The sequence below is a fragment of the Pseudarthrobacter sp. NPDC058119 genome (assembly GCF_042884655.1).
In the GTDB taxonomy this organism is placed as follows: Bacteria; Actinomycetota; Actinomycetes; order Actinomycetales; family Micrococcaceae; genus Arthrobacter.
Genome location: NZ_JBHVTN010000003.1, coordinates 130,128 through 241,684 on the forward strand (window position 1 = coordinate 130,128; position 111,557 = coordinate 241,684).

Genomic DNA, 111,557 nt, shown 5'->3' on the forward strand with positions numbered 1-111,557 from the left:
TTGGCTATTTAACCTCGAAGGTGGCGGTGAGCCTGGCCCGGCCTATCGCGTGGCTGAAAAGCTGGAACCCGAGGTAGGCGGGGCTTGCGTCCGCAGGGATGTCGAGGTGCTCCACATCCACGGCGTGGACCACAAAGTGGTAGTGGTGGGGACCGTGCCCTTGCGGCGGAGCCGCACCCACGAAGCCCTTGAAACCGGCGTCGTTCGGCAGTTGCACCGCGCCGTCCGGCAGGCCGGCCTCGGCGGCGCCGGAGGGAAGCGAGGTGGTGGACGCAGGCAGGTTGAAGGCGGCCCAATGCCAGAACCCGCTGGCGGTGGGTGCGTCCGGGTCAAAGACCGTCACGGCGAAGCTCTTGGTCCCGGGCGGGAACCCTTCCCAGGACAGTTGCGGAGACCTGTCTTCTCCGCCGTCGATTCCCATCTTCCCGCTCGCCTGGACTGCGGGAAGCGGCTGCCCGTCCTGGATGTCGGTGCTGTGCAGGGAGAATTCGGGAAGCTGGGGAAGGGCGGCGTATGGATCGTGGGACATCTCTTGGGGACCTTTCCTGACGATGACACTGGACGTGCGGGCACAACGCGGTGGAAACGGGTTATGCCCGGTGCACACTCTAACGCCGGGTGCTGCGGATAAGTTCGATGGCGCCGTGCGAGCCGGGCCGGACCTCTGACCCAGGACGCGGACCGGCGGCACGGCCGGAAGGGCGGGGCCGCCCTGTGGATGGACCAGCAGATTCCGGTGCAGCGTCACCCAGCCTGCCGGGTGCGGCGTAGTAGGTCACCGATTCATGGAAGGCAAGGAACAGCGATTCGCCAATCCTCGCCTCGGTGGATGATGCAGTTGGTCCTGGTTCGGGCCGCTGCCTGCAGCCGGTCCAGGTAGTCAATGATGTACAGGCGCTGCCCCCTCAGGCTGGTGATCTCCCCGCACGCTACACCGTGCCGGCGGAGCCTGCCCGGTCCGACATCATCGGCTAGGGTTCAGAACACATGCACTACCGCGATTGGGGCCTTCATGCGCGAACTTGTCTACTACGTTGCCGTGTCACTGGACGGCTACATCGCCGCCCCGGACGGGTCCTTTGATGCCTTCCCGGTGGAGGGCGACCACATGCAGGTGCTCTTTACCGACTTCGCGGACGCACTGCCGGCCCATGTCCTGTCCGCGCTGGGGATCGAGCCGCCCCGAACCCGGTTCGACACAGTGATCCAGGGCTGGAACAGCTACGACGCCGCCCACGCCATCGGCATTGCCCGGCCCTACGCGCACCTGCGTGAATACGTGGCCACACGGACCCGGGAAGCCACCGATCCTGCCGTGACGTTCACCGCCGACCCCCTGGGCACCGTCCGGACGCTCAAGCAGGAGGACGGGCTGGACATCTATCTGTGCGGCGGCGGGATGCTGGCCGGCACGCTGCTCCCGGAAATCGACCGGCTCATCCTCAAGCGCAACCCCCTGGTCCTCGGTGCCGGGATTCCGCTGTTCGGGGACGCGGCATTCGAACCCACGGCGTTCCGGCCTGTGGGGTCGCGGACGTTTGGGTCCGGCGTGGTGATCGAGGAGTATCAGCGCACCCCCGGTCCCGCCTAGGGCTGCGGGGCCTCAGACACCGACGGCGGTATCCGCCACCCGCACGTCAACACCGGCCCCGGGACGCAGCTTCGAGGCAGCAGCCTGGTCGGCCACGACCGTGACATGCGGGTGGCGTTGCAGGACCGAGGCAGGGCAATCCGCCGTAAGGCGTCCCTGCAGCGCTGCCGCCAGGATGTCCGCCTTGTCCGCCCCGTTGGCGACGAGCAGCAGGTGCCCGGCTTCCATGATGGTCCCCAGCCCTTGGGTGATGCATTGCGTGGGGACGTCTCCGGGCGACGCGAAGTAGCGGGCGTTGGCCTTCCGGGTACGGGCGGCCAACGTCTCGACACGGGTGCGCGAGTCCAGTGCTGAACCGGGTTCGTTGAAGGCGATGTGGCCGTTGTGGCCGATGCCCAGGATCTGTACGTCGATGCCCCCGGCACGGCTGATGGCCGCGTCGTACTCCGCGGCCGCCTGCTGCGGGTCCGGAGCGCCGCCGTCGGGCACGGAAACCTTGGCCGGGTCCAGGCCCAGCCGTTCGGTCACCTCCCGCCGCACCACCTCGGCGTAGCTTTGCGGGTGGCCGGCGGGCAGCCCCACGTACTCGTCCAGGGCGAACGCCCGCACTCCGGACATATCCAGCCGGTGCCTGGCGAGGGCGGCGTATACGGGAAGCGGGGAGCCACCCGTCGCCACGCCCAGGACAGCGTCCGGTTTGGAGCGGACGACGGCGGCGAGGATCCCTGCCGCGACCGGACCGGTGGCTGCAGCGTCGGGGACAACGAAGATTTCCAAGGCTGGGACTTTCTGGTGGAAGTGGGCACGGAAGAAGGAATTGGGGGCGCGCGGCAGTATGGCCGGGCGGCGTGTGCCGGCCGTGGGGTGGAAAGCGTGGTGGACGCGGGGTACGCCTAGGCGGATGCCACGTCCTTCAGCTTTTGGCGGATACCGTCAAAGTGGCGCTGGAGCCGCTCGGCAGCAAGGGCTTTGTCCCGGCTGGCAACGGATTCGTAGATGTCCCAATGCATCCGGGCCTGTTCTTCCAGGTTGACCGGTCCATGGCCCAGGGCTTCATGGATCTGCCGGTACACCTGCCAGAACACGTCCATGAGGTTGATGAGGAGTTCGTTATTCAGCGGCGCGTAAAGCTTGCGGTGGAATTCCGCGTCATGCTCAGCGAGGGGCTCGCCCTTGACAGCCGCCTCCTGCATGGCTTCCATGGTCTCCCGGAGATCGGACAGGTGCTCTTCCGTCAGTAGATCGATGGCAGAGCCGATGAGGCCGGACTCAAGCGCCTGGCGCACATCGATCAACTCCATGGCTTCTTCGCCCTTGTGCCGAAGGGACAGCCGGCCGCGGAACGTCAGTCCAGACACGAGGGCGCTGAAGTTGTTCGGGGCAACGAACATGCCAAAGCCATGGCGGATTTCGATGACGCCCAGGGCCTGGAGGACCTTGAGGGACTCCCGGACGGTGTTCCGCCCCACGCCGAGTTCGCTGGACAGCTCGCTCTCTGTAGGGAGGGCGTCCCCGACGTCCAGCCCGCGTTCAAGAATCAGCTCCATGATTCTGTTCTGGAGGGCGTGGGAGCGGATTTGCGCGCTGAACCTTGCGGGGGGTACCGCTGCTGATGCTACTGTCACGTCATCTCCTTCGACCGCGCCTGGCGGCGGCCTCTCGTCAAGGTTCAGTGTACAGGACATGGGACGTCCTTCATCCGCTATTCCGTAACGAATCTTCCGGGACCGGGACACCGGCCTTCACCCGCCCGGGAGCAATCCCGGCCCACCCTTCAAACCGCGCAGAATTGATGGGATCTTGAGGCAAACCTTGCCGTTCCCAGACGTAGCAGGTCCACGCTGGAACCAGGAGACCAACCAGCTTGTGGGGAGCAGGAAGTCATGGGAAGCAGAGCAGCACTGGACACCGACGTCACAACCGTGGGGGGTGTGCTGACCGACCAGCAGCCCCTTGACTTCCACACGCTGGGGCTCGCCGGCTGCATTGACCGGCTGACGGCACCCCTGCGGCAGCGCGGCACCGTGGTCCACTGGGATACCCCGCACTGGGGCATCGAGATCCCGGCAGGCTCCGCGTCCCTCCTGTACCAGTCCGCCCGCGAAGCCCTCAGCAACGCCTTCAAGTACTCCGCCGCGCACACTTTGACCATCCAGCTGGCGGCCGTTGACCATGGCATCAGGCTGGTGGTGGCCGACGACGGCACGGGCTTTGACAGCACCCTCGCCACGTGTGGACGGCACCACGGCTATGGCCTGCGCCTCATGGCAGTGGCCGTGCAGGAGGCCGGTGGCGCCGTGGACATCAGCGCCGCACCCGGGATGGGCACCAGCGTCACGGTGACGTTGCCACTGGACTGACCCACAGCTTCCAAACTGCAGGCCCGGAGGACAGCCTGCCCATAGGCCCGGAGGCCCGCCGTTGCTGGGACGGCGGGCCTCCGTATGTGCAGGGACTGTGGCTAACGGGAGAGTTTCTCCGCATCCGGCTCCAGGTCGCCGATGTGGCCCGGCGCGTTGGCAGCGAGGACCCTTGCCACGAATGCCGCATATTCGTCCATGAAGTGGCTTAGGAACTTCGCGGTCGCTTCATCCCTGACCTCGCCGTCGGCACCGAAGACAGCAGGCTTGTAGCTGATGTAGGCCTCCGGGGAATTCAACTGCGGGGCGTCCAGGAAGCTCAGGACGCTGCGCATCGAGGACTGCATCACGGCCGTGCCGATGCTGCCCGGCGAAGCGCCGATGATGCCGGTGGGCTTGCGGGCAAAGGAGTTGGTGCCCCAGGGCCGGGACCCCCAGTCAATGGCGTTCTTCAGGGCGCCGGGAATGGACCGGTTGTATTCGGGCGAGACGAACAGGATCCCATCCGCAGCCTCGATGGCTTCCTTGAGGGCGCGGCCCTCGGGCGGAAAATCGGCGTCGTAGTCATAGCTGTACAGCGGGAGGTCCCTGATGGGGATCTCGGTGAATTCCAGTTCGCCGGGCGCGAGCTTGATCAAGGCATTGGCCAGGACGCGGTTGATGGAACCGCTCGCCAGGCTGCCGACGAAATATCCGATCTTATACGTTGCCATGAGTGATCCTTTCCAACAGCCGGTCTGTCCCGGCTGGCTGAGTTTGGCTGGAAATGGTGTCGGCCCCGCACTGGACGGGAACGGCGGTTGGTGCTCACTGCTTCATCAGTCCAGCACATACGGGGCGGCCCGGCCAGAGCGTGCAGGTTGTCCTTGACAGGCCCCGGGGCGGGGCGCTGAATGAGGGGTATCGCAGACCAGCCTCAAGGAGTAGTCATGACGGTTGACCATTCACGGGACGACGATGACCGTATGCATTCCGAAGCGCCCGCCGAAGGTGACCCGGACGCCGATACGGCCGATATCCGGGTGCACAGCCAGGACCCTGCGGAGGGACAGGACGACGACGGCCCAACGTTGAAAGGCTAAATCGGCTCTGGGCCGCAATGCCTCCAATCCCTGCTCCGCCCCTTGCGGGACTAGAACCTCCACGGCTATTTTGAAACGTATCAGAAAGCGTTTTCAGCAGTCGGAATAACGGAGTTGGATGAAAATGGCGGGCACTCTCATCAGGTGGATCGACGGACAAGCCCCTGCGGAAATCAGCGGCGGAACCACGTGGGGCATGCCATTCTCCCGCGGCTCGGTCCAGGGAACAGCGGCGCTGGCAGTAACCGATGCTGCGGGCGCCCGCCTGGCCAGCCAGGCATGGCCACTGGCCACCTGGCCTGACGGATCACTGAAGTGGGCCGGCATCGCACTCCCGGCGACGGGCTCGCCGTCGGATACCTACCATGTGACGGCCGACGCCGGCACAGCCACCGTGGCCGGCCGGCCGCCGTCGGACCGACCCTCAGTAACGGTCACCGAAAGTGCCGACGCCCTCACCGTGGACACGGGCGCACTGCAGATGGTGATTGACCGCACCGGCCGCTCCCTCTTCCGCAGCCTCTCCCGCAACGGTGAACCTATTGCCCGGGACGCCCGGCTGGTCAGCCTCCTGCAGGACACCGTGCCCGAAGACGCCGGAACCGCCCGCCGCGATGCCTTCACCGGCGAGGTCACCGCCGTCGTCCTGGAACAAAGCGGACCCGTGCGCGCCGTAGTGCGGCTGGAAGGGCGCCACCGCCAGGATGGCGCCGGAGGCAATCGGCGCAGCTGGCTGCCCTTCGTGGTGCGCTTCTACTTCCATGCCAACGCCCGCAGCGTGCGCATGGTGCATTCGTTCATTTGGGACGGCGATGCAGGGCGGGACTTCCTGGCCGGACTCGGCGTGCGGTTCACCCTGCCGCTGGAGGCCGAACTGCACAACCGGCACATCCGCATCGGGGGAGCGGACGGCGGGTTCCTCGCCGAGGCGGTCCGCGGCCTGACCGGGCTCCGCCGGGACCCGGGGGCGGACGTGCGCGGCGCCCAGATCGCCGGACGCGCCACTCCCCCGGCAGAGACATGGAATCCCGAGGTTTCCAGCCGCCTGCACCTGATCCCGGCCTGGGGAGACTACACACTCAGCCAGCTCAGCGCCGACGGCTTTGAGCTCCGCAAGCGCACTGCCGCCGGCCATGGCTGGGTGGGCATTTCGGGCGGTACCCGCGCCGCTGGATTCTGCTCGCTAAGCGATACCCGTGGCGGCCTGGGCGTGGGAATCAAGGGCTTCTGGCAGTCCCACCCGGGCCAACTGGACATCCGGGGAGCGGCCGGCAGCGAAGCCTCCCTGACGGCATGGCTGTTCTCCCCCGAGGCCCAGCCGATGGACCTTCGCTTCTACCACGACGGCATGGGCCAGGAGACGTTCGAGGAGCAACTCGAGGGCCTCGAAATCACCTATGAGGACTACGAGCCGGGCTTCGGAAACCCCGCCGGCATTGCCCGCACCCATGAGTTGACGCTGTTCGCCTACGAGGCCACGCCGTCCACCGAAAGCCTGGCCGCGGACGCCGTGTCCGCTTCCACTCCCGCCCTGCTGCAGGCCTCCCCGGAGTACCTGCACTCCGTGGGAGTGTTCGGGGACTGGGCGCCGGTGGACCGCAGCACCCCGGCGCGGGCCCGGCTCGAGGACAGCCTGGATTTCCTCTTCGACTTCTACGCCGGACAGGTGGAGCAGCGCCGCTGGTACGGATTCTGGAACTACGGCGATGTCATGCACACGTACGACTTTGACCGGCACACGTGGCGCTACGACGTGGGCGGCTACGCCTGGGACAATTCCGAGCTCTCCCCGGACCTCTGGCTCTGGTACTCCTACCTGCGCTCGGGCCGGGCGGACATCTTCCGCTTTGCCGAGGCCATGACGCGGCATACGGGTGAGGTGGACGTCTATCATCTGGGCCCCTGGAAGGGGCTGGGCTCCCGGCACAACGTCCAGCACTGGGGCTGCAGCGCCAAGCAGTTGCGGATCAGCACGCCCGCCTACCGCCGTTTCTACTACCTGACCGCCGACGAGCGCACCGGGGACCTGCTCACGGAACTGGTGGACAGCGACCAGAACTTCCTGGGCCTCGACCCGGTCCGCAAGGTCCGGCCGGACGCCGCCACTTACCGGCCCAACCGCGGCGCGCTTGGCGTCGGGCTGGGCACGGACTGGGGCTCGCTTGCGGCCACCTGGCTGACGGACTGGGAACGCACCGGCAATCCGCACTCCCGTGACCGGCTGCTGGGCACCATGGCGGACATCGGCGCGCTCAAGTACGGGTTCCTCACCGGCGAAGCACTGTATGACCTGGACAAAGGCCGGTTCGACACCGGCCGGGAGCAGATTTCGGTGTCGCACCTCAGCGCCGTGTTCGGGCTGGTGGAGATCTGCAGCGAACTGTTGGACCTGGTGGATGATCCAGAGTTCGAGCGGGCCTGGCTGCAGTACTGCCGCCTGTTCCTGGCCACCAAGGAAGAGCAGGTGGAGGCGGTGGGCCAGCCGCTTGAGGGCGTCTACCTCACCCAGGCGCACAGCCGGCTGACGGCCTACGCGGCGGCACGGTTGCAGGACCGTGACCTTGCGGCCCGGGCTTGGGAGAGCTTCACCGAGGGCGGCGAGCACCTGAACCACGAATCCGCGTTCACCCTGCGGAAGATCGAGCCTCCCTTCGTCCTGCTGCCGGTGGATGAAGCGCCCACCGTGTCCACCAATGACACCGCACAGTTCGGCCTCGCCGTCATCCAAAACCTCGCCCTGGTGGGCCAGTACCTTGGCTGACACTCGTGCGTTGCACAAAACCGCGACGGCGGCACCTGGCCGGGTGCCGCCGTCGCCCGTTTCCCTCATGCCCAAGTTGGACTCTGGAAACATCCCCGATCAAAAGGTATGTTAGTAAGCATACTGATGATTCTTCCCGAGTCGTCAGTCCCCGGTAACACAGCGAAGGAGACGTTATGGGCACGAAGGTGGAAAAACGCATTCTGGTGAACGTACCGGTGAGCACCGCATACAACCAGTGGACCCAGTTCGAGGAGTTCCCGCACTTCATGGGCGGCGTCAAGAGCGTTACGCAGCTCAGTGACGACCGGCTGGAGTGGGTGGCCGAGATCGGCGGCGTCCGCAGGCAGTGGGAAGCCAAAATCCTGGAGCAGGTCCCGGACCGGCGCGTGGCCTGGGCTGCCACCGAAGGCGCAACGAATGCGGGCGCCGTTGACTTCGAGGACGTTGGAGGAGGCCAGACCTCGCTCCGGCTGACGCTCGAATACGAACCCGAAGGCCTGGTCGAGAAGGTGGGCGACAAACTGAACGTCGTTGACCGGCAGGCGGAATCGGACCTGCAGAAGTTCAAGGAATTCATCGAGGATGAAGGCTACGCCAGCGGCGCGTGGCGTGGTTCGGTCAACGCCGGCACCACGGTGGGCACGCCCGGCGTTGAACACGCTGGCGCTTCCCGCGGCGATTCCGGCAAGGCCGGAATTTCGGGTAAGGTCGCCGCCGGAGTGGGAATCGCCGCGGCTGCGGGGGCAGCAGCCGCCATGGCCGCGAACAGCAACAAGGACGACGCGGAGGCGCGTGAGGTGACGGTCGCGGAGACCACCCCGGTGGTCCCGGCAGAACCGGTGGTCCCTGCAGAACCCCTTACGACGGGCGCCACCACCGGCAGCGCCTACCCGGGCACCGGAACAGCTGACACATTGTCGACCGCGACCGGCACGACGGCGGCCGCGGGTTCCTCCGGTTCCGTCGCCGACCTGGGTCATGACAGGATCGGGCACGCCTTCGACCAGACCAATGGCCTGGTGGACACCACCGGCGAGTCCGACGAGACGGCCGCCGGCGAGAACCTGAGCGCCGGCGAACGGCGCGAGGACGACCGCGGCGCCGAAGGCGGGCTGCCTCCGGTGGGTGGCAACCTCGGCGGCCACTGACCCGCACCCACCCACAAAGCAAGCGCCGCCCGCCTTCCTCCCAAGGCGAGCGGCGCTTCCGTGCCTGCGGCGGGCTTTATTACTTATGGGCCGCCGCCTGGAGCAGCGGTACGGTGCGGGTGGGCATCACTTCCACCAGGGACATGGCGGTGCTGGTGCGGACCACGCCGTCGATCGCGAGCATCGCGTTGGTGATGCGGTGCAGGTCGGCCGGGCCCCGTGCTGCCACCTTGGCCATCAGGTCGGCGTCACCGGTGGTGGCATGCATTTCGATGATCTCGGGAATGGTCTGCAGCGCCGCCACGGCGAGGTCGCTGGAGGACTGGCTGATGGAAATCGAGATGAAGGCGATGAGCGGCAGGCCAAGGGCCTCGGTCCGGACCCGCTGGCTGAATGGTGCCAAACTGCCGTCGTTGGCAAGTCGGCGAAGCCTTGCATGGACCGTGTTGCGGGCCACGCCCAACGTCCGGGAGAGGGACAGGACGGTAGCCTGCGGGTCCCGGTCGAGTGTGAGGAGGATCTCTGCGTCCAGGGCATCGATAAGGTGCATACTGAGCATTTTGCCACCTTCCTGATCGTCAATTCCCGGATCTGTCCTGCATGATCCGGCCCTGTTGCGCAGGCGTCCCGAAACCGCTGATCATGCTGTCCATGACCAGCACCCTCCCCGAAGCCACGGCACCGGCGGTCCGCGCCGCCGTCGCCCAGCTGCCCGCCTACGTGGCCGGCAAGAGCGCCCAGTCGGCACTGACCGCCGCCCTGGCTTCGAACGAAAGCCACTTCACTCCCTTGCCGTCAGTCATCGACGCGATTGCCGCGGAGGCCGCCAGGATCCACCGATACCCGAGCATGGGCGCGGTGGAGGCCCGGGAGGCCATCGCCGGGCACTTCGGCGTCAGCGCTGATGAAGTTGCCGCAGGGCCGGGAAGCTCCGGGGTGCTGCAGCAGATTATCTCGGCCGTCTGCGGGCACGGCGACGAGGTGGTGTTCGCCTGGCGGTCCTTCGAGGCCTACCCCATCCTGGTGGCGGTGGCCGGAGCCGTTTCATTTCCCGTGCCGCTGCTGGCGGACGAACACCACGACCTTCCGGCCATGGCGGCTGCCATCACTGGACGCACCCGGCTGGTGATCCTGTGTTCGCCGAACAACCCCACCGGCGTGTCCATCAGCGCGGAGGCGCTGGAAGAGTTCCTGCAGTCCGTTCCCCCGCAGGTGCTGGTGGTCCTGGACGAGGCGTACATCGAGTTCCAGCGCGGCCCCGGCATCGATTCGCTGGACTTCTACCGCCGTTACCCCAACCTCTGCATTCTGCGGACCTTCTCCAAGGCATACGGGCTGGCGGGGCTGCGGATCGGCTACGCCATTGCCCGGCCGGACATTGCCGAGGGCCTTCGGCGGACAGCCGTTCCGTTTGGCGTCAACAGGATGGCCCAGGCCGCCGCAGTCGCCTCTCTCGCTGCGGAGGACGAGGTCCGCGAGCGCACCGAGGCGGTGGCCCGGGAACGGACCCGTGTGATTGAAGCCCTTCGCGGCTACGGCTGGGACGTCCCGGACAGCCAGGCCAACTTCTACTGGCTGCGCGCTTCGGACGGGCTGCGCGGGCAACTCCTCGACGCCTTGGCCGAGGCAGACATCCTGGCCCGTGGCTACGCGCTGGACGGCGTCCGGGTCACCCTGGCAGACAAGCAAACCAATGACCGGGTGCTTGCCGTCCTGGCGGACCGCGGAAAGTTTGAGGCCAAGTGAGCACGCCTACGGAAACACGTGCTGGCGCAACCAGCGCTGCCCCGGGCACGCACCCGGAAGGGCCGACGGCGGGAGGTTCCGTTCCGCCGTCGACCGTCCGCCATTCGGTGGTTGAGGACGTCCTGGGCATCCTCACCGGCACTTTTGCGGCGTCGCTGGGGCTGTTCCTCCTCAAGTCGAGCGGGGCCGTCACCGGCGGAACCGCGGGCTTGGCGCTGCTGGCCAGCTACTCGGTTGCACTTCCGTTTGGTGTGATCTTCTTCGCCGTGAACCTGCCGTTCTTCGCGCTGGCCGTGTGGAAGAAAGGCTGGAACTTCGCACTGCGGACGGGCGCCGCGATCACCCTGGTGTCCCTGATGGCAAGCGTGCACCCAGCCGCCCTTGGATCCCTGCACCTCGACCCGGCATACGGGGTGCTGGGCGGAAACCTGCTGGCCGGCGTCGGTCTGCTGATCCTGTTCCGGCACCAGTCAAGCCTGGGCGGCTTCAACATCCTGGCACTGCTCCTGCAGGACAAGCTGAACTGGCGTGCAGGATACGTGCAGATGGTCCTGGACGTGGCCATCGTCCTGGCTTCACTGGTCCTCGTTCCACCGGTGATGGTGCTGCTCTCCGCTGCCGGCGCCACCCTGCTGAACCTGGTCCTCGCCCTCAACCACCGGCCCGGACGCTACACGGGCAATTAGTTGCCGTAGGGCAGGCGCCTACCAGCCGATTTATTCCCAGAAACCGGCTGAAATATCTGCCCGGGGAGCGGTGTTGGCGCCACTATGACAACAATCGGAATCATCGGTGCAGGACATATTGGCAGCCAGGTTGCTCGGAAGGCCGTGGAACTGGGCTACGACGTAGTCATCAGCAACTCCCGCGGGCCGGAGACCCTCCAGGACCTTGTGGCTGAGCTCGGCCCCAACGCCCGGGCGGCGACGTCCGCTGAAGCGGCAGCCGCGGGCGATTTCGCCGTGGTCACGGTGCCGCTGAAGAACTACAAGGACGTCCCGGTGGAGCCGCTGGCCGGCAAGATCGTGATCGATACGAACAACTACTACTGGGAGCGGGACGGCAGGATCCCCGCCTTGGACAACGGCGAAGCCACCACGTCCGGGATGCTGCAGGAGCACCTCCCGGAGTCGAAGGTGGCCAAGGGCTTCAACCACATCATGGCCAAGGACATCACCACCGACGGCTCCCCTGCCGGCAGCGGGGACCGGCGGGCCCTGGCCACCGCGAGCGATTATCCCGAAGCCGCCGAACTGGTGACCCGCCTCTACGACGAATTCGGATTCGACACCGTCAATGTGGGCCCGCTCTCCGAGAGCTGGCGCGTGGAACGTGACCGTCCCGCCTATGTGGCCCGGCAGACCGCCGCCGAGCTGAAGGACAACCTGGCCAAGGCACCGCGGACCATCTGACCCGTCCTTGCGAAGATGACTGGTAAGGAACTGGCTGGCAGTTGCAACTGCCAGCCAGTTCCTTGTCCCCGTACTGCTTCCGGCCTACTTCCACGCCGGAACCAGCACCACCTCAAACGGGCTGGGCGGCTGGTTGAACTGGGCGTTCACAGCGGCCAGGGTGCCATCGAACTTGGCTACGGTCGTCGGAATGTCGAACGCCCCGGCCTTGATCGTGTTCCTCTCGGCAGCGGAGGACAAATCGCTGGAAAGATCCAACCGCTTGATCTGGTTCAGCTGGTTCTGGACGGCCCAGACATTATCGCCCTCCACCAGGATGCCGTCCACGAACGGAACATCGGCACCCTTTATGACGGCGCTCCTGCCGTTCTTCGGATTGACCGTATACAAAGCGCCGTTGCTGGTGTGCGCCACAATGAGGGTCCTGCCATCCCCAGTGGACGCAATGCCGTTCAGGTTGAATCCGGGTTGAAGGTCCACTGCCGGCCCGCTCAGCTTCAGGGTCTTCACCGTGCCGAGCTCCCCGTGCTCCCCCACCGGCAGGAAGTAGAGTTCGGCCTCGGCAGAGTTGGTGAACCAGGCGCCTTCGCTGGTCAGGGTGACGTCGTTGATGAATCCCTTCGCCAGGTCGAAATCGGCGACCGGCTTGCCGGTCCGGGTGTTGTAGACGAAGGCCTTGCCGGTGCCCCCACCGGCCACAAACAGCAGGTCGTGGCAGGTATCAGCCTTCAAGCCCACGGCCGCCCGCCCCTCGGGCGCGTGGATGAAACGGGTGGCGGTGCCCTTGCTCAGGTCACCGCGGAAGATGTCGCCGGTGGTGAGCTCCCCCGCGTAGAAAGTCTTGCCCTCCCCTGCTGCGATGCCTTCGGCGGAGGTGGCGCCGTCGAGCACTATTTCCCCGGCCGGCGGCGCGGCTGACGCCGGCAGGGCTGTGGGGAGAAACAGCAAGAACAGGGCGACAAGGCCCGCGGCCGCATGGCGGCGCAGTGTTTGGCGCATGCTGGTTCCTTAGTCTGGGATGATGCGCGCGGGGCCCCATCTGCGGAAGCTCCGCACGATTGGTACTGCCATTTTAAGCTTGCGTATTGGGCATGCGAAGGCATCGGGCTACCCAATCTGCTTACAATCGAAACCTCTGACCACTACCGAGGGACCCATGAAGAAATTCGCCACAGCCCTGTTTGCCGCCGGCCTCATTGCTTCCGCTACGGCCTGCACCGCCACGCACCAACTGACCACCGCTGAGACCTGCGAGCGGATCCAGGCCGTTGTGTCGAACCCCGCCAACAATGCCGGCAAGACGGGCATGAACAACCTCGCCAACCAGATCCGCCCCATCCATGCGGTTGCCTCGGACGACCTCAAGCCCGCCCTGGCGCAGATCTTGGCGTACACGGATGAACAGGCCAAGGAGAACCCGGACAAGGACAAGCTGGCCGACCTCCAGTCGGGTTACCAGGAAGCCGGCAGCACCTACAGCAAGTTCTGCGGCCAGGCCGGCGCCCAGTAGTCTGCCGACCCAGCCCGGGCGCCCCATGAGGCGTCCGGGCTGGACTACAGCGTGGCCGGGTCCGTGTTTGCGCCGCACAGGATGACAGCCACCCGCTCATCGCGGGCTGGCACGTAGGCTCCCGTGGTCAATGCGGCATAGGCGGCTGCGGCCCCGTGTTCCACCACAATCCGGTAGTCGTTCCACAACGCGGAGCGGGCTGCGATGAGGTCCGCGTCCGTGACCAGGACACTTTCGACGCCGCAACGGACCGCGACCGAGAAGGCAATGCCGCCGGCACGCCGGGCGCCCAGGGAGTCAGCCGCGACACCAGATACAGGGACGTCCACAGGCTTCCCGGCAGCCAGCGCCGCGTGCAGCGTCGGCGCGGCCGCAGGTTCCACAGCAACCACTTTGGCGGAACCTTCGACGGCAGCGGCTACCCCGGCCATCAGTCCGCCGCCTCCCACTGCCACCAGGATGGTGTCCACATCCGGCACCTGGCTCAGCAGTTCAGAGCCGACGGTTCCGGCGCCGGCAACGATTTCGGGCTGGTCGTAGGCGTGGCAGTAAACCGCGCCGGTCTCCTCGGCATGGGCCACGGCGGCCTGGTAGGCAGCCGCGTATTCCGCACCGCCCTGGACCACGGTGGCGCCGATCGCCTTCAACTTGGCTACCTTGACGGCCGGCGCGGCTTCCGGAACGAAGACCGTGGCCGGTACGCCCAGTTGCTTCGCTGCGTACGCATTGGCCAGTCCAGCGTTCCCGCCGGAGGCAACCACGATGCCCACGTCTTCCCGCAGTTCCCCGCGTTCCTTGCTGGCCAGGATCCGGTTGAGGGCGCCGCGGGCCTTGAACGTGCCCGTGTGCTGCATGAACTCGCACTTGAGCCATACTTGGCCGTCGGCCAAGTATGGCTCCGCCGCCATGACGGGCGTCCTGCGGAGGAGGCCGGCCGTCCGCCGCTCCGCCTGGTCTATATCGGCGCGGGTGACCATGATCAGACTTCGTCGTCCCAGGTGCCCGGTTCCTCCAGCGCCTCCTCCGGCTTGTGCTCCCGGGCAGCTTCTTCGCCTCCAACGTACGACGCCGGCACGGTTCCGGGCGCGTGGGCCTGCTGCTCCTCACGGATGTTGGCCGCCCCCGGCTGTTCCGGGTGCTGGCCGGACTGGGGAGCATTGGTGGCTGCTCCCTTGGCTTCGTCCGGGTCGCCCGGGCCCCGGAGGTCTGCGGTGTTCTGGGGATCGTCGCTGGAAACGGTCATGGTCCTGCCTTTCACCTGGGAACTTCCTGTTCGGCCGGGGAAAGTCCCGCCCGGCATCCAGCCTACGGTCTGGCTGCCGCACGCGGGCCGTTCCCGGGCGAGGTTCAAGGGCGCGCCACCACGGGATTCGCCGAAGGTGTGCCCGCCGCGCCGCCTCCCGGCGTCGTATCCTGCTGTGGACGGCGGCCGGCGCGGCCATCCTGGGAGTGCGTGCCCCTTATCCGGGCCCGGCCACCCGGGCAGCCGCCACGACCCCGGAGCCTGACATGACCTATATCCAGATCATCCCCCTGGTGATCCTCGTGGTGATGTTCGTCGTCGCCACCAGGTGGCCACTGAACATTGGGGTGATGGGGCTGGTGGCCTCGTTCGGCGTCGGCTATTTCCTGCTGGGTTTGTCGGACAAGGAGATCCTGGCCGCATTTCCGGCCAGCATTGTCCTCACCATCATCGGGGTCACCTACTTCTTCAGCATGGCGCAGCGGAATGGCACCATCGGCATCATCGTCAAGGGCTGCGTCCGGATGGTTCGGGGAAAAACGATGCTGCTGCCGTGGGTTTTCTTCCTGATCGCCGCCGTCCTGACTTCCCTTGGCACCTTCTCCCCCGCCGCCATCGCGTTGCTGGCTCCCGCGGCCATCGGGTTTGCCTACGAGTCGCGCATCCACCCCGTCATGATGGGCGCGTTCATTATCAACGGCGCCCACGCCGGCGGATTCTCCCCACTGTCCGTGGCCGGAGTCCTGGTGTATGACATCTCGCTGAAGAACGGCTTTCCCATCTCCCAGGGTGGCCTCTTCACCGCCAGCTTCGCCCTGAACCTGATCCTCTCGGCGCTCACCATTGTCCTGTTCGCCCTGTTCGGCAAACTGCGTGACGGTGCCTCCGGGCGGCACGTGGACATCGACACCTCGTCCGTTGGCCGCCCCCACGGCCAGCAGGTCCTAACCCTGGTCCTGATTGCCGTGATGCTGGTGGCCACCCTTGGTTTCCACCTGCCCATCGGCTTCGTGGCTCTCTCCGCCGGACTGCTGCTGGCGTTCGTCAATATCCAGGAACACAAGACCTTCATCGGCGGTATCTCCTGGTCCACCGTCCTTTTGGTGGCAGGCATGATCACCTATGTCTCCCTGCTGGAGCATGTGGGGGTCATCGACACCCTGGCCGAGCAGGCCCTGGCCCTGGGCGCCCCGCTGCTGGTGGCACTGGTCCTTTGCTACGTCATTGGCGTGGGCTCGGCCTTCGCGTCCTCCACGGCGTTACTCACAGCGTTCATCCCGCTGGCCGGCCCCCTCCTGGCCACGAGCTCCCTTAGCGCCTCGGGAACGGTGGCCGCCCTGGCCATCGCGGCCACCGTCGTCGACGTCTCCCCTTTTTCCACCGATGGTGCGCTGGTGGTGGCCAACGCCCGGGACGACGACCGGCAGCGGGTCTACCGCCAGCTCATGTTCTACGCGGGCGGCGTGGTGCTGGTGGCCCCGGCCCTGGCCTGGGCGCTGCTGATCCCCACCGGGATCATGTAGGGGCTCGGTTCCACCCTCACCCCGCCTGCTTGATGCGGGGTGCCGAATGGCCCGCACGGCTTCAACCAGTCACAAAGTAAAAGTAGGCATTCCGCAATGTGGAATTCTAATTTCCTCTTGCGGAATTAGTGTGATGAGGATTACTTTGGGCTTAACCCCGCAAACGGGTTGTTCCCAATTGATAGGCAAAGGTCAATGAAGATCCCCAACCCTGAGGCACTGAAGGCGAGTTCGGTGCCCGCGAAGAAGAAGCCGCTGTATAAGTCGCTCTTCTTCCAGATTCTGATCGCCGTCGTGGCAGGTGTCCTCATCGGGCACTTCTGGCCGGACCTTGGATCGCAGCTGAGGCCGCTCGGAGATGGCTTCATCAAACTCATCAAGATGATCATCGCGCCGCTGATCTTCCTGGTGATCGTCACCGGAATTTCGGCCGTTGGCGACGTCAAGGCAGTCGGAAGGGTTGGGGTCAAGGCCCTGCTCTACTTCACGGCAGCAACACTGTTCGCCCTGGTTTTCGGACTGATCGTCGGAAACATCGTCCAGCCCGGAGCGGGCCTGCACATCGATCCGGCCACACTTTCCCAGGCAGACCTGGACGCAAAGACCGGAACCGGCGCACCCAAGGATGCCGCCTCCTTCATCCTCGACATTATTCCGGCCAGCGTCATTGGAGCGTTCGCCAGCAACAGCCTCCTGCAGGTGCTGTTCTTCTCGGTGTTCTTCGGAGCGGCGATAGTGGTGATCGGCCGCGACCGGTGCATGCCCGTCATCAGCCTGATGGAGACAGTCCTTGAACTGATCTTCAAGATCATGGCCTGGATCATGAAAGTCGCCCCGATAGGCGCGTTCGGTGCCATGGCCTTCATCATCGGGCAGTACGGGCTCGATACCCTGAGCACCTACGCGGTCCTCATCGCGGCGTGCTACGGGGCCGCCCTGGTCTTCATCGGGTTGCTGTTCGTCGTGGCGTGGGGCTTTGCCCGCGTTCCGCTCTGGCAGTTCCTCAAGTACACCCGCGAGGAATTCCTCCTTGCCCTGGGCACGGCATCCACCGAGGCAGTGATGCCCAGGATCATGACCAAGCTGACCAATGCCGGCTGCTCCCGTGCCACCACCGGACTGGTGGTCCCCACCGGCTATTCCTTTAACCTTGACGGCGCCGCGATCTACCTGTCCATTTCACTGCTTTTCCTGGCCCAGGCATTCGGCCACCACCTGGACCTTGGCCAGCAGCTTGCCGCGCTGGGCGTCCTGCTCCTCACGTCGAAAGGCATGGCAGGCGTTCCCGGCTCTTCCTTCCTCGCCCTCTCGGCAACGGCCGCAGCCCTCGGCATCTTCCCAGTTGCCGGCGTCGCCCTCCTCCTCGGCGCCGACCGGCTCATGGACTCCATGCGCGTGGTGGTAAACCTACTGGGCAACTGCGTTGCCACGTTCATCGTCTCCAAATGGGAAGGCCAGTTCGACCGCAGCGTCATGCTCCGCGCCTTCAAAGGCGAGATCACCAACCACGACTCCGCGATCCTCCTCGGCAAGGAGGAGGATTTCGCAGGCCAGGAACTGCAACGCCTCACCGAGGGCCAGGAACCGTCACCCAGGTTCCGGGGCGCCCCCACCCGGGAAGTTGTCACCGAGCTTCCCGCAGCTTCCGGCGCCGGGATGACGGCAGGCGGCAAGCCCAAGTAACAGACCGCACAGGGCAAACCAGGCATTCGAACAGGTGCAGGCCCGGACCTTTGGGTCCCGGCCTGCACCTGATTTTGCGCTGGGTCTTGCCCGCCGCTACCGCGAGGCGGTGGGAGAGGCCGACGACGAGGTGCCGCTGCCCGAGGACATCGTCGCCGAAGAGGTGGACGAAGCCGTGGACGAAGCCGAGCTGCTGGGTGAGGACGTGCCCATCGAACCGGACGAGCTGGTAGAGGACGGGCTTGATGTTGCGCCGCCGCCCTCGGCCTTCTTCAGCACGTCGTTGATGAGGCCCTCAAGTTCCTTCTGGTCCGTGTCTCCCAGGTCGGTTCCGCTCTTGGTGGCAACCACCAGCAGGCGCCCCTTTGCGGCGGACACCTGCATCAGCTTCTGCTGGTTGTCGCCGCTGCGGGTACTGACGGTCGCGAATGTCTTGTCCGCATCAGTGTCAGCCTTGAGTTCCTGGCTGGAAACGTCGTATTTCTGCCCGAGCGCTGAGACCGAGAATTTAGCGCACTGGTCCATCTTGGCGCTGATATCACTGAGCGTCTTTACTGCGTCCGGGCCGCCGCTTCCGGACTGGGCAGACAGGCTGCGGGGCTGGTTTCCTTCAGAAAGCGCGACGGCGACATCACCGTTCTCCACTTTGTCCAGCAGGCCGGCGGTAGCAATGTCCTTGCAGTCCTTGGGATCGACGGTTGCGGTGCTCATCAGCAGGTTGGCGATGTTGCTGCCTTGGGCAACCTGGTCCTTGGAGTACAGCTTGAGCTCATTGCCGTCGTCGTCCGTCATGCCCGAGATGAGGTTACGGAGCTCGTCCTCCGAATACACTTTGGCATTGGCAGTCTGGCTGGCGGAAGCTGACGCCGTCGATGAACTGGACGGACTGGCAGTTCCACTGCCCCCTCCTGAACAGCCGGCCAACGCAAGCATCGCCGCAGCCGCTACTCCAAGCGCAGATACTTTTCGCATCAGGTTTACCCTCCTAAATAGACAGCATGCTTAGTACTTTCACTGTAGAGGTTCCCCATGGAAGTGTGAAATAACGGCGCCGGAGGGAATTGCGGCTTCCCGCCTAAATGTCAGTGGGTCGTTGGATGATGTGGGTATGGGAATCGGCGGTGGTGTTGGGGTGGTTTTGGAGGGTGTTCGTGCCTCTGTTGCTGCCCTGGATGGGCTCACTTTTGAGGACCAGAACCTGGAAGATGCTGCAATGACCGCCGTTGGTTCCGGTGTTGATGTGTTGCAGCGGCGGTATGAGATCCGGCTGGAACGGTTGGAGGTTGCGGCCCGGCTGGAAGCGCAGCTCGCCGCGGTCAAAGCGCAGGATGTGGCCGACACTGTTGGGTTCCAGGAGGCGATGACGCCTCCGGACGCCTCCGACTCTGACCGTACCTACGTGCAGATGTCGGTGGTGGAGGAGATCGCCGGGGTCCTGGCCATCAGCTCCGCGGCTGCGGGGGCGTTGGTGGAGCAGTCACGCCGGGTCTGTTCCCTCCCGCTGGCCTTTAGGGCCCTGGCCGCCGGGGCGATGTCGTGGCAGCACGCCCGCATAATCGCGGACGAGACCGAAGGCATTACCCCTGAGTCCGCGGCTGCGTTGGTGGCGCATTTCTTCGACCCGGCCGCGCCCCACCCCGCCCGGGGTGCCGCCCCGGGGGACCTCGTTCCGTCCAGGTTCCGGGCCAAGGTCCGCAGCTGGCGGGAACGCCACCACCCCGAATCAATCCAGAAACGCCACGCCAAAGGGGCCGCTGACCGTCGGATGGAATACACCCCCGACACGGACGGCATGGCCTGGCTCTCCCTCTACCTCCCCGGGGACACCGCGTGCGCGATCTGGAACCGCACCACCGCCACCGCCCGCGGCCTCCAAGGCCCCAACGAACCCCGCACCCTCACCCAACTCCGCCCAGACATCGCCGCGTCCCTGCTGCTCGGCGCCGGGCACGCGACCGCACCGGGTGAAGCTGCCGGGGCTGCCGGTGCCATCGGGAAGGTCCCTGCCCCGCGGGCCGATGTCCTGGTCACCGTGCCGGTGTTCTCCCTCCTCGGCCTCACCGACGAACCAGCCATGCTGGATGGTTTCGGACCAATCCCGGCGTCCATGGCACGGAAACTCGTCGCCGGCGGCGCCGACTCGTTCTACCGGGTCCTGGTCGACCCAAGGGACGGGACACCCCTGGAAATCGGCCGGAAAAACTACCGGCTCACCGGCCCCATCAAACACTGGATCAGGCTGCGCGACACCAAATGCACCTTCCCCGGCTGCACCAACAAAACCCCCGACAACGACACCGACCACCTCCAAGCCTGGGAACACGGCGGCACCACCGATGTCAGCAACCTGGCCCAGCTCTGCCCCAAACACCATCGACTCAAACACCACAGCCAATGGACACCCGGCCCGGCCAACAAGAATGAACCACCCGGCTGGACCTCACCCACCGGACGCCACTACAACCCAGAACAACAAGACGCAGAACCAACCCACTGGCCACACTGGCTCCTGGCACTGTTCAGCGACGCCCCAGAACGAGACACCTCGACAGGCGCAACCAAGCAGGCGGACGAGCACGCAGCCGCCTACTGCCCGTGCCTGGAAGCCAGCCTCGAAAACCTCCCTCAGTGGGAACCCGACGACGAAGCATCCATAGACCCCAGCGACCTCTCCCCCGACGATCCACTCTGGGCAGAACTCCTGGCCACGCCATTCGCCCTGTCTTCGCAAGTGTGAACCCTTTCTGGGGTCACCCGCTAGGCCGCTTCGGGCGCTCCGGCGATCCGCCGACGACGTGACGTCCGCTGCGCCCGTTCCTTGGCCGCCACGGCCCGGAGCCGGGGTACAACTCCCATGGCGATGGGCTGCCCGTGTCCGGGGGCCAGTAGCCGGGGGCCCAATTGTGCCAGCCGTGCCACGGAGTCCATTGCCGTCTGGCGGCTCCATGTCGTGTACCAAGGCGGCCCGGAAACGTGGGATGCGCGCAGCACAAGACCGCGCAGCGAGTTCAAGTCCACCGTGGTGACCGCGTCGCCGGTCATCAGGACGCCGTCCTTGGAACGCCAATAGGCCACGTGTCCGGGGGTGTGCCCTGGTGTGGGAACGGCAGCCCAGTCGGGCAGGCCGGGCACCTCGCCGCTTCGTGGCAGGCCGCGCACGACGTCGGTAATGTCGCCTGCAGCCTCGATCCGCCGACGGACGCGGGCAGGCAGGGACCACACGAACGGGGCAACCAACCACCGGTCCAGCGGCATGGAGTATCCGGGAACGTAGCGGCCTGCTGCCATCGGCAGTTCCGCGTGGTGGACGTAGGCCGGAATTCTCCATGTCCGGGCAAGCGTCCCTGCAGCCCCGGAGTGGTCCGGATGCAGGTGCGTCAGGAAGATGGCTGCAGGAACTACGCCGGGGCCGAGCACTCTCTCCACTGCCGCGCGCAGCGGTTCCGCGCTGGCCGCCCATCCGCAGTCGATCATCGCCCATGAGGGGCCGGATCGGACCAGGTACACGTTTGATGCCAGCGGGCCCGCGCCAGTGGTCATCAGCACCACACCGGTCGCGATCTCCTGCGGCTCCGAAATACGCATCACCGTGGCATCACACCACTCCGAAGACTGCAACGAAGAAGGCATACAGGAGGCACGAAGGTTCGCGCAATTGCCACCTTGTGCTGCAGCGGGGCATGGCCGGACCATTCCACTCCGTTGGGCCTCGCCATACACCCAGTTTCGCGTCGGCACGCCCTCGACGGTAGGGCCAAACGACCTCTCTAGCCGTCCGCCCCTGGCAGGCATACCTCGACAAGATCCCCCGTTACCCGGGTCTCGAACAGCGGCTGCCGGGACGTTGCCGGGCCGGACCTGACCTCGCCGGTGCGCAGCGAGAATGCGCTCCGGTGCCACGGGCAGACGACGCACGGGTCCCCGCCGTCGTCCTTGATCTTGCCTTCGTGAAGCGGCCCGGAAAGGTGGCTGCAGACGTCGGACAATACGTTAACCGTCCCGCCCTCGCGGTGGACCAGCAGGGGGATGCCGGCGACGTCGCGCTTGTGCAGGCCGCCTTCGGGCAGCTCCGCCAGGGGTGCCAAGGGGTGCCAGCCTGACGGAAAGCGGTGCGGAATTTCCTCGCTGTGGTTCACGCCGGCCGCCTGGCGGTAGGAGAGGTGGCCACCCAGGAAGCCACCTGCGCTCACCGTTGCGAGCCCGAGGTAAGCGAGCACCCTGCCGCTGCCTTCTCCGCCGGTTGCCCGCCGCACGAGGGATGCCAGGTAGAGGCCGGTTGCAGTGACGTTTGCCGCGGCGTGCACCAAACCCACCCGCTGTTGCTGCGGGTGCAGCTGCGACCAGTCGGTGAACCCGGCCAGCGCAGACGGAATCACCGTGGCGGTGCCCACCCCGATGAGCAAGCTGGCGGCTTTACCACCCCCCGGTACCGCATCCAGCACGCCGGCGGAGACCCAGGCGCCGATGGGCACCTGGACGGCAAGCGGGTGTACCGGGTGGCCGATGGGGACGCCATGCAGGACATCACGGGCCCACCGGGGCTTGATGACCTTCAGGACGACTTTCCGGACGCTCTTGGCCAGTGGATCGAGCCACTCGGCATCCTCGAGGCGGGTGACAAGCTCAAGTGCGGGCAACGGTTTCATGTGTCCTCCCTTACCCCGTTTACTGCAATCCACTCACCGCAACGGCGACCCCACCACGGTGAACCGGTGGCCTGCTGTCTGCCCGGACAGCAGCGGCATCGCTTCGGCGATCGCGGCCCGCGTGCTGTCCAACTGCAGCGACGCCTGGTGCGCCTCAGCGGACTCCCACAGCTCGGAGACGAACACCGTGTCCGGCATATCGGCGTTGACGCCCACCTCATAGAGCAGGCACCCGGCTTCCCTCATCCCGGGTTTCGGCCGGAGCAGGATGGCCACCAGGGCATCCCGCTGGCCGGGCTTCGTTCCAAGCATTCCTACGTTTGCGAAGGTCATACGGACAGTCTGCAGCAGGGAACCGGGCGTTGGGGAGGGTACGGCGTGACGCAGCACCAACCGACATCCCTTTAATCCATACGCTGTACTATTGTGGTGGCCTGCCTTCAATTCGGCGGCCTACCTGCAACCAAAGGGCGTTCCTTGGAAACCACCGGACGAAGTGTGGCCGGCGCAGGTGACGGCCGGAGCGGCCGGACACCTGCTGCGGAGGCGGCCACTGCTGCCCTGCTGGGAATCCTGGGAGGGCTCCTGGGGCTGGCACCCTGGCTGCTCACAGGTGCACACCTTCCTGTGCAGAACCTCTGGGGGCGGGAAACACAGCCCGGCGACATGCCAGTTGCCCTCCTGCCGCTTAGCCAGTACCGCAGCACCACCCTCGTTGCCTTGCTCACCGTGGGTGCATCCGCCGCGGGGCTTGCCCTGCGCGCGTTGAGGCCTGCCCGCCGCGGGTTCGCTGCCGCCTGTGCAGTGGGCGGTGTGCTCCTGGTCCACGGAGGGGCTGCCATCCAGTCGTTCACAGTGCTCAGCAGCGGCCTTTACCCGGAGCCCAGGTCTTCCATCTACGTCGCCGGCCTGCTCGGGGGCACCATCGCAGCGATAGCAGCCGGAGTAGTTGCCCTCCTGATGCTTGCCGCTCCATCCCGCGCGGTCGCCGCCTTGGGAATGGGCCTCATGGCGGTGCCGTTTGCTTCCTGGCTGGCAGCTGCCGCTGCATTCCCGGCCGGCCCGGGCGGGGTGCCGATTTTCCTGACCATCGTGTGGCACTGGCTTCCCGCCGTCCTTGTGGGCGCCGCATTGTCCTGGTGCGGCTTCAAACCTCCCGCCCGCCTGTGGGTGTGGGCGGCAGATCTGGCACTGCTCTGGCTGATTCCTGCCCTGTTCACCAGCGTCAATTACGTTCTGGGTACCCGCGCCTACCTCGGCAACTTCTCCGAGATGGCCATATTGTCGCGCGAAATCCTCGCCGCCACCCTGGGTCCTGCGGGCGGAGCAGGACCCATCGTGCTGATGGCACTGGGGGTGGGGCTGGTCGGAGCGCTTTCCATGGCCGTTCTGGCGCGGAAAAACAGGCGCCCCGAACCAGCACCGCACGGCGGTGGCGGCCAGCCCTAGGCTGGCCTGCTCACTCCGCTGCGCCCAGGCTTCCACCATGAACGACGGCGCCACTCGCCGTCGTGTCTTCCTTCAGCATCCAGCCCACCCGCTTTACCGTCCTGAGCATCACGGCACTTTCGACAATTTCTATGCCGGGCACCTTCTGCTGCAGTGCCAGTTCGGCGGACATGACATCCGCCAGGGTGTGCAGCCACATGATGATCACGAAGTTGGTGGGGCCGGTTGTTGAGGCGCTCAGCCGCACGTTGCTGATGGTGCGAATCCCGGCGGCGGCTGCCTCATGCTGGCCGGCAGGGACGTTCACGAACCACTGGCAGGTCACCGGAAACGATGAGTAACGCTGGGCGATTTCGCAGCGGAATGACAGAATGCCGCTGGCCAGGACCCGGTTCAGCTGGCGCTGGACAGTGGCCGGGTGGCGGCCCAGGGCGCGGGCAATCTGGGCAGCTGTGGCACGGCCGTCCCGGGCAAGGAACGGCAAGAGGTCAAGGTGGCTCTGCGGAAGCTGCCCGGCCATCTGCGCCGGCTCCGGGCCTGCAGGTGCTCCGATCGTGCGCAGGGTGGCCAGCTGGGAACGGCTCAGGACATTCAGCCGCCAATCGTCCCCGCTGCTGTGCAGCCGGGTACACAGGGCCACCTGGTACTTGGTCAGCCCATCAATGGTTTTCAGCCGTGAAACCACGCGCTCGCTGAACTCCTCCAGCGAGCGCGTAATGACCGTCAACATCAGGTCCCGGTTGCTCGCAGCCTCCTCCACCGTCACGATCTCCGGAACCGCAGCAAGCTGGGCCGTAACGCTGTCCCGCCGGTTCATCTCGCAGTCAACGGCCACGTAGGCCAGGAGCATCTGCTTCGGGTCCCCGGCCAGGTGCGCCGTCACCCACGCCGCCCCCTGGGACGTCAGGCGGTCCCAGCGGGCCGCGAGGGTGGTGGCATGCACGTCCAGCACCTTGGCTGCGTCAGCCCAGCCGAGCCTCGGGGATGCCTGCAAAACCTGGATCAGGGCAAGGTCATCCTCGCTGAGCTCCATCAAAACTTTCACCCCACTGCATGAATCCTGTCGAAAAAGGACAGTCAAAGAATAATTCCAGCGCTTCACCCGAATGTGAACCACGCCACTCCAGAATAGTCCCCAAGCCCATATGCCGACTGCCAAGGAGTAACACGTGCCCATTACCGAGGACGCCAAGGAACTGCAGGATGACCTGGTCCGGCTGCGCCACGACCTTCACAGGCAGCCGGAAATCGGCCTGCACCTCCCGCGCACCCAGGAGAAAGTCCTCAAGGCCCTGGACGGCCTCCCCTTCGAGGTCACCCTGGGCAAAGAGACGACGTCGGTCACCGCTGTCCTGCGGGGCGGAAACCCAGGAGCCGGCGCCCAGCGTCCGGCCGTGCTGCTCCGCGCCGACATGGACGGACTGCCCGTCCAGGAGAAGACCGGCATCGACTTCACATCCCAGGCTGACGGCGCCATGCACGCCTGCGGCCACGACCTGCACACCTCCATGCTCGCCGGAGCCGCGACCCTCCTGGCGGAGAAACGGAACCAGCTCCAGGGCGACGTCGTCCTCATGTTCCAGCCGGGCGAGGAAGGGTGCGACGGCGCCAGCTACATGCTCCGGGAAGGCGTGCTGGACGCCGCCGGCCCCCGCGTCCAGGCCGCCTACGGCATGCACGTGTTCTCCTCCCTCGAGCCGCACGGTACTTTCTGCACCAAGCCCGGCGTCATGCTCAGCGCCTCGGATGGGCTGGAAGTCACGGTACTCGGCGCCGGCGGCCATGGTTCGGCCCCGCATTCGGCCAAGGATCCGGTCACCGTGGCTGCCGAGATGGTGACGGCCCTGCAGGTCATGGTCACCCGCCAGTTCAACATGTTCGATCCCGTGGTCCTGTCCGTGGGCGTGCTGCACGCCGGGACCAAACGGAACATCATCCCGGAATCAGCCCGCATCGAGGCAACCATCCGGACCTTCTCGGAAGCATCCCGCCTGAAGATGATGGACGCCGTGCCCCGCCTCCTCAAGGGGATCGCAGCCGCGCACGGGGTCGAGGTCGCCGTCGACTACCTGCAGGAGTACCCCCTCACCATTACCAGCGAAGACGAAACCCACACCGCCGAGAAAGTCATCACCGAACTGTTCGGCGAGCGCCGCCTCTCACGCTGGGCCACCCCGCTCAGTGGCTCGGAGGACTTCTCCCGGGTGCTGGCCGAGGTCCCCGGCACCTTCGTGGGGCTCAGCGCCGTTGCACCCGGCGCCGACCACTCCGCCTCACCCTTCAACCACTCACCGTACGCAACGTTCGACGACGCCGTGCTGGCGGACGGGGCCGCACTCTACGCGGAACTCGCCATCTCACGGCTGGCCACGCTCTCCCCCGCCGCATAAGCGGCCCCTTTCCATATCCCGCAGCAGCGCTGCTGCCCCCACCCAATAGACCAATGACCAGGAAGAAGACCATGTCCGTTGCAGTAAGCAAGCCCCGGGCGGGACGCATGTCCACCGCCAAGACCGTCGTCGGCACCGGCATCGGCAACGCCGTCGAATGGTACGACTGGGCCATCTACGCCACCTTCACCCCCTTCATCGCCAGCCAGCTGTTCAGCAAGGAGGACCCGGCGTCGGCCGTACTGTCCACCCTGGCGATCTTCGCCGTCGGCTTTGTCGCCCGGCCCTTCGGCGGCTTCCTCTTCGGCTGGATCGGCGACCGGGTGGGGCGGAAGACCTCGATGACGCTCGCTGTTGGCCTTGCCTCCCTCGGGAGTCTGATGATCGGCGTCGCCCCCACCTTCGCCAGCGTCGGCGCGTTCGCCTCGCTGATGCTGTTGGTGGCCCGGCTGGTGCAGGGCCTGGCGCACGGCGGCGAGCTGCCGTCGTCGCAGACATACCTGTCCGAAATGGCACCCAAGGAGCACCGCGGCTTCTGGGCCACCCTGATCTACACGTCCGGCACCGTGGGCATTTTGTTCGGCACGCTGCTGGGCGCCGTCCTGAACATGTCGCTGAGCACCGAGGCGATGAACGCCTGGGGCTGGCGGATCCCCTTCCTGATCGGCGCGGCCCTGGGCCTGTACGCGCTGATCATGCGGTCCCGCCTGCACGAAACCGAGGCGTTCCAGGACGAAGCCGTCACCACCAAGCGCGCCCCCATCTGGCCGCAGATTGTCCGCTACCGCAAGCAGGCCATGCAGGTCATCGGACTGACCGTGGGCCTGACTGTCATTTACTACATCTGGGGTGTCGTGGCGCCCAGCTACGCCACCACCGCGCTGAAGATCGACCGCGGCGAGGCGCTGTGGGCGGGCGTGGTCGCCAACATCGTCTTCATCGCGGCCCTGCCGGTGTGGGGAAAGCTCTCGGACCGGATCGGCCGCAAGAAGGTCCTCTGGGCCGGTGCCATCGGTTCAGCGGTGCTGCACTTCCCCATGACCTGGCTGCTGAAGGACTCCGCCTGGCAGCTGGCCGTGAGCATGTCCGTGATGCTGATCTTCGTGGCAGCGAGCGCCGCCATTGTTCCGGCCGTGTACGCCGAACTGTTCCCCACTTCGATCCGCACCGTGGGCGTCGGCGTCCCCTACTCCATCTGCGTGGCCGTGTTCGGGGGCACCGCACCCTACCTGCAGCAATGGCTGGGCTCCTCGCTCGGGGCACCGCAGGTGTTCAACATCTACGCAGTGCTGCTCCTGGTGGTCAGCGCAGCGTTCGTGTTCACGATTCCTGAAACCAAGGGCAAGGACCTGACCCACTAGCTCCCGGCTTCCCCAACAAACATCCCCGGCACGGTTTTCGTGCCGGGGATGTTTTGGCGTATCCAGGGCTTGGCGGCGCCCGGGCCGGATGGCAGGCGGGCTACGCGGCGGTGGGCAGCACCAGCAGATACCCGGCGGCCAGCCCACTGCTCCAGCGCCGCGGTTCGCGGACCACGAACTGCGTGGCCAGCTGCTCCGGCGTGAGCAGCGCATTGGGCGCCGGCGACGGTCCCCACTGGCCACTGCCGTACGGATAGAGCGGATCCAGGACGTGGACGCCGGTCACCGCGAAGTCAGGAAATTGCCGGGGATCGCCTACCGATTCGAATCCGTTCATCACCCAGGCGTGGCGGCCGCTCCACATCACCAGGCCTACCGGCCTGCCCGTCTCCGTGATGGCACGGGCCGCGGTCCGCAATGCCTCGTCATAGCCCGGGACGCTCACGACGGCGTACGGCCCCATTCCCGCTTCCGTCAGCACCTGCGCCCAGCCAAAGGGATTGGCACCGTTGAACGAGTCCGACGAGCGGGCGCGGGCCATCTCCCACAGCTCATTCTGCTGCGCGCGGTCGGCCCAGGTGCCGCCGCCCGTGTCGTCGATCAGGTTGTGCGCCATCTGGATGCTGGCGGCCACGCACCAGTCGAAGGTGTACTGCGGGACGAAGTCGCCTTCCCTGTACAGGTTGAGGGCGAACGGCTGGGGCGCGGGGGCCGGCGCTGGAACTGGAGGGGCTGCCGGACTCGGAGCCGATTCTGCGGGCGCCGCCGGGACGGGGGCCGGCGGAGGTGCCAGAGCGGTACTGGCTGCGGATGCATCAGGACCGGCAGAGGTTCCCGTAGAAGCATCCGCAGATGCGGCAGCCGGTGAAGCGGGAGCACTCGACGCCTCCCGGAGATCCGCCACCGGCGTGCAGCCGCCAAGCACAGCGGCCAGGGCTACGAGCCAGGCCAGCAGCCGGAGGCGGGCGGCGGTCATATTCGCTCCAGTCACATCACGGTGGGCGGGCTTGCCTGCTACCAGTCTCCTGCCCACGGCTCCCCTTGACTACCCCCGCCCACCTTCCCTACACTTTTCATAAAGCAGAATCTAAATTCCACAAAGCGGAAACGGTAGGGTGCCGGAAGCGCGGGAAGATAGATCAAAGCCCCTCCCTCGGAAGGACCTACGATGACGTACACAGTGAACTGCTCCATCCTCCTCACGGAGCTGCCCCTGCTAGAGCGCCCCGCCGCCGCCAAGGCAGCAGGCTTCGATGCCGTCGAGTTCTGGTGGCCCTTCGAGGCGTCCGTCCCGGCGGACAGCGAGATCACCAAGTTCGAGAACGCCATCACGGACGCCGGCGTACAGCTCACCGGCCTGAACTTCAACGCTGGCAACATGCCCGGCGGCGACCGCGGCCTGGTGTCCTGGAAGGGACGCTGCTCGGAGTTCAAGGACAACATCGACGTGGTGGCCGGCATCGGCGAGCGCCTGGGCTGCAAGGCCTTCAACGCCCTCTACGGCAACCGCCAGGACGAATTCACCCCCGAAGAACAGGACGAACTCGCCGTCAAGAACCTGGCTGCGGCAGCCGAAGGCGTTGCGCGCATCGGCGGCACCGTCCTCCTCGAACCGGTAAGCGGCGCACCCAAGTACCCGCTCCTCACCGCCAACGACGCCCTCAAGGTCATCACCCGCGTCAAGGACGAAACCGGAGCCGCCAACATCAAGCTCCTCGCCGACTTCTACCACCTCGCCGTCAACGGGGACGATGTCCAAGCAGTCATCGAAAACCACGCCAAGGACTTCGGTCACATCCAGATCGCCGACAACCCCGGCCGCGGCGCACCCGGCACCGGCACCCTGCCGCTCGGCGAATGGATCGCCCGCAGCCGCGAACTCGGCTACGAAGGCTACATCGGGCTCGAGTACAAGGAACCCCAGGAAACGGCCTTCAGCTGGGCCATCCGCGAACACGCCAGCAACTAGTACCCACGCAGACTTTCCAGAAAGAGAACCATCATGAGCAACGTTGCAGTCATCGGACTCGGAATCATGGGCCTGCCCATGGCCATCAACCTGGTCAAGGCCGGCCACACCGTCACCGGCTTCAACCGCAGCCAGGACAAGATCGACAAGCTGGTCTCCGAAGGCGGCAAGGGCGCCTCGAGCATCGCCGACGCTGTCAAAGAGGCCGACGTCGTCATCACCATGGTGCCGGACTCCCCCGATGTTGAGGGTGTTGTCAGCGGCAAGGACGGCGTGTTCGCCAACGCGAAGCAGGGCGCCCTGTGGATCGATGCCTCGAGCATCCGCCCCGACGTCGCGGTCCGCCTCTCGGAAGACGCCCGTGAAGCCGGCATCCGCCCCCTCGACGCCCCGGTCTCCGGCGGCGAACAGGGCGCCATCGACGCCGTCCTCTCCATCATGGTCGGCGGCGAGAAGGCTGACTTCGAGGACGCCCAGGAGGTCCTGAACGCCGTCGGCAAGACCATCGTCCACGTGGGACCCTCCGGTTCCGGCCAGACCGTCAAGGCTGCAAACCAGCTGATCGTCGCCGTAAACATCGAGGTCCTCGGCGAGGCCATCGCCTTCCTTGAGGCCTACGGCGTGGACACCGACGCCGCCCTCAAGGTCCTCGGCGGCGGCCTGGCCGGCTCCAAGGTCCTGGACCAGAAGGGCCAGAAGATGCTAGACCGCAACTTCGACCCCGGCTTCCGCCTCGCCCTCCACCACAAGGACCTGGGCATCGTCACCTCCGCCGCCCGCGAGGCCAACGTCGCCATCCCGCTCGGCGCGGTCGTCGCCCAGCTCGTCGCCGCCACCGTCAACCAAGGCGACGGCGCACTGGACCACTCCGGACTCTTCAAGCAGGTCCTGCAGCTCAGCGGCCGCAAGTAGGAGCAGCCCCGCCAAACCGGGGCACTTCGACACGGACACGCCGGCCGCCGTCGCCCATTACGACGGCGGCCCTCCCCAAAGTGCCCCGCAATCGCCGGGCCTCCCTTCAGCACACCCAAAAACACCCAGACTTCGCCCCAGAGGGGCACAACAAGGAGCACACCATGAGCAAGATGCGTACCGTTGACGCAGCCGTTGCCATCCTGGAAAAGGAAGGCGCCATCGAGGCGTTCGGCCTGCCAGGCGCGGCCATCAATCCCTTCTACTCCGCCATGCGCGCCCACGGCGGCATCCGCCACACCCTGGCCCGCCACGTTGAAGGCGCCAGCCACATGGCCGACGGCTACTCCCGCGCCAAGGACGGCAACATCGGCATCTGCATCGGCACCTCCGGCCCCGCCGGCACCGACATGATCACCGGCCTCTACGCAGCCTGGGCGGACTCCATCCCCATGCTCTGCATCACCGGCCAGGCCCCCGTGTCCAAGCTGCACAAGGAAGACTTCCAGGCCGTGGACATCGAATCCATCGCCAAGCCGGTCACCAAGTTCGCCATGACCATCCTGGAGCCGGGACAGGTTCCGGGCGCCTTCCAGAAGGCCTTCCAGGTGATGCGCTCCGGCCGCCCCGGCCCCGTGCTGCTTGACCTGCCCATCGACGTTCAGATGGCCGAGATCGAATTCGACATCGACGCCTACGAGCCGCTGCCGGTCGAGAAGCCCAAGGCTTCCCGCAAGCAGCTGGAGAAGGCCCTGGACATGCTCCTGGCCGCCAAGCATCCGCTGATCGTGGCCGGCGGCGGCATCATCAACGCCGGCGCCTCCGCGCAGCTGGTGGAACTGGCCGAGACCCTGAACGTGCCGGTCATCCCCACCCTGATGGGCTGGGGCACCATCCCGGACGACCATCGGCTGATGGCCGGCATGGTGGGCCTGCAGACCTCGCACCGCTACGGCAACGAGAACTACCTGCAGAGCGATTTCGTGATCGGCATCGGCAACCGCTGGGCCAACCGCCACACCGGCGGCCTGGAGACCTACACCGCGGGCCGGAAGTTCGTTCACATCGACATCGAGCCCACGCAGATCGGCCGCGTTTTCTCGCCAGACCTGGGCATCGCGTCCGACGCCGGCGCGGCGCTGGCCGGGCTGGTTGAGCTCGCCAAGGAGCGCAAGGCAGCCGGGTCCCTGCCGGACTACAGCGCCTGGGTTGCCGAATGCGCAGACCGGAAGGCGTCCCTGCACCGCAAGACGCACTTCGAGAACATCCCCATCAAGCCGCAGCGCGTGTACGAAGAGATGAATAAGTCCTTCGGCCGCGACACCACCTACGTGTCAACCATCGGCCTTTCGCAGATCGCCGGCGCGCAGATGCTGCATGTGTTCGGCCCGCGCAAGTGGATCAACGCCGGCCAGGCAGGCCCGCTGGGCTGGACCGCCCCGGCCGCGCTCGGCGTCGCCCGCTCCAACCCGGACCAGACCGTGGTGGCCCTCTCCGGCGACTACGACTTCCAGTTCATGATCGAGGAACTGGCCGTGGGCGCGCAGTTCAACCTGCCGTACATCCACGTGGTGGTGAACAACTCCTACCTGGGCCTGATCCGCCAGTCCCAGCGCGGCTTCAACATGGAGCAGAACGTGTCCCTGGCGTTCGAGAACATCAACAGCGCGCACCTGTCCGAGGACACCCGCGGCTACGGCGTTGACCACCTGAAGGTGGCCGAGGGCCTGGGCTGCAAGGCCGTCCGCGTGGAGGACCCCAGCGACCTGGCCGCCGCGTTCGACAAGGCCAAGGCGCTGATGGGCGAGTTCCAGGTTCCCGTGGTGGTGGAAGTGATCCTGGAAAAGGTCACCAACATCTCCATGGGTGTGGAAATCAACGCCGTCAACGAGTTCGAGGAATTGGCCGAGTCCGCCGCTGACGCCCCCACCGCCATCCTGGCACTGCAGGCTTAACCATGCGGATCGTGATTGCCCCGGACAAGTTCAAGGGATCCCTGTCCGCCCCGGAGGTGTGCAGGTTCCTCGAAAAGGGCCTGCAGCGGGGTGCCGGCGGGAACCTGGATGTTGTCCGGATTCCGGTGGCCGACGGCGGCGAGGGCACCCTCGACGCCGCCGTCGGCTCCGGTTTCACCCGCCGCACCGCCACGGTGAGTGGCCCGACGGGGCTGCCGGTGGAGGCGGACTTCGCGGTCCGCGGCCACGAGGCCGTGATCGAGATGGCGACGGCGTCCGGGCTCGCTCTGGTGCCCAGTGTCCAGAAGGGCGCACGGCCCACCCCGGCGGAGGCCGCCACGGCCACCAGCCTGGGCACCGGACAGCTGATCCGGGCGGCGCTCGATGCCGGCTGCCGCAGGATCGTGCTGGGCGTGGGGGGCAGCGCGAATACCGACGGCGGCGCGGGCCTCCTGCAGGGCCTCGGTGCCAGGTTCCTGGACAGCAGGAACAACGAACTTTCCCCGGGCGGGGCTGCGCTGGCCAACCTGCACAGCATCGATTTCACCGATTTCGAGCCCCGCCTGGTGGACACCCGCTTTGTGCTGGCGTCCGACGTGGACAACCCGCTGCTCGGTGCCCAGGGCGCCGCAGCGGTCTTCGGTCCGCAAAAGGGCGCCGCGCAACAAGACGTCGGCATGCTCGACGCCGCCCTGGCCAGGTTTGTCGAAGTCCTGGCCAGGGAAATCGGATTCCGCGCCGTCAAGGCTGCCGAGGCTCCCGGAGCCGGGGCAGCCGGCGGGGTGGGCTACGCCGCCATCGCCGTCCTGGCCGCAACGCGGCGGCCGGGCATCGACGTCGTCCTTGAATTCACGGGGCTTGCGGACCGCCTGGCGGGCGCCGACCTGGTGATCACGGGCGAAGGCAGCCTGGACGAACAAAGCCTGCTGGGCAAAACGCCGATGGGTGTTGCCCGGGCGGCGGCGGACCAGGGCGTTCCCGTCGTCGCCGTCTGCGGCCGGACCACCCTGGACCCGGACCAGGCCGCGGCGGCCGGGTTCGAGGACATCCATGCTTTGACGGCGCTCGAAACCGATGTAAACAGGTGCATAGCAGAGGCAGGGCCGCTGCTGGAGCAGCTGGGCACCCAGATCAGTGCGGGGCTGGCGGCCAACAGGCCCGCCGCCGCAAGTACCAAGGAGGACCTCCGTGTCTGAAGAACGTTTTGACCTCGTCATCCGGGGCCAGCGCATCCTGACCACCGCCGGCATTGCGCCGCGCGAGGTAGGTGTCCGCAACGGCAGGATCGTGGCCATCGAACCGCTGGGCAACGGCCTGGCCGGCGCCGAAGTCATCGAACTGGCCGACGACGAAACCCTGCTCCCCGGCTTGGTGGACACCCACGTCCACGTCAACGAACCCGGCCGCACCGAGTGGGAGGGCTTTGCCTCGGCCACCCGCGCCGCGGCAGCCGGCGGCGTCACCACCATCATCGACATGCCGCTGAACTCCGTCCCGCCCACCACCACCGTGGAGAACCTCAAGCTCAAGCGCGAGGTGGCCGAGGACCAGGCGTTTGTCGACGTCGGGTTCTGGGGTGGGGCCATCCCGGGCAACAAGGCCGACCTCCGCCCGCTGCACGACGAAGGCGTCTTCGGCTTCAAGTGCTTCCTGCTGCACTCGGGCGTGGACGAATTCCCGCACCTCGAGGCGGACGAGATGGAGGAGGACATGGCCGAGCTGAAGTCCTTCGACTCGCTCATGATCGTCCACGCCGAGGACTCGCACGCCATCGACCGCGCACCCCACCCAGGCGGAGACCACTACGAAACCTTCCTGGCCTCACGCCCCCGAGGCGCGGAGAACAAGGCGATTGCCGAGGTCATTGAACGGGCGCGCTGGACCGGTGCGCGGGCGCACATCCTGCACCTGTCGTCGTCGGACGCGCTGCCCATGATCGCCAGCGCAAAGCGCGACGGCGTGAAGCTCACCGTGGAGACGTGCCCGCACTACTTGACGCTCATGGCGGAGGAAATCCCGGACGGCGCCACCGCCTACAAGTGCTGCCCGCCCATCCGCGAAGCCTCCAACCGGGAACTGCTGTGGCAGGGCCTGCTGGACGGCACCATCGACTGCATCGTCTCGGACCACTCCCCCTCCACCCTGGACCTGAAGGACCTCGAGAACGGCGACTTCGCCGTGGCCTGGGGCGGCGTCTCGTCGCTGCAGCTGGGCCTGTCCCTGATCTGGACCGAAGCGCGCCACCGCGGCATCCCGCTGGAACAGGTGGTGTCCTGGATGGCGGAGCGGCCTGCCAACCTCGCGCGGCTCACCAACAAGGGCCAGCTCGCATTGGGCTACGACGCGGACTTTGCCGTGTTCGCCCCGGATGAGGCCTTCGTGGTGGACGTGTCCAAGCTCAAGCACAAGAACCCCATCACCCCCTACGACGGCAAAGCGCTGTCAGGCGTGGTGCGCAAGACCTACCTCCGCGGCGCCGCAGTGGACGGCCAGACCCCTACGGGCAAGCTGATCCGCCGCGGCGGCGTATAAGGGCGCGCCATGGCAGTGGAAGCACACTATCCCCGGACGGCGGTTCCACATCCGGTCCATCAGCCGGTTCCGGCCAGGCGGGCCACCGCCCACGGGCTGGCCGTGTGGGTGGTTCCGGCAGAAGGAACCACCCCGGAAATCCTGCACCACGCCGCCCAAATGGTCCTTGCCAGGGCCCTCGAAACTGCTCCGGAGGCGGAAGTCCATTGGCCTGCCGCCGGAGCCCCCACGTCCGGGGTCTCCGCCGGCACGGAAGGAGCCGCAGCCGACTCCTCTCGCGCTCCTTCCGCGGCGGAGGACCCCGGTGCAACCAGGCCCGACGGCGGCACGCGCCTGCCGCCGTCGGCCGGCCCCGTCAGCCGGGTCGCCGTGGACCTCGCCGCCGACTCCGTCCTGCTGGACGGCAGCCCGGTGGCGCTGACCGGCGTCGAATACAAGGTGCTGCGCTACCTGGTGACGCACCTGTCACGCACGGTAGGCCGCGAGGAGCTGCAGGACTTCCTGGAATCACTGGATTTCCCCGGCGCCACTGCACGTTCCATCGACGTCTACGTGGGCAGGATCCGCAAGAAACTGGGCAATGCCCGCCATGCCGTGGCCACCGTCCGCGGCGGCGGCTACCAGTTTGTGCCGGGCCCGCACGCAGCCGTTCGGGGTCCGGCGGAATACTGCATATGACGCGCTGGTTTGTATCAGTAAGCGGTGACCCGCTTCACTTGATGTTTGGCCATCACTGACCGAGTCTTACAAAGGAACGCCATGAGCCCCACCCTGACCACCAAGCTTCAGCCCGGTACCCCGGCTCCTGATTTCACCCTCCGGGACGCCCAGGGCCGCGAGACCTCTCTGGCCGATTACCGTGGCAAGAACGTCATTGTCTACTTCTACCCGAAGGCCGCAACCCCCGGCTGCACCACCGAGGCCTGCGACTTCCGCGACAGCCTGGCTTCCCTGCAGGGCAAGGGCTACGAGGTCGTCGGCATCTCCCCCGACGCCCAGGAAGCCCTGGCCGGCTTCAGCGGCGACTTCTCCCTGACCTTCCCCCTCCTCTCCGACCCCGACCACGCGGTGGCCCTGGCCTACGGCGCCTGGGGCGAGAAGCTGGTCCACGGCGAAATCCACGAGGGCATCGTCCGGTCCACGGTTGTGGTGGACCCTGAAGGGAACGTCACTCTGGCCCAGTACCAGGTGCAGGCCGACGGCCACGTCGCCCGCCTCAAGGAAGCGCTGGGACTCTAGCCCGCCCCACTTCCTGCAGCATTTCCGCGGACGCCCCGGCACATTGCGTGCCGGGGCGTCCGTGCCTAATCCGCAGTTTCCGCTGCCACCTGCGCATACGATGCCGACACCCGACGGTAGACCGGAGCCAGGAAGGCCAGCAGTGCGGCCACGATCATGATGATCCCGGCCACCAGGAACACCAGCGCGATGCCGCGCGAGGTGCCCTCACCCAGGAGTGGTGCCAGGAGTGCGGCGCCGTCCGCGGACCGGGCGTACGGGATGATCCAGTACTGGGCAATGGGGGCGATGAGGAACGCCGTCACGGGGGCGGCGGCAGACTCGAAAGCCATGGCGAAGCCAAAGACGCGGCCCTGCCGTTCCAGCGGCACCACCCGCTGGATGACCGTCTGTTCCGCGGCCTCCACGAACGGCACCAGCACCAAATACAGCCAGATCCCCAGGATGTAGAGCCAGGCCCACTCCCGGAGCGTGAAGACCGCGCCGAGCACCCCCATGGCCGCCACGGCAACCAGCAGGGTTCGCAACGGGTTTGCGCCGAGCCCGAATTTGCCAATCAGCGCGCCGCCGATGATGAACCCCGTGGAGCCAACCGCAAAGACGGTACCCCACATCTCCACCGGGAACATCTCCAGCCCGTACGGGTCCATCAGTGCCATGTAGACGCCGCCGATGAAGTTGTTGAACGTGGAAAACACGATCAGCGCGAACAGCCCCGATATGGCCAGGACGGCAGTGAACGAGCCCCGAAGGTCGAAGCTGCCGTGGGCGTCCGATGCCGCCACATGTAACTCCTCGGGCATCCGAAGCGTCAGCAGGTGCGCGGCAGCCAGCGCCGTGAGCACCAGCGCGACGGCGATGGTCCAGCCCATGCCCAGCAACCCGACCGAGAGTCCGGACAGCAGGGACGTGACGATGAACATCAGCCCCTGCACCATTCCCACCAGCCCGTTGGCATTGGCGCGCCGCTCCGGTTCGATGAGGATGGTCACCGTGGTGGACAGGGCGATGTTCCGCAGGTTCTCCACCACGGCCCCCACCAGGATCACCACGGTGAAGATCCAGAACCACGGCCGCCCCAGGTCCAGCAGGGACGCGGCCGGCGTCAACAGGAACATCACTCCTGACAGCACGAACATCACCAGGCTGAAGGCCGCGGCGAACCGCATCACGGCCAGCTTCCGGTACCGGTCCACGAACGTGCCGAAGCTGATGCTGGACAGTGCAATCAGCAGCATGTAGGCGCCACCCACCACCCCGGTGGCGATCACGTTGCGCGTCTCCAGGTACAGCCAGAATGTCAGCGCGAACCACAGGTAGCTGGTGGTGATGTTGGCCAGTGCGGTGTTGACCAGGATGCCGGCGAAGGTGCGGGAGCGTTCGCCCGGCGTTCGCAGGAAGGCCGCCACGGTATCCGGATCCGCGGCAGCACTGCCCGGTTCCTGCGGGGTCATGCGTCCCAGTGTAGTGAGGGGCGGCACGCGCCAACAGGGTGGACGCCGGACCGGGAGGCGATTCGAGGCCGGAGGCGGCTAGCATCGCAGCATGGCCATTGAAGTGCGCGCCGCAACGAGCTTCGAGGACGTCAGGACACTGGTGGGGCCCAAACGGCCCGACGCCACCGTCTGCTGGTGCCTGAGCTACCGCATCCCCTCACAACAGAACGTATCTTTGCGGGGAGAAGAGCGCGGGAAGCTGGTCAGGCAGCTGGTAGCCCAGGATCCGCCGCCGGGCGTCGTGGCGTACGACGACGGCGAACCAGTCGGGTGGGCAGCGGTGCACCCCCGCGCGGACACCAGCTTCGCCCGCAACCGGCGGATCCCCCACGTTGACGGCCAGGACGTGTGGTCGGTGTGGTGCCTCCGTGTCCGTCCCGGCCACCGCGGCAAGGGAATCTCCCACCATCTGCTGACCGGCGCCGTCGCCATGGCGCGCGCTTACGGCGCTCCCGTAGTGGAGGGCTACCCCGTGGACAGCGGCGGCCGCAAGGTGGATCTCACCATGGCATACGTGGGTACCCGCAAGCTTTTCGAGGATGCCGGCTTCACCAAGGCTGCCGACACCACCTCGGTGCTCAACGGCTTCCCCCGGGTGCTGATGCGCCTGGTACTGGAATAAACAGCGCTACTTCCGGCGCCAGTACTTTCCCCAGTCGACTTCCATGGCCCAGAACGCCAGCAGTATCGCGTCCATGGTCATGAGTCCCGCCATCAGGTACGACCAACCCAGCAACAAACTCACAGCAATCTCCTGACTATCCCCAGCCAATCGATTGCTGCTAAGTGTGGCACCTACAGGGCGGCGACGGAATGCCCTCCGCCCGCAGTCTTTAAAAGAGCCTCAAGCCGGTGGTGCGCCTCGGTCTCCAGCTTCAGCCGGTGGGTGAGTTTTTCCACCTGCCTGGACAGGTCCTCCCCCACCTGCAGCCGGTCCCCGGGCCAGCTGGAGACCTCCCTGGATTCGGCGAGTGCCTGCTCGAGTTCCCTGGCGGCGGCCCGCACCTTCCGTGAGTGGAAAAGGACACGCAGGAAGGCCCTGGCCTTGTCCATTCCGTTTTGTTTTACGTGTTCCATTGGCTTCCCCGCCTTCCGCAAGCTGGTCAGCTTCCGCGCGGTCGTCGTCGTACCCTGGTCCTGGAAAGCTGCTGCGTTATTTCGAGTGTGACCGGCGTTCCTCAACGTCACGGCAAGCAGATCCCAAGATTTCCGCAAGATCGGCCGGGCATGGCTCCTGCACGACGCATTGGTCATCGACTTCACCGGAAACTGTGAAGCCTAAGACATGCCCTGTGCGCCTTAATACGGTAGAAGTAGAGCATGGTCTCTCCCTCCGAATCCCGCCGTGCGGTGGTCATCGAAGATGATCCGGACATCCGCGGACTGCTGGTCCGTGTCCTGGTCAAGCAGGGCTTCGACGTCACCCACGCGGACGCCGGACTGCCGGGCGTGGAGGAAGTCCGCCGCCGCAAGCCGGACCTGGTGACCCTGGACCTGAACCTGCCGGACCTTGACGGGCTGGAGGTGTGCAAGCTCCTGCGCGAATTCTCGGACGCGTTCATCGTGATGCTCACCGCCCGGGCAGACGAACTGGACAAGCTGACCGGCCTAGACAACGGCGCGGACGAATACATCAGCAAGCCGTTCAGCCCCCGCGAACTGCAGTCCCGGATCAATGCCCTTTTCCGGCGCCGGCCCTCCGCCGCCGCGGAATCGGCGGCCCGGGGAGAGCTGGAACGCGCCACGGAGGTGCAGCAAAGCCTCCTGCCGAAAGAGGACATCCGGGTGGACGGCTATGACGTGGCGGGCCTCTTCCGGCCCTCCCGCAACGTGGGCGGCGACTTCTACGACTGGTACCAGACCCCTGACGGCCTCCACCTGACCTTCGCCGACGCCATGGGCAAGGGCATGGGCGCCGCCCTGATCGCCGCCACGGTCCGTGCCGTCATGCGCTCCACAGGCCTCCGCCAGGACCTGGACGCAGGCTTTGCCTCCGCCAGCAAGGCGATCGCCACGGACCTGGACTCCTCCAACTCCTTCGTGACCCTGTTCCACGCCCGCCTGGACGCAGCATCCGGCAAGGTCAGCTACGTCGACGCCGGGCATGGCCTGGCACTGCACGTCCAGCCCGCCGGACCGGCAGACCGCCTCCCCTCGGGAGGACCACCGGTGGGAGCCTGGCCGGGGACGCAATGGCCGCAGGCCAATCTGGAACTGGCACCCGGTGACTCGCTGGTGGTGGTCAGTGACGGCGTGCTGGACGTTTTTGAGTCAGTGGAGGACTTCACCGACGCTGTGCGGCAGGCCACGCAGTCGGCAGGTTCGGCGCAGGAAGCCACCAACTCCATCCTGGCCCTCGCCCCTGCGGAGACCGCCGAGGACGACGTCACGGTGGTCGTGGTCCGCCGCCTCCCCCAGGGAGTGGCCGCGTGACCCGTTTCTGGACCCGCCTGGTGGTGGTGCTGACTGTCCTGACCGGCCTGAACTACATCGCCTGGCGCTGGATGTCCTCGCTCAACTGGGACGCCTGGTGGATCGCCCTCCCCCTGGTTGCAGCCGAAACCTACAGCCTCATCGACGTCATGCTCTTCGGGATGACGGTGTGGAACCTGAAGATCCGCAAGGGTGCGCCGGAGCCGCCACACGACGCCACCGTGGATGTCTTCATCACCACCTATAACGAGGACCTGGACATGGTCCTCACCACCGCGCTGGCGGCCCAGAAGATCCGGCACCCGCACAGCACGTGGATCCTGGACGACGGCGCACGGCCGGAGCTCAAGGCCCTCTGCGAACAGCACGGCCTGGGTTACGTCACCCGCAGCGGGGACTGGACCAAGGACCTGCCCCGGCATGCCAAGGCGGGCAACCTCAACAACGCCCTCATGGTCACCCACGGTGAGTTCCTGCTGATCCTGGACGCGGACCAGATTCCCGAGCCGGACATCCTGGAAAAGACCCTGGGCTACTTCAACAACCGCCGGGTGGCCCTGGTCCAGACACCCCAGTACTTCAGCAACGTCCCTGACAGCGATCCCCTGGGCAGCCAGGCACCCCTGTTCTACGGCCCCATCCAGCAGGGCAAGGACGGCTGGAACGCCGCCTTCTTCTGCGGCTCCAACGCCATCCTGCGCCGCGAGGCACTGATGCAGCTGGGCCTGGTGGGCTACGTCAAGGAGACCGAGAAGAGTATCCGCCGCGCGCTGGCCGCCTCCCGCGCAGCGATCAAGCAGGCCCGGAAGTCGGCGGACATGGAGTCGCCCCTGGTGGCGGAGGTCCTGGACGAGGTGGAGGCCGCCACCCGCGAAGCCCAGGAGGAAGTGGACGCCGGCCGCCCCCTCAGCGAAGTCACGTACCGGGTCCGCCGCCGCGTGGACGCCGCCGTGCAGACCCTGGTCCAGGCCGACGTCGCAGCCCTGCAGGCCGACCTCGAGGAAATCGCCGCGATGGAACTGGCCCATGTGGGCGAGTCCGGCGTCCCGGTAGTGGCGGACGACGCCGTGCAGCGGATGTCCGCCCGCGACTGGTCCCCCCTGGGTGCCCTGGAATCCGTGCAGGCCGTGCTGGATGCGCTGACCGTGGAACGCAGCAACGAGGCCCAGCCCGTGATGCCCCTGGCCACCATTTCCGTTACCGAGGACATGGCCACCGCCATGCGCATGCACGCCATGGGCTGGGAGAGCGTGTACCACCACGAAATCCTGGCGTACGGTCTGGCGCCGGAGGACATCGCAACCATGCTCACGCAACGCCTCCGCTGGGCCCAGGGCACCATCCAGGTGCTGCTGCGGGAGAACCCCCTGGTGCAGAAGGGCCTCAAGATCGGCCAGCGCCTGATGTACTTCGCCACCATGTGGACGTACCTCAGCGGGTTCGCCGCCGTCATCTATTTCGCGGCCCCCATCATCTACCTGCTGCTGGGCATCCTGCCGGTCAGCAGCCTCAGCTGGGACTTCTTCATCCGGTTCATCCCGTTCATGGTGGTCAACCAGCTGCTGTTCGCCGTGGCCGGCCGCGGCATCCCCACCTGGCGCGGCCAGCAGTACAGCCTGGCGCTGTTCCCCACCTGGATCAAGGCCTGCACGACGGCGGCCCGCAACGTCTGGTTCGGCCGTCCCCTCGGATTTGCCGTCACCCCCAAGGCGCGCCAAAGCGGCGGCCCCAGCTGGAGCCTCATCCGCCCCCAGATCGTGGTGTCCATCCTGCTGGCCGTTGCCGCCGTCGTCGGAATTGCGCGCCTGGCCACCGGGCTGGCAGAGCCGCTGGGCACCCTGGTCAACGTCGTCTGGGTGGTCTTTGACCTGGTGGTCATGAGCATCCTGGTCCGCGCCGTGCTCTACAAGGGGTACGAACCGGCCGCAGAACCTGCAAACAGAGAGGAATCCTGATGGAGTTCAGTTATGAGGTCAAAGACTCGTACGCGGAGGTCAAGGCGGACGGGCGGCTCAACATGGTCTCCGCGCCGAAGCTGCGCGAGTTCGTGACGGATGTGATCGCCGGCGGATCCAACCGGATCGTGGTGAACCTGGAAAACACGGCGTTCATGGATTCCTCGGGGCTCGGCGCGCTGATCGGCTGCCTCAAGGCCGCCCGCCAGGCCGGCGGAGACCTGCGGATCGCCGCCGTCCAACCGCAGGTGAACATGGTGCTGAAGCTGACCAGCATGGACAAGGTCCTCACTGCCTACTCCACGGCCGAGGAGGCGTTCAGCAATGACTGAGGTCCTGGCTTCGCGCAGCTTCCGGGGACCTGCTGCCGAGGACGCCATCGAGGCGGTGCACAACGACCTCGACAGCCTCTGGCTCGACGTTCCGTTCGTCAACGACATGGACCAGATGACGTTCACCACCGCGGTCATCGAGTCAGCATCCAACATCGTCCAGCACGCGGAACCTGCCGGGGACCAGGAGGTGGAGCTCGGCGTGGAGACCACCGTGCGGCCGGCCATGCTGCAGGCACGCGTCAGCGCCTACAACGCCAAGCCGCCGTTCGGCCCGATGGAGCCCGCTGTCCCGGGCGAGGAGGCAGAGTCCGGCCGCGGGCTGGCGCTGATCGAGGCGTTGGTTACCACGGTGACCTTCGAACGCCAGGACGGCACCAACACCTGGGTCCTGTCCCGGACGTCATCACACGACTGAAGTACGGCCGCTTTCGCTTGACAGTGCTGCCCGGCTCGTCTTCAATATTACGTATGCTGAAATAACAGTTCCATGATGCGGAGCCTGCATGCTTCGCAGGCGCCGGACACTCCGGCATCCGCATAGCCGTCACCATGGATGCCAGCATGACCTCAAGGATTGCGACCAGCATGAAGCTAGCCGAATTCAACAGCGCGGATCCCACCGCCGCCCAGGCCACCCTCCGGCCCTGCATCGACATCAGCCGCTGGGTGGAAGCGGTGGCCGGAGCCCGGCCCTACGCGGGCCGCGAGGAGCTCCTGGCGTTCGCCGCCCAGGCTGCCAGCCCGTTCACGCCGGCCGAGGTGGAAGCCGCCATGGCCCACCACCCAAGGATCGGGGAACGCCCGACGGCGGCCAGCACCGAAGCGTCCATGTCCCGTTCCGAGCAGGCCGGGGTGGATCCGGCGGATGCTGAAGCCGCCGAGGCCCTGGCGCGGGGAAACCGGGAGTACGAGGAGAAGTTCGGCCGGGTATTCCTGATCCGCGCCGCCGGACGCACCGCCCAGGAGATCCTGGCGGCCCTGAACCAGCGGCTCGCCAACTCCCCCGAAGAAGAAGACCGCATCGTGGCGCAGCAGCTGCGTGAAATCGCCGTACTGCGGCTCGAAGGACTGATCACCGAATGAGCGTTTCCCACGTCACCACCCATATCCTGGACACCGGCGCCGGGCGCCCGGCGGCGGGCGTCGCCGTCGTCCTGTCAAAGCACGACGCCGGCACCTGGCGTGAACTGGCATCCTCCAGTACCGATGCTGACGGCCGGGCCAAGGACCTGGGGCCGGAGCAGCTGGACCCGGGGCACTACAAACTGAACTTCGCCACCGGCGCCTACTACGCGGGGCAGCAGACGCAGACGTTCTTCCCGGAAGTGGACCTGGTCTTCGAAGTCACGGGCCCCGAGCACTACCACGTGCCGCTGCTCCTGAGCCCGTTTGCGTATTCGACCTACCGCGGCAGCTAGGGCCAACTCAGGGCCTCTGGACGCCGCCCGGGTCACCCGAATGTCACGGCCGTTACAATTCCCGGCATAGGATCAGGAAGTATGGCTCCAAAAAATGAACCGGAAACCGATACCGATGCCGAGGGCGGCCAGTCCGGCGGGGTCCAGTCCGTGGAGCGTGCGCTGACCGTCCTGGAGATCCTGGCCCGCGAGGGACATGCGGGCGTGAGCGAAATCGCCGAGGAAATGGGGATCCACAAGTCCACCGTGTCCCGACTGATGGGTTCGCTGGTCACCCGCGAGATGGTCCATCAAAACAGCGAGCGCGGGAAATACCAGCTCGGTTTTGGGATCCTTCGCCTGGCAAGCTCGATTCCGGGCCGCCTGAGCCTGGTCCGGGAGGCACGGCCAGTCCTGGAGAGCCTGGCGGATGAGTTCAAGGAAACCGTGAACCTGGCCGTCCTGCGCTCCAACTACGCCGTGAACGTGGACCAGGCCATGGGCCCCTCCACCCTTGCCACGTATGACTGGGTGGGAAGCCTGACGCCGCTGCACGCCACCTCCAGCGGAAAGGTCCTCCTCGCGGCGCTGGAGGCGGACGACCGGGACCGGATCCTGAAGGAGACGGGGCTGGCGGCGCGCACCTCGCGCACCATCACCAGCCGGAAGGAGCTGGACGCCCAGTTGCTTGACGTGGCCGCCAAGGGGTACGCCGTGGTGCGGGAGGAGTTCGAGATCGGCCTGAATGCCGTGGCCGTGCCCGTCTACAACCACCAGGGCACCGTGATCGGTTCGGTCAGCATCTCCGGGCCGGCGTTCCGCTTCGACCCCGAAAAGATCCCGGGCCTGCTGGAAGCGCTCAAGGATGCTGGACTCAAGGTCAGCGCCAACATGGGGTACACCCAGCGCTGAAAGGCTCCTGAATCAGCACGGCAATGGCCCCGGGTTCCTGAACCCCGGGCCATTGCCCTGTTAAGTGGTTTTTCGCGTGCCTGCAGAATCTGCTGTGGCTGTGCATGGCGTCCTTGACTTTGAAAGTGACGTACCGCACTCTTGTTGCTTAGCGCGAACTCTGTTGATCTTTGCGGAACACCTCCCCATGGGGCTTACGGCCCTGACACCGCTGGCGAACGGCCAGGCGTCAACTCCTCCGCGGATTGCGCTGCCCAAAGCCAGCACTAATCGCCAGCCCATGGACTAGTCAAAGGATCCGCTTTTCATGGCCATTAACAGTGACCTGAGCTCCGCAAAATCAAAAGTGCCGCCGTCAGGGGACGTTCCCCCCGAGCCATCGGACACCTATCAAGGGGAAGCGGTGACCGCCCTTGCCACAGTCACCGAGCACGAGCAGATCCTGGAGGAACTGCGGCAGAGCCACCGTGAACAGGCCGTTTCCCAGCGCCGCAACCGGAAGCTGACCCTGGACAAGGCAACGTTCGGCATCACCGGAGCCATCGCACTGGCGTTCGTTGCGTGGGGGTTCCTCGACAAGGACGGCCTGGCCACCACGTCCAGGGACGCCCTGGACTGGGTCATGGAGTACACAGGCTGGCTCTTCATGGTCCTCGCGTCCCTGTTCGTCGTCTTCGTCCTGTGGCTGGCCCTGGGCAAGTTCGGCAACATCCCGCTTGGCAAGGACGGCGAGAAACCCGAATTCCGCACGGTGTCATGGATCGCCATGATGTTCGCCGCCGGAATGGGCATCGGCCTGATGTTCTACGGGGTGGCAGAGCCGCTCTACCACTTCGTCTCTCCCCCGCCGGGAACCGTGGACGGCCGCACCCCCGCAGCCATCCAGACGGCCATGGCCACCTCAATCTTCCACTGGACCCTGCATCCCTGGGCCATGTACGCGGTGGTGGGCATCGCCATGGCCTACGGCACCTACCGGCTGGGACGCAGGCAGCTGATCTCCGCTGCCTTCACCTCGCTGTTCGGCATCAGGACCGTAGAGGGGCCGGTAGGCAAGGTCATCAACATCCTGGCCATCTTCGCCACCCTCTTCGGCACCGCCGCGTCTCTGGGCCTCGGCGCCCTGCAGATTGGCAGCGGCTTCACCTCCAACGGCTGGACCGGCGAGATCGGAACACCCGTACTCGTGGGGATCGTGGCCATCCTGACGGCGTGCTTCATCGCCTCCGCCGTCTCCGGCATCAGCCGCGGGATCCAGTGGCTGTCCAACGTCAACATGGTCCTTGCGGTACTCCTCGCCGTGATCGTGTTCGCGGCAGGCCCCACGCTCTTCATCCTCAACCTCATCCCCTCGGCGGTCGGCGACTACTTGCGGGACCTGGCCGAGATGTCCTCCCGCACCGAGGCCGTCGGCGACGAAGCGCTCCGGACCTGGATGTCGGGCTGGACCATCTTCTACTGGGCCTGGTGGATTTCCTGGACGCCGTTCGTGGGCATGTTCATCGCCCGGATCAGCCGGGGCCGGACCATTCGGCAGTTCGTTACAGGCGTACTGCTGGTCCCCAGCATTGTCAGTGTGGCTTGGTTCGGCATCTTCGGCGGTACGGCCTTCCAAATCCAGCAGGACGCGGACAAAGCCGGCACGCCGGGCCTGATGACCGTCACCGACGGCAAGGCAACCATCGATTTTGACGGTGCCCTGTTCAACCTGGTGAAGAACCTCCCCCTGCCCGCATGGATGATTGCGGCCGTGATCGTCCTGGCCATGGTCCTGGTGGCAATCTTCTTCATTACCGGCGCCGACTCCGCCTCCCTGATCATGGCATCACTGAGCTCCAACGGCAGTTCCGACCCCAAACGTGCGCTGGTTATCTTCTGGGGCGCCCTCACGGGTGCCGTGGCCGCCGTCATGCTTCTGGCGGGGGGTGACAAGCCCTCCGAAGCGTTGTCGGGCCTGCAGCGGATCACCATCGTCGCGGCCCTGCCCTTCGTCATCGTCATGCTGCTGCTCTGTTTCGCCATCACCAAGGACCTGCGCAGGGACCCGCTTTCCCTGCGCCGCCGGCTGGCGGATTCCGTGGTGGAGCGGGCTATCCGGACCGGCGTGGAGCAGCACCGGGGTGTCCAGTTCGAGCTTGTGACCAAGCATGAATGTGCCGAAGCTTGCGCCCAAGGCACAAACTGCACCGGCGCGGGTCCTGTCGCGGAAGAGCCGGAGCCGGAAAAGGCCGCCATTCGGTAGCTATGTGGAACGGATGGAGCCCCGGCGCGTACTGCGCCGGGGCTCCATTGTCATTGCCTGGAGTGGGGGCTGAAGCTCCCACTCCAGGGGCTAAGTCCAGATCTGGTAGCCGGATGACTTGTCGAAGATGCGCCGCGTGCTGATGCCCTCGGCGGCAATCCAGAGCACCGTGCCGTCCTCCGCAGCCTGGTCCACCACCCCACTGGCCACGTGCTCTCCGCGCAGCCAGACTTCGACACTGCGGCCCGGCAGGCGCGCCCAGTCGGCACGGAGGCCGAGAGCCTTCTTCGACGTGCCGTCCTGCCCATCCTGTTCGGGGTCAAGGCCAGTGGCACGATGTGGGGCTTCAAGGGTTGCCTGGGAATTCACTGGTCACTCCAATCACCGGCGCCGTCGCCGCTCGAAACCTTCACTGATATTTGATTGATATATCAATCTGGAATCCGAGTATGGCCCAGGTCACACCCCGTGTCAACAGGCGCCCAGGGCAGCTGGGACTATGCCTTGAAAAGGGCCTCCCGGACCGCACTTTCGAATCCACTCACGTGGACGCGGGCAAGCTCCGCAGCCCGTTCCTCATCCCCATCGATGACTGCACGGAGCAGATCGAGGTGCTCATGGACGTGGTGGGACAAGTCAGGCAGCCGGTCGATGACCATGCACCAAATGCGCGTTGCCAGGTTGTCATAGCGGATCAGGATGTCTTCCAGGTGCGGGTTGGCAGCGGCGGCGTAGATGCCCTGGTGCACCCGGGCATCGAGCTGCAGCGTCTCCGTCACCGTTGCCGAGGACACGTCGAACGCCTCGACCTGTTCGAGAATGGCGCGCAGTCCGTCCCGGACCGCGGGGGAAGCCACCCGTGCGGCACGCGCCGCCGCCAGTGGCTCGAGCTGGGCGCGGATCTCCGAAATGAAGGAAAGGTCGGTCACGTCCACCCTGGTGGCGAACGTGCCCCGCCGGGGATAGGTCTTCACCAGCCGGTCCAGCTCCAGCCGCTTCAGGGCCTCACGGACGGGAGTCCGCCCCACGCCAAGGTTCCTGGCCAGGAGCTCATCGTTCAGCAGCTCCCCCGGTTTGATCTCAAGGGTCAGCAGCCAGTCACGGATGCTTTCGTAGGCGACCTCGGCCAGGGATTTCCTCCCCGCGTCGTCCGTCACCGCCAAAGCTTCGAATGCCATTGCTGAGCCCCTTCTTCCCGACCAGAAAAAAACTATTGACCTCGCCTGGGGACCAGTATACGCTGGCACTCAATCTAATATATCAGTCCGTTGCTTTTGAATATATCTAGAAGGAGGAGGGGCCATGACCCTCATCGAAACAGCCTCAGCAACCATCACCCTGCCGGCGCTCAAGGAAGAGCAGGCGCAGAAGTTGGTGCTGACCCTGTCCTGCAAGGAGCAGGCAGGAATTGTTCAGGCCGTGACCACGTTCCTGTTCGAGCGCGGCTTCAACATCGACGAGCACCAGCAGTTCGACGACAGCCTGCGCGAGACGCTCCACCTGCGTACCGCGTTCTCCGGTTCTCCCAGTTACACGCCCGCCGTGCTCGAGGAAGAGTTTGCGGGCATCGCCGGCCGGTTCGACATGAAGTTCAGCTTCCATGACCAGACCCCCAAGCGCGTGCTGGTCATGGTGTCCAAGTTCGGCCACTGCCTCAACGACCTCATCTTCCGCTGGCGGGGCGGCAGCCTCGGCGGCGAACTGGTGGCAGTCGTTTCCAACCACGAGACCCACCGCGCGATGGCGGAAGCCGCCGGGCTCCCCTTCATCTACGTCCCCGTCACCCCGGACACCAAGGCCGACGCAGAGCGCCGGCTGCTGGAACTCGTGGATGAGTACGAGGCGGACCTCGTGGTCCTGGCCCGTTACATGCAGGTGCTCTCCGACGATCTCTGCCGCGCACTGGAGGGCCGGGCCATCAACATCCACCACTCCTTCCTCCCCGGCTTCAAGGGTGCCCGCCCCTACCACCAGGCCTACGACCGCGGCGTCAAGCTGGTGGGTGCCACCGCCCACTACGTCACCGCCGACCTGGACGAGGGTCCGATCATCGAGCAGGAAGTCATCCGGGTGGACCACACCTATGGCCCGGCGCAGTTGTCCACCGTTGGCCAGGACGCCGAGGCACTGGCCCTCTCCCGTGCCGTCCGCTGGCACTGCCAGCACCGTGTGCTGCTGGACCAAACCAGCACCGTGGTGTTCCGGTAAGCACCCCCGTCCGCAGACCTAACCCGTAAAGCAGCAGGAGAGACTCCCTTGGAATCGTCACCACGCATCGTCATCATCGGCGCCGGCATCGTCGGCACCAACCTCGCGGATGAACTCGTCACGCGCGGCTGGAACAACATCACGGTCCTGGACCAGGGCCCCCTCAACATGCCGGGCGGTTCCACGTCCCACGCCCCCGGCCTTGTCTTCCAGACCAACCCCTCCAAGTCCATGGCGCTGTTCGCCAAGTACACGGTGGAGAAGCTGCTGTCCCTCACCGAAGACGGCGTCAGCTGCTTCAACCAGGTGGGCGGCCTGGAAGTTGCCACCACCGAAACCCGACTCGCAGACCTGAAGCGCAAGCTCGGCTACGCGCAGGCATGGGGCATCGAAGGCTCCATCCTCTCCCCTGCGGAGTGCAAGGAGCTCTACCCGCTCATCAATGACGAGGACATCCTCGGCGGACTCCACGTCCCGAGCGACGGACTCGCGAGCGCCGCCCGCGCCGTGCAGCTGCTGATCAAGCGCACCGAAGCGGCCGGCGTGAAGTACATCGGCAACACCGAAGTCACCGGCATTGAGCAGTCCGGACGCCGCGTCACCGGCGTGGAAACGCCCGACGGCGTGATCCCGGCAGACATCGTCGTCTCCTGCGCCGGTTTCTGGGGCGCCAAGGTCGGCGAGCTGATCGGCATGTCCGTGCCGCTGCTGCCGCTGGCCCATCAGTACGTCAAGACCACCCCGGTTCCGGCCCAGCAGGGCAAGAACGAACTGCCCAACGGCGCGCAGCTGCCCATCCTCCGGCACCAGGACCAGGACCTCTACTACCGCGAGCACGGCGACCGCTACGGCATCGGCTCCTACGCCCACAAGCCCATGCCCGTGGACCTGGACGAGCTCGGCAGCTTCAAGCCGAACGAAATCAGCGAGCACAACATGCCCTCCCGCCTGGACTTCACCCTCGAGGACTTCCTCCCCGCCTGGGAAGCCACCAAGCAGATCCTGCCGGCCCTGCGCGAAAGCGAGATCGAGGACGGCTTCAACGGCATCTTCTCCTTTACCCCGGATGGCGGCTCCCTGGTGGGCGAGTCCAAGGAACTGGACGGCTTCTTCGTGGCCGAAGCCGTGTGGGTTACCCACTCGGCCGGAATCGCCCGCGCCGTGGCCGAGTTGCTGACCACCGGCAAGTCCTCCATCGACCTGGGCGACTGCGACATCCACCGCTTCGAGGACGTCCAGCTGACCCCCGAATACGTCAGCGAAACCTCACAGCAGAACTTCGTGGAGATCTACGACGTCCTGCACCCGCTGCAGCCCAAGCTCTCCCCGCGCAACCTGCGCGTCAGCCCCTTCCACGCCCGGCACAAGCAGCTGGGTGGGTACTTCCTGGAAGGCGGCGGCTGGGAGCGTCCCTACTGGTTCGAAGCCAACGCCGAGCTCCTGAAGGAGATGCCCGCCGACTGGCAGCCGCCGGCCCGAGACTCCTGGTCCGGCATGTTCAGCTCCCCCATCGCCGCGGCCGAGGCCTGGAAGACGCGCACCGCCGTCGCGATGTACGACATGACCCCGCTCAAGCGCCTTGAAATCTCCGGACCCGGCGCCCTGAAGCTGCTGCAGGAACTGACCACCGCGGAAATGGACAAGAAGCCCGGGGCCGTCACCTACACGCTCCTGCTGGACGAGCAGGGCGGCGTGCGAAGCGACATCACCGTGGCCCGCCTGGACGAGCAGACCTTCCAGCTCGGCGCCAACGGCAACATCGACACCGCCTACTTCGACCGCGCAGCCCGGCACCAGACCGCGAGCGGCAGCACCGAAGACTGGGTCCAGGTCCGCGATACCACCGGCGGCACCTGCTGCATCGGCCTCTGGGGCCCGCTGGCCCGCGAGGTTGTCGGCGCGGTCAGCAGCGACGACTTCACCAACGACGGCCTGAAGTACTTCCGGTCCAAGCAGGTGGTCATCGGCGGCGTCCCCGTCACCGCCATGCGGCTGTCCTACGTCGGCGAACTCGGCTGGGAGCTGTACACCAGCGCAGACAACGGCCAGCGTCTCTGGGACGCGCTGTGGAAGGCCGGCCAGCCGTTCGGCATCATCGCGGCCGGCCGTGCCGCCTTCAGCTCGCTCCGCCTGGAAAAGGGCTACCGCTCCTGGGGCACCGACATGACCACCGAGCACGACCCCTTCGAGGCCGGCCTCGGCTTCGCGGTGAAGATGGCCAAGGAGACCTTCGTCGGCAAGGCAGCCCTGGAGGGACGCACCGAAGAAAACTCCGGACGCCGCCTGCGCTGCCTGACGGTCGACGACGGACGCAGCCTGGTGCTGGGCAAGGAACCGGTGTTCTACAAGGACCAGGCAGTGGGCTACGTCACGAGCGCCGCCTACGGCTACACCGTCCGCAAGCCCATCGCCTACTCCTACCTGCCCGCTGAGGTTTCGGTCGGCGATTCGGTGGAGATCGAATACTTCGGCCGCCGGATCGTGGCCACCGTGACCCAGGATCCGCTGTACGACCCCACCATGTCCCGGCTGCGCGGCTAGCACCATGATCAGTTCAGAGACAGTCAGCAGCTACCTCGCCCGCCTGGCCGCCAAGCAACCAACGCCGGGCGGCGGAGCTGCCGCCGCACTGCACGCAGCCCAGGGTGCAGCCCTGGTGGCCATGGTGGCGCGCTACACCACCGGCGCCAAGTACGAGCAGCACGCACCGCTCGTGCAGCGCATCACCCTGGCAGCCGACGACCTTGTGGCCGAGGCACTGAGCTTGGCTGAAGCGGATGAACAGGCCTTCCAGGCGGTCATCGACTCCTACAAGCTCCCGGCCGGCACCGATGAACTCAAGGCCGCCCGGATGGCCGGGATCGATGCCGCGCTCATCCAGGCGGCACAGACCCCCGCCCGGCTCATCAAGCTCTCGGGCGACGTCGTGGACCTTGCCACCGAACTGTTCGACGTGGCCAACGCCAACGTCATCAGCGACGTTGCCGCGGCCGCTGATGCCGCCCGGGCAGCTGTCACCACGGCGCGTGTCAACATCGACATCAACGTCGTGGCGGTCAAGGATCCGGAGGCACGGGCGCTGCTTGCGCAGCAGACGGACGGCATCGAAGAGAAAGTGGTCCTCGCGGCAGATGCCCTCTCGGCCCGCGTCCGCGAAAGGATCCTGGGTTGAGCACAGCAGTACTTTCCGGAAAGCCTTTGGCCGCCTTCTTCCAGCGGGAGGTCCAGGAACAGGTCCGGTCGCTTGGACTGGACGGCGTCCGACCGGCCGTGGCAGTGGTCATGGCCACTGCCGATGAGTCAACGCGCTGGTACGTCCGCTCCATCGAGCGGGCAGCGGAGCGCGCCGGAATGGACTGCCGGATCATCGACCTGGGCCATGATGCAACGGAACCGATGCTGGCCGGGGTCCTGCGGGACCTGAGCGCGGAGCCATCCGTCAACGGCATCATCCTGCAGACCCCGCTGCCGGAGGGGGTCCGCACCGACAGCCTGGTGGGCCTCATCACTCCGGAAAAGGACATTGACGGCGCCAATCCGCTCAGCCTGGGCCGCCTGGCCGTCGGCCAGCCGGCCTTCGCTCCCGCCACCGCCCGCTCGGTCGTCGAGATCCTTGACCACTACAAGGTTCCCGTGGCGGGCAAGTCCGTGGTGGTGGTGGGCCGGTCCGCCGTTGTGGGCAAGCCGTTGTCCCTCCTCCTGCTGGCCCGCGATGCCGCCGTGACGGTCTGCCATTCCAGGTCAGGCCCGCTGGAGCGCTACACGAAGGATGCCGACGTCGTGGTGGTCGCAGCCGGGCGCGCCGGGCTGCTGACCGGCAGCCAGGTCTCCGCCAAGACCATCGTGGTCGACGTCGGCACGAACGTCCTTGCCGACGGCTCACTGGTGGGTGACGTGGACCAAGCCAGCGTCACCGGGACCGCAGCGGGACTCACACCGGTTCCCGGTGGAGTGGGTTCGGTCACCACGGCGCTGCTGCTCCTCCACACGGTGGAGGCTGCGAGCCGGCAGTTGTCGTCCCTGCCGCTGCCGGCCGGTTCCGCGGAGGCCCACGCCTTGGAAGCCACGGGCTAGGAAAGGCGCAGCGTCAGCAACGGGTGTCCCGTTTTTCGTGAAAGGTGCTTCGGTGGGCCTAAGACCTGGGGAGGTATTCCTCACCGAAGCACCGTTTTCGAAAAACGGGGCCCCGTGGCCTGCGTGTGCCCATCAAATTAACAAGGAGGGCCCGGATGCCTGCCAATGGACCGACAGCCACCGTTCCCATGAGTGCGGCAACGCCCGGACCCGTCCCGGAACCGGGATGCGTACCGTGGTCCGAAGCGCGCCATATCGCCTTCGGCTCCGCCAATCCTCTCCCGCCGGTGGCCGTCCCGCTCGCTGAAGCCATTGGGCGGACCCTGAGCCGGAATGTCACCGCTCTGCAGGACCTTCCGCACTATGCCTCGTCCGCGATGGACGGTTGGGCGGTGAACGGACCCGGCCCCTGGCTGCTGGGCGGATCCGGCCACCACACGTCCCGGCCCCCTGAAGGCAACCGGTTCCTGCCTGCTAACAGCGCTTCCGTGATTGCCACCGGCGGCCTGGTACCGCACGGCGCCGATGCCGTCCTGCGGAAGGAAAGCGGCCTGGTTGCACGGGATACCAACGGCAACCAGGTCCTCGGACTCCACCCGGACGCGAAGGCCGGCGAGCCGCGCAGCGGCCAACACATCCGTCCCGCCGGGCAGGAAGCCCGCTCAGGGGACGTACTCATACCTGCAGGCACTGTCCTTAATCCCGTTCAAGTGGCCCTGGCTGCGGCGGCAGGGCACGACACCGTGCAGGTCCGCGCGCGTCCCGCCGTCGCCGTCGTACTCACCGGGGCTGAAGTGGTGACGCAGGGCATCCCGGCTCCCGGGCAGGTCCGGGACACCTTTGGCCCGCAGCTGGGAAACGTCGTCTCCCTCCTGGGCGGCGTTGCCGGCGCTCCGCAGAGGATCGGTGACTCTTTCGGCAGCTGGCTGGATGCCCTGGACGGCCCGCGGATGCCCGCGGATGCGCATGCAGACGTCATCATCACCACCGGCGGCACCGGCAAATCCGGGACGGACCACTTCCGGGCCGCCGTCGATGCCCTGGGCGGACAGCTGCTGGTGGACGGCATCGCGATGCGGCCCGGCCATCCGGCCGTGCTCGCCGGGCTTCCCGACGGGCGGTTCGTGGTCGGCCTCCCGGGCAATCCCCTGGCGGCCTTGATCTCCCTGCTCACTATCGGTGCACCCCTGCTCGCCTCGCTTGGAGGCGCCGGGCTGCCTCCATTGCAGCTCGTCATGTCCGGCTGCGACCTCGAGGGCGATCCGGGCAGGACACGCCTCATCCCCTGCCGGTTCCTGTCCGGCCTTGCGTTCCCGGTCCAGCACACCGGGCCAGGCATGATGCGCGGCCTTGCCTGGGCTGAAGCGGTCATGGCCGTCCCTCCCCAGGGCATTGACTCCGGGAAACCCGTTACAGTGCTCCCGCTTCCGTGGGCAGCACCACCGGAAACCACGGCATCCGGGACGGAGGCCACCATGCCCACGTAGCACGCAGCCGCCCTGGCCACCCCCTCGCCAGGCAGCCAAAGCGACAGCAAGGGGCGGTCTCCCCTGGCCAAGCGGCAGGGCTTTTGGCGTGCCCGGAAGCGCCCGGCGGGAGCGCCTACATACTTTGCCTTTAGGGGGTCACACTCTTGACATTGGATGTGAGCTAGCGCACGATTTTGTTGCATACAGCGAAGGTTGTTGATCATCACGGAACGAAAGTCGCCCGGATAAGCTCCACCCGTCCCGGCTCCACCCGTGATGGCTTTGGGGAACAGACGAACGAAATCATGTTGGCCGATCCGAAAGGGCCCTGCCCGTGCCTCGGCCGCACAACGCCGCCAGCATCAATGCGGCGGCGCCAGATCACCAAAGGAAACTGTCTATGACTATCAGGGGTGGCAGCACCATCGATCGAAGCAGCACGGGGCGCCGGAACCGGGGAACGACGCCGAAGTCTGCCCGCGGGTCCAGGAAACAGCGCTCTGGCGCCTTCAGCGGTTTGCGCTGAAGCCAGAAGGGAACGAATCTCAATGACCAATCCGACCAAAACGACGACCCCCGTCGACAACTCCTCATCAAAAGAGACCAGCTCAACGTTCAAGCGCCGCTTCATGATGCGGCTTGTCGCGGTCTTCATCGGCGGGATGTTCCTTGACGGTTACATCCTCGGAATCATCGGCCCGGTGACCGGATCCATGCGGTCAGATCTCCAGCTCGATGCACTGTCGCTGGGCATGATCGCTGCAGGCCCGCTGGCTGGTATCTTCATCGGCTCCCCGCTGGCCGGCTGGGCTACTGACAAGTTCGGACGCAAGCCAATGTTCCTCGTGGACATGGGCCTGTTCCTGGTCGCCTCAGGAGCCCAATTCTTCGTAATCTCCGGAGACGGCGCCGTGATCCAGCTGGCCCTCATCCGATTCATGATGGGCGTCGCGATCGGCGGCGAGTACTCAATCGGTGGGCCACTGCTTTCAGAGTTCTCCCCACCCAAGCTCCGCGGGCGGTTGCTCGGGCTGACCCTGATCGCCTGGTACGTCGGTTTCATGATGGCATTCATCATCGGCACGCTCCTGCACGACGCCGGCACCCCCTGGCGCCTAGTACTCGGCACGAGCACGATACTGGCATTCGTTCTGTTCCTTGCCCGCATGGGCCTCCCCGAATCGCCGAGCTGGCTCATTACGAAGGGACGGCACAAGGAAGCACTCGAAATCGCACACCGATACATCGAATCGCCGCAGATGCACGACAGCATCACCGGAGAGATGGATCTGAGGATGCTCCAGGAGGCCCAAGCCGCGGAGAGTGGGACCAAAATCAAGAACGCCTCCTTCGGAATGCTGTTCTCGAGGCAGTACTGGCGCGCCACTATCTTCACTGCAGGTTTTTGGTTCTGCGCGGTCACTCCCTACTTCGCGATCGCGACCTTCGCCGACGAGGTGCTCAACCAATTCGGCTTCGGCGGCGGCTGGGCCGGTGGAGTCGGCCTGTCCGCACTTGCGGTCGCGGGCGTTGTCACCAGCGTACTTCTGATTGACAAGCTCGGCCGCCGAATCCTCACCGTGCCCGGGCAGTGGCTCTGCGCGGGCATCCTGCTGGTCATCGGACTGTGGGGGAACGCACCAGCGATCCTCGTGCTCGTCCTGTTCCTCGCCTTCTCCTACTTCAATGCCGGCTACACCACGATGACCCAGGTCTATCCGGCCGAGGTATTCCCCGGCCACCTGCGCGGCGTCGGCATGGGCTTCGCCGCGTCCTTCAGCCGCATCGGAGCCGCACTGGGCACCTTCGCCCTGCCATGGGCAATCGCCAACATCGGCATGGGCGCAACCATGGTCGTAGCCGCCGCCGTCGCATTACTCGGCGCAGTCCTCTCGCAATGGCTCGCGCCTGAGACGAAGGGGCGCACCCTCGCCGAGATCTCAGCAGACTTCTCCCACTGACACCGGGACCCCACGGTCACACGTCGCCGGATAACCGGACCTGCACAAAAGAGGCCTTCGCCGCACCAGCGGCGGAGGCCTCTTCGCCGCCTATCGACAGAGTCCTGCCGCCCCCGCAACAAAGCAGGAAACCCTTGACATCGTCTGTGAGCTAGGACACCCTGTTGCATATAGTGATGCGCGTTGCTCATAGCGAAGCAATTCCATCACCCGGTCAGGCGGATTCCAGCACCAACCAGGAGAACCAAAAATCATGAGCGCATCACCCCGCGTCGTCATCATCGGAGCCGGCATCGTCGGCACCAACCTCGCCGACGAGCTGGCAAGCCGCGGCTGGAACGACATCACCGTCGTCGAACAAGGTCCACTGGAGCTCGCGGGCGGCTCCACGTCCCACGCTCCCGGCCTGGTGTTCCAGAACAATCCGTCCAGGACCATGACGGAGTTCGCCACATATACCGTGAACAAGCTCCTCGCCCTGGGCAAGGAAGGCGAGTCCTGCTTCAACCAGGTGGGCGGCCTCGAGCTGGCCACCACGCCGGAGCGGCTGGCAGACCTGAAGCGCAAGATGGGCCTGATGACTTCCTGGGGCGTCGAAAGCCGGATCATCGACGCCGACGAATGCGAAAAGATCTACCCGCTGCTGAACACCGGCAAGCTTTCCGGCGGCCGCGAGGTCCTGGGCGGCCTCCTCATCCCCACCGACGGACTCGCCCTGGCGGCCCGCGCCGTGCAGCTCCTGATCGAGCGCACCCGCGAACAAGGCGTCACCTACCGCGGCTCCACCACCGTCACCGGCATCGTCCAGGAGGGCGGAAAGGTCACCGGCGTCGAGACCTCCGGCGGCGTCATCCCGGCCGACATCGTGGTCTCCTGCGCTGGCTTCTGGGGCCGCGAGCTCGGCCGGATGGTCGGCCTGGAAGTACCCCTCCTGCCGCTGGCCCACCAGTACGCCGTCAGCACGCCGCTGGCCGAACTCGAGGGCGTCAACGAGCTCCCCAAGGGCGCCAGCAAGCCCATCCTGCGCTACCAGGACAAGGACCTGTACTACCGCGAATGGGGCGACCGCATCGGCATCGGCAGCTACGCCCACCGCCCGATGCCCGTGGACATGTCAGCACTGCCGAAGGTCCCTGCCGAGGACATGTCCGACCACCGCATGCCCTCCCGCCTGGACTTCACCCTCGAAGACTTCCTGCCGGCCTGGGAGGACAGCCGGGACCTGCTGCCGGCACTGCGCAACACGGAAATCCAGGACGGCTTCAACGGCATCTTCTCCTTCACCCCGGACGGCGGCCCGCTCATGGGCGAGGCACCGGACCTCGACGGCTTCTTCGTGGCCGAGGCCGTCTGGGTCACGCACTCGGCCGGCGTTGCCAAAGCGATGGCAGAGCTGATTATCGACGGCCGGCCGCAGACCGACCTGCACGGCTGCGAGCTGACCCGTTTCGAAAAGGTGCAGACCTCCGACGCGTACGTCAGCGAGACCTCGCAGCAGAACTTCGTGGAGATCTACGATGTCATGCACCCGCTGCAGCCCCGCGAATCACCGCGGGACCTGCGCGTCAGCCCCTTCAACGTCCGCCAGAAGGAGCTCGGCGCCTTCTTCCTGGAGTCCGCCGCCTGGGAACGCCCGCACTGGTTCGAAGCCAACCGCGGCCTCCTGGCCGAGCTGCCGGAGGAATGGCGCGCCCCTGAGCGCGAGGAGTGGGCAAACATGTTCCACTCCCCCATCTCCGCCGCCGAAGCGTGGAAGACGCGCACCGCCGTCGGGCTTTATGACATGACGCCGCTGAAGCGGCTCTCCGTCACCGGCCCCGGCGCCCAGGCGCTGCTGCACCGGTTGAGCACGGGCAACATCGCCAAGAAGCCCGGTGCCGTGACGTACTGCCTGCTGCTGGCGGACGACGGCGGCATCCGCAGCGACGTGACCGTGGCCAGGCTCGCGGAGGAAGACTTCCAGCTGGGCGTGAACAGCAACGTGGACTTCGACTACCTTCGGGTGGAGGCGCGCCGGCAGTCAGCGGCCGATCCCGCCCAATGGGCCCACGTCACCGACATCACCGGCAGCACCTGCTGCATCGGCCTGTGGGGCCCCCTGGCCCGCGAGGTCATCGGCAAGGTCAGCGAGGACGACCTGACCAACGACGGCCTTAAGTACTTCCGGACCAAGCAAATCTCGGTGGCCGGCATCCCCGTCACGGCGATGCGGCTCTCCTACGTCGGTGAACTCGGCTGGGAGCTGTACACCACCGCCGAGTACGGCCTGAAGCTGTGGGACGTGCTGTTTGAGGCCGGCCGGGAGCACGGCATCATTGCCGCCGGCCGCGGCGCCTTCAACAGCATGCGCCTGGAGAAGGGCTACCGGCTGTGGGGCACGGACATGACCACCGAGCACCACCCGTACCAGGCCGGTCTGGGCTTCTCCGTGGCCAAGGACAAGACCGGGTTCGTCGGCGCCGACGCGCTGGTGGTCCGCAAGGAACAGCCGGCGGCCAAGACGCTGCGCTGCCTGACGGTCGACGACGGCACGTCAGTTGTGCTGGGCAAGGAACCGGTGTACGTGGCCGGCGAAGCCGTTGGGTACGTCACCAGCGCGGCTTACGGCTACACGGTCCGCAAGCCCATCGCCTACGCCTGGCTGCCCACCGCTGTGGAGATCGGCGACTCCGTGGAGATCGAGTACTTCGGCCGCCGCGTAGCGGCCACTGTCTCCGCTGAGCCGCTGGTGGATCCCGGCATGGAGCGCCTCCGCGGCTGACCTGCTCCCACCGCACCAGGTGGTGGGCCTGCTTGAGACCGGCAGGCCCACCACCTTTTTGTTGCCCTGGGGAACGCGCACTGCGGCAACGAAAAAGGAGCCAGTCCCAAGGTTGATGGGACTGGCTCCTTTGCCCTTCAGAAACCGGGCTCCGGGTATCAGTTGTTGAGGTAGCCGTTCGGGTCCAGGACGTACTTCGTGGCAGCTCCGGCGTCGAACTCCGCGTACCCGCGCGGGGCGTCGTCAAGCGAAATGGCCGTCGCATTGACCGCCTTGGCGATCTGGATCCGGTCATGCAGGATGGCCATCATCAGCTGGCGGTTGTACTTCATCACCGGGCATTGGCCCGTGGTGAAGGACAGGGACTTCGCCCAGCCGGTACCCAGGGACAGGGACAGGCTTCCCTTCCGGGCGGCCTCGTCCGCGGCTCCCGGGTCGCCGGTGACGTAGAGGCCGGGGATGCCCACCGAGCCGCCGGCGGTGGTGAGGTCCATCAGCGAGTTCAGCACTGTGGCCGGTGCCTCCTGGGCGCCGTGGCCGTGGCCGCGGGCCTCGAAACCGACCGCGTCGATGCCGGAGTCGACCTCCCGGACGCCGAGGATCTGCTCGATCTGGTCTGCAGGGTCGCCGTCGGCCACATTGACCGTTTCACAGCCAAAGGAGCCGGCGCGGGCCAGGCGGTCCCCGTTGAGGTCGCCCACGATCACTACCGCGGCGCCCAGCAGCTGGGCGCTGGCGGCCGCTGCAAGGCCCACGGGACCGGCTCCGGCAACGTACACGGTGGACCCGACGCCGACGCCGGCCGTGACCGCACCGTGGAAGCCGGTGGGCAGGATGTCCGAGAGCATGGTCAGGTCCATGATCTTCTCCAGTGCCTGGTCCCGGTCGGGGAAGCGCAGCAGGTTCCAGTCCGCGTAAGGAACCAGGACGTACTCAGCCTGGCCACCCACCCAGCCGCCCATGTCCACATAGCCGTAGGCGGATCCGGGACGGTCAGGATTGACGTTCAGGCAGATGCCGGTCTTGCGCTCCTTGCAGTTCCGGCAGCGGCCGCAGGAAATGTTGAAGGGGACCGAGACAATGTCCCCCACCTTGATGAACTCGACGTCGGGCCCGGTTTCGATGACTTCGCCGGTGATCTCGTGGCCCAGGACCAGCCCTGCCGGCGCAGTCGTGCGGCCGCGGACCATGTGCTGGTCGGACCCGCAGATGTTGGTGCTTACAGTGCGCAGGATGACGCCGTGCGGAACCTTCCGGCCAACGTTGGCGGGATTGACGCCGGGGCCGGCTTTCAGTTCAAACGTGGGATATGGGGTGTCGATGACCTCGACGACTCCGGGCTCTTTGTAGGCAACAGCTTTGTTTCCTGACATGGGCATGGCTCCTATCGTTGGCGTTCGATTCCCACGGAAGGCCTGACGCTGGCTGCATCAGACCTTCCATGTGGTGTTACTTTTCACTTGTTGTGAATCTTTGGGGTGCGCACGGCTCCCGCGGCTCCGGGGCGCGCCTAGGCGTCGATCACCATGTCGGTGCGCGCCGTGGAGCAGCAGGGAAGGAACTTTCCGGCATCGATTTCACGTTTACGGATTCCGCCCTGGTGGTTCATGTCGATTTCCCCGGACAGCTTGACCACCTTGCAGGAGCCGCACATGCCCTCCTTGCAGTTGGCGCCGATCCGGACACCGGCGCGCTGGGCCACCTCAAGGATGTGATCCTCGGGGTCGATCCGCACGTTGATCCCGGTGCGCATGAAGGACAAGGTCAGGCTGCCGGTTCCCACGGTCTCGAAGCTTGAGGCGTCGGGGGTCTGCGCCTCCGGGGCGGCAGCCGGGGTGCCGGCGCCGGCGTCCGGCGTGGCGGCCTCCAGGGCCAGTCCCGCGGCCTGAAGGGTTCCTTCCTCGTCGTAGCCGGGCTCGTAGATCCCAAACGCTGCAGGCTGGCCTTCGAAGTAGTCCTCGGCGGACTCCGCGATTTCCTCAGCGATCTCCTCGGCGATGTCCGCCGCCAGGGCGAGCTCGGCCTGGTATTCAAGGAGGGTCTGCCGGTCGCCGGAGAAGAACTCCATGTAGATGGACGTGTCATCGACGCCCACCTTCTTGAGCAGTTCGGTGGCGGTGTTCAGGTAGCCCTCGGGTCCGCAGGCGTACACCTGCCGGCCGTTGGCGTCCGGTGCCACCTCGTCGATCATCGCGGCGGACAGCCGCCCACTGAAGCCTTCCCAGTCCTCCGGCCGGCCGCGGTCGCCCAGGGCATAGAAGACCTTGACGCGCGAGTCTACGGAAGCGATGTAGGCCAGCTCCCGGTGGAAGGCGAAGCCGCCGGCTTCCGCGCCGTGGTAGAGCACCACCACGTCGGCGGTCCCGGGCAGGGAGTGGATGGTCCGCAGCATCGACATGATGGGGGTGATACCTGCGCCGGCAGCCAGGAACAGGTACCGGGCGCGCCGGTCGGCGTCAGGCAGGTGGAACGCCCCCACGGGTCCCAGCATGTCCAGGACGGTGCCGGGCCTGACATTCTGGTGCACCCAGGGTGAAACCAGTCCGCCGGCGTCCTTCTTGACGGTGACGCTGAAGGTCCACGGCTCGGTGGGCGAACTGGACAGCGAGTAACTGCGGTCCACGGGATCCTGGTCCTCGCCGTTCACGGGGAAGGCAATGTTGACGTACTGCCCGGCACGGAACGCGAGAGGCGCACCGTCGGTGCGGCGGAACACGAACGTCATCATGCCGCCCGCCTCGGGGATGGTCTCGACGCATTCGGCCATGAATTCCTGCGGATGCCACGGGCCCAGGGCCTTGGCTGCGCTGGCGGGTCCTTCGATGCTGCCCATGACCCGGTTCCACGGCATTTCAAGGCCGCGGATGCGCTGCGGTTCCTGGACGGGCGTCTCAGTCAGGGCAACGTCAATCATGCCAAGTGCTCCTGCACCCGCTGGACGTACCAGTTGATGAAGGCCTCCACCTGGTATTCGCTCTTCATGTAGGGGCCGGGTTCGTAGGCGGGGCTGGCGGCACCCTGCTGGCACAGCTCAACGAATGCCTTGTCCTGGATGTTGGTCTGCTTCCAGGTGTAGGTCAGCTTGTCGAGGTCGTAGTCGACGCCTTCCTCGGCGTCGTCGGCCACCAGCCAGGTGGTGCGGACCAGGGACTGGTGCTCGTTGATGGGGAAGACGCCGAAGGTGATGACGTGGTCGCCCAGGAAGTGGAACCAGCTGTTGGGCTGCAGGTGCATCGAGCAGCGGCCCAGGCGGAAGTCCGGCAGGTCGCCGAGCAGCTTCTTGGAGAGCCTGCGGCCGTCGGCCGAGAACGACTCGCCCTCGCCGTCCAGGGATTCGCGGGAAATGCGGATGCCGGCGATGCGGGTATCGAGTTCCTCAACCACCTCGTAGGGCAGGCCGTAGCGGCGGCACCGCTCCTCGAGGGAGGACTGGGCTTCCTTGTTGCGGTCCCAGACCTCTTCGAGGTGGGTGGGGATCAGGCCCTCGGTGAGGCCCCAGGTGGGGAACAGGGAGCATGCGAGTTCCGGGTGCCCGTCGCAGTGGTAGCACTCACGGTTGTTCTCCATGACGAGCTTCCAGTTGCCCTCTTCGATGATGTTCTGCTGGTAGGCAATCTTCGTCTTGGACAGGTCGTGGGGTGCCAGGTAGGGCTCGAAGATCTTGGCGGTTTCGTCGAAGTCTGCCGGCGGAACGTCTGCGATGCAGACGAAGATGAGCCCGGCGACCTCGCGGCTGTGGGCGCGCTTGAGCGCGAAGCAGTTCTTGTCGAACTTGGCCTCGCCCGGGGCGGAGGCGTGGATCAGGTTGCCCTCGGGCGAGTAGGTCCAGGAGTGGTAGCCGCAGACCAGGTTTCCGGTGGAACCGGCAGCTTCGGTCAGGACACGAGCACCGCGGTGGCGGCAGACGTTGTGCAGGACGTTGACCTCGCCCTCATCGGTGCGGAGCACGATCAGGGAGTAGGGGCCGTAGTCGACCGTGATGTAGTCGCCCGGCTCCGGAAGCTCGGCAACGCTGCCGGCAAAGATCCAGTGCTGGCCGAAGATGGCTCCCATGTCGAGTTTGAAGACCGTCGGGTCAGTGTAGAAGGGGGCATCGAGGGAGTAACCCCTGCGCCGCAGGGCGAACAGCTCCGTAATTTCAGCCAGCTGCTCGGCAGGCAGTGTTGAGGCGAGCTTTCCGCGTGCGCTAAGCGGCGCGTTCACTGAGGTAGTCATGTGTTTCCTCCCGAATAGGGCTGGGTTGTGAGCATTTTGGGTGATTACGGAGCATGCGGGGCAACAGGGGGTGTCCAAGACATCCTGTTCCTGAATGTGGGGAGGTCAATCGGGAACAGGAGCGATGACTCCAGAAGAAAATCTGGAAGCATCTAACGCAACAGCGATCACCATATGCAACAGTGTGACTCTTGCCACGCCCAGTGTCAATCAATTTCGGATATGACGAAAGAGCACGGTCGGTGGCGCGGTGGACCGCCATTCACGAACGTAAAGAATCCTTTACCGGACCTGCCGTTTTGGCTGACCTTCCCCTCCCGCGGACAGGCCTGACGCTCCTATTAATGTCGTACCTCCTTGTCATGATTGGTTTATGGGGAAAGCAGCGGTGGTCAAGGCTTACGAAGACATCCGTGCTGCGCTTGCTGTGCTGAACACGGAGGTGGATGGGTGCGGTTCTGAGGCGTTTTCGCGGGCTGATCCGTTGGCTGGTTTGGCGGATGGTTGCCTGGACATTCTGGCCGGTGCCCGTGAGGTGGAGGCCGGGATCGCGGCTTTGAAGGCCAGCGCGGCAGTGGCGTATGCGGAAAGCGCCGCTGTTGTTGCTGGTCCTGATGTGCCGGGGCGGGTGCAGGAGATGGCGGTCGCGGCGGAAATCGGATGTGTGCTGGCTTTGGGGCCGCGGGCGTCGTCGTCGTTTCTGGCGACTTCCCATGCGGTGGTGAAGGAACTGCCGTTGACGTTGGAGGGGCTGCGGGCCGGGACCTTGTCGTGGAGCCATGCGGTGGTGATGGCGGATGAAGCGGCGTGCCTGGATGCTGACGGGGCGGCGGCGTTGGAGGCGCATTTCCTGGACCCGGACGCCCCGGACCGGGCGCGGGGGTGCCCGTTGGGGCAGTTGCCGGCGCACCGGTTCAAGGCCAAGGCCCGGACGTGGCGGGAACGCCACCACGCGGAGTCCATCGAAACACGCCACGCCAAGGGGGTCGCTGACCGGCGGGTAGAGTTCCGGCCAGACCAGGACGGGATGGCCTGGCTGTCCGCGTGCCTGCCCGCGGAGCAGGCACTGGCGGGGTGGAACCGGCTCACCGCGATCGCCCGTGGCATGGGCCCGGACGAGGGCAGGACCCTGACCCAGCTCCGGGCCGATACCTTCGCCGACGCGATCCTCACCAACGGCAACGGCAACGGCAACGGCAACGGCAACGGCAGCAACATCGGCGCCAGCGACACCAGTGACGGCAGTGGCAGCGTCACGGAGGGGGCGGGCGCCGTCCGGGACCGCGCGCAGTCGCCGGTCCGGGCGCAGGTGTTGGTCACGGTTCCGGTGTTCGCGTTGATGGGCCTGACGGACGAGCCGGCGGTGCTGGACGGGTATGGGCCGATCCCGCCGTCGATGGCGCGGGATTTGGTGGCGAACGGGGCCGGGTCGTTTTACCGGGTGTTAGTGGATCCGCGGGACGGGGCTCCGTTGGAGATCGGCCGGACAAGCTACCGGGTAACGGGGCCGATGCGGGCCTGGCTGCGGATGCGGGACGGCAAATGCCCGTTCCCCGGTTGCAGCAACAACTCCCTGGACAACGAGGCCGACCACATTCTCGCCTGGGCCAAGGGCGGCACCACGGGGATCAATAACCTCGGTCAGCCCTGCCCGAAACACCACAGACTCCGCCACACCACAGGCTGGAAACCCACTCCCACCACCAAGGACGAGCCACCCGGCTGGACCTCACCCACCGGCCGCCACTACCCCAGCGAACACCAAGACTGGGAACCACCCCGATGGCCGGACATCCAAGACCGCGTCCGGGTTTCGCAGGAACCAACCCACTTAAGAACCTGAGCGGGGGAACAGCGACGGCGGCACCCGGCACCTGCCTGACTGCCGCCGTCGTTATTGCGCGCACCGTCCCAGCTAACCCACCCCGGTGGGGCTAGGCGCGCGTTCCGGCCAGCTCCCCTGCAGATTCCTCGGCGGCTGCCGCCCCGCCCTGGTGCGGCTCGAACCTGACGAACATGGCCTTGAAGCCGGGGGTGTTGGACACGCGGGCCACGTTTTCCTTGTGGACCAGGGCGTTGGCCTCCGGGAAGTAGGCCGCGGCGCAGCCCTTCGCGGTGGGGTACGCCACCAGGCGGAACTTGTCCGCCCTGCGGTCCACGCCCTGGAAGGTGCTTACTACATCAACGAGCTCGCGGTCCTGGAAGCCGGCTTCGGCGAGGTCCTCCGGGTGGATCAGGATCACGCGGCGGCCGCCGGAGATGCCGCGGTAACGGTCGTCCAGGCCGTAGAAGGTGGTGTTGTACTGGTCGTGGCTGCGCATGGTCTGCAGCACCAGATGCCCCTTGGGCGGCGTCAGGTATTCCAGGGGGCTGACGGTGAACCGGCCGCGGCCGATGTCGGTGGCGAAGGAACGGGTGTCGCGTGGCGGGTTGGGCAGCACGAAGCCGTTCTTGGTGCGGACGCGTGCGTTGAAGTCCTCGAAGCCGGGCAGGACGCGGGCAATGTGGTCGCGGATCACGTCGTAGTCCTCGGCCATGCCGCGCCAGTCCACCGGATGGTCCGGCCCGAAGGTGGCTTCGGCCATGCGGGCCACGATCACGGGCTCGGCCAGCAGGTGTTCGGAGACCGGGGTGAGGCGTCCCTGGGTGGAGTGGACCACAGACATGGAGTCCTCCACGGACAGGAACTGGGCGCCCTTGGGGTGCTTGTCGTCCTTGTCCGTCCGGCCAAGCGTGGGCAGGATCAGGGACGTGCGCCCGTGCACCACATGGGAGCGGTTGGGCTTGGTGGAGATATGCACGGTCAGTCCGATCCGCTGCATCCCCGCTTCCAGGGTTTCGGTGTCCGAGCAGGCGAGGGAGAAGTTCCCGCCCATCGAGACGAACACGTCCACCTCGTCGCGTTCGAACGCCTCCATGGATTCGACGGCGTCAAAGCCGTGGTGCCGCGGGGACGAGATGCTGAACTCGGCGTCGATCGCGGAGAGCAGCTTCTCGCTGGGTTTTTCCCAGATTCCCATGGTCCGGTCGCCCTGGACGTTGGAGTGCCCGCGGACGGGGCAGGCACCGGCACCCGGCTTGCCGAAGTTGCCCTGGAGCAGCAGGACGTTGACCATTTCCTTGATGGTGTCCACCGAGTGCGGCTGCTGCGTCACGCCCAGCGCCCAGCAGAAGATGGAGGCCTTGGACGCCACCAGCATACCGGCCACCTTCTCGATCTGTTCGCGGGTCAGGCCGGTTGCAGTTTCAGTTTCGTCCCAGTCAAGAGTGCGGCGGGCGTCGCGGTAGGCGTCGAACCCGTCCGTCTGCGCGGCAATGAAGGAATGGTCGACGACGGTCCCCGGGTTTTGTTCCTCGGCTTCCAGGAGCAGGTGGCCCAGCGCCTGGAACAGCGCCAGGTCTCCGCCCACCTTGATCTGCAGGTACTCGTCAGCCAGCGGGGTGCCGCCGCCCACCACGCCCGAAACGGTCTGGGGGTCCTTGAAGTTGAACAGGCCGGCCTCAGGCAGCGGGTTCACGGCCACCACCTTGCCGCCCTTGTCCTTGCATTCCTTCAGCGCGGAGAGCATGCGGGGGTGGTTGGTGCCCGGGTTCTGGCCCACCACGAAGATCAGTTCGGCGTCATGGATGTCGTCAAGGGAAACGGTGCCCTTGCCGATGCCGATCGTGGGGTTCAGCGCGGATCCGGATGACTCGTGGCACATGTTGGAGCAGTCCGGCAGGTTGTTCGTGCCCAGCGACCGCGCGAACAACTGGTACAGGAACGCGGTCTCATTCGCAGTGCGGCCGGAGGTGTAGAAGACGGAACGGTCCGGGGTGGTCGCCCGGAGGTGCTCGCCGATCAGCTCGAAGGCGTCATTCCAGGAGATCGGCGAATAGTGGGTGTCCCCCTCGCGGATCACCACCGGTTCGCTGAGGCGGCCCTGGTTGCCCAGCCAGTACTCGGTCTTGGTGGACAGCTCGGCAATGGAGTGCTTGGCCCAGAACTCCGCGCCCACGGTCCGGAGGGTGTTCTCCTCGGCCACGGCCTTGGCGCCGTTCTCGCAGAACTCGGCCGCTTTGCGCTTCTTGTCCGATTCCGGCCACGCGCAGCCGGGGCAGTCGAAGCCGCCGCGCTGGTTCAGCCGGAGCAGGGAATGCGCCGTTCGGGTCACGCCGGCCTGCGCCACCGCGCGTTCCAGGGCTACCATGACGGCTTTGACCCCGGCAGCCTCGGTCTTGGGCTTGTGGACTTCGAGCTTGTCCTCGTCGATGTCCGCAACGGGGGCAGGCTGCTTGCCGAACTTCATTGTTCCCACTTCCTCGCCGGCACCGGGGACTTCCCGTGCCGGCCTCTGTTGTTCATGTGCAGTGGAGGCGCGCCGGGAACCCCGGCGCGCCTCCAGGGCGGTCGTCGCGTGTTGCCGCTACTCGGAAACCTTCGCCAGCGTTTCCTGCTCGGCGGCGATGGTGGTGTCCTCGCCGTGGCCGGTGCGGACCACGGTCTCCACCGGCAGCGTCAGCAGCCGTTCGCGGATGGACTTCAGGATGATGGGGTAGTCGCTGTAGGACCGGCCGGTGGCGCCCGGGCCGCCGTTGAACAGCGTGTCCCCGGTGAAGACCGTGCCTTCGCTTTCGAGGTAGAAGCACGTGGATCCCGGCGAGTGTCCCGGCGTGTGGAGCGCCGTCAGGGCTGCCCCGCCCACCTCGAACTCGTCACCGTCGGTGTGGTACCCGTCTGGTTTCGCGTCCGGGTAGACCTGCTCCCACAGCACAAGGTCCTCCCGGTTCAGCAGGATCGGTGCTCCCAGGGCGTCAGCGACTTCCCGCGCGGCACCGATGTGGTCGTTGTGCGCGTGGGTGAGCAGGATGGCCTTGACCTTGCGGCTGCGGACCTGGTTGATGATCGCGGCAGCGTCGTGCGGTGCATCGATGATGACGCATTCCTCGTCGTTGCCCACGATCCAGACGTTGTTGTCCACGTCCCAGGTGCCGCCGTCGAGCGAGAACGTGCCCGAGGTGACCAGGTTCTCGATGGTCACGGCCATCAGATCTCCACCACGGAACGCAGGACCTTGCCCTCGTGCATCTTGCCGAAGGCCTCCTCCACCTGGTCGATGGTGATGCGTTCGGACACGAAGGCATCCAGGTCCAGGTTGCCCTGCTTGTAGTGGGACACCAGCATCGGGAAGTCCCGGGAGGGCAGGCAGTCGCCGTACCAGGAGGACTTCAGCGATCCGCCGCGGCCAAATACGTCCAGCAGCGGCAGTTCCAGCTGCATCTCCGGCGTGGGAACACCCACCAGGACCACGCGGCCGGCAAGGTCGCGGGCGTAGAAGGCCTGCTTGTAGGTTTCGGGACGGCCGACGGCGTCAATCACCACGTCGGCCCCGTTGCCTCCGGTCAGGGCCCGGATGGCCTCCACCGCGTCCTCCTTCTTGGAGTTCACGCCGTGGGTGGCGCCAAGGGACGTGGCCATCCCGATCTTGTTGTCGTCGATGTCAACGGCGATGATCGTCGTCGCACCCGCAAGCCTCGCGCCGGCGATCGCGGCGATGCCCACACCGCCGCAGCCGATCACTGCCACGGACTCGCCACGCTTGACCTCGCCGGTGTTGATCGCAGCCCCGATGCCGGCCATGACGCCGCAGCCCAGCAGGCCCACCGCGGCCGCGTCGACCTCGGGATCCACCTTGGTGCACTGCCCCGCGGCGACCAGCGTCTTCTCCGCGAAGGCACCGATGCCCAGGGCGGGAGAGAGGACCGTGCCGTCCTCGAGGGTCATCTTCTGCGTGGCGTTGTGAGTGTTGAAGCAGTACTGCGGCTGGCCCTTGGCGCAGGCCCGGCACTCACCGCAGACAGCGCGCCAGTTCAGGATGACGCGGTCACCCGGCGCCACGGACGTCACGTCCGGACCCACGGCACTGACCACACCGGTGGCCTCATGGCCCAGAAGATATGGGAAGTCATCGCCGATGCCGCCCTGCTTGTAGTGCAGGTCCGTATGGCAGACGCCGCAGGTGATGATGTCCACCAGGGCCTCCCCTGGGCCCGGATCCGGCACCAGGATGGTCTCCAGCGACACCGGGGCATTCTTCTCCCGGACAACGACAGCTTGAACTTTATGGACCATGGTTCTTGTGTTCCTTTCCTGGATCCGGCCGGATCCGGTGAGTCGGCACCAAGTGCCAATCTAGCTGACATGCCACGTCCGGGGACCACGTCACGCCGCTCCGCCGTCCGCATCCAATTGCGTATTACACAACACGATGCACATAGCGCCTACCGGAAAATATGACAGTGGCCACACTTCATGTCAATAGATATATCAGTTATAGCTTCCGTGGCTACCAGGAGCTGGCGTCCACCGCGCCCCTCCACCGCCCGGGGCCCGCTCCGTTACCCGCACCCTTTGGTCCGGCATTAGGCTTAATGGCATGGCTTTTGAACAAACCCCTGCCGAACGGCGCGAGGTGACCGTGCGCCGCGCGCCGAAGTATGTCCCCTTCCTGGTCCTGGGGGCACTGGCAGGCATTGTTGCCGCCGCAGCGGTGGCCTACGCAGCGCCCGGTGACTCGACGTTCGATCCCGGCGCTGTCTTCGGATTCTTCCTGGTGATGTTCGCCGCCGTCGGCGCCATCCTTGGTGCAGCACTGGCACTGGTCCTGGACCGCCGCAGCGTGAAGCGGCAGGAACGGGCCGTCGTAGAGGCCATTCCGGATTCGGAACCTGATACCGATCCCCAGGACTAGCGGGGTCACAAATTGATGCGGGGGAAAGTCATACCCCATATCGTGCGATAATCGATCAGTGGCACGCGGCGATGGCAAACTTTCCCATGATCTTCTTCCCGGCGAAAAAGGACCCCAGGATGCCTGTGGCGTCTTTGGTGTTTGGGCACCCGGTGAAGAAGTAGCAAAACTTACCTACTACGGGCTGTATGCACTGCAGCACCGCGGCCAGGAGTCGGCTGGCATAGCGACCAGCGACGGCAAGCGGATCAACGTCTACAAGGACATGGGCCTCGTGTCCCAGGTCTTTGACGAAACGACACTGAACACCCTGACCGGGCATCTGGCCGTGGGCCACTGCCGTTACTCCACCACCGGCGCCAGCCACTGGGCCAATGCTCAGCCCACCCTCGGCGCCACCTCCACCGGCACAGTTGCCCTGGCGCACAACGGCAACCTGACCAACACCGCCGAGCTCAACGCCATGATTACCGAGCGCAATGGCGGGCAGCTCACCGGTGAAATGAAGCAGGGCAACACCTCGGACACCGCCCTGGTCACCGCCCTGCTGGAAGGCGAGCCGGGCAAGAGCCTAGAAGATACCGCCACGGAGCTCCTGCCCAAGATCAAGGGCGGCTTCTGCTTCGTCTTCATGGACGAAGGAACCCTCTACGCAGCCCGCGACACCTTCGGTATCCGTCCGCTGGTCCTGGGCCGCCTGGAGCGCGGCTGGGTTGTCGCCTCCGAGCAGTCCGCCCTGGCCACCGTGGGTGCCAGCTTCATCCGCGAGATCGAGCCGGGCGAGTTCATCGCCATCGACGAGGAAGGCGTGCGGTCCAAGAAGTTCGCGGAGCCGACGCCAGCCGGTTGCGTTTTCGAATACGTGTACCTCGCCCGTCCGGACGCCGCTATCGCCGGGCGTTCCGTGTACGAGTCCCGCGTGGAAATGGGGCGCCAGCTGGCCCGGGAGAACACCCACGAGGCCGACATCGTCATCCCCGTGCCGGAATCGGGCACTCCGGCAGCGGTGGGTTACGCCGAGGAATCCGGCATCCCGTTCGCACACGGCTTCGTCAAGAACTCCTATGTGGGGCGCACCTTCATCCAGCCCTCGCAGACCCTCCGCCAGCTGGGCATCCGGCTCAAGCTGAACGCCCTTGAGTCCGTGATCCGCGGCAAGCGCGTCGTGGTGGTGGACGACTCGATCGTCCGCGGCAACACCCAGCGGGCCATTGTCCGGATGCTCCGGGAAGCCGGCGCCGCCGCCGTGCACGTCAAGATCTCCTCCCCGCCCGTGCAGTGGCCCTGCTTCTACGGCATCGACTTCGCGTCCCGCGCGGAACTGATCGCCAACGGCGCCACCATCGAGGAAATTTCCCAGGCCATCGGCGCGGACTCGCTGGCCTACATCTCCGAGGACGGCATGATCGGCGCCACCCGGCAGCCGCGCGAACGCCTCTGCACCGCCTGCTTCACGGGCAAGTACCCCATCAAGCTTCCCGACGCGGACAAGCTGGGCAAGAACCTGCTGGAGCGTACCGACCTGGGCGGCATCAAGCCCTCCCCCGCGGCCCTTCCGGGCGAAACGGCCGCCCTGGCCGTTGACGCCACCGAGGACCCGGCGGAAAAGGCCGGCGCCACGGGCTGCGATCCCGGCCCGGACTCCGAATTCGAGAACCTGCTGACCGAAGCCGACCTCGTGCCCGACGTACACGCCGCCACCAGCGCCGACAAGAAGGACTCCGTATGACCTCCGCCAGCCCCGCCGCAGACAACGCCGGCATCACCTACGCGTCCGCGGGCGTGGACGTCGAAGCCGGGGACCGCGCCGTCGAGCTCATGAAGGATGCCGTGAAGGCAACCCACAACTCCTCGGTGATCGGCGGGGTGGGCGGCTTCGCCGGGCTCTACGATGTCTCGCGGCTGCTGACTTACAAGAAGCCCCTGCTGGCCACTTCCACGGACGGCGTCGGCACCAAGGTGGCCATCGCCCAGGCCATGGACATCCACGACACCATCGGGTTCGACCTGGTGGGCATGGTGGTGGACGACATCGTGGTGGTGGGCGCCGAGCCCCTGTACATGACCGATTACATCGCCTGCGGCAAGGTGGTCCCCGAGCGTATCGCCGGTATCGTCCGCGGTATCGCGGCTGCCTGCTCCGTGGCCGGCACCGCCCTGGTGGGCGGGGAGACCGCAGAGCACCCCGGCCTGCTGGGCGAACACGAATACGACGTCGCAGGTGCAGCCACCGGCGTGGTGGAAGCGGATTCCCTGCTGGGCCCGGACCGAGTCCGCGCCGGCGACGTGGTGATCGGCATGGCCTCCTCGGGCCTGCACTCCAACGGCTACTCCCTGGTCCGCCGCGTCATCAACCACGCCGGCTGGGCCCTGGACCGCCAGGTTTCCGAACTGGGCCGCACCCTGGGCGAGGAGCTCCTCGAGCCCACCCGCGTCTACGCGGCCGACTGCCTGGACCTGGCCCGCACCTTCCCGGTCAGCGCCGGCGCCGCCGTCCACGGCTTCAGCCACGTCACCGGCGGCGGCCTTGCTGCCAACCTGGCCCGCGTCCTCCCCCAGGGCCTGGTGGCCACGGTGGACCGTGCCACGTGGGAACTGCCGGCCATCTTCAAGCTGGTGTCCGAGCTGGGCAACGTTCCGCTGGCCGACCTGGAGCGCACCCTTAACCTGGGCGTGGGCATGGTTGCCATCGTGTCCCCCGAGGCCGCCGATGCCGCCGTCGCACGCCTGAACGAACGCGGCCTGCCGTCCTGGATCATGGGCACGGTCACCGAGGATTCGGACGCCATCTCCAAGTCCGGACCTGACTACGTCCAGGGCGCCAAGGGCGTGGACGGCGGCGCGGTCCGCCTGGTCAACGCCTACGCCTAAAGGCTTCTTCGAGTGCTGAGTAGTTGTCGTTTTCACGCCTGGGAACGACAACTACTCAGCACTCGATGTGTTTAAGCCACCTGGATCAGGTTGAGGATGCCGCCCTGCGGGTCCTTGATGGTGGCCAGTGAACCGTCAGCCGGCCGTTCGTCCGGCTCAACGAGGACCTCGCCCCCTGTTGCCTGGGCTGCCGCTGCCGCGGCGGCAACATCGGCCACACCGTAATAGACCTGCCAGTCCGCCTCGTCGCCCGCATCGGCGGGAACGATCCCGGCCACCTCGTTGCCGCCGATGAGCAGCGTACTGTAGCTGCCGCCGTCGTCCTGTGGGTATTCGGTGACATCATGCCCGAAAAGCTGCTGGAAGAAGCCGACGGCGGCCTGGGGCTCGGGCGTGAAGAGTTCCGCCCAGGCCAGGGCGCCCGGCTCGTTGAAGAGTTGGCTGCCGTAGTGGCTCCCTGCCTGCCAGATGCCTGTGGTTCCGCCACCGGGCGGGGCGAGGAAGCCCAGTACACCGGTGTCTCCCACCTGTTCCGGCCCGAACTGGGCCGTCCCCCCGGCGTGGCCGGCCTCAGCCAGCAGGTCCGCGGCGTCCGCGGCGGCGAAGTAGACGTTCCACTTAGCGGAGGTGCCGGCCTGCAGCTGCAGGGGGCTCTGCGGTGCGATGGTGGCCACCAGCTGCCCACGGACGAAGGCCTGCGCGTAGCTGCGGCCGTCCGGGGTGGGAAAATCCTGGTAGGTCCAGCCGAACAGGCGGCTGTAGAAATCCTTGGCCGCCGCGACGTCGGGGGTCTGCAGGTCTGCCCAGCAGGGCTCGCCGGTGGCATAGGTGGTCCGAACGCTCATCCGGTCAGGTTACCAAGCCGGGGCACCGGAGAAACACGGAAAACCCGTTGCCGCACCGGCACTCCGGCGTGGCAACGGGCTCCACGATGTAAGCGGTCACCCGAAACCGGGTTACAAGAAGGAGATCACAGCAGCCGGGCGCTGGGCCACGGCAGGCTTGCGACAACTACCCGATGCGACGGTTGTCAACCTCGTCGTCATCGTCATCCAAATCATCCGCGTACTTGTCCACATAAGCCGAATAGTCCGGCTCAACCGGCTCACTCGAGTAATGGCTCGTCGAACGACTGCCCGGACCCGTCAGCTCACGCTGAAGTGCCGAGTAGTCAGTGTTCGGGGAGTAGTACTTAATGTCCCGAGCCTGCTTGGTAGCTTTTGCCTTTTGACGGCCGCGCCCCATGGCGTGACCCCCTTTTGTACTTGGACCGGAGGTGGTCACCTTGGCGATCGGTGAGGCCCCGGAATGTTTGGTCAATTTGTCGTACACCTAGATTACATGCTTTCGGCGGCCCCTGCTTGCCGCCAATCGGCCCGGGGAGTGGCGTGGGGTACCATGACGCACCTCCACCCGCGGGATTCCGGGATTTTTCTTCGGTAGAGTCACTAAAGAAGTGCAGATTTTGTGTGGCCTTTGGCGAGCCGCGGAACCAAACCCAGGAGGATGCGCACCCGTGAACCACCAGGACGTCCCGCCGAAGCCGGCCCTCCCGCCCCGAACCGGAAACCTGCCCACGGTGCCGGGCCGGGACGCCGGTCCAGCGCCCGCCCCGGAGTCCGTCACCTGGTCCCAGCCGCGCCGGGAACCCGAACCGGACCAGGGCGCCAACAGGAGGCCTGCCTTCTGGAAGGCATTCCTCATCGTCGTCATTGTCGCCGTCGCCGGTTCACTGGTATGGCTCGCGGTGTGGCTGAACTCATCGCCCGGGACGGACTCGGCGAAAAGTTCGGATCCCGGCGTGCTGCAGACCGCAGTGACTCCGCCGGCCACCCCGCAACCCCTGCCCCGCGACGGGGTTGCGCCGGCGGACTACGCCGTGGGCGACTGCTTCAAGGACTTCGACCCGCAGGCCCTCTCGTCCACCCTGGTGCCGTGCGACACGGGCCATTCAGCCCAGCTCGTAGCCACCCTCCATTACCCGGAAAGCACCAAGTATCCGGGAGCGGAACCGCTCAAGGCCAAGGCGCTGGAAGTCTGCCAGGCATCGAAACTCGGCCCGGCAGCCAAGCAGTTCCAGCTCAACTACCAGCGCAGCTTCCCCAGCAACACCAGCTGGGAATCCGGGGACCGCAGGGTGGATTGCTACGTCACGGCCGATACCGGCAATGTGGTCACCGCGAGCGTGCTGCCCTGACATCGAGCCCGTCCGGGCAGCACGCCTGGCCGTGAGCCTGCCGGCTAGTCTTTCCGCCGAACGGACAGACCCGAGCTGGGGACACCTGTCAGCGTGTCCACGGCGCCCTCGGTAAGCTCGCCAAGGTCCGCCGCGGTGTCAACCAGGACGGTGTCACCGTCGCTGATATCACCGGCCAGGATGGCCTTGGCCAGCCGGTCGCCGATCTCGCGCTGCACCAGGCGGCGCAGCGGCCGGGCGCCGTAGGCGGGATCGTAGCCGGAGAGTGCCAGCCACGCCTTGGCGCCGTCGGTGACTTCCAGGGTGAGCCGCCGTTCGTGCAGCCGCCGCCCCATCTCTTCCACGTGCAGCTCCACGATGTGGGCCAGTTCCTCCACCGTGAGGGCATCGAACAGCACCACTTCGTCGAGCCGGTTGAGGAACTCCGGCTTGAAGGATGCGTTCACCGTGGCCATGACCGCGCTGCGCTTGGCCGCCGCGTCCAGCGACTGGTCCACCAGGAACTGGCTGCCCAGGTTGGAGGTCAGCACCAGGATCACGTTACGGAAGTCCACCGTGCGGCCCTGGCCATCGGTGAGGCGGCCGTCGTCGAGCACCTGCAGGAGGATGTCGAACACCTCCGGGTGCGCCTTCTCCACCTCGTCCAGCAGCACCACCGAGTAGGGCCGGCGGCGGACGGCCTCGGTCAGCTGGCCGCCTTCCTCGTAGCCCACGTATCCCGGAGGCGCCCCGACCAGCCGGGCCACACTGTGCTTCTCGCCATACTCGGACATGTCGATGCGCACCATGGCGCGTTCGTCGTCGAACAGGAAATCCGCCAGCGCCTTGGCCAGTTCGGTCTTGCCCACGCCGGTGGGGCCCAGGAACAGGAAGGAACCGGTGGGCCGGTTGGGGTCGCTGATCCCGGCCCGCGCGCGGCGGACGGCGTCGGACACCGCCGTCACGGCCTTGGCCTGGCCTATCAGCCGCCGGCCCAGCTCCTCTTCCATATGAAGCAGTTTCTGGCTCTCCCCCTGCAGCATGCGGCCCGCCGGGATGCCCGTCCACGCGGAGATGACCTCGGCGATGTCCTCCGCGGTCACTTCTTCCGCCACCATCTGCGTGGACTTGTCCGTCACGGCGGCCTCGGCCTCGGCGGCGGCGTTCACCTCGCGCTCGAGGGCCGGGATCTCCCCATAGAGGATCCGGGAGGCAGTTTCGAGGTCGCCTTCACGGGCAGCCTTGTCATAGGCGGAGCGCAGCTCATCCAGCTTCGCCTTCAGGTCACCCACCCGGTTGAGGCCGGCCTTCTCCGCTTCCCACCGGGCATTCAGGGCGGAGAGTTCCTCCTCCTTGTCCGCCTTGTCGGCGCGGAGCGCGGCCAGGCGCTCCACGGACGCGGGATCCGATTCACCGGTCAGCGCAAGCTCCTCCATGGTGAGCCGGTCCACCTGCCGCCGCAGCTGGTCGATCTCCTCCGGAGCGGAGTCAATTTCCATGCGGAGGCGGGACGCTGCCTCGTCCACAAGGTCGATGGCCTTGTCCGGCAGTTGCCGGCCCGTGATGTAGCGGTTGGACAACGTGGCCGCGGCCACCAGGGCAGAGTCGGCGATGGAGACCTTGTGGTGCGCCTCGTAGCGCTCCTTGAGGCCGCGGAGGATGCCGATGGTGTCCTCCACGCTGGGCTCGCCCACGTACACCTGCTGGAAACGGCGTTCCAGGGCTGCGTCCTTCTCGATATTCTCGCGGTATTCATCCAGGGTGGTGGCACCGATCAGGCGCAGCTCGCCGCGGGCCAGCATGGGTTTGAGCATGTTGCCGGCGTCCATGGAGGAATCTCCGGTAGCGCCGGCACCCACCACGGTGTGGATCTCGTCGATGAACGTGACAACCTGGCCCTCGGAGCCCTTGATCTCCTCAAGGACAGCCTTCAGCCGCTCCTCGAACTCGCCCCGGTACTTCGCGCCGGCCACCATGGACCCAAGGTCCAGGGAGATCAGGGTCTTGCCGCGCAGGCTTTCCGGGACGTCGCCCGCCACCATCCGCTGGGCCAGGCCTTCGACGACGGCCGTCTTGCCCACCCCGGGTTCACCGATCAGCACCGGATTGTTCTTGGTGCGCCGCGACAGCACCTGGACCACGCGGCGGATTTCCGAGTCCCGGCCGATCACCGGGTCCAGCTTGCCGGCGCGGGCCATGGCAGTGAGGTCCGTGCCGTACTTCTCCAGTGCCTGGAAGGTGTTTTCGGGGTCCGGGCTGTCCACCTTCCGATCGCCGCGGACTCCGGTCAGTGCGGCGAGCAGGGCTTCCCGGGACGCTCCGGCTTCGCGGAGCAGCCGGGCGGCAGCGTCATTGCCGGCGGAGAGCCCCACCAGGAGCACCTCGGTGGACACGAACGAATCACCCAGCCGGTCAGCCTCCTCCTTGGCGTGCTGGATGGCCTGCAGGGCCGGCCGGGACAGCTGCGCCTGCTGGCTGGAGCCGCCCGAGGTGGCGGGCAGCGCCTTGATGGCGCTGCTGGCCTGCACGCTGACAACGTCCGGGTCCGTGCCCGTGGCGCGGAGCAGCGCAACGGCCACGCCTTCGCGCTGGTCCATCAGCGCCTTGAGGAGGTGGGCCGGTTCCACCTGGGGGTTGCCGGCCGTGGAGGCGTTCATTGCCGCCGCGGAAAGAGCCTCCTGGCTCTTGGTGGTGAATTTGACGTCCAAAGAAAGCTCCTTTCGGGGGCTGGTTGACTAAGTTGAGTGTACTACGCTCAACTTTGCGCGGCGACGTTCCTTAGCCATGTTTGCCCACGGCGAAACGGCTGTCCAGAGCCTGAGGTCCCTCCTCCCAGTGATCCCCCGGTGGCCCCGTCCTGCTGCTAGGTCCCGTAGACGGAGACGGCGGCGGCCTTGACCACGAAGTGCACGGTCATGCCCGGCGCCAGGCCCAGGTCCGCGGAGGCGGCAGGCGTGATGTCAGCGGCAAGGCCGCCCGCCCTGACCCGGATCTGGTCGCCGTGGGGTTCGAGGTCGGTAATGGTGACGGCGAACGAGTTCCGCGGGCTTCCGTGGGCGTCGTCGAGGAACACGGATACGGCCGACGGCGGAAAGACGGCCACGCCGGGACCGGCCGGCCCTGATGCAGGGCCGGGTTCAGCAGTGCCTGGTTCCTCGTCGTGCCCCGCGATCCTCATTCCCCGCGGGGTACGCACCCCGGCGCCGTCCAACGTGCCAGGGATGAAGTTCAGTCCGGCGAGCCCGGCGGCGAAGGAGCTGCGGGGCCGTTCCAGGACCTCCCGTGTGGGCCCCTCCTCGGCAATCTTCCCGTTTTCCAGGATGACCACGCGGTCCGCGAGCATCAGCGCATCCAGGACATCGTGCGTGACAATGATGGCCTGCCGCCCCGCGAGGACCCGTTTGAAGAGGCGCCGCAGCAGCGGAGCAGAGTGGATGTCCAGGGCGGCCAGCGGTTCATCAAGCAGCAGGAGCGCGGGGTCGGCGGCGAGCGCACGGGCCACGGCCACGCGCTGGGCCTGGCCCCCGGACAGTTCCGCGGGACGGCGTCCGGCGAGGTGTTCCGCTTCAACATCGGCCAGCCAGCGCATGGCCTGCTCCCTTGCGTCCCCCTTGGGGACACCGGCGCTGCGGGGTCCGAAGGAGACGTTGTCCACCGCGCTGAGGTGCGGAAACAGCAGGGGTTCCTGGGCGAGCAGGGCCGTGCCGCGGTGATGGGGAGGCAGCCAGGTCCGGGTGCCGCCGTCGAGGTCGAAGAGCGTCCTTCCGTTGAGCTCCGCCCGGCCGCTGTCCGGCCGCAGCAGGCCCGCGATGCCGGCCAGCAGGGTGGATTTGCCGGCGCCGTTGGGTCCCATGACGGCCAGCGTTTCGCCGGGCCGGACGGCCAGGTCCACGTCGAAGCCCCGCCCGGCCACGGCTGCCTGGAAGGACAGCGTCACGGGACTTCTCCCCGGGCAGGCGCGGCCGTCGTCGTCCGTTTTGCCGTCCAGGGGCGGCTCTTTGCCGGCTGCCGGTACGCGAGCGCCACCACGGCGACGGCGACTGCCACCAGGACCAGGGAAAGCGCGACGGCGGCATCAGGGTCCGTTTCCCGCTGCAGGTAGATCTCCAGGGGCAGGGTCCGGGTCACCCCCTGGAGGCTGCCGGCGAAAGTGAGCGTGGCACCGAACTCGCCCAGGCTGCGCGCGAAGGAGAGGACGGCGCCGGACGCGAGGCCCGGCAGGACCAGCGGCAGCGTGACGCGCCGGAACACCGTGCCCGGCCGGGCCCCCAGCGTTGCGGCCACTGCTTCGTAGCGGGAGCCCGACGTCCGCAGGGCCCCCTCCAGGCTGACTACCAGGAAGGGCAGCGCCACGAAGGTCTGTGCCAGGACCACCGCCGTGGTGGAGAAGGCGATTCGCAGCCCGAGCATCTCCAGGGCCTGCCCCAGCAGCCCCTGGCGGCCGAACGTGTACAGCAGGGCGATTCCGCCCACCACCGGCGGAAGCACCAGCGGCAGGAGTACCAGCGAGCGCAGGAGCCCCTGCAGGCGGAAGGCATCCCGGGCGAGGACCAGTGCCAGCGGAACGCCCAGCACGATGCACAGCACGGTACTCGCCGCGGAGGTCCGGAGGCTCAGCCCCAGCGCCGTCAGGGATGGCCCCGAGGTCACCAACGGAATGAACTGTGCCCAATCAACGCGCAGCACCATGGCCAGCAGGGGAAGCACGACGACGACGGCCGCCAGCACTGCCAGCGCCCGCACCCAGGCGGGGATGCCGGAGTACGCGTGCCTGTCCACCTGACGCACTCCTCTGCCTGTCCCGGTTGCCGTGCCTGCTGTCCCCACGTGTTCAGCGGCTTTCGAGGACCTGCTTGAGCCTGGACAGCTGGGCCACCTCAGACTCCATGGTCCTGGTGACCATCGAATCAAGGACACGCATCAGGAGCGGAAGCTTGGCGTCCAGGGCAAAGTGCACGGTGGTGCTGCCCGCTTCCCCGGCAAGGGTGTAGGTGCCGGTGGGGCGGGCGGGCCCCGCAACCACCTCGAAGGCCAGCAGGCGGCCAGGCTGTGCGTTGGTGATCCTGTAGTCACCCTGCAGCGGGCGGCCTTTGGGTCCTGTCAGTGTCTGGCTGTAGATCGCGCCCGGCGCACCTGCCATGCCGTCCTTGAGGGAAATGGATTTCACTCCTTCACGCCAGGCAGTGTTGTTCAGGCCATCGGCCAGGAATTCGTAGACCTCGAGTGCCGGCCGGTTGATGGTGATGCTGTTTTCTGCGTGTGCCATGCTGGTTTCCTCCGGACGTATCGGCTGAAGAACGCTGGACGATGGACGGGTGGCGCTGACCGGCATGACCGGTCGAACTGGAGGCCGTTCCTGGCCCCACCCTACTGTCCGCCGGGTCCGAAACCCGCGGCGGCCAGGACTTTCTGGCCTTCCGGGCCTGCCACCAGCTCGATGAAGGCGCGGGCGGCGGCCTTGTTCCGTCCGCTGGTAAGTCCCGCGATCGGGTAGGTGTTCACCGCGCTCCCCGCCTCCGGGAACTGGATGCCTCCCACCCTGGTCCCGGCCGCCTTGATGTCAGTGCCGTAGACCAGGCCGGCGTCGGCCTCGCCGGAGGTGACCTTGCCCAGGACGTCGGTGACTGCGTTTTCCTCGCTGACGGGGCTCAACGTCAGCCCCGCCGTCTGGGCCACCCTGGCCGTGGCGGCGCCGCAGGGAACCTGGCTGGCGCAGGTCACCAGCTTGATGCCCGGCCGGGCCAGGTCTTTCAGCGATGTGACTCCGGCGGGATTGCCCGGCGGCACGGCGATGGCAAGGGTGTTGGTGGCGAAGTTTTCCGGCGTGCCATCGGCCAGGCCCGCGTCCTGAACCTTCTTCATGTTGGCCGTGTCCGCGGACGCGAAAACGTCGGCGGGCGCACCCTGGCTGATCTGGCTGGCAAGGTCCGAGGAACCCGCGAAACTCAGCGCAACCGAGGTGCCGGGATGTTCCGACTCGAAGGTACCGGCGAGTTCGGTGAAGGCCTGCTTGAGGGAGGCCGCCGCGAAGACGGTGATTCCGCCGCTTAACTTGTCGTTCGCAGGGGTGTCCTGGGCGCTGCTTCCCGGCGCGCCGCAGCCGCTGAGTACTGCAGACAGGAATGTGCCAACTGCGATCAGGGCCATGGAAAGCCGGAGCTTCCGGGTGGAGCTCTGCCGGCTCATGCGGTGGCCCGGCCCTGCGGTGCTTCAATGATGACGGTGGTCGCCTTGACCACGGCCGTAGCAACGGCCCCCGGTTCCAGTCCCAGTTCGCGCACGGCTTCGCTGCTCATCAGGGAGACCACCCGGAAAGGACCGCACTGCAGTTCCACCTGTGCCATGACCTTGTCCGTGATGACATTGGTGACCAGGCCGACGAACCGGTTCCGTGCCGAACTGCTGCCGCTCTTGGGGTCGTCCGGGAGCTGGGCGAGCTTCTGTGCGTGCGTTGCCAGTTCCAGTCCGTCAACTGCCCGGCGGCCGGCGGAGTCCCGAAGCGCGGTCAGGGTCCCCTGCTCCGTCCAGCGGCGGACAGTATCGTCGCTCACGCCGAGGAACCGGGCGGCGTCGGAAATGCGGATGAGTGCCATGCGAGGAGTATATGCCGCAAATGCGGATCATCCATGCGCATCCAGTCGCAATCTGGGTTCAGCCCAGCCCCGTCCGGCCGCACGGCGATACCAGCCAGTGGCGGCACTAGACTCCTTCCATGGCCATCTACATCGACCCGCCGCTGTGGCCTGCCCACGGAACGCACTTCTCGCACCTGGTGTCGGATGCATCGCTGGACGAGCTGCATTCGTTCGCTGCTGCCGCCGGGATTCCTGAGCGGGCCTTCGACGGGGACCACTACGATGTGCCCGAACGCCGGTTCGATGACCTGGTGGCCGCGGGCGCATCTCCGGTGGAAGGAAGGGTGCTGGTGCGCCGGCTCATCGCCAGCGGCCTGCGGATCCCGGCACGCCGGCGGAACAAGTCGCTGAAGGTCCCGCTGCTGAACCGTTGGGAAGCCATCATGCCCGGGCACGACGCGCTCTTCCTGGACCTGCTGGACCGGTGGAGCGAGCCACACCGCCACTACCACGGCTGCACCCACCTGCTTTCGGTCCTTGAGGCGATCGACCTGCTCACAGAACCTGGCGACCCGCCGCGGACGGTGCTGCTGGCGGCCTGGTTCCACGATGCCGTGTACCGCGGGGTCGCGGAACAGGACGAGGAGGAGTCGGCACACCTGGCGGAAGACCGGCTGGCAGGCGCCGGGCTTCCGGCGGAAGAAGTGGCGGAAGTTGCCCGGCTGGTCCGCCTGACGTCGGACCACCGGCCGGAGCCGGGCGACGGCGACGGGGCCCTCCTCTGCGACGCTGACCTTTCCATCCTGGGTGGCGAACCGGACGAGTACGCCCGCTACGTCGCTGCCGTGCGGAAAGACTACGCGCACATCGGCGACGCCGACTTCGCAGCCGGCAGGTCCGCCGTCGTCCGCCACCTGCTGGAACTGGAGCCGCTGTTCCACCACCGGCGGGCCCGGGCCCTGTGGTTGGACGCCGCCCACCGCAACCTGGAAGGCGAACTGGCATGAACGCACCCGGCAGCAGCCCGCGGCACACGCACTCCGCCAATGCCGCGCACCGCCAACTCCCGTTCACCGTCCGGCTGGAATGGGGGCTGGAGGGTGCCAGGACGGTGGCGGCCGGGGCCGACATCGCGGTGGTGGTGGATGTCCTGTCCTTCAGTACCTGCGTCAGTGTGGCCTTGGACCGGGGCGCTGAAGTCTTTCCCTACCGCTGGCGGGACACCACGGCTGAGGACTTCGCCGCCCACCACCGCGCCCAGCTGGCCGGGCCCCGCGGCGGCGGAGGCCTGAGCCTGTCCCCCGCAAGCCTGCGCTCTGCGGATTCGCTGGAGCGCGTGGTGCTGCCATCGCCCAACGGTTCCGGGCTTTGCCATGCACTGGCCGCCGAAGTGCCGCTCGTGGCCGCAGCTTGTCTCCGGAACGCCGCGGCCACGGCGGAATGGGTCGCGGCCAACCTTGCCGCCGATGCAGTAGTGGCCGTGGTCGCCGCCGGTGAGCGGTGGCCCGACGGCACCCTCCGGCCTTCCGTGGAGGACCAGATCGGAGCCGGCGCCTTCATCGCGGGGCTGGCGGCCGCCGGGAAGGGCGGCTACGAAGCCGGAGACGGACGCCATGGCTACGCCCCGGAGGCGGTGGCAGCGCTGGCTGTGTTCGAGGCCGCCGAACCACGGCTGCGCGAGCTGCTGCAGAATTGCTCCAGTGGCCGGGAACTGTCCGGGGCAGGCTACGCGGAGGACGTGGACATCGCCGCTGAGCTGGACGGCAGCGAGCGGGTGGCCATCCTTCGGGACGGGTCGTTCCGGCCGCTGTAACCAGCTGGCAGACGTTAGTGGTAGGTGCTGACGAACGGCGTGCTGGTGGGCACGATCTGCTTGCCCAGCGGCATCAGGGACACCGGAATGAGCTTGAGGTTGGCGATGGCCAACGGGATGCCGACGATGGTCACGGCCATGGCAAACGCGGTCACCACATGCCCGATGGCGATCCAGATTCCGGCCACCAGCAGCCAGATCACGTTGCCCAGCAGCGAGAAGACACCAGTCCCGCCGGGCTTGTCCACCACCATCCGGCCAAACGGCCACAGCGTATAGGAGGCAATCCGGAAGGAGGCGATACCCCAGGGGATGGTGACGATCAGCAGGCAGCAGACCACACCTGCGAGGAAATAGCCCAGGGCCAGCCAGAAGCCGCCGAAAACCAGCCAGATGATGTTCAGAAGTGTCTTCATGCACCCATTGTGCCCTCGACCCCCTGGCAAAAAGGCGATCCGGCCAAAAGATGGGGGACATCCCTGAGCTTGCCCTGACCCGGCGGCGGCAGGGCACCGGCGGATGGCGCTAGACCGTGGCAGCGGCCTTGGCAGCGTGGACGAACGCGCGGATCTTGGCCAGGTCCTTCACGCCGCGGGACGCTTCGACACCGGAGGACACGTCAACGCCCCAGGCGTGCGCAGCTTCTGCTGCCTGGCCCACGTTGGCCGCCTCGAGGCCCCCGGCGAGCAGCCAGTTCCGTCCCTGGAGCACGGGCAGGGCCGCCACGGAAGCGTAATCCCAGGACTCCCCCGAACCCGGCACGGCGGCGTCGATCAGGAGGAGGTCCTCACCCCAATCCTCGAACTCGTCCGGGGAGGCACCCATGGTGATGGCCCTGACCAGCTTCATGCGGGCGTCGTGCACTGTTTCCACGTCCGTGCGGGACCGGGCGCCGTGCAACTGGATCCATTCCAGGCCGGCGGCCCGGGCGATGGCGATGGCGTCGGCGGCTGGCTCGTCGCGGAAGACCCCAATCGGGGAAACGCTGTCCGGTACTCCGGCCAGCAGGGAGGCCGCCTGCGACGGTGAGACAACCCGAGGGCTGGCGGTGAGGACGAAGCCCACCGCATCCGCGCCGGCGTCCACTGCTTCGCGCACCGATTCGGGCGTGCTGAGACCACACACTTTGACGAACATTCCCGGGCTCCTTCAGGCTGTTTTCGTGTTGACCCCCCGGAGGAGAGTAGCAGGCACGGGACCGGTGTGCGACGGGGAGCCAGGGCGGGGAACTAGGCTGGGCTGATGCAGATCATCCGCTTCGCAGGGCTCAAGGCCGAACCATGGCGCAACGGTGGCGGGGTGACAAGGGAAATCGCACGCCTGGAGTCGGCGGACGGCGGCTGGGACTGGCGGGTGAGCATCGCCGATGTGGCCAAGGCCGGCGACTTTTCCGCTTTCCCCGGCATGGAGCGCGTACTGACGGTCATCGAGGGGGAACTGCTGCTGCTGACCGTCGGCGGCGCGGAACAGCCCCTTGAAAAGTACCGTCCGTTCCGGTTCGACGGCGGGGCCGCCACAACGGCGGCACTGCCCACCGGCGACATCCGTGACCTCAACGTCATCACCCGGACGGGGGCGTTCAAGGCCTTCACCTCCATCATCGAACTGTCCAAAAAGCGTGCCCACCCCTTGTTCCAAGGGCAGCTCGGGGTGCTCCTGCAGGGGCAGGCGAAGGCCAGCGACAGTGCTGGAGAACCGCTGGATCTTGGCCGTTACGACGCCGTGGTGGGGTCGGACAGCGACTCCCCGGAGATCCTGGGCCGCGGCTTCCTGGCAGTGGTGTCCATCGACCCTGCGGATCCTTCAGCGTAAGCACCCGCGCATGCGGTGAGGTTGCCCACCAACGGTGGCAGCCCGGCGTCGCGCCTTGCTACCTTGGAAACCAAGGCCCCCTCCCGGGCCTCCGGACGACGGTTCAGTACCCGGCACGCGACAAGACTGGCCAAAGGAACTGTCATGCCGTGGATCATCCTCATTCTTTCCGGCGCGCTGGAGGCCGTCTGGGCGGCTGCGCTGCACCGGGCCGCGCAGGTTTCCGGACGCCGCCGAATTGCCCCCGCAGCCCTCTTCCTGGCGGCCGTTGCTGCAAGCACCGGCGGCCTTGCCGTGGCCATGCAGTCCATTCCCACCGGAACGGCGTACGCCGTTTGGGTGGGCGTAGGGGTGGTCCTTACCTCGGCCTACGCGATGGCCACCAGGGTTGAACGCCCGACGGCGGCGCGGCTGCTCCTGCTCTCCGGGATCGCCGCGTGCGTGGTCGGCCTGAAGGTGGTGGCGTGATGTTGAAGCGTTCCGTTCCGTGGCTGGTACTCCTGGCCTCCGCCGTCCTGGAAGCTGTCTGGGCCACCGCCCTGGGCCTGTCCGACGGTTTCAGCAGACCGCTGCCCACCGTGGTCTTCGCCGTCACCGCCACCCTCAGCATGCTGGGACTCGGCATGGCCATCCGGAACATCCCGCTGGGCACGGCTTACGCCATCTGGGTGGGCATCGGCGCCGCGCTGACCGTGGGGTGGGCCATGGCCACCGGCGTGGAGCCGTTCAGCGCGGTGAAGCTGCTGTTCATCGCGGGGATCGTGGGCTGCGCCGCGGGCCTGAAGGCGTTGCCGGCAGAAAAAGATGCGCCGCCGGTGCCCGGCGGTGACTAGGCTTTTGCCATGCACTCCCCCGAGATCACCATGGCCGTTGATGCGCTGCGGCGCCGGCTGGTGCCCGGAACGCGGACCATCCTGGGCATAGCGGGGGCCCCGGGGTCCGGCAAGTCCACCTTCGCGGCCTGGCTGCAGGCGCAGTTCAGCCCCGGCACCTCCGTGGTGGTGCCAATGGACGGCTTCCACCTGGGCAACGCAATCATCGAAGGGAGCCCACTGCGGGAGCGCAAGGGCGCCATTGATACGTTCGACGCCGGTGGCTACCTTTCGCTGCTGCGCCGCCTGGCGCTCCGGGACGAGGCAGTGGTGTACGCACCGGAGTTCCGGCGCACCATGGACGAGCCTGTGGCCGCTTCCATCGCCGTCCCGGCCGAGGTCCAGCTGGTGATCACCGAGGGGAACTACCTGCTGGCGGACCTGGAACCGTGGAAGGACGTGCGGGCGCAGCTGGACGAGGTGTGGTTCCTCGAAACGCCGCCCACGCTCCGGCTGCAGCGCCTGGTGGAACGGCACGTTTCGTTCGGCATGGAACGGCAGGCTGCGGTCGCCTGGGCCACCGGACCTGACGAAGCCAACGCCCGCCTGATCCAGGCCACCCGCCCCGCGGCGGACCGCATCCTCCCTTGGCTGTAATTTTCAACGCAGGAATCGAACAGGAGAACCATGGCAAACGCACCCACCGAATCCGGCAGCACTGAACCCGCGGAAACTGTCCAACTCGGCAATGGACTGGCTGTCAGCCCTCTGGGCTTTGGCGGCATGGCCCTCACCCCCGTGTACGGCGAAGTGGACCCTGCCGAGGCGCTGCAGACCCTGCACCACGCCGTCGACTCCGGAGTCAGCTTCATCGATACCGCTGACATCTACGGCGGCGGCAGCAACGAGGAGCTGATTTCCCAGCTTCTCAAGGCCCGGCGGGACGAAGTCCAGCTTGCCACCAAGTTCGCGCTGGTGGGCACGCCCACGGACGGCTACACGGACATCCGCGGCGATGCCGCCTATGTGCACGAAGCTGTGGAACGGAGCCTGCAGCGGCTGGGCACCGACGTGATCGACCTCTACTACATGCACCGCCGCGACGTCCGCGTGCCCATCGAGGAAACCGTGGGCGCCATGGCGGAGCTGGTGAAGCAGGGGAAGGTCAGGCACCTGGGCCTGTCCGAGGTGACGGCACAGGAGCTGCAGGACGCATCGGCGGTCCACCCGATCGCGGCCGTCCAGAGCGAATGGTCCATCTGGAGCCGGGATGTGGAACGCAACGTCGTCCCGGCCGCCGCCGCGCTCGGTGTGGGCTTCGTCCCGTACTCCCCGCTGGGCCGCGGCTTCCTTACCGGCACCGTGGACACGTCCAGCCTGGGCGCCAAGGACTTCCGGCGGAACATTCCCCGGTTCGCCCCGGACGCCGCAGGCGCCAACCAGGCCGTGGTGGACGCGGTCCGGTCCGTAGCGGACCAGCTGGCCGCCACCCCGGCCCAGGTAGCCCTCGCGTGGATCTTCGCGCAGGGAAAGCGGCTCGGCCTGCCAGTCGTTCCCATCCCCGGCACCCGCAAGGCCGCCCGGATCGACGAAAACCTCGGCGCACTGGCCCTGGACCTCACCCCCGCGCATCTGGAGGCCTTGGACGCAGCGTCCGATGCCGTCGTCGGATCCCGTTCCGCGGACCCCAAATGGGTGTCCGAGGGCCGCGAGTAGCAACCTTCCCACTCATTCCGAACTACGACCCCAAGGAGCCCCATGCCTGCAATCGTCCACTTCGAAGTCCGGTTCAAGCCCGACCATGTCGGCGACGCCGCCAAGTACCTGGCTGAAACCCTTGCCGCCACCCGCGCCTGGCCCGGCAACCAGGGCATCGAGGCGCTGGTGGACGACGCGGATCCCTGCCACATCCTGGTGGTGGAAACCTGGGCCACCACCCAGGACCACGACGACTACGCCGCCTGGCGGGCCACGCCGGAGGGCAGGAGCGCGCTGCACGAGGTCCTCGCCGCAAAGCCGTCCAAGCAGGTGTACTCCACCACCCTGCCTCTCGGCCTGTAGCCCGTCCTTAGACTGAAGCCATGGACTCACTTCGATACGACCTGCCGGCCCTGACCATCCGCAGCATCTCCGTCAGCGAGATGGACAACAACGTGTACCTGCTGACGGCCAAGGAGAGCGGCGCCCAGGTGCTGATCGACGCCGCTGACGACCTCCCGGCCATCCAACAGCTGCTGGCGGACGGGGCCGGGGACACCTCTGCGGCGCCGCGGCTGGCCCTGGTTGCCACCACGCACCAGCACTGGGACCACGTGCGGGCCCTGAAGGAGCTGGTGGATGCAACGGGCGCGCCAACAGCAGCCGGAGCGGACGACGCCGATGCGCTGCCGGTCCCTGTGGACGTTCGGCTCAGCCACGGCGACGTTGGAAAGTTCGACGGCTTCGAGCTCACCGCCGTGCACCTGCGCGGCCACACCCCGGGATCCATAGCCTTCGTGTACCAGGACCCGGAAGGACCTGCGCACATCTTCTCCGGCGACTCACTGTTTCCCGGCGGCGTAGGCAATACCCAGAAGGACCCGGAACGGTTCAACCAGCTCCTGTCCGACGTCACGGAGCGGCTGTTCGGCACCTACCCGGACACCGCCGTCGTGCATCCCGGGCACGGCAAGCCCACCACCCTGGGCGCGGAGCGGCCGCACCTGGATGAGTGGCGCGCCAGGGGTTGGTAGGAGTTTAAGATCGAGTGCTCCGTAGTTGTCGTTCTGACGCGTCAAAACGACAACTACGGAGCACTCGATGGTTTTAAGCGGCTGGGGACTTAGCGGCCGCGGCGTTCGTTCGACGCCGGGGCGGACGCGCGGCGGGGGCCGCTGCGGGCGGGACGGCCCGAGCCGCCATTGCCGCCGTTGCCGGAGCCGTAGGAGCCTCCCGAGGTTCCGCCGGTGTTGGAGGACCAGACGGCCTTGTTCCCGCCGGTTGCACCGGAGCGCTGGCCGGATCCACCTGCTGCCGCGCGCTGGCCGGTTGCAGGGCGTCCGCTGCGCTGGCCACCACCGGACGCGGGGCGTCCGCCGGAAGCCGGGCGGCCGGTGCCACCGCGGGGAGCGTCGCTGCGGGTAATCCGGGAATCGCTGCGGCCCTCGGCTGCACGTCCGTTCGATCCGCGGCCGGCCGATGTGCGGCCACCTGCTGCGGGAACGTCGTTGCGGTGGGTGGAAGCGGTGCCGCGGCCGCGGGCGTTGCGGCGGGCAGCGGCTGCTGCCACTGCGCGGTCCTCGTTCTGCTCGGCGTTGCGGTCGAAGGCTGCACGGGCTTCGGTGCGGCCTTCGAAGGCGACAGCCCGGCGTTCGGCGCGGGTGGCGTCGCTGCGGGCCGGCTCGGCCGAAACCTTGCCGCGGCCACCACGTCCGCCACGCCCACCGGCGGTGGGAGCGGCCTGGCGGCGTGCGCGCTTGCGCTCCGCATTGGCTCCGGTGGAGGTGCCGCCGCCCTGCTTGGGCGCCTTGGCTGCCAGCAGTGCCGCACGGGTGCGGGGGTCAACCTTCTCGGCGATGTCACCGACGAGCTCGGCCACGATGGGCGAGCTGGCGGTGACGCGCTCGAAGCTGACGTCCACGCCGGCAGCCTTCATCAGCTTCTTGACGTCGGTCTGCTGCTCGGGCAGGGTCAGCGTGACCACGGTGCCGTCGGAACCGGCACGCGCGGTGCGGCCTGAACGGTGCAGGTACGCCTTGTGCTCGGTGGGCGGGTCCACGTGGATGACCAGTTCGACGTCGTCGACGTGCACACCGCGGGCGGCGACGTCGGTGGCCACGAGGACGCGGACGTCGCCGTTGGAGAACTCGGCCAGGTTGCGGTCACGGGCGTTCTGCGAGAGGTTGCCGTGCAGGTCGACGGCCGGGATCCCGGCGTCGGTCAAGGTCTTGGCCAGCTTGCGGGCGTGGTGCTTGGTCCGCATGAACAGGACGCGGCGGCCGGCGCCGGAGGCGAGCTCCACGATCAGCTGCTTCTTGACGGTCTGGTCGTTGACCACCAGCACGTGGTGCTCCATGGTGGTCACCGCGGCCTGCGGATCGTCCACGGAGTGGGTCAGCGGGTTGGACAGGTAGCGCTGGACGATCTTGTCCACGCCGTTGTCCAGGGTGGCGGAGAAGAGCAGGCGCTGGCCCTGGCTGGGGGTCATGTCCATGAGCTTCTTGACCACCGGCAGGAAGCCGAGGTCGGCCATGTGGTCGGCCTCGTCCAGGACGGTGATCTCCACAGCCTCGAGGGTGAGGATGCGCTGGCGGATCAGGTCCTCCAGGCGGCCGGGGCAAGCGATGACAATGTCGACGCCGGCCCGGAGGGCCTTCTCCTGGCGCGCCTGGGAGATGCCGCCGTAGATCACGGTGGTGTTCAGGCCGGCGGCCTTGGCCAGCGGCTCGATGGTGGCGTTGATCTGGGTTGCCAGTTCACGGGTGGGTGCCAGGACCAGGCCCATGGGGCGGCCGGGCTTGCGGAAGTACTTGGCTTCCCGCTCAGCGAGTCTTGCTACAAGCGGGATAGCGAAAGCAATGGTTTTACCGGATCCGGTCCGGCCCCGGCCCAGGACGTCACGGCCGGACAGCGTGTCCGGGAGCGTCTTCACCTGGATGGGGAACGGTTCAACGATTCCCTGGGCGGTAAGGGTGTCTGCAAGGGCCTTGGGAGTACCGAGGGCAGCAAAAGTAGTCATGTAGTTTTTTACGGTCTTTCTGGCGGTATCCGGGCGGATATCGGCCCCCGATGCCGGTTGGACCAGGGGTTTCGCCGAAGAAAAGTCAGGTGGTCAACCGGGCGCTGTGAATGGGGACAGCCGGCCGGGACCAAATGGAACGCGTTCATCGACGCAGGATGTGCCTCTCACATGAAGAAAGCCCACTCCCTGGATAGGAACCTCCAGATCCGGAGCAGGCGGCATCACTGCACATCAAGTTCCTCCAGTCTAGCATCCCCGGGCCGTGATCCCGTCGTCGGCGTTGCCTTGGCGGGGTTGCCGGGGCAGTGTTGAGGCATGAGCGAGCACCGGGACACCCAGCACGAAGTCCACGCGCACGACGGCGGCGCGACGCCGGACGGAGATGACAGCGGCATTGGCGCGGCGTCCGTCTGGGACGAGCGGTACCGCAGCAAAGCAAGGCTGTGGAGCGGGAAGCCGAACCCGCAGCTGGTCCGGGAGGCCGGTGGCCTGCGGCCGGGGAAGGCGCTGGAACTGGGGTGCGGCGAAGGGGCCGACGCCATCTGGCTGGCGCAGCAGGGCTGGTCCGTGACCGCCGTCGACGTTTCCTCGGTTGCCCTCGAACGGGCACGCTCGCACGAACTGGCCGAACTGGCGCGGGAAAGCGTGCATGCCTCCAACGGCACCATGGAAAGCCGGATCACCTGGCAGCAGGCGGACCTGGCGCAGTGGCAGCCCGGGAACTCCTACGACCTGGTGACCTCGCAGTTCCTGCACTCCCAGGAACTGGACTGGCGTCTCCCCCTGCGGACAGCGGCCTCGGCCGTGAAGGCCGGTGGAACACTGCTGGTGGTGGGCCACCACCCGGACCGGCTCCCGCCCTGGGGCAACGACCACCACAAGCACCTGGACATGTTCTACACCGGGGACCAGTTGGTGCAGGAACTGGGGCTGGATCAGCCCGGCTGGCAGGTGGAAGTCCTCACCAGCCGGGAGCGCCCAGTGACCGGGCCGGAAGGGCAGCAGGCCACCATCGCCGACGTCGTCCTGCGCGCCACCCGCCTTTCCTGACGCGCCACCGGCCTAACCTGCCGGAGGAGCTTTGGTGGTGACGCGCGGCGCCACCAATGCCGCCGCGACCCCGATCGCCGCGGTGAAGGCGAACACCCCTGCGAAGGACTGGACCGGCGTCGTGAACGCGGCAAAGACAATCCCGGTGGTGGCCAGCGACAGCGCCCCGCCCAGGGAGTCCGAGATGGACATGGCGGAGCTGTTGAAGCCTTCGTCCTCCTTCGTGGACAGTGCCAGGGTCATCACGCTCAGGCGGGGGTAGAGAAGGCCCATGCCTCCCCCTGCCAGCACCCAGCCGGCGATGGCGGTGGCAGGCGGCCAGTGCAGCGCGGTGGTGGCCAGGGCCAGGATTATCGCGGCCAGGACCATGAGTGATCCGGCCTGGACTGCGCGCCGGTGCGGCAGCCGGGTGCCCATCCGGCCCTGGACGGCGGCAGCCCCGGCCCAGGCGAGCGCGCCGCCGGTGAGGGTCAGGCCGGCCAAGGTGGGCGGGAATGAATACTGGTCGATCAGGAGATACGGAAGGTAGACCTCGGCGCCGAAGAACGACGCCGACGCGAGCCCGCGGGCCAGGATCACGCTGGGCAGGCCGCGGCGGGCGGCGAGCGTGCCTGCGGGCACCAGGGGGCGCACGGCCACCAGGGCAAGGACGACGGCGGCGGGCGCCAGGAGTGCCGTGGCTGCCGGGAAGGCGGGGGTGCTGGCGTCCGCGGAGAGATTGAGCCCCAGCACGGCGAGCGCGGCCAGCGCAGCCCATCCCAGCCGGCCCAGGGCCCAAGGCGGCGCGGTTTCTCCGGTTTGGCCTGTTCCGGCCGGTTGTCCCTCCGCTTCGGCACTGTCCAGTCCGCGCAGTACCGGCACGATCATGGCCAGCGCCGGAATGACCAGGCCCACCACGCCCAGGAACACCCAATGCCAGCTGAAGACCTGGGCCACCACGCCGGCGGCGAAGGGACCCACCAGCGACGGGACCACCCAGGCCGCCGAGAAGGCAGCGAAGATCCTGGCGTGTAGCTGGCCCGGGAAGAACCGTGCCACGAGCACGTACAGCGCAACGGTCAGTGCACCGCCGCCGAGGCCCTGCACCAGGCGGCCGGCAACGAGCATGGGCATGGTCACTGAGGTTCCAGCGATCAGCAGGCCGGCGACGAACAGGGCCACGGAGGCGTACAGGGGCAAGGCTGGACCGCGGCGGTCGGACCAGTTTCCCGCCCCCACCATGCCGATCACGCCCGTGGCCATGGGCCCGGCAAAGGCCAGCGCGTAGAGGCTTCCGCCGTTCAGCTCCCGGCTGGCCAGGGGCATGATGGTGGTCACAGCAAGCGATTCGAAGGCGGCCAGGAACACCAGGGCGCAGGTGCCCACGGTCACCCACAAGTACGGGGGCCGGAAGATCCCGGCGGCGTCGCGGGTTCCCGGGAGCGTGGAGTCCTGCACGGCCGGCCTTACTCCACGAACCGGTTCCGGCCGGACCGGTAGCCGAAGACGGCCGCGAGGAGGCCCACCACCATGAACAGGACCCCGGCGGGAACGAAGGAACCCGTTGCCTGGTGGAGCTGGCCCACCATGAGGGTTCCCGTGGAGCCCACCCCGTAGCCCACGCCCTGCATCATGCCGGAGAGGTGGGCTGCGGTGTGCCCGTCGCGGGTGCGGAGCATGATCAGTGTCAGGGCCGCGGCGGTGAGGCTTCCCTGTCCGAGCCCGAGCAGCCCGGCCCACACCCAGATGAGGTTGAGCGGACCCAGGATGCTCAGCACGAATCCCCCGCCGGTCATCAAAGCCACCACCGTGTTGATGGCGCGCTGGTCCCGGAACCGCGCGGCCAGGGCGGGCGCGAACAGGGATCCCAGCATTTGCAGCACGATGCACACGGCAACGATCAACCCTGCGGTGGCCCCGTCCACGCCCCTTTCCCGGAGGATGGGCGCCAGCCAGGCGAAGCCGCTGAAGGACATCATGGCCTGCAGCACCATGAAGATGGTGACCTGCCAGGCGACGGCTGAGCGCCAGACGTTGATCCCGTCCCGGACTGCCTGGTGCCGGACCGTGCCCTGGCGCAGGGCCACGGGGAGGAACAGGAGAAGTACGACGGCGGCGGGCAGCACCCAGACCCACAGAGCCTTGGTCCACTCCCCCGTCGCCGTGTACACCGGGTAGGTGAAGCCGGCCCCGAGCGCGGCGGAGGCACAGATGGCGGTGGTGTAGAGCCCACCCATGAGGCCCAGCCGGTGCGGGAAGTCGCGTTTCACCAGGCCCGGGAGGAGCACGTTGCACAGCGCGATGGCGGCGCCGCATGCTGCCGTGCCCACCAGGAGCGCAGGAAGGTGGCCGGCCCCGCCTGTTGCTGTCCCGGTGTCCACGGGCCGCAGCAGGAGCCCGGCAGTCAGTAATGCCATGGCACCGAGCAGTACACGCTCGGCACCGAAACGGCGGGCCAGGACCGGGGCGATCGGCGCGAAGACACCCAGCAGCGTCACGGGAACAGTGGTCAGCACCACCACGGACCAGCCGGGCAGCCCGGCCTGGGTGGTCACCTCCGGCAGGACGGCGGAGAGGCTGGAAAAGACGCTGCGCAGGTTCAAGCCGATCAGGACCAGGCACACGCCCAAGTAGGCGAGGGCGCGCCGGCTGCCCACGCGGGTGGGCTCCGCCGCCGGCAGCTCATCGACTTCTGCGTCCACCAGGGTGCTGAGGTCCATCACGCTGCTGCCTGTCCGGGTCCCGCCCCGGGCGTCCCCGGAGGCAGCTCGTCCCCGCGGCTTCCTTGCCGCGGCATTCGTTCCGTCCGTCATGGGCCCATTCTTGCAGGCGTCCGGCGCCAGGGAGTTTTCCACATACGAGTAGAGGCGGCTTCTGGCCTTCCCTGCAACTTCTTAGGTTGAAAGCAGCCGTATTGACCCGCCCCCGCCACTGATACTTGGCCCCCTACTAAATAGAGCAACTGCCCGGAAGTAGATGATCACCATGAATTCACAGGAAACCGCCCCCATTGGCGAAAGGGAGCCGTCCGTCCAAGGACCGGCACCCACCACGCGGGGCCCTAGGAAAGCTATCGCAAGTCTCGTCCTCGCCATCCTGGCACCGCTGAGCCTGGTACTCACGCGTTCCCTTGCGTCCCTCGCCCTGCTGCTGACCTTTCCTTGCAACGGCCCGTCAAAGCTCCCCTGGGTAGCGCCATTGGTTCTTTGGAGCCTGCCCATGATCCTCGGGACGATTTCCACCGGTTTAGCCATCGCCGTGATTCGGGACACGAATCAGCAGGGGTTCGCCAAAGGAATGTCCACAGCCTCGTTGTGTGTGTCGGCGGTGGTGTTTGTGATCGGACTCTTGCTCTCGGTAAGTCTCATGCTGATGATGCATTAGCCTGCATCTTCGCGGCGGGAGGTTTCCCCCGATCCAGCCCGTCAGGCGTGCCCGCCCGCGCTCTTCCCGCGGCGCTATTCTGGAAGGGATGAGTGAATCCCCTGAAAACCCCCAGCAGCCGCATGTCCCCAGGCCCGTGACGCCCGGAACCCAGGCCTCCTTCGGCACATACGGCGGCCGCCCGGTCAGTTTCGTGCGCCGCGGCACACGCCTCCAGGGCCGTCGGCAGGCAGCCTGGGAGGAACACGCCGAACGGTGGGCCGTGGACGTGCCCCGTCACGTGGCCAACACCTCGGTGCACCCCGACTACACCTTTGACGCCGCGGCTGAGTTCGGCCGCGAAGCCCCGCTCATCGTTGAGATCGGTTCGGGCCTGGGCGACGCCATCTGCCACGCCGCCGAGCAGAACCCGGACACGGACTTCCTGGCCGTGGAGGTCTACACCCCCGGCTTGGCCAACACCATCATCAAGATCAACAGCCGCGGCCTCACCAACGTCCGCGTGGTGGAGGCGAACGCCCCCGAGGTGCTGGCCACCATGCTGCCCAAGGGTTCCGTGGACGAAGTCTGGGTCTTTTTCCCGGACCCGTGGCACAAGTCCCGGCACCACAAGCGCCGCCTGATCCAGCCCGAGTTCGCAGGGCTCGCCGCCCGCGCGCTGAAGCCGGGCGGGCTGTTCCGGATCGCCACCGACTGGTCCAACTACGCCATCCACGTCCGCGACGTCATGGCCGGCTCCGCAGACTTCGAGAACCTTCACACCGGGGAGCGCCGCGGCCCCGAAAGCCCCCTGACACAGGTGTGGCAGTCCGGTGTCGAAACAGTGGTGGGCGGTGCCCCCGTCCGGGAAGGACGTGCCCCGGTCAGTACCGGGCACACGGGCCCCAATGAAGGAGTGGACGAAACCGGCGGCTGGGCGCCCCGTTTCGAGGGCAGGATCCGGACCAGCTTTGAGGCGAAGGCCCACGAGGCCGGCCGGCTGATCTTCGATCTCTGCTACCGCCGCCGCTGAGCGGCGGGGCCGGGAAGGCCCCTAGCCGACGTTGATGGCGGCCACGATCTCCTTGAGCATGTCCAGGCGCGGTTCGGTTTCCGGGTCCAGGTATGGCCAGACGACCACGACGCCGATGAACCGGTTGCTTTCCCACACGCCCACGGTGGCGGCTACCTTGGCGGGGCCGCCGTCGTCGTCATATCCCGACACCACGGCGTAGGCAGCCTTGCCCGGCAGGTTCAGCTCGCCCTCCGCCAGGAGGGTGCCGCCGCGGTCCTCAAGGTAGTAGCCCGCCATCAGGTGCGCCCAGCCGTTGGCCTGCGGCGCGTCCTGGACGGAGGTGTCGTCCTTGATGACAGTGACCAGGACACCGCCCAGCAGGCCATACTGCTCGCTGTTGGGCCCGGCCGTGGAATCGTCCAGGACCTGGGTGTGCTCGGGAAAGTCCGCGGTGAAGCCCAGCGGGGATTCGATGTGCACTGACATGGGTTTCAGAGCCTCTCGAGCTTGGTGTCGTTGGGGACTTTATAGTACGTGGAGACGTTGGTGGTGGACTTGTTCTCGGTCTTGATGTCCACCTCACCCACCTTCACATCAAAGCCTGCCTCGTTCTTGGCCGTCAGCACCGAGTTCACCTGGACAGTGGCGGACCCGGCCTCGTAGAGCCGCGCCGCGTCGTGGGCCGCGCCGGTGTCATTTCCCAGGGCAACGTTGCGCAGGTAGCTGTCGATGATGGGACGGTTCTCGGGGGTGTAGTCGACGTCGATCTTGACGGAGCCCTGGGTCCCGGCAGTCACGGTCGAATCGAACTTCGCCCCCTCGGTCTTAAGGCCGGATGTGACGCCCTGGGCCACGGTCCCGTCCATGGAGACGGAGACGGAATCGATGTTGTTGTGCTTGTCCATATTGACTTCCAGGCCGCCCTTGCCGGAAGCCTCGAAGACCCTGCCGTCCAGCTTAAGCTGGCCGTTGGCGGAGACCTCGCCGCTGGCCGTGGACGTGCCATCGGTCAGGTTCCGCTCGTAGGCGAGGTCCAGCTTCGCACCGCCCGAGACCGTGCCGGATTCACCGGTTGCCTCCAGCGAGAACGTGCCCTTGGCCTTATCCGTCTGGCCGGTGGAGCCGTTGTCCTTCGCCGCATCATTGATGGTGTCCAGGATGTAGCCCGGCGGATTGCCGGCCACATCCTTGATTTCCCCGATGCTGTCCGGCGGAAGGTCTTGGTACATCTGCTTGCGGGCGGCCATGGCTTCCTCCACGCTGGCGAACGTGTACTCGCGGGAGACCTCGCCGGTGAGCGTTGCCCCCGCGGTGCCGGAGGCGTCGTTGACGCCCAGGCCCATGTTTCCGTAGACCTTCATGGTGGCGGACCCGTCGGCGTTTTCCACCACCTCGGTGCCCACTTCGGCGCCGCCGTGCACCCAGGCAACCCGGGCCTCGATGGAAGCCTTGCCTGTTTCCGTGTAGACCGGAATGTCGGCCTTGGCCAGTTCCTGCAGGTGGTGCTTCGCCAGTTCCTGGGCTGCCGCGGGAATGCCGCCGTCCATGCGCATCAGGTCCTCGGCAAACGGGCCGTCGCTGCCTTCGCCCTGGATCAGGTACTGCCGGTCGGCATCGGACAGGCCAGCCCACCACTTTGCTTGCTCCTCCGGACTGGCGTTGACCATGCGGTCCAGGCCGGCAGCAAGCTCTCGGCGGTGCTCGGCCAAAGCCCTGGCTTCTTCCGCCCGCTCCTTGAACCACTCCCTCGCCTGCTCGGCCATGGAGGTGATCCGGTCCCAGGTGCTGCCGCCGGAGCCGCCGGTTCCCGTGGTGGACGCCTTCTCCTGCTCGTCGGCATGCTTCATCAGGATTTTGGAGTTTGCCCGCAGGCTGGCCACCACCTTGTCCAGGCTGGGACGGTGGCTGGCGCTCCACTCCTGGCGGAAACGTTCACCGTCCCGGCCCTTCCACGGCGCGGACTGGATTTGGCTGTGCAGGGATCCGGCACGGCTGCTCAGCAGTGTCGCTGCCTGGTCGGCAGCCTTGGCCAGCGCCCGCAGCTGGCTGATGTCTGCGCCGTAAAAAGTCATGGTTTCCCCCGGAAAAGAGTGCGGTACGTTTCGATCGCTGGTCCTCATGGTTGCACAGGTATGGGGATGCGGCGATGGGGATCCCTCCCCATGGGCGGCCAGAACCGAACTGTTCCGGGACCCCGCGGCGTGGCACGATTGCCCTTACAAGAAGGGCACGCACACCAGCGCACCACCGCGCCGTCCAAAAGGAAAGACGATCAAAGAGGAACTGAAACAGGCCGTTGACAAGGCCGAGGACGTCACCAATTCGCGCGTCCTTGAGATTTTCGCCCGGTCCGGGTTTGCGGCCAGCGGGATACTCCACCTGCTGGTGGGCGCCATTTCCATCCGGCTGGCGGTGGGCGGCACCGGCAATGCGGACTTCAGCGGCGCGGTAGCGGAACTGGCCACAGTGCCCGTGGGCCCGTTCCTGCTGTGGGGCAGCTTCGCGGCCTGCGCCGCATTGTCACTCTGGCAGGCAGGGGACGCGATCTTCGACTTCAACCACCAGGCCACCAAGACCAAGGTGAAGAACAAGGCCAAGGCCACCCTGCAGGCGATCGTATACGCAGTCCTTGCCCTCACCCTCTGGCACTTCGTCACGGGCACCGGAAACGGCGGCGACAACCGCAAGGCCGCGAGCGACTTCACCGTCTCCATGATGCAGGCCCCGGGCGGGGTTGCCCTGCTGGTCCTGATCGGTGTGGCGGTTGCCGTGACCGGTGTGGTCTATGGCATCCGGGGACCGAAGAAGTCTTTCCAGAAGCAACTGCGGATGCCGGCCCCCGGGCCGGCCAGGACCGCCGTCACAGCACTGGGCGTCGCAGGTTACCTGGCGAAGGGGACAGTGCTGCTGCTGGCGGGCCTGCTCATCGCCGTCGCCACGCTCAAGCGGCATCCGGAGGATTCCACCGGCCTGGACGGCGGCCTGCGGGCCCTTCGTGACCAGCCAATGGGCCCCTATCTGCTGGCAGCGGTGGGAGCCGGGCTGATTTGCTACGGCGCGTACATGATCATGCGCGCGCGGCTGGCGAAAATGACCAAGTAGCAGGCATCGGCGTGGTTAGGTGAGGGCATGCCACAGGTACGCGCCGAACGCTTGATCCGCATCGACCCGGAGACTGCGTTCGCCTTCTCCCAGACCACGGGGGACTTCCGGCTCAAGTGGGACCCCTTCATTTCCGCCCAGGGCTTCCTTGACGGAGCACGGGCGCCGGGAAAGGGCGTCCGCACCCGCACCAGGTCGCGCCTTGGCCTGGCCATGGTGAGCCAGTACGTCTCCTATGCACCGCCCAGGAATGTCGGGATGACCATGGTGTCCGGCCCGTGGTTCTTCACGAACTTCGGCGGCGGCTGGCGGTTCACCGCGGACGACGGCGGCACCCGGGCAGTCTGGAAGTACACCTTTTCCTGCCGCCCGGCGTTGCTCCGGCCCGTCATGGAGTGGATCGGCAGCCGGCTGCTGGGCTACGAGATCGAACGGCGGATCGCAGCCTTTGCCCGTGCCTGCGAGGATGAGGGCCTGGTGGTGGAATTCCGTGCGCTGGGAACTGGTCCGGGGCACAACCGCCCTGGCACTGACCCGCAGTACACCTAGGGAACCGTTATGACCGCCACGGCCCGCTGGGCGCCGTCGCGCAGTTCGACACTGGAGATGCTGCCCAGCTGGATGGGGGTGGCACCGGTGACCTTGACCTTCCCGCTGGGGGTGGCGGTCCAGGCGCAGGCCCGGTCCTCCGCGCCGGCCCGGTCCCGCACCCAAAGCGACAGCGTCCCCTCCTCCGGCAGGCTGCTGCCGCTCACCGCCAGCTCGGTCCCCCAGGTCTTCCGGGCCATGTCGATGTTCACCTGGAGCCCACCGCCGGAGGCCACGGAGTAGGTGGCATCCGGCTGCGGCGGCCTGGCAAGCAGCGGCCCCACGGCCAGCCCCACCGCGAGGCAGGCAGCGGCAACAGCACCCGCCAAGGCCACCCATCGCCGTCGTAATGTCCTTCGGCGGCGCGCCAGTTCGCTGAAGAGGCGTGCCGGGGCGCCGGCATCCGCGCCCTCCCTTCCGCCGGGAGCGGCGGTAAGCGCCACAGCGTCGGGGACGGGGAGGGCATCGAGGAGCATCGGGACTTTCTCCAGCACGGCAAGCTCTTTGCGGCAGGCGGAGCAGCCCTGGAGATGTTCTTCGAAAAGGCTGAGGTCGGCGGCGTCGAGGCCGCCCAGCACATAGGCGCCCAGCAGGTGGTGCGGGTTGGGAGTCACCGTTCCACCCCCATCTCGTCCAGGATGGTGCGCAAAGCCCGGAGCGCATAGAAGGCGCGGGATTTGACCGTGCCGCTGGGGATGTTGAGCTGGACAGCCGCCTCGTTGACCGTGAACCTGCGGTAATGCAGGGCCACCAGGACGTCCCGGTGTTCCTTGCTCAAGCGCAGCAGGGCCTCTTCCATCAGGACCCGGTTCAGCAGCTCGTCAACGCGGCCCATCACCCCGGCGGGGTCCGTGAGGCTGCTTTCCAGCGCCTCATGCGGGCGGCGCTGGCTCCGGCGGTAGTTGTCGATCATGATGTTCCTGGCTGTGCGGTACAAGTAACTGCGGAAGCTGCCGTTGACCTCCGGGGCGTGCTGCCAGACGCGGAGCACGGTTTCCTGCACCACGTCCTCCGCAAGCTGCGGATCCCTGGTGGCGCTGAGCACGAAGCGGCGCAGGGCGCTGCCGTGTTCACGGTAGATGCCCTCCACCACGTTGTCGTCGAGCGGCATCCCGCTCCTCCCGTCACTGCCAACACCACTGCCCTGCACTGCCGCCGGGAACGCCACGGCATCCTGCGCTCCCGGCTGTTACCACGACGGAAAGCAGGAAACGGTTCAACCGCCGGGCGCGAAAGCGCACCTGTGAACCATTCTTCACCCGGAGGCGTCGTAGGGGTTAGCGCGGTGGTCCAGCGCCGGGCGACCCGCGAAGCGGCACACCCAAGCACGGGCGCAGCCAGAAGAGATACCCAAGGAGCACATCATGAAACACCATCTCGGGGCAGGCTTTGCCATCCTGGCCCTGGCGGCAGCCCTCACCGGCTGCGGCAGCAGCACCGGGACCACGCCGGCGGCCTCAAGCCCGGCCGCGGTGGGCTCAAGCAGTTCCGCCGGAACTTCTTCCGCCAGCCCCTCCGGATCGTCGGCGTCGCCGTCGCACGCAAGTTCCGCCGTCGACCTTAAAGCAGCGTCCTCGACCGCAGGCAGCATCGTGGTGGATGCGAAGGGAATGAGCCTCTACTTCTTCACCAAGGACACCAAGGACTCCGGCACCAGCGCCTGCACCGGGTCCTGCCTGGTTTCGTGGCCGCCGTTGACCACCACTTCGGCTGCACCCACGGCAGAAGGAGTGACCGGGAAACTGGGCACCATTAACACCCCGGACGGCAAGAAGCAGGTGACGTTGAACGGCATGCCCCTCTACTACTTCGCGAAGGACACCAAGCCGGGCGACACCCTGGGCCAGGGCGTGGGCGGCGTCTGGTACCTGTCCGATCCGTCGGGCGCCATGATCAAGGCTGCCGGACAGGGATACTAGCAGCGCCGTCCGGCAGGATCCGTCCGGCGGGGCCTACTTCAGCGGAACGTCCGAGGCCTTGCCCGGGAGCGGGATGTCGGTGGGCAGCGGAACGGGCAGTTTAGGGCTCTGTTCCAGCCCCTTCCGCACCTCTCCCGGAACCTCGGTGGGCAGTGCCGGCGAAGCCGGGACCTCCGCAGGCTTCTGCGGGGGCGTTCCGTGGGCGGGCGCAGTTTCCTGCCGTGTTGGCACGCTCGACGGCGCCGCGGCGGCAGGTGCGGAAGCGGGCGCGGGTGCCGGTGGGACGGCATCCGCGCTGCTGGTTGCCGGAGGCCGGGGCGCCGCCGGCGCGGGCACCGGAGCCTGCGTGCCGTTGTTGCCGACAGGGGCCGCGGTTGAGCCCGTCACGAAAGAGGTGACGGCGTGGTTCAGCTGGGAGATGGAGTCCCGGAACCCCTGGTCGGAGGCGGCGGCCACCGCGCCGCCTGCCGCGAGCGAGGCCGCCACGGAAAGCGTGGTGAGGGTGATGCGGCGCTTGGCCCGGCGGCGGGCGGCCAATTGGTCAACCGGCTGTTCGGCAGCGGGCTCCGGGGCGGTCCCGGCGGAGGGAAGCGCAGTGGTGGCAGTGGGAAGCGCGGTGGTAGCGGGTGCGCCCACCGGAAGCACCGTGGTGGCGGCTGCTGAGGGGCCGGCCATCAGCGCGGCGATGTCGGCTGAGGGTGCCGGGGCCCCAGCCGCCAGGGCGCGCAGGTCGAGCAGTGCGTCGCGGAGCTGGCCGTCACCGTCCATGCCTGCCTCCAGCAGAAGCTGGTCAACGGCACTGTCGTTGCGGGATCCTGCGGTATCACTCATGATGTGCCTGGTTTCTCTTGAGCGTTTGTGCCTTGAGGTTCTGGAGGGCCCGGCGCTGGAGCTGCTTGATCGCTCCGGCGCTCTTGCCCATGATGTCGGCCACCTGCTCGATGGACAGGTCCGCCACGATGCGAAGGGCCAGGACCTCCTGGTGTTCTTCGCTGAGGCCTTCCAGCATGGCCTCGGCACCGGCGGTCAGTTCCACGGCGTGGTCCTCCGCGGACGGGGTGGTCCGGGCGTCATGCTGGGGGTCGTAGGGGGTCAGCTGGGGCCTGCGTTCCAGCCGGCGGTAATGGTCCACCATGCGGGCGTGGGCGATTGAGAAGATCAGGGACTTTGCGCCCTGCAACCCACCGGTGAGGGTGCCGATCCGGGGGTAGAAAGCCATGAACACGTCCTGGGTGACGGCCTCGGGATCATCCAGGCCGCGTGCTTTGAGGTACCCCTGCACCGGGCCCGCGAAGCTTCGATAGGCAGCAGCGAACAACGCGGCCGGATCAGTTCCGGCTGCGTTGTCGAATATGTCGATCTCTTCTTGGGCCAAAGTGTCCAGCACCAGCGGCTCCTCCATCCCGGGACCAGGCCCTCGCCTTATCCCGGTTTCCGGTTTGGGCTGCCAATCCCCGTGGTTTCCGGCTGCCTCGTGGCAGGTCTGCCAGGGGCGCTCCCTCAAGCTTTTCCAGCGGCGCGCGTCCCAGCCCGGCTGCCCGGACTGCGGCCGCAGCCGCAGTCCAGACTAGCCAATGAGCCTTAGCGGGCCGAAACCGACGGCGTGTGGACGGTGTTGCCACCCACGGCCGGAACGGCAGGTACAGCGGGAACGGTGTCGGCGCCGTCTACGCCCGGGACGGCCGGAACGGCGGGCACTGCGGGAGCGGACGGAACGGCGGGAACCTCAGGCTTGGTGGCGTCAACGGACGCGGAACCCTTGCCCTCGGCACCGGCCTTGGCTGCGGCGTCGGCCTTGGCCACGACGTCGACGCAGTAGCTCTTGATGTTGGCGTCGCCCTTGGCAGCGATGGACAGCGAGGAGAACGCCTTGGAGGAGGCGTCCAGGCCGCCGTGGGTGAAGGCGGTGCAGAGGCCCAGGGCGGCAGGGCCGGCGGCGTCAACGGCGGTGTTGGCCGTTGCGGAACCGGTGACGTCAGCGCTGGCCTTTTCGTCGGAAGCGTCAGCCGTGGCCGTCGCCTTGCCGGTAGCTTCCGCAGTGGCGTCGGCGCTCTTCAGGGCGTCGGAGACGGCGGCGGTGGCGGTGGGCGCCGGGGTGGCCTGGGCGTCACCTGCTGCTTCGGCTGCAAGCTTGGGGGCCGGTGCACCGAAGAGCTCGTGCGCGGTCTGCTGGGCCTGGGTGGGGAGGACACCGGAAACGGCTGCGGCGCCGGTTCCGCCTACTGCCAGGGTTCCTGCGGCCAGGACTCCGGCTGCGACTTTGCTGGTGGCGAGAACGGTGAATACAGACATTTACTTCTCCAAAACCTAGACAACACATCGGACTGGGCCCGCCGGGCGGACCCATCACTGACTACATCGCCTACGGTTGCGGAAAGGTTACGGCCGGCCGGAAAGTTTTTTCTGCCCCCAATCGCTGGAAGCGTCCAGGATCGCCGGTCCGGCTGTTTCACCGGGCTCCGGCGATCCGCAAAGCCGGGGCACCGGCCGCTTGAGGTTCGGCCGCGCCAGGAACCAGGGCCGCCAACCGCTGGATGTACGGCCCCACTTCCTCGTCGTCCAGCACCAGCAGGTCCGGCTGGCAGCGCAGCCAGCGGGCGTTGAGGGAGGTGATGTTCTCGTGTTCCAGCAGTTCTTCGAACTCGCCGTCGAGCTCCTCGATGCGGCGGACCGCGCGGTTGACCGCACCGGTGTCATCGGTGCCGCCGGCCAGGTAGGACGCTGCCGTTCCGGCGGTCAGCACGGCATAAGCGTCCGCGGCTCGGTTGAAGAGGTCCAGATGGGCGGTGGCCCCCATCCCCGCCATGCCTTCGCGGACCAGCGGGTCGGTGGCGATCCGGCCACCGGCCATGACGGCGTACTGCGCGAAGCCTCCCTCCAGCGCCTGGGCCAGGTAGAAATCCACCAGGCAGCTTCGGACGGCCACCGGGGACATGTCCTCCAGCCGCAGCGCGGCCTTGCGCATGGCGTCGATGATGGCAGCGTTGGCCTCCACCACTTCCTCGTCCCTGCCTCCGATGCTGCTGCTGGTCAGGACGACGGGCTGGTGCGTCATGGTCATGGCGATCCTTGCTGGGCGGTGGTGTTGCTCCGGACGCTTTCACGCTACGACGGCCGGTTCACGGCAGCACCGGGAACGAAATGAACGTCAAGCGAAGTTTTCGGGACCGGCAGGGAAGGCGCCCCGGCGGCATGGGGTTGCCGCCGGGCGAACTAAGATGGATCAGATAACCACCCACCGGACCCGGCTCCGCCGTGGCCTGCCGAAAGTAGCCCCCACATGCCATCCCAACCGGACGAGAGTGCGGACCTGGCAATACAGACACCTGCAATCAACGACCGCTCGCTGGCGGCCGGGCTGGCGTATGCCATGGCAAGCAGGGTCTCGGGCATATCGTTCGACGGCGGCACAGGGCTGATGCTGGGGAAGGTCCGGGGCGGGGCGGACGTTCCATACTCCACCACCGCCAAGCTGGTCCGGAAGGGCGGCGGCTGGAGCTGCACCGTGGGTATATGCAGCTGCCCGGTCCGCAAGGACTGCAAGCACGTGGCAGCCCTGCTGTTCGCGGCCGAGGACAACCCGGCCATCCGGGTGCAGCTGCTGGCCCCGTCCACCTCCACCCAGGTGTCCCGCGCGCCGGCCGCGGCCCTCTCTGACTGGGAGCAGGCCCTCAGCCCCCTGATTTCCCGGCCGGGTTCCGCCCCCTCCACCAACGGGGTTCCGCTGGCCCTGCAGTTCGAGGTGGAGGAACCCCCGCCTCATTTCTCCTACACCGGCCGCAGGGACCCGGTGCGCGGCGTACGCCAGCTCAAGGTCCGGCCGGTCATCCTGGGTGCCAAGGGCAAATGGATCCGGGGCGACGTTTCCTGGAACACCCTGAGCTACCTGAACTTCCGGCGGGAATCGAACCAGGCGCACGTCGAGTGGCTGCAGGAGTTCCTGGCCGGGCATTCGTCCTCCGCCAGCCGGGTGCACAACTCCGCGGGCCTGTGGCTGGGCCTGAACTCGTACGCGGGCAGGAACCTGTGGAGCCTTCTGTCCGACGCCCGGAAGATCGGGCTCGCGCTGGTCCACTCGCGCGGCACGGAGCCGGTCCACATCGCCGGGGCCCCCGCCGCCGTCGGGCTTTCCCTGAGCCGGTACGGTGCCCCGGTGGCGGAGCCGGCCGCGGAAGCCGCCGCGGCAAACGCAGACACGTCCGACGGCGGCCTGGAGCTTTCGCCAACCATCACCGTTGCGGGCGAGGAGGTTGATCCGGCGGCGGTGGGAACGATCGGCCGGCCGGCGCACGGGTTGTTCTTTACCTCCGGGGAGGCCTCGCTGCCGGGCGTGCCGGATCCCAACGGCACCATCACGCTGGCACCGCTGGAAGACGGGCTGAGCGAGGAGCTGCTGGCGTTCGTCACGGCGGGAAGCACGCTGCACATCCCGGCCAGGGATGAGTCCCGGTTCCTGACGGGCTTTTATCCCAAGCTCAAGCAGACCGCCCGGGTCACGGCGCGCGACGAGTCCGTGGAACTGCCCGAACTGGCCGTCCCCACCCTGTCCCTGCTGGCCAACTACGGTGCCGACCACCGGGTACGGCTGCACTGGGAATGGCACTACCAGACCGGGACGCTGGTCACCGCGCAGCCCCTGTGGCGGCACCCGGGCGATCACGGCTACCGCGACGACACCGCCGAGGCCCGCATCCTGGAGGGCATCGGCCGGCCATGGGACGTGGTCCCGGCCCTGGGCGAATCAGCCACGGGCGGCTGGGGCACTCCCCGGCTGGCGGCATCCGCCGAACTGACGGGCCTGGACACGCTGGCATTCACCGAGGAGGTGCTGCCACGGCTGCGGGAAGCCCCGGACGTGGAGGTGGAGACCGTGGGTGACATCGCGGACTACCGCGAGGCTGAGGAGGCACCGGTGGTGTCCATCTCCACCAAGGCCACCGAACAACGGGACTGGTTCGACCTGGGCATCCAGATCTCGCTCGAAGGCCAGCCCGTGTCCTTCGCCGCCGTGTTCTCCGCGCTGGCCGCCGGGCAGACCAGGATGCTGCTGCCCAGCGGCGCCTACTTCTCCCTGGACCTGCCGGAGCTGCACCAGCTGCGTGCCCTGATCGAAGAGGCACGGTCGCTGCAGGACAACAAGGATGCGCCGCTGCAGATCAGCCGCTTCCAGGCCGGCCTGTGGGATGAGCTGGCACAGCTGGGGATCGTGGATGAACAGGCAGCGGCCTGGCGTTCCGCGGTGGGCGGCCTGCTGGAGGGCGGAACGGACGGGCTGCCGCTGCCTGCTTCATTGAACGCCGAGCTGCGGCCGTACCAGCTGGAGGGGTTCAACTGGCTGAGCTTCCTCTACAAGCACGGGCTGGGCGGCATCCTGGCGGACGACATGGGCCTGGGCAAGACCGTGCAGGCGCTGGCGCTGATGTGCGCGGCGAAGGAGCTGGCGGCAGCGGCAGCTTCGTCCCTGGAAACGTCCGACGACGGTGCTGCCGCCGGCTCTGGTGACCCGGACGCCGGTGCCCGGCCCGCCGCCGTCGCGCCCTTCCTGGTGGTGGCGCCCACCAGCGTGGTGGGCAACTGGGCGCTGGAAGCCGCCCGCTTCGCCCCGGGCCTCACGGTCCGGACCGTCGGCGAGACCTTCGGGAAGAGCGGCCAGGACGTGGCGGAGGCACTGGGCGGGGCCGATGTCGTGATCACCTCCTACGCGCTATTCCGCATCGATTACGAGGCCTACGCCTCCCGCCAGTGGAACGGGATGGTCCTGGACGAGGCGCAGTTCGTGAAGAACCACCAGTCCAAGGCCTACCAGTGCGCCCGCAAGCTGCCGGCCGCGTTCAAGCTGGCCATCACCGGCACGCCGCTGGAGAACAACCTGATGGAGTTCTGGGCGCTGACGTCCATCGTGGCGCCCGGCCTGTTCTCCAGCCCCAAGCGCTTCGCCGAGTACTACCAGAAGCCGGTGGAAAAGAACGGCGACAAGGGCCAACTGGAGAAGCTGCGGCGACGGGTCCGGCCGCTGATGATGCGGCGCACCAAGGACCAGGTGATCAAGGACCTGCCGCCCAAGCAGGAGCAGGTCCTGGAAGTCGTGCTCAACCCGCGGCACCAGAAGGTGTACCAGACGCACCTGCAGCGCGAGCGGCAGAAGATCCTGGGACTGATCGAGGACGTCAACAAGAACCGGTTCACCATTTTCCAGTCGCTGACCCTGTTGCGGCAGCTCAGCCTGGACGTGTCGCTGGTGGATCCTGCCTTGTCCGCGGTGCGGTCCTCGAAGCTGGATGTGCTGTTCGAACAGCTCGAGGACCTGGTGGCCGAGGGGCACCGGGCGCTGATCTTCAGCCAGTTCACCGGATTCCTGGGGAAGGTCCGGGAGCGGCTGGACCAGGAGGAGATCGAGTACTGCTACCTCGACGGCGGAACGCGGAACCGGGCCGACGTGGTCAGCGAGTTCAAGAACGGCAACGCGCCCGTGTTCCTGATTTCGCTCAAGGCCGGCGGGTTCGGCCTGAACCTCACCGAGGCCGACTACGTGTTCCTGCTGGATCCCTGGTGGAACCCGGCGTCCGAGGCCCAGGCCGTGGACCGGACACACAGGATCGGGCAGGCCCGGAACGTAATGGTGTACCGGCTCGTGGCCAAGGACACCATCGAGGAAAAGGTCATGGCGCTGAAGACCCGGAAGTCGCAGCTGTTCGCCGACGTCATGGAGGGCGACGCCCTGGCCGGCGGGGCCATCACGGCCGAGGACCTTGCGGGGCTGTTCAAGGAGTAAACGAAGGGCCAAACCTTGGAACTATAAGCCGGCGGTTGCCGGCACCGGTCCAAGGTTTGGCCCTGACTCGAGACTGGGACGCGCCGCGTGACGCGAAAGGGGTATGCCGGGCGCCGCCCCCAGCAGGCGGGCGCCCGGCAGCTTGTGGGAAGTGGAAACTAGACCCGCTGCGGGGAGCCCAGTTCCACCGGATCCTCGTCCATCAGGTAGGCCAGCTCCGAGTGGGCCGCGAGGTCGATGCCGCGCAGTTCGTCCTCGGGCTTGATGCGCAGGCCGCCCATGGTCTTGTCCAGGATCTTCGCCAGGATCCAGGTGACGCCGAAAGAGTACGCCAGCACCGTGATGGTGGCGAGGGCCTGGACGCCCAGCAGTTCGAAGCCGCCGCCGTAGAACAGTCCACTGACGCCGTTCGGGGCCTTGTCCGTGGCGAAGAGGCCGATCAGCAGCGTGCCCAGGATGCCGCCCACCAGGTGGACGCCCACGACGTCGAGCGAATCGTCGAAGCCCAGGCGGAACTTCCATTCGATGGCCAGCGAGCAGACAGCCCCGGCGATCGCGCCGATGGCCAGTGCCCCGAGCGGGCTGACTGCGCCACAGGCGGGAGTGATGGCGACCAGCGCGGCAATGAGGCCCGACGCGGCACCCATGCTGGTGGCCGCACCGTGCCGGACCCGCTCAACAAGGGCCCAGGCCAGCAGCCCGGCGGAAGCAGCAACTGCGGTGTTCAGGAACACCACCGACGCCGACTGGCCGGCGGCGAGTGCGGAGCCGGCGTTGAAGCCGAACCAGCCCACCCACAGCAGGCCTGCGCCCACCAGGACCAGCGGCCGGCTGTGCGGCTTGGCGTGTTCCACCTTGGGCCAGCCGGAACTCTTGCCCAGTACCAGGGCAAGGGCCAGGGCTGCGGCGCCGGCGTTCATGTGCACCGCGGTGCCGCCGGCGAAGTCGATGGCCTTGATGCCGTTGGCGATCCAGCCGCCGACGGTGCTGCCGTCCGCGGAGTCGAACGCGAACACCCAGTGCGCGATGGGGAAGTACACCACCGTGGCCCAGATGCCGGCGAAGACCATCCAGGCGCCGAACTTCATGCGGCCCGCGGCGGCACCGGCGACCAGGGCGGTGGTGACGCAGGCGAAGAACAGTTGGAATGCTGCGAACAGGATGACCGGGATGGACGCGGAGTCGTCCTTGGCCAGCAGCTGCCCCATGCCGGGGAACTCGGTGACGTCACCGATCAGTCCCAGGCCGCCCACGGAGTTTCCGAAGGCCATGGAGTAGCCGAACAGTGCCCACAGCACGGCCACCAGGCTGGCGCCGCCGAAGCACATCATCATCATGTTCAGGATGCGGCGGGACCCCACCATGCCCCCGTAAAACAGGGCCAGGGCGGGAATCATCATGCACACCAGCGCCGAGCTGGCCAAAATCCAAGCGACATTTCCCGAGTCCATGGGAAACCCCTTTCAAGATGCGAAAAGAACGGTTAGTTGCCGTCAGAGCCGTTCCGCCAAGTGGGTCGCGGGTGGAGAAACCACGGCCGGCGGAGGGGCGGCTTTTGCCGTCTGATTCCAATGTATGGCGGCCATTTTTGGGTAGGTTTCGGCTGTGTTAAATGGTGGTTTCAGCCTTCTGCACGCGAGTTTCAGCCGTCACGCGGCGCGCACCAGTAACCTGCGAAAGCAGCGGCTCGCGGATGTGCGCGCCTCAGCGGATCCAGCACTCCGTGCATGTTTGGCCAAATGCGGGGTACGGATGCGTCACGCCAGCCATGCTTTAACTGAGCAGTCGACGCCGGGACCCCGGCTTTGCGGGGGCCGCCGGTGGAAAGAATGCACCACGTGACGGAGACGGCGGACCAGCCAGACCAGGAAGAGGTAGCACTTTTGACCAGCGAGCAATCCCCTGGCCCACAGTCACCCGCCGGAGCAGAGGCCCCCGTCCAGGACTTACGGGTAGGGGTGGTGGGCATCGGCTGGGCCGGCCAGCAGCACCTCAACGCCTACTCGGCACTGGACGGAGTGAAGATCGTCTCGGTGGCCGGCATGGAACAGGACCTGCGCGACTCCCTGCAGGCCGAATACGGCATTCCGAACGCCTTTACCGACTGGGAGGACATGCTGGACCACGGCGGCCTGGACGCGGTCAGCGTGGCGGTACCCACCTTCCTGCACGCCCCGATCGCCATCGCCGCCCTGGAACGGGGCCTCCATGTGTTGAGCGAGAAGCCAATCGCCCGCAACGCCGTGGAAGGCCAGGCCATGGTGGACGCCGCCCGCAAGGCGGGCC

106 protein-coding genes and 1 riboswitch (1 of these 107 only partly in view) are annotated in these 111,557 nt (G+C 66.9%); of the genes, 60 read left to right on the plus strand and 46 right to left on the minus strand.

The genetic code is table 11. From position 1 onward, the window contains the following. Positions 1-4: 4 nt before the first annotated feature. A complete protein-coding gene (locus tag ACFVTD_RS08520; RefSeq protein ID WP_387560910.1) occupies positions 5-529 on the minus strand; it encodes a YbhB/YbcL family Raf kinase inhibitor-like protein in 525 nt (174 codons plus the stop codon). 483 nt (positions 530-1,012) lie between these two features. On the opposite strand from ACFVTD_RS08520, the gene ACFVTD_RS08525 reads away from it, so the two are divergent. After that, complete coding sequence (locus ACFVTD_RS08525; protein ID WP_387560913.1) at positions 1,013-1,591, plus strand: dihydrofolate reductase family protein; 579 nt, start codon at positions 1,013-1,015, stop codon at positions 1,589-1,591. Between the two features lie 12 nt (positions 1,592-1,603). Here the strand turns inward: ACFVTD_RS08525 and ACFVTD_RS08530 are convergent, their stop codons facing one another. Next, complete coding sequence (locus ACFVTD_RS08530; protein WP_387560916.1) at positions 1,604-2,368, minus strand: glucosamine-6-phosphate deaminase; 765 nt, start codon at positions 2,366-2,368, stop codon at positions 1,604-1,606. A 116-nt stretch (positions 2,369-2,484) separates the two neighbouring features. Then, the gene (locus ACFVTD_RS08535; RefSeq protein ID WP_387560919.1) at positions 2,485-3,216 is read right to left on the minus strand and encodes a FadR/GntR family transcriptional regulator; all 732 of its coding nucleotides are present in this window, start codon (positions 3,214-3,216) and stop codon (positions 2,485-2,487) included. Positions 3,217-3,474: 258 nt separating this feature from the next. Between ACFVTD_RS08535 and ACFVTD_RS08540 the strand changes: the two genes are divergently transcribed. After that, positions 3,475-3,951, plus strand: coding sequence for a sensor histidine kinase (locus ACFVTD_RS08540; RefSeq protein WP_387560922.1), 477 nt, complete (start codon positions 3,475-3,477; stop codon positions 3,949-3,951). A gap of 101 nt (positions 3,952-4,052) precedes the next feature. Here ACFVTD_RS08540 and ACFVTD_RS08545 read toward each other — a convergent pair whose 3' ends face one another. Continuing rightward, positions 4,053-4,664, minus strand: a complete 612-nt coding sequence (locus ACFVTD_RS08545; protein WP_387560925.1) for an NADPH-dependent FMN reductase — start codon at positions 4,662-4,664, stop codon at positions 4,053-4,055. A 216-nt stretch (positions 4,665-4,880) separates the two neighbouring features. Here ACFVTD_RS08545 and ACFVTD_RS08550 point away from each other — a divergent pair, with 216 nt between their 5' ends. The 3 genes from ACFVTD_RS08550 to ACFVTD_RS08560 all read left to right on the plus strand — a co-directional run bounded on the left by ACFVTD_RS08550 (position 4,881) and on the right by ACFVTD_RS08560 (position 8,945). After that, the gene (locus ACFVTD_RS08550) at positions 4,881-5,033 is read left to right on the plus strand and encodes a hypothetical protein (protein ID WP_387560928.1); all 153 of its coding nucleotides are present in this window, start codon (positions 4,881-4,883) and stop codon (positions 5,031-5,033) included. A gap of 124 nt (positions 5,034-5,157) precedes the next feature. Beyond that, positions 5,158-7,794, plus strand: a complete 2,637-nt coding sequence (locus ACFVTD_RS08555; RefSeq protein WP_387560931.1) for a Tat pathway signal sequence domain protein — start codon at positions 5,158-5,160, stop codon at positions 7,792-7,794. Positions 7,795-7,970: 176 nt separating this feature from the next. Next, positions 7,971-8,945 (plus strand): SRPBCC family protein, encoded by a 975-nt coding sequence (locus ACFVTD_RS08560; RefSeq protein WP_387560934.1) that lies wholly within the window; start codon positions 7,971-7,973, stop codon positions 8,943-8,945. Between the two features lie 79 nt (positions 8,946-9,024). Here ACFVTD_RS08560 and ACFVTD_RS08565 read toward each other — a convergent pair whose 3' ends face one another. Further along, the gene (locus ACFVTD_RS08565; RefSeq protein WP_387560937.1) at positions 9,025-9,504 is read right to left on the minus strand and encodes an Lrp/AsnC family transcriptional regulator; all 480 of its coding nucleotides are present in this window, start codon (positions 9,502-9,504) and stop codon (positions 9,025-9,027) included. 83 nt (positions 9,505-9,587) lie between these two features. Between ACFVTD_RS08565 and hisC the strand changes: the two genes are divergently transcribed. The 3 genes from hisC (at position 9,588) to ACFVTD_RS08580 (ending at position 12,103) form a co-directional block, all read left to right on the plus strand. Beyond that, a complete protein-coding gene (gene hisC / locus ACFVTD_RS08570) occupies positions 9,588-10,691 on the plus strand; it encodes a histidinol-phosphate transaminase (RefSeq protein ID WP_387560940.1) in 1,104 nt (367 codons plus the stop codon). Next, positions 10,688-11,377: a YitT family protein gene (locus ACFVTD_RS08575; RefSeq protein ID WP_387560943.1), complete on the plus strand. Its 690-nt coding sequence runs from the start codon at positions 10,688-10,690 to the stop codon at positions 11,375-11,377. Before hisC ends, ACFVTD_RS08575 begins: the two co-directional genes overlap by 4 nt. 84 nt (positions 11,378-11,461) lie before the next feature. Further along, entirely contained in the window at positions 11,462-12,103 is a 642-nt protein-coding gene (locus tag ACFVTD_RS08580) for an NADPH-dependent F420 reductase (protein ID WP_387560946.1), read from the plus strand. A gap of 84 nt (positions 12,104-12,187) precedes the next feature. On the opposite strand, the gene ACFVTD_RS08585 is transcribed toward ACFVTD_RS08580, so the two are convergent. Beyond that, complete coding sequence (locus ACFVTD_RS08585; protein ID WP_387560949.1) at positions 12,188-13,102, minus strand: hypothetical protein; 915 nt, start codon at positions 13,100-13,102, stop codon at positions 12,188-12,190. 157 nt (positions 13,103-13,259) lie between these two features. Here ACFVTD_RS08585 and ACFVTD_RS08590 point away from each other — a divergent pair, with 157 nt between their 5' ends. Continuing rightward, positions 13,260-13,613: a hypothetical protein gene (locus ACFVTD_RS08590; RefSeq protein ID WP_387560952.1), complete on the plus strand. Its 354-nt coding sequence runs from the start codon at positions 13,260-13,262 to the stop codon at positions 13,611-13,613. Between the two features lie 44 nt (positions 13,614-13,657). Here ACFVTD_RS08590 and ACFVTD_RS08595 read toward each other — a convergent pair whose 3' ends face one another. Both ACFVTD_RS08595 and ACFVTD_RS08600 read right to left on the minus strand, forming a co-directional pair. Then, the gene (locus ACFVTD_RS08595) at positions 13,658-14,590 is read right to left on the minus strand and encodes a threonine/serine dehydratase (RefSeq protein WP_387560955.1); all 933 of its coding nucleotides are present in this window, start codon (positions 14,588-14,590) and stop codon (positions 13,658-13,660) included. Between the two features lie 2 nt (positions 14,591-14,592). After that, entirely contained in the window at positions 14,593-14,856 is a 264-nt protein-coding gene (locus ACFVTD_RS08600) for a hypothetical protein (protein WP_387560958.1), read from the minus strand. A gap of 266 nt (positions 14,857-15,122) precedes the next feature. Here ACFVTD_RS08600 and ACFVTD_RS08605 point away from each other — a divergent pair, with 266 nt between their 5' ends. Then, the gene (locus ACFVTD_RS08605) at positions 15,123-16,379 is read left to right on the plus strand and encodes an SLC13 family permease (protein WP_387560961.1); all 1,257 of its coding nucleotides are present in this window, start codon (positions 15,123-15,125) and stop codon (positions 16,377-16,379) included. Positions 16,380-16,574: 195 nt separating this feature from the next. Beyond that, positions 16,575-18,062 carry a cation:dicarboxylate symporter family transporter gene (locus ACFVTD_RS08610; RefSeq protein WP_387560964.1) on the plus strand — a complete coding sequence of 496 codons (1,488 nt, stop codon included), beginning with the start codon at positions 16,575-16,577 and terminating at the stop codon, positions 18,060-18,062. Positions 18,063-18,158: 96 nt separating this feature from the next. Here ACFVTD_RS08610 and ACFVTD_RS08615 read toward each other — a convergent pair whose 3' ends face one another. After that, complete coding sequence (locus ACFVTD_RS08615; RefSeq protein WP_387560967.1) at positions 18,159-18,893, minus strand: hypothetical protein; 735 nt, start codon at positions 18,891-18,893, stop codon at positions 18,159-18,161. Positions 18,894-19,170: 277 nt separating this feature from the next. On the opposite strand from ACFVTD_RS08615, the gene ACFVTD_RS08620 reads away from it, so the two are divergent. Further along, positions 19,171-20,799, plus strand: coding sequence for an HNH endonuclease (locus ACFVTD_RS08620; protein ID WP_387560970.1), 1,629 nt, complete (start codon positions 19,171-19,173; stop codon positions 20,797-20,799). A gap of 20 nt (positions 20,800-20,819) precedes the next feature. Here ACFVTD_RS08620 and ACFVTD_RS08625 read toward each other — a convergent pair whose 3' ends face one another. The 3 genes from ACFVTD_RS08625 to ACFVTD_RS08635 all read right to left on the minus strand — a co-directional run bounded on the left by ACFVTD_RS08625 (position 20,820) and on the right by ACFVTD_RS08635 (position 23,041). After that, a complete protein-coding gene (locus ACFVTD_RS08625) occupies positions 20,820-21,692 on the minus strand; it encodes an MBL fold metallo-hydrolase (RefSeq protein WP_387560973.1) in 873 nt (290 codons plus the stop codon). Positions 21,693-21,829: 137 nt separating this feature from the next. Continuing rightward, positions 21,830-22,708, minus strand: coding sequence for a Rieske 2Fe-2S domain-containing protein (locus ACFVTD_RS08630; protein WP_387560975.1), 879 nt, complete (start codon positions 22,706-22,708; stop codon positions 21,830-21,832). A 33-nt stretch (positions 22,709-22,741) separates the two neighbouring features. After that, positions 22,742-23,041, minus strand: a complete 300-nt coding sequence (locus ACFVTD_RS08635) for a putative quinol monooxygenase (RefSeq protein ID WP_387560977.1) — start codon at positions 23,039-23,041, stop codon at positions 22,742-22,744. A 144-nt stretch (positions 23,042-23,185) separates the two neighbouring features. Here ACFVTD_RS08635 and ACFVTD_RS08640 point away from each other — a divergent pair, with 144 nt between their 5' ends. Beyond that, positions 23,186-24,157, plus strand: coding sequence for a hypothetical protein (locus ACFVTD_RS08640; protein ID WP_387560980.1), 972 nt, complete (start codon positions 23,186-23,188; stop codon positions 24,155-24,157). Positions 24,158-24,167: 10 nt separating this feature from the next. On the opposite strand, the gene ACFVTD_RS08645 is transcribed toward ACFVTD_RS08640, so the two are convergent. Next, entirely contained in the window at positions 24,168-25,190 is a 1,023-nt protein-coding gene (locus ACFVTD_RS08645) for an Lrp/AsnC family transcriptional regulator (RefSeq protein ID WP_387561707.1), read from the minus strand. A 136-nt stretch (positions 25,191-25,326) separates the two neighbouring features. On the opposite strand from ACFVTD_RS08645, the gene ACFVTD_RS08650 reads away from it, so the two are divergent. Both ACFVTD_RS08650 and ACFVTD_RS08655 read left to right on the plus strand, forming a co-directional pair. Further along, positions 25,327-26,547: a M20 family metallopeptidase gene (locus ACFVTD_RS08650; protein ID WP_387560983.1), complete on the plus strand. Its 1,221-nt coding sequence runs from the start codon at positions 25,327-25,329 to the stop codon at positions 26,545-26,547. 71 nt (positions 26,548-26,618) lie between these two features. Then, positions 26,619-27,908 (plus strand): MFS transporter, encoded by a 1,290-nt coding sequence (locus tag ACFVTD_RS08655; protein WP_387560985.1) that lies wholly within the window; start codon positions 26,619-26,621, stop codon positions 27,906-27,908. Positions 27,909-28,008: 100 nt separating this feature from the next. Here the strand turns inward: ACFVTD_RS08655 and ACFVTD_RS08660 are convergent, their stop codons facing one another. Further along, on the minus strand, positions 28,009-28,884 hold the full coding sequence (locus ACFVTD_RS08660) for a hypothetical protein (protein ID WP_387560988.1): 876 nt from the start codon (positions 28,882-28,884) through the stop codon (positions 28,009-28,011). A gap of 192 nt (positions 28,885-29,076) precedes the next feature. Between ACFVTD_RS08660 and ACFVTD_RS08665 the strand changes: the two genes are divergently transcribed. From ACFVTD_RS08665 to bcp, 7 genes are all read left to right on the plus strand, one after another. Then, a complete protein-coding gene (locus tag ACFVTD_RS08665) occupies positions 29,077-29,877 on the plus strand; it encodes a hydroxypyruvate isomerase family protein (RefSeq protein ID WP_387560991.1) in 801 nt (266 codons plus the stop codon). 33 nt (positions 29,878-29,910) lie between these two features. Beyond that, positions 29,911-30,789 carry a 2-hydroxy-3-oxopropionate reductase gene (locus tag ACFVTD_RS08670; RefSeq protein WP_387560994.1) on the plus strand — a complete coding sequence of 293 codons (879 nt, stop codon included), beginning with the start codon at positions 29,911-29,913 and terminating at the stop codon, positions 30,787-30,789. Positions 30,790-30,953: 164 nt separating this feature from the next. Beyond that, positions 30,954-32,744: a glyoxylate carboligase gene (gene gcl, locus ACFVTD_RS08675; RefSeq protein ID WP_387560997.1), complete on the plus strand. Its 1,791-nt coding sequence runs from the start codon at positions 30,954-30,956 to the stop codon at positions 32,742-32,744. A gap of 2 nt (positions 32,745-32,746) precedes the next feature. After that, positions 32,747-33,940, plus strand: coding sequence for a glycerate kinase (locus ACFVTD_RS08680; RefSeq protein WP_387561000.1), 1,194 nt, complete (start codon positions 32,747-32,749; stop codon positions 33,938-33,940). Continuing rightward, positions 33,933-35,276 carry an allantoinase AllB gene (allB, locus tag ACFVTD_RS08685; RefSeq protein WP_387561003.1) on the plus strand — a complete coding sequence of 448 codons (1,344 nt, stop codon included), beginning with the start codon at positions 33,933-33,935 and terminating at the stop codon, positions 35,274-35,276. Before ACFVTD_RS08680 ends, allB begins: the two co-directional genes overlap by 8 nt. 9 nt (positions 35,277-35,285) lie before the next feature. Then, positions 35,286-35,954, plus strand: coding sequence for a winged helix-turn-helix domain-containing protein (locus ACFVTD_RS08690; protein ID WP_387561005.1), 669 nt, complete (start codon positions 35,286-35,288; stop codon positions 35,952-35,954). An 81-nt stretch (positions 35,955-36,035) separates the two neighbouring features. Next, complete coding sequence (gene bcp / locus ACFVTD_RS08695) at positions 36,036-36,515, plus strand: thioredoxin-dependent thiol peroxidase (protein ID WP_387561008.1); 480 nt, start codon at positions 36,036-36,038, stop codon at positions 36,513-36,515. A 65-nt stretch (positions 36,516-36,580) separates the two neighbouring features. Here bcp and ACFVTD_RS08700 read toward each other — a convergent pair whose 3' ends face one another. Next, positions 36,581-37,969 (minus strand): MFS transporter, encoded by a 1,389-nt coding sequence (locus tag ACFVTD_RS08700; protein ID WP_387561011.1) that lies wholly within the window; start codon positions 37,967-37,969, stop codon positions 36,581-36,583. Between the two features lie 91 nt (positions 37,970-38,060). Here ACFVTD_RS08700 and ACFVTD_RS08705 point away from each other — a divergent pair, with 91 nt between their 5' ends. Further along, positions 38,061-38,633, plus strand: coding sequence for a GNAT family N-acetyltransferase (locus ACFVTD_RS08705; protein WP_387561014.1), 573 nt, complete (start codon positions 38,061-38,063; stop codon positions 38,631-38,633). A gap of 173 nt (positions 38,634-38,806) precedes the next feature. Here the strand turns inward: ACFVTD_RS08705 and ACFVTD_RS08710 are convergent, their stop codons facing one another. Continuing rightward, positions 38,807-39,088: a hypothetical protein gene (locus ACFVTD_RS08710; RefSeq protein ID WP_387561017.1), complete on the minus strand. Its 282-nt coding sequence runs from the start codon at positions 39,086-39,088 to the stop codon at positions 38,807-38,809. Positions 39,089-39,331: 243 nt separating this feature from the next. Here ACFVTD_RS08710 and ACFVTD_RS08715 point away from each other — a divergent pair, with 243 nt between their 5' ends. From ACFVTD_RS08715 to ACFVTD_RS08750, 8 genes are all read left to right on the plus strand, one after another. Then, positions 39,332-40,444, plus strand: a complete 1,113-nt coding sequence (locus ACFVTD_RS08715; protein WP_387561020.1) for a PP2C family protein-serine/threonine phosphatase — start codon at positions 39,332-39,334, stop codon at positions 40,442-40,444. Then, complete coding sequence (locus ACFVTD_RS08720) at positions 40,441-42,399, plus strand: glycosyltransferase family 2 protein (RefSeq protein WP_387561023.1); 1,959 nt, start codon at positions 40,441-40,443, stop codon at positions 42,397-42,399. Before ACFVTD_RS08715 ends, ACFVTD_RS08720 begins: the two co-directional genes overlap by 4 nt. Next, positions 42,399-42,731, plus strand: a complete 333-nt coding sequence (locus tag ACFVTD_RS08725; RefSeq protein ID WP_159629875.1) for an STAS domain-containing protein — start codon at positions 42,399-42,401, stop codon at positions 42,729-42,731. Before ACFVTD_RS08720 ends, ACFVTD_RS08725 begins: the two co-directional genes overlap by 1 nt. Continuing rightward, a complete protein-coding gene (locus ACFVTD_RS08730; RefSeq protein WP_387561026.1) occupies positions 42,724-43,149 on the plus strand; it encodes an ATP-binding protein in 426 nt (141 codons plus the stop codon). Before ACFVTD_RS08725 ends, ACFVTD_RS08730 begins: the two co-directional genes overlap by 8 nt. A 170-nt stretch (positions 43,150-43,319) precedes the next feature. Then, positions 43,320-43,817 carry a 2-oxo-4-hydroxy-4-carboxy-5-ureidoimidazoline decarboxylase gene (gene uraD, locus ACFVTD_RS08735; protein WP_387561029.1) on the plus strand — a complete coding sequence of 166 codons (498 nt, stop codon included), beginning with the start codon at positions 43,320-43,322 and terminating at the stop codon, positions 43,815-43,817. Then, entirely contained in the window at positions 43,814-44,152 is a 339-nt protein-coding gene (gene uraH, locus ACFVTD_RS08740; protein WP_387561032.1) for a hydroxyisourate hydrolase, read from the plus strand. Before uraD ends, uraH begins: the two co-directional genes overlap by 4 nt. A gap of 81 nt (positions 44,153-44,233) precedes the next feature. Then, entirely contained in the window at positions 44,234-45,043 is an 810-nt protein-coding gene (locus tag ACFVTD_RS08745; RefSeq protein WP_387561035.1) for an IclR family transcriptional regulator, read from the plus strand. A gap of 307 nt (positions 45,044-45,350) precedes the next feature. Further along, entirely contained in the window at positions 45,351-47,285 is a 1,935-nt protein-coding gene (locus ACFVTD_RS08750; RefSeq protein ID WP_387561038.1) for a BCCT family transporter, read from the plus strand. Positions 47,286-47,375: 90 nt separating this feature from the next. Here ACFVTD_RS08750 and ACFVTD_RS08755 read toward each other — a convergent pair whose 3' ends face one another. After that, positions 47,376-47,654, minus strand: coding sequence for a hypothetical protein (locus ACFVTD_RS08755; RefSeq protein ID WP_387561041.1), 279 nt, complete (start codon positions 47,652-47,654; stop codon positions 47,376-47,378). Positions 47,655-47,782: 128 nt separating this feature from the next. Continuing rightward, positions 47,783-48,463, minus strand: coding sequence for a GntR family transcriptional regulator (locus ACFVTD_RS08760; protein WP_387561044.1), 681 nt, complete (start codon positions 48,461-48,463; stop codon positions 47,783-47,785). A 124-nt stretch (positions 48,464-48,587) separates the two neighbouring features. Between ACFVTD_RS08760 and purU the strand changes: the two genes are divergently transcribed. The 7 genes from purU to ACFVTD_RS08795 all read left to right on the plus strand — a co-directional run bounded on the left by purU (position 48,588) and on the right by ACFVTD_RS08795 (position 59,758). Continuing rightward, the gene (gene purU / locus ACFVTD_RS08765) at positions 48,588-49,493 is read left to right on the plus strand and encodes a formyltetrahydrofolate deformylase (RefSeq protein WP_387561047.1); all 906 of its coding nucleotides are present in this window, start codon (positions 48,588-48,590) and stop codon (positions 49,491-49,493) included. Positions 49,494-49,541: 48 nt separating this feature from the next. Continuing rightward, on the plus strand, positions 49,542-52,034 hold the full coding sequence (locus tag ACFVTD_RS08770; protein ID WP_387561050.1) for an FAD-dependent oxidoreductase: 2,493 nt from the start codon (positions 49,542-49,544) through the stop codon (positions 52,032-52,034). Between the two features lie 4 nt (positions 52,035-52,038). Continuing rightward, positions 52,039-52,665: a cyclodeaminase/cyclohydrolase family protein gene (locus tag ACFVTD_RS08775; RefSeq protein ID WP_387561052.1), complete on the plus strand. Its 627-nt coding sequence runs from the start codon at positions 52,039-52,041 to the stop codon at positions 52,663-52,665. Further along, on the plus strand, positions 52,662-53,567 hold the full coding sequence (locus tag ACFVTD_RS08780) for a bifunctional 5,10-methylenetetrahydrofolate dehydrogenase/5,10-methenyltetrahydrofolate cyclohydrolase (RefSeq protein ID WP_387561055.1): 906 nt from the start codon (positions 52,662-52,664) through the stop codon (positions 53,565-53,567). Before ACFVTD_RS08775 ends, ACFVTD_RS08780 begins: the two co-directional genes overlap by 4 nt. A 188-nt stretch (positions 53,568-53,755) precedes the next feature. Further along, positions 53,756-55,054 (plus strand): molybdopterin molybdotransferase MoeA, encoded by a 1,299-nt coding sequence (locus tag ACFVTD_RS08785; protein ID WP_387561710.1) that lies wholly within the window; start codon positions 53,756-53,758, stop codon positions 55,052-55,054. 530 nt (positions 55,055-55,584) lie between these two features. Then, positions 55,585-56,997: an MFS transporter gene (locus tag ACFVTD_RS08790; RefSeq protein WP_387561058.1), complete on the plus strand. Its 1,413-nt coding sequence runs from the start codon at positions 55,585-55,587 to the stop codon at positions 56,995-56,997. Positions 56,998-57,250: 253 nt separating this feature from the next. Beyond that, positions 57,251-59,758, plus strand: a complete 2,508-nt coding sequence (locus ACFVTD_RS08795) for an FAD-dependent oxidoreductase (protein ID WP_387561061.1) — start codon at positions 57,251-57,253, stop codon at positions 59,756-59,758. A gap of 158 nt (positions 59,759-59,916) precedes the next feature. Here the strand turns inward: ACFVTD_RS08795 and fdhA are convergent, their stop codons facing one another. From fdhA to ACFVTD_RS08810, 3 genes are all read right to left on the minus strand, one after another. Continuing rightward, entirely contained in the window at positions 59,917-61,131 is a 1,215-nt protein-coding gene (gene fdhA, locus ACFVTD_RS08800; protein ID WP_387561064.1) for a formaldehyde dehydrogenase, glutathione-independent, read from the minus strand. A 137-nt stretch (positions 61,132-61,268) separates the two neighbouring features. Continuing rightward, the gene (locus ACFVTD_RS08805; protein ID WP_387561067.1) at positions 61,269-62,672 is read right to left on the minus strand and encodes a ferredoxin reductase; all 1,404 of its coding nucleotides are present in this window, start codon (positions 62,670-62,672) and stop codon (positions 61,269-61,271) included. Next, the gene (locus ACFVTD_RS08810) at positions 62,669-63,973 is read right to left on the minus strand and encodes an SRPBCC family protein (protein WP_387561069.1); all 1,305 of its coding nucleotides are present in this window, start codon (positions 63,971-63,973) and stop codon (positions 62,669-62,671) included. The genes ACFVTD_RS08805 and ACFVTD_RS08810 overlap by 4 nt, the downstream gene beginning before the upstream one ends. Positions 63,974-64,346: 373 nt before the next feature. Here ACFVTD_RS08810 and ACFVTD_RS08815 point away from each other — a divergent pair, with 373 nt between their 5' ends. Continuing rightward, a complete protein-coding gene (locus ACFVTD_RS08815) occupies positions 64,347-65,816 on the plus strand; it encodes a DUF222 domain-containing protein (RefSeq protein ID WP_387561072.1) in 1,470 nt (489 codons plus the stop codon). Positions 65,817-65,907: 91 nt separating this feature from the next. Here the strand turns inward: ACFVTD_RS08815 and ACFVTD_RS08820 are convergent, their stop codons facing one another. The 3 genes from ACFVTD_RS08820 to ACFVTD_RS08830 form a co-directional block, all read right to left on the minus strand. Further along, on the minus strand, positions 65,908-68,262 hold the full coding sequence (locus ACFVTD_RS08820; RefSeq protein WP_387561075.1) for an FdhF/YdeP family oxidoreductase: 2,355 nt from the start codon (positions 68,260-68,262) through the stop codon (positions 65,908-65,910). 117 nt (positions 68,263-68,379) lie between these two features. After that, positions 68,380-69,000 carry an MBL fold metallo-hydrolase gene (locus ACFVTD_RS08825; RefSeq protein ID WP_387561078.1) on the minus strand — a complete coding sequence of 207 codons (621 nt, stop codon included), beginning with the start codon at positions 68,998-69,000 and terminating at the stop codon, positions 68,380-68,382. Further along, a complete protein-coding gene (locus ACFVTD_RS08830; protein ID WP_387561081.1) occupies positions 69,000-70,085 on the minus strand; it encodes an S-(hydroxymethyl)mycothiol dehydrogenase in 1,086 nt (361 codons plus the stop codon). Before ACFVTD_RS08830 ends, ACFVTD_RS08825 begins: the two co-directional genes overlap by 1 nt. Before the next feature lie 304 nt (positions 70,086-70,389). On the opposite strand from ACFVTD_RS08830, the gene ACFVTD_RS08835 reads away from it, so the two are divergent. Genes ACFVTD_RS08835 through purM form a run of 3 tightly spaced genes read left to right on the plus strand, consistent with a single transcriptional unit; the run spans position 70,390 to position 73,575 of the window. Beyond that, complete coding sequence (locus ACFVTD_RS08835) at positions 70,390-70,704, plus strand: hypothetical protein (protein WP_387561084.1); 315 nt, start codon at positions 70,390-70,392, stop codon at positions 70,702-70,704. A 58-nt stretch (positions 70,705-70,762) separates the two neighbouring features. Then, positions 70,763-72,433, plus strand: coding sequence for an amidophosphoribosyltransferase (gene purF, locus ACFVTD_RS08840; RefSeq protein ID WP_387561087.1), 1,671 nt, complete (start codon positions 70,763-70,765; stop codon positions 72,431-72,433). Beyond that, positions 72,430-73,575 (plus strand): phosphoribosylformylglycinamidine cyclo-ligase, encoded by a 1,146-nt coding sequence (purM, locus tag ACFVTD_RS08845; RefSeq protein WP_387561090.1) that lies wholly within the window; start codon positions 72,430-72,432, stop codon positions 73,573-73,575. The genes purF and purM overlap by 4 nt, the downstream gene beginning before the upstream one ends. Before the next feature lie 71 nt (positions 73,576-73,646). Here the strand turns inward: purM and ACFVTD_RS08850 are convergent, their stop codons facing one another. After that, on the minus strand, positions 73,647-74,420 hold the full coding sequence (locus ACFVTD_RS08850; protein ID WP_387561093.1) for a VOC family protein: 774 nt from the start codon (positions 74,418-74,420) through the stop codon (positions 73,647-73,649). 166 nt (positions 74,421-74,586) lie between these two features. Beyond that, positions 74,587-74,820, minus strand: a complete 234-nt coding sequence (locus ACFVTD_RS08855) for a DUF3073 domain-containing protein (RefSeq protein ID WP_387561713.1) — start codon at positions 74,818-74,820, stop codon at positions 74,587-74,589. 271 nt (positions 74,821-75,091) lie between these two features. Here ACFVTD_RS08855 and ACFVTD_RS08860 point away from each other — a divergent pair, with 271 nt between their 5' ends. Beyond that, on the plus strand, positions 75,092-75,772 hold the full coding sequence (locus ACFVTD_RS08860) for a septum formation family protein (RefSeq protein ID WP_387561096.1): 681 nt from the start codon (positions 75,092-75,094) through the stop codon (positions 75,770-75,772). A gap of 44 nt (positions 75,773-75,816) precedes the next feature. On the opposite strand, the gene clpB is transcribed toward ACFVTD_RS08860, so the two are convergent. The 6 genes from clpB to ACFVTD_RS08890 all read right to left on the minus strand — a co-directional run bounded on the left by clpB (position 75,817) and on the right by ACFVTD_RS08890 (position 82,344). Next, positions 75,817-78,459: an ATP-dependent chaperone ClpB gene (gene clpB / locus ACFVTD_RS08865; protein ID WP_387561099.1), complete on the minus strand. Its 2,643-nt coding sequence runs from the start codon at positions 78,457-78,459 to the stop codon at positions 75,817-75,819. Between the two features lie 155 nt (positions 78,460-78,614). Then, positions 78,615-79,688 (minus strand): sulfate/molybdate ABC transporter ATP-binding protein, encoded by a 1,074-nt coding sequence (locus tag ACFVTD_RS08870; RefSeq protein WP_387561102.1) that lies wholly within the window; start codon positions 79,686-79,688, stop codon positions 78,615-78,617. Next, positions 79,685-80,530 (minus strand): ABC transporter permease, encoded by an 846-nt coding sequence (locus ACFVTD_RS08875; RefSeq protein WP_387561105.1) that lies wholly within the window; start codon positions 80,528-80,530, stop codon positions 79,685-79,687. The genes ACFVTD_RS08870 and ACFVTD_RS08875 overlap by 4 nt, the downstream gene beginning before the upstream one ends. A gap of 52 nt (positions 80,531-80,582) precedes the next feature. After that, positions 80,583-81,017, minus strand: a complete 435-nt coding sequence (locus ACFVTD_RS08880; RefSeq protein WP_387561108.1) for an SRPBCC family protein — start codon at positions 81,015-81,017, stop codon at positions 80,583-80,585. Positions 81,018-81,118: 101 nt separating this feature from the next. After that, the gene (gene modA / locus ACFVTD_RS08885) at positions 81,119-81,937 is read right to left on the minus strand and encodes a molybdate ABC transporter substrate-binding protein (protein ID WP_387561111.1); all 819 of its coding nucleotides are present in this window, start codon (positions 81,935-81,937) and stop codon (positions 81,119-81,121) included. Beyond that, positions 81,934-82,344 (minus strand): molybdopterin-binding protein, encoded by a 411-nt coding sequence (locus ACFVTD_RS08890; RefSeq protein WP_387561114.1) that lies wholly within the window; start codon positions 82,342-82,344, stop codon positions 81,934-81,936. The genes modA and ACFVTD_RS08890 overlap by 4 nt, the downstream gene beginning before the upstream one ends. A 119-nt stretch (positions 82,345-82,463) precedes the next feature. On the opposite strand from ACFVTD_RS08890, the gene ACFVTD_RS08895 reads away from it, so the two are divergent. Further along, positions 82,464-83,333, plus strand: a complete 870-nt coding sequence (locus tag ACFVTD_RS08895) for a DUF4031 domain-containing protein (protein WP_387561117.1) — start codon at positions 82,464-82,466, stop codon at positions 83,331-83,333. Beyond that, on the plus strand, positions 83,330-84,139 hold the full coding sequence (locus ACFVTD_RS08900) for a 2-phosphosulfolactate phosphatase (protein ID WP_387561120.1): 810 nt from the start codon (positions 83,330-83,332) through the stop codon (positions 84,137-84,139). The genes ACFVTD_RS08895 and ACFVTD_RS08900 overlap by 4 nt, the downstream gene beginning before the upstream one ends. A gap of 14 nt (positions 84,140-84,153) precedes the next feature. Here the strand turns inward: ACFVTD_RS08900 and ACFVTD_RS08905 are convergent, their stop codons facing one another. After that, complete coding sequence (locus ACFVTD_RS08905; protein WP_387561123.1) at positions 84,154-84,555, minus strand: YccF domain-containing protein; 402 nt, start codon at positions 84,553-84,555, stop codon at positions 84,154-84,156. Positions 84,556-84,664: 109 nt separating this feature from the next. Continuing rightward, positions 84,665-85,276, minus strand: a complete 612-nt coding sequence (locus tag ACFVTD_RS08910; protein ID WP_387561125.1) for a phosphoribosylanthranilate isomerase — start codon at positions 85,274-85,276, stop codon at positions 84,665-84,667. Positions 85,277-85,381: 105 nt separating this feature from the next. Here ACFVTD_RS08910 and ACFVTD_RS08915 point away from each other — a divergent pair, with 105 nt between their 5' ends. The 7 genes from ACFVTD_RS08915 to ACFVTD_RS08945 all read left to right on the plus strand — a co-directional run bounded on the left by ACFVTD_RS08915 (position 85,382) and on the right by ACFVTD_RS08945 (position 89,495). Then, on the plus strand, positions 85,382-85,951 hold the full coding sequence (locus ACFVTD_RS08915; RefSeq protein ID WP_387561128.1) for a HutD family protein: 570 nt from the start codon (positions 85,382-85,384) through the stop codon (positions 85,949-85,951). Between the two features lie 70 nt (positions 85,952-86,021). Beyond that, positions 86,022-86,086: riboswitch (guanidine-III (ykkC-III) riboswitch) on the plus strand. Positions 86,087-86,095: 9 nt separating this feature from the next. Then, positions 86,096-86,419, plus strand: a complete 324-nt coding sequence (locus ACFVTD_RS08920) for a DMT family transporter (protein ID WP_387561131.1) — start codon at positions 86,096-86,098, stop codon at positions 86,417-86,419. Next, the gene (locus ACFVTD_RS08925; RefSeq protein WP_387561134.1) at positions 86,419-86,784 is read left to right on the plus strand and encodes a DMT family transporter; all 366 of its coding nucleotides are present in this window, start codon (positions 86,419-86,421) and stop codon (positions 86,782-86,784) included. Before ACFVTD_RS08920 ends, ACFVTD_RS08925 begins: the two co-directional genes overlap by 1 nt. 9 nt (positions 86,785-86,793) lie before the next feature. After that, a complete protein-coding gene (locus ACFVTD_RS08930; protein ID WP_387561137.1) occupies positions 86,794-87,420 on the plus strand; it encodes a nucleoside/nucleotide kinase family protein in 627 nt (208 codons plus the stop codon). 30 nt (positions 87,421-87,450) lie between these two features. Next, positions 87,451-88,479, plus strand: coding sequence for an aldo/keto reductase (locus ACFVTD_RS08935; protein ID WP_387561140.1), 1,029 nt, complete (start codon positions 87,451-87,453; stop codon positions 88,477-88,479). Between the two features lie 42 nt (positions 88,480-88,521). Further along, entirely contained in the window at positions 88,522-88,824 is a 303-nt protein-coding gene (locus ACFVTD_RS08940; RefSeq protein WP_387561143.1) for a putative quinol monooxygenase, read from the plus strand. A gap of 20 nt (positions 88,825-88,844) precedes the next feature. After that, positions 88,845-89,495: an MBL fold metallo-hydrolase gene (locus ACFVTD_RS08945; protein ID WP_387561146.1), complete on the plus strand. Its 651-nt coding sequence runs from the start codon at positions 88,845-88,847 to the stop codon at positions 89,493-89,495. 89 nt (positions 89,496-89,584) lie between these two features. Here ACFVTD_RS08945 and ACFVTD_RS08950 read toward each other — a convergent pair whose 3' ends face one another. Then, complete coding sequence (locus tag ACFVTD_RS08950; RefSeq protein WP_387561148.1) at positions 89,585-91,480, minus strand: DEAD/DEAH box helicase; 1,896 nt, start codon at positions 91,478-91,480, stop codon at positions 89,585-89,587. A gap of 318 nt (positions 91,481-91,798) precedes the next feature. On the opposite strand from ACFVTD_RS08950, the gene ACFVTD_RS08955 reads away from it, so the two are divergent. Next, a complete protein-coding gene (locus ACFVTD_RS08955) occupies positions 91,799-92,533 on the plus strand; it encodes a class I SAM-dependent methyltransferase (RefSeq protein ID WP_387561151.1) in 735 nt (244 codons plus the stop codon). A 12-nt stretch (positions 92,534-92,545) separates the two neighbouring features. On the opposite strand, the gene ACFVTD_RS08960 is transcribed toward ACFVTD_RS08955, so the two are convergent. Together ACFVTD_RS08960 and ACFVTD_RS08965 are read right to left on the minus strand one after the other, a co-directional pair. After that, positions 92,546-93,970 carry an MFS transporter gene (locus ACFVTD_RS08960; RefSeq protein WP_387561154.1) on the minus strand — a complete coding sequence of 475 codons (1,425 nt, stop codon included), beginning with the start codon at positions 93,968-93,970 and terminating at the stop codon, positions 92,546-92,548. Positions 93,971-93,978: 8 nt separating this feature from the next. Continuing rightward, positions 93,979-95,232: an MFS transporter gene (locus ACFVTD_RS08965; protein ID WP_387561716.1), complete on the minus strand. Its 1,254-nt coding sequence runs from the start codon at positions 95,230-95,232 to the stop codon at positions 93,979-93,981. A gap of 499 nt (positions 95,233-95,731) precedes the next feature. Here ACFVTD_RS08965 and ACFVTD_RS08970 point away from each other — a divergent pair, with 499 nt between their 5' ends. Continuing rightward, entirely contained in the window at positions 95,732-95,896 is a 165-nt protein-coding gene (locus tag ACFVTD_RS08970; protein ID WP_387561157.1) for a hypothetical protein, read from the plus strand. 88 nt (positions 95,897-95,984) lie between these two features. Further along, positions 95,985-96,908, plus strand: coding sequence for a tRNA (guanosine(46)-N7)-methyltransferase TrmB (gene trmB, locus ACFVTD_RS08975; RefSeq protein WP_387561160.1), 924 nt, complete (start codon positions 95,985-95,987; stop codon positions 96,906-96,908). A gap of 21 nt (positions 96,909-96,929) precedes the next feature. Here trmB and ACFVTD_RS08980 read toward each other — a convergent pair whose 3' ends face one another. Next, on the minus strand, positions 96,930-97,376 hold the full coding sequence (locus ACFVTD_RS08980; RefSeq protein WP_387561163.1) for a hypothetical protein: 447 nt from the start codon (positions 97,374-97,376) through the stop codon (positions 96,930-96,932). 5 nt (positions 97,377-97,381) lie between these two features. Further along, a complete protein-coding gene (locus ACFVTD_RS08985; RefSeq protein WP_387561166.1) occupies positions 97,382-98,962 on the minus strand; it encodes a hypothetical protein in 1,581 nt (526 codons plus the stop codon). 211 nt (positions 98,963-99,173) lie between these two features. On the opposite strand from ACFVTD_RS08985, the gene ACFVTD_RS08990 reads away from it, so the two are divergent. Both ACFVTD_RS08990 and ACFVTD_RS08995 read left to right on the plus strand, forming a co-directional pair. Then, positions 99,174-99,992: a DUF1206 domain-containing protein gene (locus ACFVTD_RS08990; protein ID WP_387561719.1), complete on the plus strand. Its 819-nt coding sequence runs from the start codon at positions 99,174-99,176 to the stop codon at positions 99,990-99,992. 27 nt (positions 99,993-100,019) lie between these two features. Beyond that, positions 100,020-100,541, plus strand: a complete 522-nt coding sequence (locus tag ACFVTD_RS08995; protein ID WP_387561169.1) for an SRPBCC family protein — start codon at positions 100,020-100,022, stop codon at positions 100,539-100,541. Here the strand turns inward: ACFVTD_RS08995 and ACFVTD_RS09000 are convergent. Further along, complete coding sequence (locus ACFVTD_RS09000) at positions 100,538-101,194, minus strand: anti-sigma factor family protein (RefSeq protein ID WP_387561172.1); 657 nt, start codon at positions 101,192-101,194, stop codon at positions 100,538-100,540. The genes ACFVTD_RS08995 and ACFVTD_RS09000 overlap by 4 nt on opposite strands. Beyond that, a complete protein-coding gene (locus tag ACFVTD_RS09005) occupies positions 101,191-101,691 on the minus strand; it encodes a sigma-70 family RNA polymerase sigma factor (protein ID WP_387561174.1) in 501 nt (166 codons plus the stop codon). Before ACFVTD_RS09005 ends, ACFVTD_RS09000 begins: the two co-directional genes overlap by 4 nt. Positions 101,692-101,944: 253 nt before the next feature. Here ACFVTD_RS09005 and ACFVTD_RS09010 point away from each other — a divergent pair, with 253 nt between their 5' ends. After that, positions 101,945-102,499 (plus strand): hypothetical protein, encoded by a 555-nt coding sequence (locus ACFVTD_RS09010; RefSeq protein WP_387561177.1) that lies wholly within the window; start codon positions 101,945-101,947, stop codon positions 102,497-102,499. A 33-nt stretch (positions 102,500-102,532) separates the two neighbouring features. Here ACFVTD_RS09010 and ACFVTD_RS09015 read toward each other — a convergent pair whose 3' ends face one another. From ACFVTD_RS09015 to ACFVTD_RS09030, 4 genes are all read right to left on the minus strand, one after another. After that, a complete protein-coding gene (locus ACFVTD_RS09015) occupies positions 102,533-103,330 on the minus strand; it encodes a hypothetical protein (RefSeq protein WP_387561179.1) in 798 nt (265 codons plus the stop codon). Beyond that, positions 103,323-103,901 carry an RNA polymerase sigma factor gene (locus ACFVTD_RS09020; RefSeq protein WP_387561182.1) on the minus strand — a complete coding sequence of 193 codons (579 nt, stop codon included), beginning with the start codon at positions 103,899-103,901 and terminating at the stop codon, positions 103,323-103,325. Before ACFVTD_RS09020 ends, ACFVTD_RS09015 begins: the two co-directional genes overlap by 8 nt. 179 nt (positions 103,902-104,080) lie before the next feature. Continuing rightward, a complete protein-coding gene (locus ACFVTD_RS09025; RefSeq protein WP_387561185.1) occupies positions 104,081-104,791 on the minus strand; it encodes a protein tyrosine phosphatase in 711 nt (236 codons plus the stop codon). Positions 104,792-104,948: 157 nt separating this feature from the next. Next, positions 104,949-105,560, minus strand: coding sequence for a hypothetical protein (locus tag ACFVTD_RS09030; RefSeq protein ID WP_387561188.1), 612 nt, complete (start codon positions 105,558-105,560; stop codon positions 104,949-104,951). Positions 105,561-105,779: 219 nt separating this feature from the next. On the opposite strand from ACFVTD_RS09030, the gene ACFVTD_RS09035 reads away from it, so the two are divergent. Beyond that, the gene (locus tag ACFVTD_RS09035) at positions 105,780-109,271 is read left to right on the plus strand and encodes an SNF2-related protein (protein ID WP_387561191.1); all 3,492 of its coding nucleotides are present in this window, start codon (positions 105,780-105,782) and stop codon (positions 109,269-109,271) included. Positions 109,272-109,429: 158 nt separating this feature from the next. Here the strand turns inward: ACFVTD_RS09035 and ACFVTD_RS09040 are convergent, their stop codons facing one another. Then, on the minus strand, positions 109,430-110,722 hold the full coding sequence (locus tag ACFVTD_RS09040; RefSeq protein ID WP_387561194.1) for an ammonium transporter: 1,293 nt from the start codon (positions 110,720-110,722) through the stop codon (positions 109,430-109,432). 432 nt (positions 110,723-111,154) lie between these two features. On the opposite strand from ACFVTD_RS09040, the gene ACFVTD_RS09045 reads away from it, so the two are divergent. After that, positions 111,155-111,557: the beginning of a Gfo/Idh/MocA family protein gene (locus tag ACFVTD_RS09045; RefSeq protein ID WP_387561722.1), read on the plus strand. Its footprint extends 731 nt past the window's final position; only the first 403 of its 1,134 coding nucleotides appear in the window; it begins with the start codon at positions 111,155-111,157; its stop codon lies beyond the right edge, outside the window.

Excerpts from the sequence above, each read along its gene's own strand:
- ACFVTD_RS08520 (WP_387560910.1), bottom strand. The coding sequence starts at position 529 with ATGTCCCACGATCCATACGCCGCCCTTCCCCAGCTTCCCGAATTCTCC.
- ACFVTD_RS08525 (WP_387560913.1), top strand. The coding sequence starts at position 1,013 with ATGCGCGAACTTGTCTACTACGTTGCCGTGTCACTGGACGGCTACATC.
- ACFVTD_RS08540 (WP_387560922.1), top strand. The coding sequence starts at position 3,475 with ATGGGAAGCAGAGCAGCACTGGACACCGACGTCACAACCGTGGGGGGT.
- ACFVTD_RS08545 (WP_387560925.1), bottom strand. The coding sequence starts at position 4,664 with ATGGCAACGTATAAGATCGGATATTTCGTCGGCAGCCTGGCGAGCGGT.
- ACFVTD_RS08550 (WP_387560928.1), top strand. The coding sequence starts at position 4,881 with ATGACGGTTGACCATTCACGGGACGACGATGACCGTATGCATTCCGAA.
- ACFVTD_RS08555 (WP_387560931.1), top strand. The coding sequence starts at position 5,158 with ATGGCGGGCACTCTCATCAGGTGGATCGACGGACAAGCCCCTGCGGAA.
- ACFVTD_RS08560 (WP_387560934.1), top strand. The coding sequence starts at position 7,971 with ATGGGCACGAAGGTGGAAAAACGCATTCTGGTGAACGTACCGGTGAGC.
- ACFVTD_RS08565 (WP_387560937.1), bottom strand. The coding sequence starts at position 9,504 with ATGCTCAGTATGCACCTTATCGATGCCCTGGACGCAGAGATCCTCCTC.
- hisC (WP_387560940.1), top strand. The coding sequence starts at position 9,588 with ATGCTGTCCATGACCAGCACCCTCCCCGAAGCCACGGCACCGGCGGTC.
- ACFVTD_RS08580 (WP_387560946.1), top strand. The coding sequence starts at position 11,462 with ATGACAACAATCGGAATCATCGGTGCAGGACATATTGGCAGCCAGGTT.
- ACFVTD_RS08585 (WP_387560949.1), bottom strand. The coding sequence starts at position 13,102 with ATGCGCCAAACACTGCGCCGCCATGCGGCCGCGGGCCTTGTCGCCCTG.
- ACFVTD_RS08590 (WP_387560952.1), top strand. The coding sequence starts at position 13,260 with ATGAAGAAATTCGCCACAGCCCTGTTTGCCGCCGGCCTCATTGCTTCC.
- ACFVTD_RS08595 (WP_387560955.1), bottom strand. The coding sequence starts at position 14,590 with ATGGTCACCCGCGCCGATATAGACCAGGCGGAGCGGCGGACGGCCGGC.
- ACFVTD_RS08600 (WP_387560958.1), bottom strand. The coding sequence starts at position 14,856 with ATGACCGTTTCCAGCGACGATCCCCAGAACACCGCAGACCTCCGGGGC.
- ACFVTD_RS08605 (WP_387560961.1), top strand. The coding sequence starts at position 15,123 with ATGACCTATATCCAGATCATCCCCCTGGTGATCCTCGTGGTGATGTTC.
- ACFVTD_RS08610 (WP_387560964.1), top strand. The coding sequence starts at position 16,575 with ATGAAGATCCCCAACCCTGAGGCACTGAAGGCGAGTTCGGTGCCCGCG.
- ACFVTD_RS08620 (WP_387560970.1), top strand. The coding sequence starts at position 19,171 with ATGGGAATCGGCGGTGGTGTTGGGGTGGTTTTGGAGGGTGTTCGTGCC.
- ACFVTD_RS08625 (WP_387560973.1), bottom strand. The coding sequence starts at position 21,692 with ATGCCTTCTTCGTTGCAGTCTTCGGAGTGGTGTGATGCCACGGTGATG.
- ACFVTD_RS08630 (WP_387560975.1), bottom strand. The coding sequence starts at position 22,708 with ATGAAACCGTTGCCCGCACTTGAGCTTGTCACCCGCCTCGAGGATGCC.
- ACFVTD_RS08635 (WP_387560977.1), bottom strand. The coding sequence starts at position 23,041 with ATGACCTTCGCAAACGTAGGAATGCTTGGAACGAAGCCCGGCCAGCGG.
- ACFVTD_RS08645 (WP_387561707.1), bottom strand. The coding sequence starts at position 25,190 with ATGGAGCTCAGCGAGGATGACCTTGCCCTGATCCAGGTTTTGCAGGCA.
- ACFVTD_RS08655 (WP_387560985.1), top strand. The coding sequence starts at position 26,619 with ATGTCCGTTGCAGTAAGCAAGCCCCGGGCGGGACGCATGTCCACCGCC.
- ACFVTD_RS08660 (WP_387560988.1), bottom strand. The coding sequence starts at position 28,884 with ATGACCGCCGCCCGCCTCCGGCTGCTGGCCTGGCTCGTAGCCCTGGCC.
- ACFVTD_RS08665 (WP_387560991.1), top strand. The coding sequence starts at position 29,077 with ATGACGTACACAGTGAACTGCTCCATCCTCCTCACGGAGCTGCCCCTG.
- ACFVTD_RS08670 (WP_387560994.1), top strand. The coding sequence starts at position 29,911 with ATGAGCAACGTTGCAGTCATCGGACTCGGAATCATGGGCCTGCCCATG.
- gcl (WP_387560997.1), top strand. The coding sequence starts at position 30,954 with ATGAGCAAGATGCGTACCGTTGACGCAGCCGTTGCCATCCTGGAAAAG.
- ACFVTD_RS08680 (WP_387561000.1), top strand. The coding sequence starts at position 32,747 with ATGCGGATCGTGATTGCCCCGGACAAGTTCAAGGGATCCCTGTCCGCC.
- ACFVTD_RS08690 (WP_387561005.1), top strand. The coding sequence starts at position 35,286 with ATGGCAGTGGAAGCACACTATCCCCGGACGGCGGTTCCACATCCGGTC.
- bcp (WP_387561008.1), top strand. The coding sequence starts at position 36,036 with ATGAGCCCCACCCTGACCACCAAGCTTCAGCCCGGTACCCCGGCTCCT.
- ACFVTD_RS08700 (WP_387561011.1), bottom strand. The coding sequence starts at position 37,969 with ATGACCCCGCAGGAACCGGGCAGTGCTGCCGCGGATCCGGATACCGTG.
- ACFVTD_RS08705 (WP_387561014.1), top strand. The coding sequence starts at position 38,061 with ATGGCCATTGAAGTGCGCGCCGCAACGAGCTTCGAGGACGTCAGGACA.
- ACFVTD_RS08710 (WP_387561017.1), bottom strand. The coding sequence starts at position 39,088 with ATGGAACACGTAAAACAAAACGGAATGGACAAGGCCAGGGCCTTCCTG.
- ACFVTD_RS08715 (WP_387561020.1), top strand. The coding sequence starts at position 39,332 with ATGGTCTCTCCCTCCGAATCCCGCCGTGCGGTGGTCATCGAAGATGAT.
- ACFVTD_RS08725 (WP_159629875.1), top strand. The coding sequence starts at position 42,399 with ATGGAGTTCAGTTATGAGGTCAAAGACTCGTACGCGGAGGTCAAGGCG.
- ACFVTD_RS08730 (WP_387561026.1), top strand. The coding sequence starts at position 42,724 with ATGACTGAGGTCCTGGCTTCGCGCAGCTTCCGGGGACCTGCTGCCGAG.
- uraD (WP_387561029.1), top strand. The coding sequence starts at position 43,320 with ATGAAGCTAGCCGAATTCAACAGCGCGGATCCCACCGCCGCCCAGGCC.
- uraH (WP_387561032.1), top strand. The coding sequence starts at position 43,814 with ATGAGCGTTTCCCACGTCACCACCCATATCCTGGACACCGGCGCCGGG.
- ACFVTD_RS08745 (WP_387561035.1), top strand. The coding sequence starts at position 44,234 with ATGGCTCCAAAAAATGAACCGGAAACCGATACCGATGCCGAGGGCGGC.
- ACFVTD_RS08750 (WP_387561038.1), top strand. The coding sequence starts at position 45,351 with ATGGCCATTAACAGTGACCTGAGCTCCGCAAAATCAAAAGTGCCGCCG.
- ACFVTD_RS08760 (WP_387561044.1), bottom strand. The coding sequence starts at position 48,463 with ATGGCATTCGAAGCTTTGGCGGTGACGGACGACGCGGGGAGGAAATCC.
- purU (WP_387561047.1), top strand. The coding sequence starts at position 48,588 with ATGACCCTCATCGAAACAGCCTCAGCAACCATCACCCTGCCGGCGCTC.
- ACFVTD_RS08775 (WP_387561052.1), top strand. The coding sequence starts at position 52,039 with ATGATCAGTTCAGAGACAGTCAGCAGCTACCTCGCCCGCCTGGCCGCC.
- ACFVTD_RS08785 (WP_387561710.1), top strand. The coding sequence starts at position 53,756 with ATGAGTGCGGCAACGCCCGGACCCGTCCCGGAACCGGGATGCGTACCG.
- ACFVTD_RS08790 (WP_387561058.1), top strand. The coding sequence starts at position 55,585 with ATGACCAATCCGACCAAAACGACGACCCCCGTCGACAACTCCTCATCA.
- ACFVTD_RS08795 (WP_387561061.1), top strand. The coding sequence starts at position 57,251 with ATGAGCGCATCACCCCGCGTCGTCATCATCGGAGCCGGCATCGTCGGC.
- fdhA (WP_387561064.1), bottom strand. The coding sequence starts at position 61,131 with ATGTCAGGAAACAAAGCTGTTGCCTACAAAGAGCCCGGAGTCGTCGAG.
- ACFVTD_RS08805 (WP_387561067.1), bottom strand. The coding sequence starts at position 62,672 with ATGATTGACGTTGCCCTGACTGAGACGCCCGTCCAGGAACCGCAGCGC.
- ACFVTD_RS08810 (WP_387561069.1), bottom strand. The coding sequence starts at position 63,973 with ATGACTACCTCAGTGAACGCGCCGCTTAGCGCACGCGGAAAGCTCGCC.
- ACFVTD_RS08815 (WP_387561072.1), top strand. The coding sequence starts at position 64,347 with ATGGGGAAAGCAGCGGTGGTCAAGGCTTACGAAGACATCCGTGCTGCG.
- ACFVTD_RS08820 (WP_387561075.1), bottom strand. The coding sequence starts at position 68,262 with ATGAAGTTCGGCAAGCAGCCTGCCCCCGTTGCGGACATCGACGAGGAC.
- ACFVTD_RS08825 (WP_387561078.1), bottom strand. The coding sequence starts at position 69,000 with ATGGCCGTGACCATCGAGAACCTGGTCACCTCGGGCACGTTCTCGCTC.
- ACFVTD_RS08830 (WP_387561081.1), bottom strand. The coding sequence starts at position 70,085 with ATGGTCCATAAAGTTCAAGCTGTCGTTGTCCGGGAGAAGAATGCCCCG.
- ACFVTD_RS08835 (WP_387561084.1), top strand. The coding sequence starts at position 70,390 with ATGGCTTTTGAACAAACCCCTGCCGAACGGCGCGAGGTGACCGTGCGC.
- purM (WP_387561090.1), top strand. The coding sequence starts at position 72,430 with ATGACCTCCGCCAGCCCCGCCGCAGACAACGCCGGCATCACCTACGCG.
- ACFVTD_RS08850 (WP_387561093.1), bottom strand. The coding sequence starts at position 74,420 with ATGAGCGTTCGGACCACCTATGCCACCGGCGAGCCCTGCTGGGCAGAC.
- ACFVTD_RS08855 (WP_387561713.1), bottom strand. The coding sequence starts at position 74,820 with ATGGGGCGCGGCCGTCAAAAGGCAAAAGCTACCAAGCAGGCTCGGGAC.
- ACFVTD_RS08880 (WP_387561108.1), bottom strand. The coding sequence starts at position 81,017 with ATGGCACACGCAGAAAACAGCATCACCATCAACCGGCCGGCACTCGAG.
- modA (WP_387561111.1), bottom strand. The coding sequence starts at position 81,937 with ATGAGCCGGCAGAGCTCCACCCGGAAGCTCCGGCTTTCCATGGCCCTG.
- ACFVTD_RS08890 (WP_387561114.1), bottom strand. The coding sequence starts at position 82,344 with ATGGCACTCATCCGCATTTCCGACGCCGCCCGGTTCCTCGGCGTGAGC.
- ACFVTD_RS08895 (WP_387561117.1), top strand. The coding sequence starts at position 82,464 with ATGGCCATCTACATCGACCCGCCGCTGTGGCCTGCCCACGGAACGCAC.
- ACFVTD_RS08900 (WP_387561120.1), top strand. The coding sequence starts at position 83,330 with ATGAACGCACCCGGCAGCAGCCCGCGGCACACGCACTCCGCCAATGCC.
- ACFVTD_RS08905 (WP_387561123.1), bottom strand. The coding sequence starts at position 84,555 with ATGAAGACACTTCTGAACATCATCTGGCTGGTTTTCGGCGGCTTCTGG.
- ACFVTD_RS08910 (WP_387561125.1), bottom strand. The coding sequence starts at position 85,276 with ATGTTCGTCAAAGTGTGTGGTCTCAGCACGCCCGAATCGGTGCGCGAA.
- ACFVTD_RS08915 (WP_387561128.1), top strand. The coding sequence starts at position 85,382 with ATGCAGATCATCCGCTTCGCAGGGCTCAAGGCCGAACCATGGCGCAAC.
- ACFVTD_RS08920 (WP_387561131.1), top strand. The coding sequence starts at position 86,096 with ATGCCGTGGATCATCCTCATTCTTTCCGGCGCGCTGGAGGCCGTCTGG.
- ACFVTD_RS08925 (WP_387561134.1), top strand. The coding sequence starts at position 86,419 with ATGTTGAAGCGTTCCGTTCCGTGGCTGGTACTCCTGGCCTCCGCCGTC.
- ACFVTD_RS08930 (WP_387561137.1), top strand. The coding sequence starts at position 86,794 with ATGCACTCCCCCGAGATCACCATGGCCGTTGATGCGCTGCGGCGCCGG.
- ACFVTD_RS08935 (WP_387561140.1), top strand. The coding sequence starts at position 87,451 with ATGGCAAACGCACCCACCGAATCCGGCAGCACTGAACCCGCGGAAACT.
- ACFVTD_RS08940 (WP_387561143.1), top strand. The coding sequence starts at position 88,522 with ATGCCTGCAATCGTCCACTTCGAAGTCCGGTTCAAGCCCGACCATGTC.
- ACFVTD_RS08945 (WP_387561146.1), top strand. The coding sequence starts at position 88,845 with ATGGACTCACTTCGATACGACCTGCCGGCCCTGACCATCCGCAGCATC.
- ACFVTD_RS08950 (WP_387561148.1), bottom strand. The coding sequence starts at position 91,480 with ATGACTACTTTTGCTGCCCTCGGTACTCCCAAGGCCCTTGCAGACACC.
- ACFVTD_RS08955 (WP_387561151.1), top strand. The coding sequence starts at position 91,799 with ATGAGCGAGCACCGGGACACCCAGCACGAAGTCCACGCGCACGACGGC.
- ACFVTD_RS08965 (WP_387561716.1), bottom strand. The coding sequence starts at position 95,232 with ATGGACCTCAGCACCCTGGTGGACGCAGAAGTCGATGAGCTGCCGGCG.
- ACFVTD_RS08970 (WP_387561157.1), top strand. The coding sequence starts at position 95,732 with ATGATCCTCGGGACGATTTCCACCGGTTTAGCCATCGCCGTGATTCGG.
- trmB (WP_387561160.1), top strand. The coding sequence starts at position 95,985 with ATGAGTGAATCCCCTGAAAACCCCCAGCAGCCGCATGTCCCCAGGCCC.
- ACFVTD_RS08980 (WP_387561163.1), bottom strand. The coding sequence starts at position 97,376 with ATGTCAGTGCACATCGAATCCCCGCTGGGCTTCACCGCGGACTTTCCC.
- ACFVTD_RS08985 (WP_387561166.1), bottom strand. The coding sequence starts at position 98,962 with ATGACTTTTTACGGCGCAGACATCAGCCAGCTGCGGGCGCTGGCCAAG.
- ACFVTD_RS08995 (WP_387561169.1), top strand. The coding sequence starts at position 100,020 with ATGCCACAGGTACGCGCCGAACGCTTGATCCGCATCGACCCGGAGACT.
- ACFVTD_RS09005 (WP_387561174.1), bottom strand. The coding sequence starts at position 101,691 with ATGCCGCTCGACGACAACGTGGTGGAGGGCATCTACCGTGAACACGGC.
- ACFVTD_RS09010 (WP_387561177.1), top strand. The coding sequence starts at position 101,945 with ATGAAACACCATCTCGGGGCAGGCTTTGCCATCCTGGCCCTGGCGGCA.
- ACFVTD_RS09015 (WP_387561179.1), bottom strand. The coding sequence starts at position 103,330 with ATGAGTGATACCGCAGGATCCCGCAACGACAGTGCCGTTGACCAGCTT.
- ACFVTD_RS09020 (WP_387561182.1), bottom strand. The coding sequence starts at position 103,901 with ATGGAGGAGCCGCTGGTGCTGGACACTTTGGCCCAAGAAGAGATCGAC.
- ACFVTD_RS09025 (WP_387561185.1), bottom strand. The coding sequence starts at position 104,791 with ATGTCTGTATTCACCGTTCTCGCCACCAGCAAAGTCGCAGCCGGAGTC.
- ACFVTD_RS09030 (WP_387561188.1), bottom strand. The coding sequence starts at position 105,560 with ATGACCATGACGCACCAGCCCGTCGTCCTGACCAGCAGCAGCATCGGA.
- ACFVTD_RS09035 (WP_387561191.1), top strand. The coding sequence starts at position 105,780 with ATGCCATCCCAACCGGACGAGAGTGCGGACCTGGCAATACAGACACCT.
- ACFVTD_RS09040 (WP_387561194.1), bottom strand. The coding sequence starts at position 110,722 with ATGGACTCGGGAAATGTCGCTTGGATTTTGGCCAGCTCGGCGCTGGTG.